This is a genomic window from Nocardia sp. CA-135953, from assembly GCF_050955735.1.
Taxonomy (GTDB): domain Bacteria; phylum Actinomycetota; class Actinomycetes; order Mycobacteriales; family Mycobacteriaceae; genus Nocardia.
Window position 1 is genome coordinate 517037 of sequence record NZ_CP192082.1, and the last position, 115343, is coordinate 632379.

General features: G+C 65.3%; 102 protein-coding genes, 2 tRNA genes and 6 pseudogenes. 56 read left to right on the forward strand and 54 right to left on the reverse strand.

The window, feature by feature from the left end; all coding sequences use genetic code 11:
* Positions 1–164: 164 nt before the first annotated feature.
* Positions 165–1868, reverse strand: coding sequence for an AAA family ATPase (locus ACQPXH_RS02360; protein ID WP_433600703.1), 1704 nt, complete (start codon positions 1866–1868; stop codon positions 165–167).
* Between the two features lie 398 nt (positions 1869–2266).
* Positions 2267–4060 (reverse strand): 2-isopropylmalate synthase, encoded by a 1794-nt coding sequence (gene leuA, locus ACQPXH_RS02365; RefSeq protein WP_433600704.1) that lies wholly within the window; start codon positions 4058–4060, stop codon positions 2267–2269.
* 231 nt (positions 4061–4291) lie between these two features.
* On the opposite strand from leuA, the gene ACQPXH_RS02370 reads away from it, so the two are divergent.
* From ACQPXH_RS02370 to ACQPXH_RS02385, 4 genes are all read left to right on the forward strand, one after another.
* The gene (locus ACQPXH_RS02370; protein ID WP_433600705.1) at positions 4292–5059 is read left to right on the forward strand and encodes a sulfite exporter TauE/SafE family protein; all 768 of its coding nucleotides are present in this window, start codon (positions 4292–4294) and stop codon (positions 5057–5059) included.
* A 120-nt stretch (positions 5060–5179) separates the two neighbouring features.
* Positions 5180–6757, forward strand: a complete 1578-nt coding sequence (locus ACQPXH_RS02375; protein ID WP_433600706.1) for an alpha/beta hydrolase — start codon at positions 5180–5182, stop codon at positions 6755–6757.
* Between the two features lie 120 nt (positions 6758–6877).
* Positions 6878–8500, forward strand: a complete 1623-nt coding sequence (locus tag ACQPXH_RS02380) for a GMC oxidoreductase (protein WP_433600707.1) — start codon at positions 6878–6880, stop codon at positions 8498–8500.
* Between the two features lie 57 nt (positions 8501–8557).
* Entirely contained in the window at positions 8558–9406 is an 849-nt protein-coding gene (locus ACQPXH_RS02385; RefSeq protein ID WP_433600708.1) for an ion transporter, read from the forward strand.
* Here the strand turns inward: ACQPXH_RS02385 and ACQPXH_RS02390 are convergent.
* From ACQPXH_RS02390 to ACQPXH_RS02410, 5 genes are all read right to left on the reverse strand, one after another.
* A complete protein-coding gene (locus ACQPXH_RS02390) occupies positions 9384–10595 on the reverse strand; it encodes a low temperature requirement protein A (RefSeq protein WP_433600709.1) in 1212 nt (403 codons plus the stop codon). The genes ACQPXH_RS02385 and ACQPXH_RS02390 overlap by 23 nt on opposite strands.
* Before the next feature lie 38 nt (positions 10596–10633).
* A complete protein-coding gene (locus tag ACQPXH_RS02395; protein ID WP_433600710.1) occupies positions 10634–11092 on the reverse strand; it encodes an SRPBCC family protein in 459 nt (152 codons plus the stop codon).
* A 302-nt stretch (positions 11093–11394) separates the two neighbouring features.
* Positions 11395–11583, reverse strand: coding sequence for a DUF1918 domain-containing protein (locus ACQPXH_RS02400; protein WP_040686020.1), 189 nt, complete (start codon positions 11581–11583; stop codon positions 11395–11397).
* A 60-nt stretch (positions 11584–11643) separates the two neighbouring features.
* Positions 11644–12051, reverse strand: coding sequence for a TetR/AcrR family transcriptional regulator (locus ACQPXH_RS02405; protein WP_433603265.1), 408 nt, complete (start codon positions 12049–12051; stop codon positions 11644–11646).
* 242 nt (positions 12052–12293) lie between these two features.
* On the reverse strand, positions 12294–12695 hold the full coding sequence (locus ACQPXH_RS02410; protein ID WP_433603266.1) for a dihydrofolate reductase family protein: 402 nt from the start codon (positions 12693–12695) through the stop codon (positions 12294–12296).
* On the opposite strand from ACQPXH_RS02410, the pseudogene ACQPXH_RS02415 reads away from it, so the two are divergent.
* Positions 12633–12815, forward strand: a pseudogene (locus ACQPXH_RS02415) (helix-turn-helix domain-containing protein); the annotation flags it as partial. The gene ACQPXH_RS02410 and the pseudogene ACQPXH_RS02415 overlap by 63 nt on opposite strands.
* A gap of 68 nt (positions 12816–12883) precedes the next feature.
* On the opposite strand, the gene ACQPXH_RS02420 reads toward ACQPXH_RS02415, so the two are convergent.
* Both ACQPXH_RS02420 and ACQPXH_RS02425 read right to left on the reverse strand, forming a co-directional pair.
* Positions 12884–13291 (reverse strand): YjbQ family protein, encoded by a 408-nt coding sequence (locus ACQPXH_RS02420; RefSeq protein WP_433600711.1) that lies wholly within the window; start codon positions 13289–13291, stop codon positions 12884–12886.
* Between the two features lie 16 nt (positions 13292–13307).
* Positions 13308–13487 (reverse strand): hypothetical protein, encoded by a 180-nt coding sequence (locus ACQPXH_RS02425; RefSeq protein WP_433600712.1) that lies wholly within the window; start codon positions 13485–13487, stop codon positions 13308–13310.
* Positions 13488–13837: 350 nt separating this feature from the next.
* Between ACQPXH_RS02425 and ACQPXH_RS02430 the strand changes: the two genes are divergently transcribed.
* Positions 13838–15103 carry an aspartate kinase gene (locus ACQPXH_RS02430; RefSeq protein WP_433600713.1) on the forward strand — a complete coding sequence of 422 codons (1266 nt, stop codon included), beginning with the start codon at positions 13838–13840 and terminating at the stop codon, positions 15101–15103.
* Positions 15104–15181: 78 nt separating this feature from the next.
* Complete coding sequence (locus ACQPXH_RS02435) at positions 15182–16216, forward strand: aspartate-semialdehyde dehydrogenase (protein WP_433600714.1); 1035 nt, start codon at positions 15182–15184, stop codon at positions 16214–16216.
* A 98-nt stretch (positions 16217–16314) separates the two neighbouring features.
* Here ACQPXH_RS02435 and ACQPXH_RS02440 read toward each other — a convergent pair whose 3' ends face one another.
* On the reverse strand, positions 16315–16755 hold the full coding sequence (locus ACQPXH_RS02440) for a helix-turn-helix transcriptional regulator (protein ID WP_433600715.1): 441 nt from the start codon (positions 16753–16755) through the stop codon (positions 16315–16317).
* 90 nt (positions 16756–16845) lie between these two features.
* Here ACQPXH_RS02440 and ACQPXH_RS02445 point away from each other — a divergent pair, with 90 nt between their 5' ends.
* Positions 16846–17757, forward strand: coding sequence for an aminotransferase class IV (locus ACQPXH_RS02445; RefSeq protein ID WP_433600716.1), 912 nt, complete (start codon positions 16846–16848; stop codon positions 17755–17757).
* A 65-nt stretch (positions 17758–17822) separates the two neighbouring features.
* Here the strand turns inward: ACQPXH_RS02445 and ACQPXH_RS02450 are convergent, their stop codons facing one another.
* A complete protein-coding gene (locus ACQPXH_RS02450; protein ID WP_433600717.1) occupies positions 17823–19172 on the reverse strand; it encodes a serine hydrolase domain-containing protein in 1350 nt (449 codons plus the stop codon).
* A gap of 735 nt (positions 19173–19907) precedes the next feature.
* On the opposite strand from ACQPXH_RS02450, the gene ACQPXH_RS02455 reads away from it, so the two are divergent.
* Positions 19908–21266 (forward strand): AAA family ATPase, encoded by a 1359-nt coding sequence (locus ACQPXH_RS02455; protein WP_433600718.1) that lies wholly within the window; start codon positions 19908–19910, stop codon positions 21264–21266.
* A 792-nt stretch (positions 21267–22058) separates the two neighbouring features.
* On the opposite strand, the gene atzF is transcribed toward ACQPXH_RS02455, so the two are convergent.
* Genes atzF through ACQPXH_RS02470 form a run of 3 tightly spaced genes read right to left on the reverse strand, consistent with a single transcriptional unit; the run spans position 22059 to position 28182 of the window.
* On the reverse strand, positions 22059–23816 hold the full coding sequence (gene atzF / locus ACQPXH_RS02460) for an allophanate hydrolase (RefSeq protein WP_433600719.1): 1758 nt from the start codon (positions 23814–23816) through the stop codon (positions 22059–22061).
* A complete protein-coding gene (gene uca / locus ACQPXH_RS02465) occupies positions 23813–27463 on the reverse strand; it encodes an urea carboxylase (protein ID WP_433600720.1) in 3651 nt (1216 codons plus the stop codon). Before uca ends, atzF begins: the two co-directional genes overlap by 4 nt.
* Before the next feature lie 11 nt (positions 27464–27474).
* On the reverse strand, positions 27475–28182 hold the full coding sequence (locus ACQPXH_RS02470; protein ID WP_433600721.1) for a GntR family transcriptional regulator: 708 nt from the start codon (positions 28180–28182) through the stop codon (positions 27475–27477).
* A 719-nt stretch (positions 28183–28901) separates the two neighbouring features.
* On the opposite strand from ACQPXH_RS02470, the gene ACQPXH_RS02475 reads away from it, so the two are divergent.
* Positions 28902–29825 (forward strand): GIY-YIG nuclease family protein, encoded by a 924-nt coding sequence (locus tag ACQPXH_RS02475; protein WP_433600722.1) that lies wholly within the window; start codon positions 28902–28904, stop codon positions 29823–29825.
* 459 nt (positions 29826–30284) lie between these two features.
* Here ACQPXH_RS02475 and ACQPXH_RS02480 read toward each other — a convergent pair whose 3' ends face one another.
* Genes ACQPXH_RS02480 through ACQPXH_RS02490 form a run of 3 tightly spaced genes read right to left on the reverse strand, consistent with a single transcriptional unit; the run spans position 30285 to position 33617 of the window.
* On the reverse strand, positions 30285–30791 hold the full coding sequence (locus tag ACQPXH_RS02480; RefSeq protein ID WP_433600723.1) for a hypothetical protein: 507 nt from the start codon (positions 30789–30791) through the stop codon (positions 30285–30287).
* 6 nt (positions 30792–30797) lie between these two features.
* The gene (locus tag ACQPXH_RS02485; RefSeq protein WP_433600724.1) at positions 30798–31658 is read right to left on the reverse strand and encodes a DNA methyltransferase; all 861 of its coding nucleotides are present in this window, start codon (positions 31656–31658) and stop codon (positions 30798–30800) included.
* 21 nt (positions 31659–31679) lie between these two features.
* On the reverse strand, positions 31680–33617 hold the full coding sequence (locus ACQPXH_RS02490; RefSeq protein ID WP_433600725.1) for an N-6 DNA methylase: 1938 nt from the start codon (positions 33615–33617) through the stop codon (positions 31680–31682).
* 186 nt (positions 33618–33803) lie between these two features.
* Between ACQPXH_RS02490 and ACQPXH_RS02495 the strand changes: the two genes are divergently transcribed.
* The 3 genes from ACQPXH_RS02495 (at position 33804) to ACQPXH_RS02505 (ending at position 38203) form a co-directional block, all read left to right on the forward strand.
* On the forward strand, positions 33804–35771 hold the full coding sequence (locus tag ACQPXH_RS02495; protein WP_433600726.1) for an AAA family ATPase: 1968 nt from the start codon (positions 33804–33806) through the stop codon (positions 35769–35771).
* Positions 35768–37066, forward strand: a complete 1299-nt coding sequence (locus ACQPXH_RS02500) for a hypothetical protein (RefSeq protein WP_433600727.1) — start codon at positions 35768–35770, stop codon at positions 37064–37066. Before ACQPXH_RS02495 ends, ACQPXH_RS02500 begins: the two co-directional genes overlap by 4 nt.
* A gap of 108 nt (positions 37067–37174) precedes the next feature.
* Complete coding sequence (locus tag ACQPXH_RS02505; RefSeq protein WP_433600728.1) at positions 37175–38203, forward strand: IS630 family transposase; 1029 nt, start codon at positions 37175–37177, stop codon at positions 38201–38203.
* 45 nt (positions 38204–38248) lie between these two features.
* Here ACQPXH_RS02505 and ACQPXH_RS02510 read toward each other — a convergent pair whose 3' ends face one another.
* From ACQPXH_RS02510 to ACQPXH_RS02560, 11 genes and pseudogenes are all read right to left on the reverse strand, one after another.
* Positions 38249–39013, reverse strand: a complete 765-nt coding sequence (locus ACQPXH_RS02510) for a transposase family protein (protein ID WP_433600729.1) — start codon at positions 39011–39013, stop codon at positions 38249–38251.
* A gap of 87 nt (positions 39014–39100) precedes the next feature.
* Positions 39101–39400, reverse strand: a complete 300-nt coding sequence (locus ACQPXH_RS02515; protein ID WP_433600730.1) for a DUF3644 domain-containing protein — start codon at positions 39398–39400, stop codon at positions 39101–39103.
* 539 nt (positions 39401–39939) lie between these two features.
* A pseudogene (locus tag ACQPXH_RS02520) lies at positions 39940–40773 on the reverse strand (IS701 family transposase); the annotation flags it as partial.
* An 82-nt stretch (positions 40774–40855) separates the two neighbouring features.
* Entirely contained in the window at positions 40856–41104 is a 249-nt protein-coding gene (locus tag ACQPXH_RS02525) for a tyrosine-type recombinase/integrase (RefSeq protein WP_433600731.1), read from the reverse strand.
* A 41-nt stretch (positions 41105–41145) separates the two neighbouring features.
* Positions 41146–41493, reverse strand: a complete 348-nt coding sequence (locus ACQPXH_RS02530) for a site-specific integrase (protein WP_433600732.1) — start codon at positions 41491–41493, stop codon at positions 41146–41148.
* Positions 41490–42410 (reverse strand): tyrosine-type recombinase/integrase, encoded by a 921-nt coding sequence (locus tag ACQPXH_RS02535; RefSeq protein ID WP_433600733.1) that lies wholly within the window; start codon positions 42408–42410, stop codon positions 41490–41492. The genes ACQPXH_RS02530 and ACQPXH_RS02535 overlap by 4 nt, the downstream gene beginning before the upstream one ends.
* Positions 42407–43639, reverse strand: coding sequence for a tyrosine-type recombinase/integrase (locus ACQPXH_RS02540; RefSeq protein WP_433600734.1), 1233 nt, complete (start codon positions 43637–43639; stop codon positions 42407–42409). Before ACQPXH_RS02540 ends, ACQPXH_RS02535 begins: the two co-directional genes overlap by 4 nt.
* A 171-nt stretch (positions 43640–43810) precedes the next feature.
* Positions 43811–44131: pseudogene (locus ACQPXH_RS02545) on the reverse strand (transposase); the annotation flags it as partial.
* A gap of 58 nt (positions 44132–44189) precedes the next feature.
* Positions 44190–44468: pseudogene (locus tag ACQPXH_RS02550) on the reverse strand (IS1634 family transposase); the annotation flags it as partial.
* On the reverse strand, positions 44461–46668 hold the full coding sequence (locus tag ACQPXH_RS02555; protein ID WP_433600735.1) for a recombinase family protein: 2208 nt from the start codon (positions 46666–46668) through the stop codon (positions 44461–44463). The gene ACQPXH_RS02555 and the pseudogene ACQPXH_RS02550, both read right to left, overlap by 8 nt.
* Positions 46669–46913: 245 nt before the next feature.
* Positions 46914–47609, reverse strand: a pseudogene (locus ACQPXH_RS02560) (IS1634 family transposase); the annotation flags it as partial.
* Between the two features lie 191 nt (positions 47610–47800).
* Here ACQPXH_RS02560 and ACQPXH_RS02565 point away from each other — a divergent pair.
* From ACQPXH_RS02565 to ACQPXH_RS02605, 9 genes are all read left to right on the forward strand, one after another.
* The gene (locus tag ACQPXH_RS02565; protein ID WP_433600736.1) at positions 47801–48793 is read left to right on the forward strand and encodes a tyrosine-type recombinase/integrase; all 993 of its coding nucleotides are present in this window, start codon (positions 47801–47803) and stop codon (positions 48791–48793) included.
* Entirely contained in the window at positions 48790–49611 is an 822-nt protein-coding gene (locus ACQPXH_RS02570; RefSeq protein ID WP_433600737.1) for a tyrosine-type recombinase/integrase, read from the forward strand. Before ACQPXH_RS02565 ends, ACQPXH_RS02570 begins: the two co-directional genes overlap by 4 nt.
* The gene (locus tag ACQPXH_RS02575; protein WP_433600738.1) at positions 49608–50195 is read left to right on the forward strand and encodes a tyrosine-type recombinase/integrase; all 588 of its coding nucleotides are present in this window, start codon (positions 49608–49610) and stop codon (positions 50193–50195) included. Before ACQPXH_RS02570 ends, ACQPXH_RS02575 begins: the two co-directional genes overlap by 4 nt.
* A complete protein-coding gene (locus ACQPXH_RS02580) occupies positions 50108–50605 on the forward strand; it encodes a tyrosine-type recombinase/integrase (protein WP_433600739.1) in 498 nt (165 codons plus the stop codon). The genes ACQPXH_RS02575 and ACQPXH_RS02580 overlap by 88 nt, the downstream gene beginning before the upstream one ends.
* 329 nt (positions 50606–50934) lie before the next feature.
* On the forward strand, positions 50935–51162 hold the full coding sequence (locus ACQPXH_RS02585) for a hypothetical protein (protein WP_433600740.1): 228 nt from the start codon (positions 50935–50937) through the stop codon (positions 51160–51162).
* Between the two features lie 45 nt (positions 51163–51207).
* Positions 51208–52497 (forward strand): hypothetical protein, encoded by a 1290-nt coding sequence (locus tag ACQPXH_RS02590; protein ID WP_433600741.1) that lies wholly within the window; start codon positions 51208–51210, stop codon positions 52495–52497.
* 193 nt (positions 52498–52690) lie between these two features.
* Positions 52691–53410: a DUF2786 domain-containing protein gene (locus ACQPXH_RS02595; protein ID WP_433600742.1), complete on the forward strand. Its 720-nt coding sequence runs from the start codon at positions 52691–52693 to the stop codon at positions 53408–53410.
* Positions 53410–53595, forward strand: coding sequence for a hypothetical protein (locus ACQPXH_RS02600; RefSeq protein ID WP_433600743.1), 186 nt, complete (start codon positions 53410–53412; stop codon positions 53593–53595). The genes ACQPXH_RS02595 and ACQPXH_RS02600 overlap by 1 nt, the downstream gene beginning before the upstream one ends.
* Positions 53592–53768, forward strand: coding sequence for a hypothetical protein (locus ACQPXH_RS02605; RefSeq protein ID WP_433600744.1), 177 nt, complete (start codon positions 53592–53594; stop codon positions 53766–53768). Before ACQPXH_RS02600 ends, ACQPXH_RS02605 begins: the two co-directional genes overlap by 4 nt.
* 58 nt (positions 53769–53826) lie before the next feature.
* Here the strand turns inward: ACQPXH_RS02605 and ACQPXH_RS02610 are convergent, their stop codons facing one another.
* A complete protein-coding gene (locus tag ACQPXH_RS02610; RefSeq protein WP_433600745.1) occupies positions 53827–54114 on the reverse strand; it encodes a hypothetical protein in 288 nt (95 codons plus the stop codon).
* A gap of 374 nt (positions 54115–54488) precedes the next feature.
* Between ACQPXH_RS02610 and ACQPXH_RS02615 the strand changes: the two genes are divergently transcribed.
* Genes ACQPXH_RS02615 through ACQPXH_RS02625 form a run of 3 tightly spaced genes read left to right on the forward strand, consistent with a single transcriptional unit; the run spans position 54489 to position 56258 of the window.
* Entirely contained in the window at positions 54489–54797 is a 309-nt protein-coding gene (locus ACQPXH_RS02615; protein WP_433600746.1) for a hypothetical protein, read from the forward strand.
* Positions 54787–54987 carry a helix-turn-helix transcriptional regulator gene (locus tag ACQPXH_RS02620; RefSeq protein ID WP_433600747.1) on the forward strand — a complete coding sequence of 67 codons (201 nt, stop codon included), beginning with the start codon at positions 54787–54789 and terminating at the stop codon, positions 54985–54987. The genes ACQPXH_RS02615 and ACQPXH_RS02620 overlap by 11 nt, the downstream gene beginning before the upstream one ends.
* Positions 54987–56258: a tyrosine-type recombinase/integrase gene (locus ACQPXH_RS02625; protein WP_433600748.1), complete on the forward strand. Its 1272-nt coding sequence runs from the start codon at positions 54987–54989 to the stop codon at positions 56256–56258. Before ACQPXH_RS02620 ends, ACQPXH_RS02625 begins: the two co-directional genes overlap by 1 nt.
* A 69-nt stretch (positions 56259–56327) precedes the next feature.
* Here the strand turns inward: ACQPXH_RS02625 and ACQPXH_RS02630 are convergent.
* The 3 genes from ACQPXH_RS02630 to ACQPXH_RS02640 all read right to left on the reverse strand — a co-directional run bounded on the left by ACQPXH_RS02630 (position 56328) and on the right by ACQPXH_RS02640 (position 58971).
* A tRNA-Pro gene (locus ACQPXH_RS02630) sits at positions 56328–56401 on the reverse strand.
* Positions 56402–56461: 60 nt separating this feature from the next.
* The gene (locus ACQPXH_RS02635) at positions 56462–57703 is read right to left on the reverse strand and encodes a hypothetical protein (RefSeq protein WP_433600749.1); all 1242 of its coding nucleotides are present in this window, start codon (positions 57701–57703) and stop codon (positions 56462–56464) included.
* 305 nt (positions 57704–58008) lie between these two features.
* Positions 58009–58971, reverse strand: a complete 963-nt coding sequence (locus tag ACQPXH_RS02640) for a metallophosphoesterase (protein ID WP_387294162.1) — start codon at positions 58969–58971, stop codon at positions 58009–58011.
* 133 nt (positions 58972–59104) lie between these two features.
* Between ACQPXH_RS02640 and ACQPXH_RS02645 the strand changes: the two genes are divergently transcribed.
* Positions 59105–59569, forward strand: a complete 465-nt coding sequence (locus tag ACQPXH_RS02645; protein ID WP_063046865.1) for a GatB/YqeY domain-containing protein — start codon at positions 59105–59107, stop codon at positions 59567–59569.
* A 61-nt stretch (positions 59570–59630) separates the two neighbouring features.
* Here ACQPXH_RS02645 and ACQPXH_RS02650 read toward each other — a convergent pair whose 3' ends face one another.
* Complete coding sequence (locus tag ACQPXH_RS02650) at positions 59631–62003, reverse strand: penicillin-binding protein (RefSeq protein WP_433600750.1); 2373 nt, start codon at positions 62001–62003, stop codon at positions 59631–59633.
* A 368-nt stretch (positions 62004–62371) separates the two neighbouring features.
* On the opposite strand from ACQPXH_RS02650, the gene ACQPXH_RS02655 reads away from it, so the two are divergent.
* The gene (locus ACQPXH_RS02655; RefSeq protein ID WP_040686051.1) at positions 62372–62695 is read left to right on the forward strand and encodes a WhiB family transcriptional regulator; all 324 of its coding nucleotides are present in this window, start codon (positions 62372–62374) and stop codon (positions 62693–62695) included.
* A 113-nt stretch (positions 62696–62808) separates the two neighbouring features.
* On the opposite strand, the gene ACQPXH_RS02660 is transcribed toward ACQPXH_RS02655, so the two are convergent.
* Both ACQPXH_RS02660 and ACQPXH_RS02665 read right to left on the reverse strand, forming a co-directional pair.
* Positions 62809–63948: an ArsA family ATPase gene (locus ACQPXH_RS02660; RefSeq protein ID WP_433600751.1), complete on the reverse strand. Its 1140-nt coding sequence runs from the start codon at positions 63946–63948 to the stop codon at positions 62809–62811.
* Positions 63945–64964, reverse strand: a complete 1020-nt coding sequence (locus ACQPXH_RS02665; protein ID WP_433603267.1) for an ArsA-related P-loop ATPase — start codon at positions 64962–64964, stop codon at positions 63945–63947. The genes ACQPXH_RS02660 and ACQPXH_RS02665 overlap by 4 nt, the downstream gene beginning before the upstream one ends.
* A gap of 711 nt (positions 64965–65675) precedes the next feature.
* Between ACQPXH_RS02665 and ACQPXH_RS02670 the strand changes: the two genes are divergently transcribed.
* Genes ACQPXH_RS02670 through ACQPXH_RS02680 form a run of 3 tightly spaced genes read left to right on the forward strand, consistent with a single transcriptional unit; the run spans position 65676 to position 67118 of the window.
* Entirely contained in the window at positions 65676–65837 is a 162-nt protein-coding gene (locus ACQPXH_RS02670) for a DUF4177 domain-containing protein (RefSeq protein WP_085998464.1), read from the forward strand.
* Positions 65838–65855: 18 nt separating this feature from the next.
* A complete protein-coding gene (locus ACQPXH_RS02675; RefSeq protein WP_433600752.1) occupies positions 65856–66314 on the forward strand; it encodes a RidA family protein in 459 nt (152 codons plus the stop codon).
* Positions 66315–66323: 9 nt separating this feature from the next.
* A complete protein-coding gene (locus ACQPXH_RS02680; RefSeq protein WP_433600753.1) occupies positions 66324–67118 on the forward strand; it encodes an MBL fold metallo-hydrolase in 795 nt (264 codons plus the stop codon).
* 65 nt (positions 67119–67183) lie between these two features.
* On the opposite strand, the gene ACQPXH_RS02685 is transcribed toward ACQPXH_RS02680, so the two are convergent.
* A complete protein-coding gene (locus tag ACQPXH_RS02685) occupies positions 67184–67858 on the reverse strand; it encodes a Crp/Fnr family transcriptional regulator (protein ID WP_011206875.1) in 675 nt (224 codons plus the stop codon).
* A 147-nt stretch (positions 67859–68005) separates the two neighbouring features.
* Positions 68006–68248 carry a hypothetical protein gene (locus ACQPXH_RS02690; RefSeq protein ID WP_040686056.1) on the reverse strand — a complete coding sequence of 81 codons (243 nt, stop codon included), beginning with the start codon at positions 68246–68248 and terminating at the stop codon, positions 68006–68008.
* 223 nt (positions 68249–68471) lie between these two features.
* On the opposite strand from ACQPXH_RS02690, the gene nth reads away from it, so the two are divergent.
* The 4 genes from nth to ACQPXH_RS02710 are packed head-to-tail and all read left to right on the forward strand — an operon-like array spanning position 68472 to position 71711.
* On the forward strand, positions 68472–69173 hold the full coding sequence (gene nth, locus ACQPXH_RS02695) for an endonuclease III (protein WP_433603268.1): 702 nt from the start codon (positions 68472–68474) through the stop codon (positions 69171–69173).
* The gene (locus ACQPXH_RS02700; RefSeq protein ID WP_433600754.1) at positions 69170–69805 is read left to right on the forward strand and encodes a TlpA family protein disulfide reductase; all 636 of its coding nucleotides are present in this window, start codon (positions 69170–69172) and stop codon (positions 69803–69805) included. Before nth ends, ACQPXH_RS02700 begins: the two co-directional genes overlap by 4 nt.
* Positions 69802–70521, forward strand: coding sequence for an NUDIX hydrolase (locus ACQPXH_RS02705; protein WP_433600755.1), 720 nt, complete (start codon positions 69802–69804; stop codon positions 70519–70521). Before ACQPXH_RS02700 ends, ACQPXH_RS02705 begins: the two co-directional genes overlap by 4 nt.
* Complete coding sequence (locus ACQPXH_RS02710) at positions 70518–71711, forward strand: MarP family serine protease (protein WP_433600756.1); 1194 nt, start codon at positions 70518–70520, stop codon at positions 71709–71711. Before ACQPXH_RS02705 ends, ACQPXH_RS02710 begins: the two co-directional genes overlap by 4 nt.
* A gap of 14 nt (positions 71712–71725) precedes the next feature.
* Here ACQPXH_RS02710 and ACQPXH_RS02715 read toward each other — a convergent pair whose 3' ends face one another.
* The 4 genes from ACQPXH_RS02715 to acs all read right to left on the reverse strand — a co-directional run bounded on the left by ACQPXH_RS02715 (position 71726) and on the right by acs (position 76637).
* Positions 71726–72661 (reverse strand): alpha/beta fold hydrolase, encoded by a 936-nt coding sequence (locus ACQPXH_RS02715; protein ID WP_433600757.1) that lies wholly within the window; start codon positions 72659–72661, stop codon positions 71726–71728.
* Positions 72662–72726: 65 nt separating this feature from the next.
* Positions 72727–73260, reverse strand: a complete 534-nt coding sequence (locus tag ACQPXH_RS02720) for a phage holin family protein (RefSeq protein WP_433600758.1) — start codon at positions 73258–73260, stop codon at positions 72727–72729.
* Positions 73257–74516, reverse strand: coding sequence for a Na+/H+ antiporter NhaA (gene nhaA, locus ACQPXH_RS02725; protein ID WP_433603270.1), 1260 nt, complete (start codon positions 74514–74516; stop codon positions 73257–73259). The genes ACQPXH_RS02720 and nhaA overlap by 4 nt, the downstream gene beginning before the upstream one ends.
* A 168-nt stretch (positions 74517–74684) precedes the next feature.
* Positions 74685–76637 (reverse strand): acetate--CoA ligase, encoded by a 1953-nt coding sequence (gene acs, locus ACQPXH_RS02730; RefSeq protein ID WP_433600759.1) that lies wholly within the window; start codon positions 76635–76637, stop codon positions 74685–74687.
* Between the two features lie 456 nt (positions 76638–77093).
* Here acs and ACQPXH_RS02735 point away from each other — a divergent pair, with 456 nt between their 5' ends.
* The 5 genes from ACQPXH_RS02735 (at position 77094) to ACQPXH_RS02755 (ending at position 83485) form a co-directional block, all read left to right on the forward strand.
* Positions 77094–78668 (forward strand): peptide ABC transporter substrate-binding protein, encoded by a 1575-nt coding sequence (locus tag ACQPXH_RS02735; protein ID WP_433600760.1) that lies wholly within the window; start codon positions 77094–77096, stop codon positions 78666–78668.
* A gap of 64 nt (positions 78669–78732) precedes the next feature.
* Positions 78733–79659: an ABC transporter permease gene (locus tag ACQPXH_RS02740; RefSeq protein ID WP_433600761.1), complete on the forward strand. Its 927-nt coding sequence runs from the start codon at positions 78733–78735 to the stop codon at positions 79657–79659.
* The gene (locus ACQPXH_RS02745) at positions 79652–80605 is read left to right on the forward strand and encodes an ABC transporter permease (protein ID WP_040686064.1); all 954 of its coding nucleotides are present in this window, start codon (positions 79652–79654) and stop codon (positions 80603–80605) included. The genes ACQPXH_RS02740 and ACQPXH_RS02745 overlap by 8 nt, the downstream gene beginning before the upstream one ends.
* Positions 80606–80613: 8 nt before the next feature.
* A complete protein-coding gene (locus tag ACQPXH_RS02750; protein WP_433603271.1) occupies positions 80614–82305 on the forward strand; it encodes a dipeptide ABC transporter ATP-binding protein in 1692 nt (563 codons plus the stop codon).
* 433 nt (positions 82306–82738) lie between these two features.
* Complete coding sequence (locus ACQPXH_RS02755; protein WP_433600762.1) at positions 82739–83485, forward strand: oxidoreductase; 747 nt, start codon at positions 82739–82741, stop codon at positions 83483–83485.
* A 494-nt stretch (positions 83486–83979) separates the two neighbouring features.
* Here the strand turns inward: ACQPXH_RS02755 and ACQPXH_RS02760 are convergent, their stop codons facing one another.
* Positions 83980–84849 (reverse strand): HAD family hydrolase, encoded by an 870-nt coding sequence (locus ACQPXH_RS02760; protein ID WP_433600763.1) that lies wholly within the window; start codon positions 84847–84849, stop codon positions 83980–83982.
* A 369-nt stretch (positions 84850–85218) separates the two neighbouring features.
* Here ACQPXH_RS02760 and ssd point away from each other — a divergent pair, with 369 nt between their 5' ends.
* From ssd to ACQPXH_RS02800, 8 genes are all read left to right on the forward strand, one after another.
* Complete coding sequence (ssd, locus tag ACQPXH_RS02765) at positions 85219–86328, forward strand: septum site-determining protein Ssd (RefSeq protein WP_433600764.1); 1110 nt, start codon at positions 85219–85221, stop codon at positions 86326–86328.
* Positions 86325–87512 (forward strand): TadA family conjugal transfer-associated ATPase, encoded by a 1188-nt coding sequence (locus tag ACQPXH_RS02770; RefSeq protein WP_433600765.1) that lies wholly within the window; start codon positions 86325–86327, stop codon positions 87510–87512. Before ssd ends, ACQPXH_RS02770 begins: the two co-directional genes overlap by 4 nt.
* The gene (locus ACQPXH_RS02775) at positions 87509–87724 is read left to right on the forward strand and encodes a hypothetical protein (RefSeq protein ID WP_433600766.1); all 216 of its coding nucleotides are present in this window, start codon (positions 87509–87511) and stop codon (positions 87722–87724) included. Before ACQPXH_RS02770 ends, ACQPXH_RS02775 begins: the two co-directional genes overlap by 4 nt.
* Entirely contained in the window at positions 87721–88512 is a 792-nt protein-coding gene (locus ACQPXH_RS02780) for a type II secretion system F family protein (protein WP_433600767.1), read from the forward strand. The genes ACQPXH_RS02775 and ACQPXH_RS02780 overlap by 4 nt, the downstream gene beginning before the upstream one ends.
* Positions 88513–88553: 41 nt before the next feature.
* Positions 88554–89171 (forward strand): type II secretion system F family protein, encoded by a 618-nt coding sequence (locus ACQPXH_RS02785; RefSeq protein WP_433600768.1) that lies wholly within the window; start codon positions 88554–88556, stop codon positions 89169–89171.
* 588 nt (positions 89172–89759) lie between these two features.
* On the forward strand, positions 89760–89945 hold the full coding sequence (locus ACQPXH_RS02790; RefSeq protein WP_387294274.1) for a DUF4244 domain-containing protein: 186 nt from the start codon (positions 89760–89762) through the stop codon (positions 89943–89945).
* A gap of 62 nt (positions 89946–90007) precedes the next feature.
* Positions 90008–90322 (forward strand): TadE family type IV pilus minor pilin, encoded by a 315-nt coding sequence (locus tag ACQPXH_RS02795; protein WP_329414235.1) that lies wholly within the window; start codon positions 90008–90010, stop codon positions 90320–90322.
* Positions 90319–91032 (forward strand): Rv3654c family TadE-like protein, encoded by a 714-nt coding sequence (locus tag ACQPXH_RS02800; RefSeq protein ID WP_433600769.1) that lies wholly within the window; start codon positions 90319–90321, stop codon positions 91030–91032. The genes ACQPXH_RS02795 and ACQPXH_RS02800 overlap by 4 nt, the downstream gene beginning before the upstream one ends.
* Positions 91033–91362: 330 nt before the next feature.
* Here ACQPXH_RS02800 and ACQPXH_RS02805 read toward each other — a convergent pair whose 3' ends face one another.
* Positions 91363–93681, reverse strand: coding sequence for a DEAD/DEAH box helicase (locus ACQPXH_RS02805; RefSeq protein ID WP_433600770.1), 2319 nt, complete (start codon positions 93679–93681; stop codon positions 91363–91365).
* A 499-nt stretch (positions 93682–94180) separates the two neighbouring features.
* Here ACQPXH_RS02805 and ACQPXH_RS02810 point away from each other — a divergent pair, with 499 nt between their 5' ends.
* The 5 genes from ACQPXH_RS02810 to ACQPXH_RS02830 all read left to right on the forward strand — a co-directional run bounded on the left by ACQPXH_RS02810 (position 94181) and on the right by ACQPXH_RS02830 (position 99858).
* Complete coding sequence (locus ACQPXH_RS02810; RefSeq protein ID WP_011206895.1) at positions 94181–94387, forward strand: cold-shock protein; 207 nt, start codon at positions 94181–94183, stop codon at positions 94385–94387.
* Between the two features lie 353 nt (positions 94388–94740).
* Complete coding sequence (gene topA / locus ACQPXH_RS02815; protein WP_433603273.1) at positions 94741–97539, forward strand: type I DNA topoisomerase; 2799 nt, start codon at positions 94741–94743, stop codon at positions 97537–97539.
* 66 nt (positions 97540–97605) lie between these two features.
* Positions 97606–98109, forward strand: coding sequence for a DinB family protein (locus tag ACQPXH_RS02820; RefSeq protein WP_433600771.1), 504 nt, complete (start codon positions 97606–97608; stop codon positions 98107–98109).
* Between the two features lie 59 nt (positions 98110–98168).
* The gene (locus tag ACQPXH_RS02825) at positions 98169–99374 is read left to right on the forward strand and encodes a DNA polymerase III subunit delta' (protein WP_433600772.1); all 1206 of its coding nucleotides are present in this window, start codon (positions 98169–98171) and stop codon (positions 99372–99374) included.
* A 408-nt stretch (positions 99375–99782) separates the two neighbouring features.
* Positions 99783–99858 (forward strand) — tRNA-Thr (locus tag ACQPXH_RS02830).
* A gap of 14 nt (positions 99859–99872) precedes the next feature.
* On the opposite strand, the gene ACQPXH_RS02835 is transcribed toward ACQPXH_RS02830, so the two are convergent.
* From ACQPXH_RS02835 to ACQPXH_RS02865, 7 genes and pseudogenes are all read right to left on the reverse strand, one after another.
* Positions 99873–101102, reverse strand: coding sequence for a tyrosine-type recombinase/integrase (locus tag ACQPXH_RS02835; RefSeq protein WP_433600773.1), 1230 nt, complete (start codon positions 101100–101102; stop codon positions 99873–99875).
* Positions 101099–101275 carry an excisionase gene (locus ACQPXH_RS02840; RefSeq protein ID WP_433600774.1) on the reverse strand — a complete coding sequence of 59 codons (177 nt, stop codon included), beginning with the start codon at positions 101273–101275 and terminating at the stop codon, positions 101099–101101. Before ACQPXH_RS02840 ends, ACQPXH_RS02835 begins: the two co-directional genes overlap by 4 nt.
* Before the next feature lie 12 nt (positions 101276–101287).
* On the reverse strand, positions 101288–102199 hold the full coding sequence (locus tag ACQPXH_RS02845) for a replication initiator (protein ID WP_433600775.1): 912 nt from the start codon (positions 102197–102199) through the stop codon (positions 101288–101290).
* 489 nt (positions 102200–102688) lie between these two features.
* Complete coding sequence (locus tag ACQPXH_RS02850) at positions 102689–103204, reverse strand: DUF6630 family protein (RefSeq protein ID WP_433600776.1); 516 nt, start codon at positions 103202–103204, stop codon at positions 102689–102691.
* A gap of 882 nt (positions 103205–104086) precedes the next feature.
* Entirely contained in the window at positions 104087–104755 is a 669-nt protein-coding gene (locus ACQPXH_RS02855; protein WP_433600777.1) for an MspA family porin, read from the reverse strand.
* A gap of 313 nt (positions 104756–105068) precedes the next feature.
* A pseudogene (locus ACQPXH_RS02860) lies at positions 105069–105200 on the reverse strand (LuxR C-terminal-related transcriptional regulator); the annotation flags it as partial.
* Positions 105201–105483: 283 nt separating this feature from the next.
* Positions 105484–106266 (reverse strand): Zn-ribbon domain-containing OB-fold protein, encoded by a 783-nt coding sequence (locus ACQPXH_RS02865; protein ID WP_433600778.1) that lies wholly within the window; start codon positions 106264–106266, stop codon positions 105484–105486.
* A 796-nt stretch (positions 106267–107062) separates the two neighbouring features.
* Here ACQPXH_RS02865 and ACQPXH_RS02870 point away from each other — a divergent pair.
* Together ACQPXH_RS02870 and ACQPXH_RS02875 are read left to right on the forward strand one after the other, a co-directional pair.
* On the forward strand, positions 107063–107380 hold the full coding sequence (locus ACQPXH_RS02870; RefSeq protein ID WP_433600779.1) for a hypothetical protein: 318 nt from the start codon (positions 107063–107065) through the stop codon (positions 107378–107380).
* Positions 107381–107502: 122 nt separating this feature from the next.
* Positions 107503–108375 (forward strand): alpha/beta hydrolase, encoded by an 873-nt coding sequence (locus ACQPXH_RS02875; protein WP_433600780.1) that lies wholly within the window; start codon positions 107503–107505, stop codon positions 108373–108375.
* Positions 108376–108553: 178 nt separating this feature from the next.
* Here ACQPXH_RS02875 and ACQPXH_RS02880 read toward each other — a convergent pair whose 3' ends face one another.
* The 3 genes from ACQPXH_RS02880 to ACQPXH_RS02890 form a co-directional block, all read right to left on the reverse strand.
* Positions 108554–109474, reverse strand: coding sequence for a transglycosylase SLT domain-containing protein (locus tag ACQPXH_RS02880; protein ID WP_433600781.1), 921 nt, complete (start codon positions 109472–109474; stop codon positions 108554–108556).
* A gap of 60 nt (positions 109475–109534) precedes the next feature.
* Positions 109535–110893 (reverse strand): S1 family peptidase, encoded by a 1359-nt coding sequence (locus ACQPXH_RS02885; RefSeq protein ID WP_433600782.1) that lies wholly within the window; start codon positions 110891–110893, stop codon positions 109535–109537.
* Between the two features lie 220 nt (positions 110894–111113).
* Entirely contained in the window at positions 111114–112166 is a 1053-nt protein-coding gene (locus tag ACQPXH_RS02890) for an alpha/beta hydrolase (RefSeq protein ID WP_433600783.1), read from the reverse strand.
* A 261-nt stretch (positions 112167–112427) separates the two neighbouring features.
* Here ACQPXH_RS02890 and ACQPXH_RS02895 point away from each other — a divergent pair, with 261 nt between their 5' ends.
* The gene (locus tag ACQPXH_RS02895; protein ID WP_433600784.1) at positions 112428–113825 is read left to right on the forward strand and encodes an FAD-binding oxidoreductase; all 1398 of its coding nucleotides are present in this window, start codon (positions 112428–112430) and stop codon (positions 113823–113825) included.
* 90 nt (positions 113826–113915) lie between these two features.
* Positions 113916–114212: an alpha/beta fold hydrolase gene (locus ACQPXH_RS02900; protein ID WP_433603274.1), complete on the forward strand. Its 297-nt coding sequence runs from the start codon at positions 113916–113918 to the stop codon at positions 114210–114212.
* Here ACQPXH_RS02900 and ACQPXH_RS02905 read toward each other — a convergent pair.
* Positions 114151–115206, reverse strand: coding sequence for an alpha/beta fold hydrolase (locus tag ACQPXH_RS02905; RefSeq protein ID WP_433600785.1), 1056 nt, complete (start codon positions 115204–115206; stop codon positions 114151–114153). The two genes, ACQPXH_RS02900 and ACQPXH_RS02905, sit on opposite strands and share 62 nt — an antisense overlap.
* Positions 115207–115343 lie beyond the last annotated feature (137 nt).

A 115343-nucleotide genomic window follows, 5' to 3' on the forward strand; every position in this document is an offset into this window, starting at 1 on the left:
TTGCAACGTATGCGAGGGTGCCAAACGGTCTGTGCCAGCTGAATTCTCGGGCATGGCGGCGGGCCTCGGACGCGAGTGCACCGGAAGTGCCAGGTCGGAATCCATCGGCTGTCGAACCTTGTCCACGCCCCGGACAACTCGCTCGGGGCAGCGGCTTCGAAATGCTAGTGGTGTCGGGGTGGGCCGGGCCGGTACTGTGGGGAGCCGATGTAGCCGAAATCGTCGGCGACCATGGCGGCCAGTTCCAGGAGGGCACGCCGGGTCGGCTTGCTCACCAGTTCCAGATCGATCTCCGCACCCTCGGCGAGGTGGTCGTCGAAGGGCACCACCTGGACCGCGCGGGTGCGGTCGAGGAACAGTTTGCGTAGCTGGTCCAGGTCGACCGTGGAGGCGCCGCGGCGAGATGCGTTGACCACCACCACCGTTCGCTCGACCAACTTGCCGTAGCCGTGGTGGTCCAGCCAGTCCAGGGTGGCCGAGGCGCTGCGGGCGCCGTCGATGGCGGGTGAGGTCACCAGCACCAGCGAGCTGGCCATATCGAGCACACCGGCCATGGCCGAATGCATCAGACCGGTGCCACAGTCGGTGAGGATGATGTTGTAGAACGACTGCAGAATGCCGATGGCCTGGCGGTAGTCGGCCTCGCTGAAGGCTTCGGAAACCGCCGGATCCTGTTCGCTGGCAAGCACTTCCAGTCGACTGGGCGCCTGGGATGTATGCGCCCGGACATCGGAGTACCTGGTGATGTGGTGATCCTCGAGCAGATTGCGCACGGTGGAGCGGGTCTGCCGCGGCACCCGATGCGCCAACGTGCCGAGGTCGGGATTGGCATCGATCGCGATGACCCGGTCACCACGCAGCGAGGAGAACGTCGATCCGAGCCCGACGGTTGTCGTGGTCTTGCCGACGCCGCCCTTCAGCGACAGGATCGCGATCCGATAGTCCCCGCGCACCGGCTGGTTCACCCGGTCGACGAGATCGCGGAAGACGACATCCGCCGCGGACTCACCCGGATTGATCATGCCGCCGGAGGCCTTGTGCACCGCGCGTCGCCAACCGCTGCGCGGCGCTTTGCGCGCCCGCTTGAGCAGGTTCAGGTCATTGACCGAATGTCCCGGCTGTCCCGGCTGCGGCACATGCTGGGGCTGGAACGGCTGCTGCGTATTCGGCGGGCCGCCTTGCCATCCCGGCGGCGGCCCCTGTTCGGTATACGGCACCATCCCGGTGCCCGGCCCTTGCTCGCCATACGGCATCAGACCGGTGCCCGGCCCCTGTTCGGCATACGGCAGCGGTTGCTGCGCCATGGGCGGCTGCCCCATCGGAGGCTGTTGCCCCACGGGCGGTTGCTGATACATCGGCTGCTGCACCGGTGGTGGCGGCGCCCAACTGTAGATCGGCGGCTCGGCCGGACTTTCCACCGGGACCCGCCGGACCAGCCCATCGGGCCCGATCTCCTGGCGGTATTCGCCATATGACGGCTCGGGCTGCACCGAATGGTTACCGCTCTGGCCGGGACTCGGCTGATACGGCTGCGCGAATTGACCTGTGTTGAACGGCGATCCGGGTGGCGTGAATCCTTCGGGCGGCCCGTACTGCTGCTGCGGCGGAACCCCGGCCTGCGGGTAACTGTTCTGATCTGTTGGCCCGCCTGGGTATCCGGTGAACTGTCCCGGCTCCGACTGTTCGGACTCATCGGGCTGTTCGGTGACCTCGGAGGCATCGTGCTCGTCGGTCGCGGGCTCCGCGTCGACGGGTACGGATTCGGATGTTTCGTCCGGCGCCGAGGAGTCGGTGGTGACCTCGGCCGTATCCAACGAATGACTCTGCAGCCAGGGCGGAGAAGTCGGGTTGTGGTCGTTAGTTGTCACAGTTCCCCCATCTGCTCGGGAATTCGAGCAGAGAGCTCGGCGCTTGAAGTGCGAATCAACGCTAGCACGGGGTACTGGCCCCCGCGCCGTGGTATACACGGCCGCCGCGCCGAATGACACACCGCGACCAGCCGCTTCGTGCAGCTAACTCGAAAGCACTGTCCAACAGCAAGATCGAGAGCCGGGCACCCGAGTCCGCAACAAAATTGTCATCCACGTGTACCCGATCCCCACCGTACTCCGCACCCCACACCCAGGCCCCACAATCCCCAGACCCACCCCAACTCCCCACCCCCACACACGAAACGTGCGATCAAGATCAGGTGGCACCTGCGGCATCGCCCGAGAAGCTTCCGCCACCAGTGACGCCTGATCTTGATCCTAGGCGGGTGCCTGGCTCAGTGCGCCCGGTTTACCGCCGAGACCACGGCTCGCAGCGACGCGGTTGTAATGGATGTGGCGATCCCGACACCCCACACCACCTTGTCGCCGATCGCGCACTCCACGTACGCCGCGGCCTGCGCGTCGTCGCCCGCGGACATGGCGTGCTCGGAGTAATCCAGCACTCGCACATCGAATCCGACCGTCGCGATCGCGTCGACGAATGCGGCGAGTGGTCCGTTGCCCGCGCCGGTGACTTCCTGCTCGACGCCGTCGACCTTGACCACCGCGGTGATCGAGTCCACGCCGCCGTCGGTCTCCGAGGCGGTGACCTTCTGGCGCATCCGCTCCAGCGGCCGGATCGGGCTCAGGTATTCGTCGGCGAAGACGTCCCACATCTCCTTGGGCGAAACCTCGCCGCCCTCACCGTCGGTGATCTTCTGGATCGCCTGGGAGAACTCGATCTGCAGCCGGCGCGGCAGCACCAACCCGTGATCGGTCTTCATGATGTAGGCGACGCCGCCCTTGCCGGACTGCGAGTTGACCCGGATGACGGCCTCGTAGGTGCGGCCCACATCCTTCGGGTCGATCGGCAGGTACGGCACCTCCCAGACGATGTCGTCGACATCGGATTCGGCGGCGTCGGCCGCGGCCTTCATCGCATCCAGACCCTTGTTGATCGCGTCCTGATGCGAACCGGAGAACGCGGTGTAGACCAGGTCGCCGCCGTAGGGGTGGCGCTCGTGCACCGGCAGCTGGTTGCAGTATTCGACGGTCCGGCGGATCTCGTCGATATCGGAGAAGTTGATCTGCGGATCCACGCCGCGGGAGAACAGATTCATCCCCAGCGTCACCAGGCAGACATTGCCGGTGCGTTCACCGTTGCCGAACAGGCAGCCCTCGATGCGATCCGCACCGGCCTGATAGCCCAGTTCGGCGGCGGCCACCGCGGTGCCCCGGTCGTTGTGCGGATGCAGCGACAGCACGATCGAATCGCGGCGGGCCAGGTTGCGGCTCATCCATTCGATCGAATCGGCGTACACATTCGGGGTCGCCATCTCGACGGTCGCGGGCAGGTTGATGATCATCGGCTTGTCAGGGGTGGGCGCGATGATCTCGGTGACCGCGTCGCACACCTCCTTGGCGTAGGACAGCTCGGTGCCGGTGTAGGACTCCGGGCTGTACTCGTAACGCCAGTTGGTGTCCGGGTAGCGCTGCTCGACCTCCAGGCACAGTGTCGCGGCATCGGTCGCGATCTTCTTCACCGCCGCCTGGTCCGCGCGGAACACCACACGCCGCTGCAGGACCGAGGTCGAGTTGTAGAAGTGCACGATCGCGTTGGCCGCACCGGCGCACGCCTCGAAGGTGCGCTCGATCAGTTCGGCGCGACACTGGGTCAGCACCTGGATGGTGACGTCGTCGGGAATCGCCCCGTCCTCGATGATCTCGCGGACGAAGTCGAAATCGGTCTGGCTGGCCGACGGGAAGCCGACCTCGATCTCCTTGTAACCCATCCGCACCAGCAGGTCGAACATGCGGCGCTTGCGGGCCGGGCTCATCGGGTCGATCAGGGCCTGGTTGCCGTCGCGCAGGTCGACGGCGCACCAGCCGGGTGCGCGGTCGATGATCTTGTCCGGCCAGGTGCGGTCGGGCAGCGTGATCGGCTCGACCTCCTCCGCGAAGGGCCGGTAGCGGAAGGTTGGCATGGAGGAGTTCTTCTGCCGGTTCCAGGCGGGCTGGTCGGCAGGGGCGGGCTTGCTCGGTGCCGTAATGGTGCGCGAGCCGGATACAAATGCGTCAGCAGGGGACATGCGATTTTCTCCAGGGTGTGGTTGATCCCAGTTATCGGGTCGACCGGCACGGCAGAACCCCGCGACGGGAGGCCAGTCCGATCAGACCCCGCCGCGGCGGCCGAGAAGAAGTGCCCGCTGCATGATGTCGGCGAGTTTACCGTGCCCCGGCGCACTGTTGAAAGCCCGGTCCCCATCGTCCGGTCATCCGACGTAACGATTAGCGTTCCGACCAGCTGGAGGTAGGTTCATATGACTTGGCTGGAACAACTGGCGGTCTTCGGCGCGGGCATCGCGGCGGGCGGCATCAACACCATCGTGGGATCGGGCACGCTGATCACCTTCCCGGCGCTGCTCGCCTTCGGTATTCCGCCGGTCACGGCCAATGTTTCGAACACTATCGGTCTGGTCCCCGGGGGCGTCAGCGGGGCGTACGGCTATCGTCGCGAACTCGAGGGCCAGCGGGCCAGGTTGGTTCGGCTCGGCAGCGCGTCCCTGCTCGGCGGCACCACCGGCGCGATCCTGCTGCTCATTCTGCCCGCCGCGGCCTTCAAGGCGATCGTGCCGGTGCTGATCATCGCGGCGCTGATCCTGGTCGTGGTCCAACCGCGGTTGGCGCGCTGGGTGAAGGAGCGCCGCGCCGCCGATAGCGGTCCGGCGCCCGAGCACGGCGGCCTGATCCTGTACGTCGCGATATTTCTGTGCGGCATCTACGGCGGTTATTTCGGCGCGGCCCAGGGTGTGTTGTTGATCGGGCTGCTCGGGGTGTTCGTGCACGAGGACATCCAGCGGCTCAACGGGGTGAAGAACGTGCTCGGTCTGCTGGTGAACGCGGTCTCCGCGGTGGTGTTCACCCTGATCGCCGATGTCGACTGGCGGGTTGCCGCGCTGATCGCGGTCGGTTCGATCATCGGCGGTGTACTCGGCGCGAAGATGGGCAGACGGATGCCGCCCACCGCATTGCGTGCGGTGATCGTCGTGGTGGGCAGCATTGCCGTCGTCCGACTGTTGATGACGTAGACGAAGGATGTATGTGGCACTCGAGATGCGAAACCCCTAGTGCGGTCCCACTTGTCACGCAGCTGGATTGGTCCCAAAGGAGGACGACGGCGGTCGGGTCCGCAACGCAGGATGATCGGTATGCGCGGGTGGAAGATCGTCGGGTTGGCACTGGCGGCCGTATTGGTGCCGTCATTGGTTTCGTGCTCTCGGCACAGTGCTGCGGTTACGCAGGTCGTCGAACTGGTTGCGCAGGCCGATGCGGCGCCGACCCCGAAACTCGATTGGGCGCAGTGCCACGAAGCGGAGTTGAGCAAATATCAGTGCGCGACGGCTGCGGTCCCCATCGACTACGCGCAGCCCAACGGTGCGACGCTTTCGCTGGCCGTCGTCAAACAGCCGGCCGCGGATAAGGACCGTCGCATCGGCACCCTGTTCAGCGCGGTCGGTGGACCCGGCGGTTCGGGCTTCAATTGGGCGAGCCACGGTGCGTTGTCGGCCGGTGAGGTGGCCCGCCGATTCGATGTGATCACCTTCGATCAGCGCGGTATCGGCCGCAGCGGTCAGGTACGCTGCTTCGCGAATTCCCAAGAGCAGCACCGGTTCTGGTCCGCCATCCGGCTCCCGCCGGCGAATGCCGAACAAGAGGCCGCGGCCGCGCGCAGCGCCCGCGACCTGGCCGCCGGTTGCGCCGCGCACAGCCCGGAGCTGCTGCCACACCTGACTACCGTCGATGCCGCGCGTGATCTCGACCTGCTGCGCCGCGCGGTCGGCGAGGCGACGATGACTTACACGGGCGGTTCCTACGCGAGCTATCTGGGCGAGGTCTACGGCGCGATGTTCGGCGACCGGGTTCGCGCGCTGCAACTCGGCTCGATGATCGACCCGGACGCCTACACCAACGATTCGCGCGCCCAGATCGCCGACTCCGCGGCGGGCACCGAAGCGGTGCTCGCGGAGTTCCTGCGGCTGTGTGCCGAAGCGGGACAACCGCGCTGCGTATTCGCGGGCCCGACCAAAACCGATGCCGCCGCGCTGCGCGTCCGCAACGACGCCGTTATGGACCGGCTGCGCCAGGGACCCATCGTGGTCGGCCAGGGTGAGCGCGCCCGCGCGGTAACCCTCACCGAGGTGCTGCCCGCGCACGCCACCATGCTCTACGACACGAAGGAGGGCTGGCCCGCACTGGCCGAACTGCTCACCGAACTGGAGCGCGGCCCGGCGGGCAATCCAGATGTCGTACAACAGATTCTGGATGCGGGCGGGTTCACCGAGGATTTCCTCGACGCCTTCACCGCAATCTCCTGCGCGGACAACAGGTTTGGCCGCGAACCGGAGCAATGGCCCGCCATGGCGGACGAACTCGCCGGTGTCGCACCGCATTACGGTGCCATGTGGCTCTACTTGCGACAGGCCTGCGGCGCTTGGCCCGCATCGGCCGAGGGATATCCGCAGCGCATCACCGGTCCGTGGATTCTGCGTTCGGATAAGCCCGCGCTGCTGTTCAACAACCGCTTCGATCCGGTCACCCCATTGACGGCCGCACGCAGGGCGCAGCAGGAGTTGGTCAATGCCAGGCTGGTGATCATCGAGGGCGGTTACGGACACCTGGTGGTGAGCGACTGCGCGGGCAGGCTCCAGGAGCACTACCTCGTGGACCTGCAACTCCCCGCGCCCGGCGCTACCTGCAAGCCGGACAGGCCCCCGTTCGCCGACTGAAACGCCGGTACCGGAAACCACTCGACCAAGATCGTCCGCATTCCGGCCACTACCACTGTTCAGGACTCCCGAATCCCGGTAGTCTGCGCTCGGCCATGCGTGATGAGGGAGGTGGCCCGGGTGCATAGACGTGCCTTTTTCAAGGCAGCCGGTGCAGCCGCGATGCTGGGTGTCGCGGGTAGCGTATTGGGCAGGGCGACAGCCGATGCCGCAGATCCGATGTGGGACAACCTTTTCCGCATGTGGGTCCCGGAAATCTTTGCGCCACTTCCCGATCCGCCCGAACATTCACCCGCGATCGTCATCGGCTCCGGCTTCGGCGCTTCGGTCACCGCACTGCGCCTGGCCGAGGCCGGCATCGCCAATACCGTGCTGGAGCGCGGTTCGCGCTGGCCGAACGATCCGTGGCGGGAGATCTTCACCGGTGACGATCTGCCCGACGGCCGCGGCTTCTGGCATCGCACCAACTTCACCGGCGTCACCAAGGTGCCGACGCATTTCGCCAACTTCGGCGGAGTGCTCGATTGCACCCAGTACCCGGGCATCGATGTGTGGCGGTCGGCGGCGGTCGGCGGCGGCTCGGTGATCTTCTCCGGCGCGATGGTCGCGCCCGAGCGCCGCTTCTTCGACCACGTCTTCGGCGGCACCGTCGACTACGGCGAAATGGAGCGCGTCTATTACCCGCGCGTGCGGGAGATGTTGCGGCTCAGCCCTATTCCGGCGGACCTGTACGCCGCTTCGCCGTTCGCACATTCCCGGGCCTGGGACGAGCAGGTGCGCAGGGCCGGCTATCAGCCGGTGGCCAATGACTCGATCTTCAACTGGGATGTGCTGCGCGGCGAAATCGCCGGCACCACAAGGCCTTCCGCGACGGTTGCGCGCAGCAATCTCGGCAACTCCAACGGCGCGAAGTTCGACCTGAACCAGAACTACCTGCGCTACGCCGAGGACACCGGAAAGTCCGCCGTCTATCCAGGGCACCGCGTCGACGCCATCGCGCAGGAATCCGGCGGCCGCTATTCGGTTACCGTGACAAAACTTTCGCCGACCGGCGATGTGATCGGCACCCGCACCCTCACCTGCGACCGACTGTTCCTCGGCGCGGGTTCGGTCGGCACCTCGGAGCTACTGGTGCGGGCCCAGGCCACCGGCGCACTGCCGAACCTCAACGAGCACATCGGCGACGGCTGGGGCACCAACGGTGACGTGGTGCTGGCTCGCGGCGCCAGTCAATTGGCCGGCTTCGGACAGGGCGTGCCGAGCGCGAGCCGGATCCTCGACGAATCCGCAGTGCCGCTCACGCTCGAAAATTGGTACATCCCCGGCATTCCGTTCGAGACCGGCGCGCTCGCCTCATTGGGCATGGTGCTCGATCCGGCCCGTGCGCGCTTCGGCTATGACCGCGCCCGCAATACGGTCGGGCTGTCCTGGTCGGCCAAGAACCGTGACGATGTCGTGGCGGCCGCCCGCGCGGTCGATCATCGGATCGCCGAACGCTCCAATGCTCTCGTCGAATACGGCGCACTCGGTTACGACGCGAACGCGCTGTTCACCGCGCACCCGCTGGGCGGTGCGGTGCTCGGGCGGGCCACCGACGGCAACGGTCGCGTGCACGGTCATCCAGGCCTGTACGTGATGGACGGTGCGGCCATCCCGGGCAGCACCGGCACGGTCAACCCCTCGCTCACCATTACCGCACTGGCCGAACGCAATATCGAGGCGATCATCCGCGCTGGGAAGTAGCCCGGCGCGGCGCGTATTACTGTCGGCGGGACCGTTCGGCGTCGAAGGGATCCTCACGTGGCAACACCGACCAGGCCGACCGCGCCCGGCCTCGACGACGGACCGAAGCTGGATTTTCCACGCAAGCCGCCCGCGCTGTGGTCGGACCTGGTGATGCTGGCGCTGGCGATCGTCTCGGTCGTGCTGGTCACCTGGGTCAGCTTCTTCGACGTCGCCGCGTACACCTACCGCGTGATCGTGGTGCTCGACTACTCGGTCTGCGCGGTATTCGCCGCCGAATTCCTCTGGCGCTGGCGCCGCGCGGGCTGGCCGTGGACGTTCCCGTTCGTCTATTGGTACGAAGTGCTCGGCATGATCCCGGTGACCAGCCCGTTCTTCCGCGGGTTCCGGTTACTGCGGATCGTGGTGATCGCGGTCCGCCTCGGCCGGGTCGCCGATCGGGCCCTCGGTGATCGTGTGACCGCCGCGGTGGTGAACCGGTTCGTGACGACCATCGTCGATGTCATCAAGCGCCCCATGACCATCGCCATCATGGACGAGGTCGCGCAGGTGCTGCGCACGGGCCACTACACCCGCAATATCGCGGCGGCGCTGGAGGAGAACCGCGCCGAAATGGACGAGATGATCCTCGAACTCATCAAGAACGATCCGCAGGCCGGTCGGGTCCGCTACATCCCGTTCCACGACGAGATCATCCGGCTCATCGCCGACACCACATTTCGGATCGTTTTCCAGGTGCTGGCGGATCCACGCACGGACGAACTGGTCTCGGACATGATCCGCGAGAATGTGGATCAGATCCGAGACGCCGTGCATGCCGGGGTGCGCGTCGGGCCGTCCAATTACGGCCCGACGCCGCATGAACAGACCGTGCGCTACCACCTCAGCCGTGTGCCGCGTGCCTGATCTCGTCGCGCGGCGCCGCGTAACGCTTTGTCTCCCAGACGATCAGCAGCACCAGCACACCGCACAGCAGCCCAAGTGACGCCAGCGCGGGCAGCGCACAGGCCGCTGGAATCAGCGCGAGCAGCACTACGGCAGCCACCAGTCGCGGCACCGTGACGTTCCCGGTCGCGTACTGCTTGAACCCCACCAATGCGATCAGATACAACACCACACCGCCGTACAGCGCGAACAGCGGTATCCCGGACAGTGCGTCCTTCAGGCTGTGCGCCGATTCGTCGCCGACGTAGTAGAGCACCTTCTTCAGTCCGAGCGAGAGACCGATGATCCCGGCGATCATCGGGAAATGCCAGAAGGTGTAGGAGTTTCGGGCGATCTTGATCTGTCGCTCGCCCTCCGCGTGCTGCAACTCGTGCTCCACCGACAGCGCCGCCACATCGAAGTACGCCCACCACAGCAGGCCCGAAACCGCGAGTCCGAGCAGGGATCCGACCGCGATCGGCCACGAAATGGGCAGTCCGGCAACGCCGATGCCGATCGAGACGATCGATTCACCCAGCGCCACAATGGTGATGAGCCCGTAGCGTTCGGAGAAGTGACTGGCCGAGTTCAATCGCCAGTCCTCGCCCGCCAGCAGGGTCCATCCCATATCGCCGACGATCGCGGCGATCCACAGGACGATCTGCGTCGTGCCTGCTGTCATGGCGGCGATGACGAGCAGGGTGGTTCCGATGGTGATGGAACCGACGCTCCAGCGCAGCACCTGGTTGCGCAATTGCGAATCCTCGGCGCTGGCCAGCACGTATATGGCCAAATGCACCAGGCGCACAATCAGATACGCGATCGCGAAGACCAGTGGGCCGAACCAGCCGCCGGGCGCATCGTCGAATGCCTCCGGAATGGTGAGCGCCGCCAGGAATCCGCCGCCCATCGCGACGAACATGGCGACCCGCGCGATGCCCTCGTCCGCACGCACCGTATTGCCCAGCCAGGAGTAGGCGATCCACAGCCACCACATGACCGCGAGTACCAGCACCGCGCGCAGCATGTTCTTGGCGCTGGTTTCGTGTGCGACCAGGCCGGTGACCATGGTGAAGGCGAAGACGAGCACCAGGTCGAAGAACAACTCGAGCTGAGTTACCGACGCATCCTCGGCCGTTGGCAGCAGGCGTGCCCGTCTGGAACCGATCATGGTTCACATCGTCGCATCCGAATACGACAGGTGCGTTCCTATACGGCCTGATAGTTCTCGTTCTCGGTGAAGCCCTCAGCGAACTCGATGAAGTTCTGCACGACGGCCTCGTTCGAGCGGCGCATGGTCCGGCTCACCAGCATGCCCGGAACGGGGATCGGGATGTAGAGCTCGACGTGGTACCAGACGTCGGTGCCCTCCTCGCCCTCGGTGACCTCGAACCAGCCGCCGCCCTTCACCCCTCGGGTGCTGTCGGCGACATCCCAGGCGGAGCGAGTCTCGGTCCATTCGTACTCCAGGACCTGCAGATCCGAGCCGCCCATCAGGTCAGCTTTGACGAATACCCGGCGCGGTCGCAGGTCGTCGTCGCGGCTGGCGACCCGGGCGTCGCTGTAGGAGGTCGACCACTCCGGGAGCATCTCGACCGCGGCCAGTGCATCCATTACCCGCTCGGGATCGGCGTCGACGACGAAACGGATATCGGTCTTTGTACGCATTCCATACCTCCGCCCCCGCCCATCTACATCGGCAAATTGTGCCCAGCGACACATTCGCAAGTCAACTGAGCGGGCAGTGCCCGAAGCCACATCGGCCGCATATCTCGGGGGGATCACGGTCGATTATGTACGGCGGGAACAAGTTACGGTTCAGTATTTTCGAACGAATCGCGATTTCGCCGGTCGAGTGGACTTGCCGTAGCAGCTGGCGGGCCGTAAGTCGATCGTGCGCAATGTATTCGCCTCGTCGGCTGCGCAGGAGGTAACGGGCCCGCGGGGAGCGGGCCCGTGGGTGCGGCGGCTCAGTGCGGCGTTGGTTCGATGATCGCGTCCGGACCTGGGTAGACGAGCGATTCGTGCCCGTCGTCGAATCGCACCACATACGGCGGTGCGCCCTGAGGCCCACGGACTTCGACGATTTCGCCGTGGCGATCACTCTGTCCCACAACGTGGCCGTGTACGAGCAGCCGGTCTCCGACATTCGCCATCATGGCCCCATTATCGAATGACAGTGACGCGCGTCACAAGGGTTCCCCGTACTACGCGGCGTTTCACTCGTTACCGACGAGTCGATCGACTGCGGCCTCGATCAGCTCCTGACTCTGTGCCTCAGCGAAGATTCCCGGCAGCGTGAGCCGGTCCACGATCAGCCAATTCAGCGCCAGATACAGCAGAATCACCGATTTTTCATCGCCGGGCAGTTCGGCTTCGAGATGGTTGCGCATATTGAAATCGAGATCCGCGCGCACGGCCTCGGTCATGACCGCCCGCAGCTCCGGTCGCCGCGTCGCCTCCAGGCGCAGCTCGAGCATGGCCAGGTAGCCGGTGCGGAACGCCTCGATGCGACCGACCGTCTCGCGCATCAACTCGGCAATATGCGCCCGCGTCTTCGGACCCGTCGCGAGGTCGGCCATGGTCGCCGCGCTCGGTGTCAACCGTTCGTAGAACCGCCCGCCCACCTGGGTCAACAGGTCGTCGCGATTGGTGAAGTAGTTCGACGCCGGAACTCGACGAGATGGTCGTCAAGAGCTATCCGGTCGTCGCGGGCGGCGGCATATCCGCCTTGTCGGGGTGCGTTCAACCCGACCCTGTTCACACCGACCGAGCGCCGGGACTTCGGCAACGGCGCCCAGGTCACCTGGTTCACCCGGGCCTGATGCCCGGCCGTGGCGGCGGTCCGCCGCCACGGCGCCGGGCACCCTCACGCGACCTTGTCGTAGACCAGAACGATCGCACCGGAATCCGTGGTGGACAGATCGGTGAGCGACCAGCTGGTTGCGGGCACGCCGTCCTCGAACAGTCGTGCGCCGCCGCCGACGAGTTCGGGGCACAGCGTGATGATCAGCCGATCCAGCTCGCCCGCCGCCACCAGGTTCCGGATCACGCTGCTGGAGGCCAGTACCACGATGTCGCCGCCGGATTCGGCGCGCAGCTGCTGTTCGGCGCGGCCGAACGGGCCCGTGCCGACGCCGGATCGGTTGTCCGCGTCGATATCCCCGACGAAACGCGGCTGCTGGAATACCTCGAGCGCGGCCGCGCCATGTCGTTGCGGGCGGCGATCGACTACATCACCCGGGCCCGTGGCCGACGCAACCGTCCCGATTCCGGTTGGGAAAGCCTCACGCCGACAGAGCGTTCCGTGGTTGAACTCGCGGTCTCCGGCCTGACCAATCCGGAGATCGCTGCGCGCCTGTTCATCGGCCGCGGCACCGTGAAAACGCATCTGGCGCATGTTTACGCCAAGCTCGGGATTGCCAATCGCACCGAACTCGCCCGTCTCGCGCCCAGTGATCAGCCGCGCAGAAATGACAGGCGCACTTGGCGGTCGGGGTTGTCGACATTGAGGTCTACCATCGCGATTGATTGCCAGGTGCCCAGGGTCAATGCGCCGCCGATGACCGGCACGGTGGCGTAGGGCGGGATCAATGCCGGCATGACGTGGGAGCGGCCGTGTCCGCGCGAGCCGTGGGCATGCCGCCAGCGATCATCGGCGGGCAGCAGGTCGCGCAATGCGGCGAGCAGATCGGCATCGCTGCGCGCGCCGAGTTCCATGATCGCGATCCCGGCCGTGGCATGCGGTACGAAGATGTGCAGCAGCCCGTCCTCGCCCGCCTCGCGCGCGAACGACGCGCACTGCGGAGTGATGTCGTACACGACCTCGGAACGTCCCGTGGTCACCTCGATCACCGTGCTCTTCATGGGCTACATCGTCCTCTCAATCGGTGTCCGGTTCCCGTCGCAGCGCCGTCACCCGCACCGAAGTTTCGTGCAGCCGGTTGAACACATCCAGCACCAACTCCAACTGCTCGACCGAATACCCGGCCAGCGCCGCCCCGAACTCGCGTGCCGTCACCTCGTAGTGCGGCGCGATCTCATCGATCCGCTCTTGGATCACCCTGATCGCTCTTGGATCACACTGATATCGACCCGCCGCCGGTCCTGCGCGTCGTGTTCGCGCCGCACACGCCCGCTTTCAGCAGCCGGTCGATCGCGTGATGGCGCCGGTGGTCAGGCCGGTGCGGGCGGCCGGCTCTCCGGCGGTGGCGGTCCGCCGAGGCGGAGCAGGTTCGAGCAGCGCAGATCGGTCACATGCAGGCCGGAGCCGGTCCGCGACGGCTCGGTGCATCATCACGTCGTCATCGGCGCTCCGCTGGGCAGCGATGAGGTAGGAACAAATCCGCTGGGCCTCTGCCGGTACGCTGGGGTGCTGTCAGCTGCTGATTGTCGATCTTGGAGGACCCTGTCGTGGCTCTCGTTGTTCAGAAGTACGGAGGATCCTCGGTAGCGACCGCCGAGCGTATCCGGCGCGTCGCTGAACGGATCGTCGAGACGAAGAAGCAGGGCCACGACGTTGTGGTCGTCTGCTCGGCCATGGGCGATACCACCGACGAGCTACTCGATCTGGCGCAGCAGGTGGCGCCTGCGCCGCCGGCTCGGGAAATGGACATGCTGCTCACCTCGGGTGAGCGCATTTCCAATGCGCTGGTCGCCATGGCCATTCATTCGCTCGGCGCCGAGGCCCGCTCGTTCACCGGCTCGCAGGCGGGTGTGATCACCACCGGATCGCACGGTAACGCCAAGATCATCGACGTCACCCCGGGCCGGGTGCGCGCCGCGCTGGACGAAAATCTGGTCGTGCTGGTCGCCGGTTTCCAGGGCGTCAGCCAGGACAGCCGCGACGTCACCACGCTCGGTCGCGGCGGCTCCGACACCACCGCGGTCGCACTGGCCGCGGCGCTGGAGGCCGACGTCTGCGAGATCTACACCGATGTGGACGGCGTCTTCACCGCCGACCCGCGGATCGTGCCCGACGCGCAGCAGCTCGAGCAGGTCTCCTATGAGGAGATGCTCGAGCTCGCCGCTTGCGGCGCGAAGGTACTCATGTTGCGCTGCGTGGAATACGCGCGCCGCTACAACGTTCCGGTGCATGTGCGCTCGTCCTACACCGACAAGCCCGGCACCTACGTCTATGGATCGATGGAGGACATCCCCTTGGAGCAAGCAATCCTCACGGGCGTCGCGCACGACCGCAGCGAGGCCAAGGTGACCGTGGTCGGCCTACCGGACGAACCTGGCTACGCCGCCAAGGTATTCCGCGCGATCGCCGATGCGGAGATCAATATCGATATGGTCTTGCAGAACATTTCCAAGGTCGAGACGGGGAAGACCGACATCACCTTCACCCTGCCCAAGACCGAGGGCGCGCGTGCGGTGGAGATGCTGACCAAGCGTCAGGACGAGATCGGTTTCTCGCAGGTGCTCTACGACGACCACATCGGCAAGGTCTCCCTCGTCGGCGCGGGCATGAAGAGTCATCCGGGCGTCACCGCCACCTTCTGTGAGGCGCTGGCGAATGCGGGCGTGAACATCGACCTCATCTCCACCTCCGAGATCCGGATCTCGGTGCTGGTCAAGGACACCGAACTGGACGAGGCCGTGCAGGTGCTGCACAAGGCCTTCGATCTGGGCGGCGACGAGGTCGCGGTCGTCCACGCGGGAACGGGACGCTGACTTGGCCGGGTCGAGCGCGGAGGCGGCAGCGCAGCGTAACCACGCAGCGCTCCCGGTCAAGTCGAAAGGGGTAGAGCCATGGGTTTACGGGTAGGAGTCGTCGGCGCGACCGGACAGGTCGGCGCCGTCATGCGAAAACTGCTGGAGGAGCGCAACTTCCCGGCCGACGAGGTGCGTTTCTTCGCCTCGGCCCGCTCGGCGGGTAAGACCCTGCCGTGGCGCGGCGGCGAGATCGTGGTCGAGGACACCGAGACCGCCGATCCCACCGGCCTGGATATCGCTTTGTTCTCCGCGGGCGCCACCATGTCGCGCGTGCAGGCACCGCGTTTCGCGGCGGCCGGTGTCACGGTGATCGACAACTCGTCGGCTTGGCGTAAGGATCCCGAGGTTCCGCTGGTCGTCAGCGAGGTGAATCCGGAGCAGACTCGCAATCTGGTCAAGGGCATCATCGCCAACCCGAATTGCACAACCATGGCCGCGATGCCGGTGCTCAAGCCGCTGCACGATGTGGCCGGCCTGCGGCGCCTGATCGTTTCGAGCTACCAGGCGGTCTCGGGCAGCGGCCTGGCCGGTGTCGAGGAGCTGGTCTCCCAGGTGCGCGCCGTGGTCGACGATGCCGAAAAGCTGGTGCACGACGGCAGTTCGGTGCCGTTCCCGGCTCCGAACAATTATGTCGCGCCGATCGCCTTCGACGTGATCCCGCTCGCCGGTGCACTGGTCGACGACGGCTCCTTCGAAACCGACGAAGACCAGAAGCTGCGCAACGAGAGTCGCAAGATCCTCGGCCTGCCCGAGTTGCTGGTCAGCGGCACCTGCGTGCGTGTCCCGGTCTTCACCGGCCACTCACTGTCGGTGAATGCCGAATTCGCCGAACCGATTTCGGTCGAGCGGGCCAAGGAAATTCTCGCCAAGGCCCCCGGCGTCCAGCTCACCGACGTGCCGACCCCCTTGGCCGCCGCGGGCAAGGACGACTCCCTCGTCGGCCGCATCCGCCAGGATCCGGGTGTCCCCGACGGCCGCGGTTTGGCGCTGTTCATCTCCGGCGACAACCTCCGAAAAGGCGCTGCTCTCAACACCATTCAAATCGCCGAAGTCCTGTTGGCGCAGCGCTGACGTTGACCGAACGGGCCGTTCCGATCATGAGATCTGAACGGCCCGTTTGCTTTTCGGTCATCTGATATCGAGTTTCACTGACGAGCCGAGCAGCGCGGTCAGCGACAGCCGAATGTGCGCCGGAAGGTTTCGCTCAGGTATGACGGGGAGGCGAATCCGGCATCGGCGGCGCAGCGCGTGAGGTCGTGTCCGGCGGCCAAACTCGCGAAAACCATTCGGAGCCGGGCCCATTGGCGGTAGCGGCGGAATGTGGTGCCGGTGTGTGCGGCGAAGGTTCGCAGGAAGTGGGTTTCCGACATCCCGGCTGCATCGGCCGCGTGCTCGGCCCGGATGTGTGCGGTCGGATCGTCACGAATGTCGCGGACAATGGCATCGATTCGGGGGTCGATCGCCGATTGTCGAACCGATATCAGGCACTCCAACTCGGCGACACCGGTTCGGGCCGCGGAGATGAGGGCGGCTTCGGCGCGCTCATGCCCAGCCCCGAAGGTCGTGCGGCTCGCCAGATCATCGTCGACGCCTGCCGGGCGCCACGTCACGATCTGTCGGCAGTGGAGAACTGACCCAGCAGGCCCGGGCGGGCCGAAATTCCCTCGCTCCGCCCGGGTGCCCACTGCTAGCCTGCGCCGATGGCGAATCCTTATCCACAGGTGTATTTCGGGGACCGGCTGATCGACGCGGAACGGGCGTCGGTCGCGGTCGCATCGTCGGCAGTGCTGTACGGGCTCAGTGTGTACACAGTGTTCCCAGTGCTTGTGGATGGATCGGCACGCACCGCATTTCGGCTCGACGACCATTTCCGGCGACTCGAGGAATCCTGCAAGATCATCGGCATCGACCGGTTCGCCACTGAATGGGACTTCGCACGATTCCGCACGGCGATCATCGACTTGGTCGCGTCCAATGCGCCGAGCGAGGACGTATTCGTCCGCGCGACAGTGCATGTCGTCGAATCGATTCCGGGCACCCGGGTCCGGGGCTGCGCCATCCAAGTCAGCATTTTCGTCTACGACGCGGTGCCGATCGTGCCCCAGGACGGCATGCGGCTGAAATCCAGTCCATGGCGGCGCATTCCGGATAATGCGATTCCCTCGCGGGCGAAAGTCAATGGTGCGTACGTCAATTCGGTACTCGCCAAACAGGATGCCATCGACAGCGGCTACGACGACTGCGTCTTCCTCGACGGCAACGGCCACGTCTGCGAACTCAGCGCCGCCAATATCTTCCTCGTCCGCAACGGCACCCTGATCACACCGGATGTGTCCTGCGACATCCTCGACGGCATCAACCGCCGCACCATCCTCACCGTCGCCGCCGAAGACGGCATTCCGGTCGTCGAACGCACCATCGACCTCACCGAGCTCTACATCGCCGACGAAGTCTTCGTCACCGGCACCTCGTCCGGGACCTCGCCTGTCACCGAAGTCGACGGCCGCCTGATCGCCGACGGCCACCCCGGCCCCCTTACCCAAGCCCTCCGCAAACGCCACACCGCCGCCCTCCGCACCGACAACCACCACAACTGGCTCACCCCCCTCTGACCGCTCCCTGCGGAAGTCGTCACTAAACGCGAAAAAAGGCGATATCCCCTTCTTCGGTGTTCGATTCAGCGGATGCCCGGTGTGCGCGGATCCGGACCCAGGCAGACCAGAATGGCGCAGCCGGGTGGGGTATCGGCGAACGGCGGCGCCAACGGATAGTTCAGGCAGCTGAAGACATCGCAGCCCGGATATGCCGCAGGGCCGATGCCGAAGACCGCGAGCAGCAGATTCGTATCCACGAACCGCCTCGGATCCAGACGCAACGGTGGCTCCACATACGGACCCGGATCGGGCACCGGACGGACTTCGAAGGCCGCGAACAGGCGACGGAAGAATTCGTACGGCAGCTCCGCGGTGTTCTGCACAATCCCCGAAATGCCCTCGTTGCTGACATTTCCGAAGGCTCCGGTCCACACCACCGTCAAATCCAGGCTCGGCATGATGAAGACGTTCTGCATGCCGAGTCCCGACATCGAGTAAATGTCGGAGGGTAGGTAGTCGGGGGTCTCGGCACATCCCGGTCCGATCCAGAACAGATAGCCGTAGCACGCGTTCTCCGCTGACGGCCGGCGTGCGTTGTGCAGATACGTCTGCGAGACGATTTGCTGCCCGTCCCAGCTCCCGTTATTGCTCACCAGCAGGCCGAGCTTGGCGAAATCGTTCGGTGGGATCATCAGATGGGCGTATCCGTAGGTGTGCCCGGCGCGGTCGCGCGCCCAGTAGTAATCGCCGCGTTCGATGCCGAGCGGATCGAAAAGCTCACGCTGCGCGAACTGCTGCAGCGGTTCCCCGACGGCCAATTCGATGACATAGGCGAGCAGATCGACATTGCGCTGGCTGTAGCTGAATGCCACGCCCGGCGGATTGTCCAACGGCACCCCGAGCGCCTGTACCGCACTATTCGGATCGAGTGGAATCACCCCGGTGACGCCCTCGGTGAGCACGCCCACCTTCATGCCGGACGTTTCGGTCAGCAGATTCTCCACGGTGATCGACCGATGCTGCGCATCACCGAGTCCGGGCGGCAGGTACCGATCGATCGGCGCTTCGATATCGAGTTTCCGCTGATCCCAGGCTATTCCGGCGAGCAGGGAAACCACGCTCTTCGTCGCACTCCAGATATTCCAGGCGACATTCCCGGTCTGGTCGTTCGTCGGCCCCTCGCCGATCAGGCAGTTGTGCCGGAACACCTGCACATTCAACCGATTACGCCCGCCGGCGAACTCCAATGCCTCCGCGAGTCGCCCCGAATCCAGTCCGACCTGTTCCGGCGCCGCCCGTTCCGGCTCTCGCCCGGACGACACCCCACATGACAGCTGCTCGGTATGCGTGGCCTGCGCACTTCCGGCGAAAACGCTTCCCGCAACCAGCGATACCGCGGCGATTCCGGCCAGGAATCCATAGATGCGCCCCATGTGCAAAGGCTATCGCGACCGACCTCGCCAGACGGGGCAACAGGCTGAATACGTTGCCATGGTTGCATCATCGACCACACCGCGATCGACCACGAGCCGAGTCGCTCCGGAAATACGAAACGCCGCCAGGTCGGTAAACCTGGCGGCGCTGAGTCGCCGGACGCCACGCCAACGTCACGACTCGAGTGCCGACGTCCCACAAGCGCCTCTCGGCGGGTGGTCGCTCGTAGCGACAAATGGGGTGAGGCCCGGGGCTGTCCGGACGCCGACAGAGGTGATCAACGGTCCGCCGGTCGGATCTATTCCACGAATTGCGATGTGATGCGCACAACGAAAATCACCTGGTCGGATCCCGCCGCGCCTCCCGATAGCTTTCAGCTGGCTGGGCAGCGGACCTGTCTAGGGCAGAATGTACGGATGCTGCGGCCCCGGTCACAAAACCGACCGATAGGTATCTATCGAGTTAGCCCAAGCCGCGTCGCCATCAGCGGTATCTGTGGCCCGGTCTTTGCGATCACGGCAGCGGCCGACGTCCTCTCACCGAGACCGGATATGCGCCGGCAGATTGGTGGGCGGCATGCCGCCGCACGGCGCACCCGGCGACCGTGATCAGATGCGGCATGGCCACTCGATGAGGCAGGTCCCTGGCAACCCGCAGGTGGTGGTTCGGGCGCTACGGACTCGCGTGCCGCAATCTAGAATCAACGGGCTCACGAGGTGAAGAGGGGGATCGGCGTGTCCGATGATCTGGTACTGGCCGAAATGCTGGCAGCGTTGGAGCGCAGTCCGGAGGTGCTCGCGCTGCGGGTGCGGGTGATCGAGTTGCTGATCGATCGTGGCCGCCATGCCGAGGCGCTGGCCCAGTGTGCGACGGCGCTCGGTCAGGAACCGGGACATCCGCGAGTGCTGGAGTTGTTGCAGCAGTGCACAACTGCGCTCGCAAGTGGTGCGGTTCCCCCCGCTGCACCGACCCGGCCGACGTCGAGCGAGCCGATGCTCAGCCAGCCCATGTCGGCCCACCCATTGCCGACCGAGTCGACGCCGAGCCGGCCCGCGCCGAGCAACACCACGTCAAACGAGTCGACACCGGACGAGGCGAAAGGCAATCCGTCGCAATATGATTGGGCGGCGGCCGAAGAGCAGGTCGGCGATATCGTCGCCCCCGCATTCATCGATGCGGGCTCGCGCGAATTCGTCACCGACTCCGATGTCGGCGTATTCGAGAAGCCCACCGTCAAGCTGGCCGATGTCGGCGGCATGCAGGATGTGAAGCGTCAGCTCGAACTCACGCTGCTCGGTCCGATTCGAAATCCGGGATTCGCCAAGGCTTTCGGCACTTCCGCACGCGGCGGACTGCTGCTCTACGGCCCGCCCGGCTGCGGTAAGACCTTCATCGCCGCGGCGGTTGCCGGTGAACTCGGTGCGAACTTCTACCCGATCGAGATCGCCGACATCCTCGATATCTATCACGGTTCCGGCGAGCGCAATCTGCACGAGGTCTTCGAAATGGCCCGCCGCAATGCGCCCTGTGTGCTGTTCCTCGATGAGGTCGACGCCCTCGGGCACAAGCGCAGTCAGATGTCGGGTTCGGCGTGGATGCGCAATGTGGTGAATCAGCTGCTCAACGAGATGGATTCGGCCACCCACAGCAACGACGGCGTCTACATCCTCGGCGCCACCAACCACCCGTGGGACCTCGATGTCGCCCTGCGCCGCCCCGGCCGGTTCGACCGCATGATCCTGGTCGGCCTGCCGGATTCGGACGCGCGCCGGGCGATCCTGCACTACCACCTGAAGGATCGTCCGGTCGCGGGCATCGATCTCCCGGCGATCGTGCGGCGCACCGACGGCTTCTCCGGTGCAGATCTGGCCCACATCTGCACCTCGGCAACACAATTGGCGATGGCCGACTCGATCAGCACCGGCACCGTGCGCCCGGTCGGCATGGCCGATATCGAGGTCGCGCTGAGCCAGATCAAGCCGAGCGCGGGCCCCTGGTTCGAATCCGCCCGCAACGTAATCGAATTCGCCAATAACGACGGTACGTACGACGAACTCGCGAAGTACATGCGAGCGAGGAAGTTCCGCTCCTGAAACAAGCCCGGACGAGCCACTCGGGGTACATCAACCCGCACGCCATCCGGCGGAGGGCCCATCATCGGCATCTGAAGCCGCGCGTCGTCTGCGTCCTAGGAGTACGCGGCATCGCCTGACGCCTGTATGGCAAGCTCGAATCCGAAAACAGCTCCGCCCCTGACCATTTCGGTCGGAGGCGGAGCTTTTCGTTATGGGGAATCCACGGGCCCCAGGGCTCGGAACTACAACAGGCCCCACCAATAGAGCAGTGTGGCCAGCACCCAGACAACCACGGTTTCCATCGCCGCTCCCATTCTCCTTGGCGCCTCATCCTCCATCATCCGCCGATTCGCGCCACCGCGCCGCAAACTTGTCGGGATCTTCCGCAAATAATGCGACTACCTGTGGTTTTGTTCCTGCAAGGTCTTCTTAAGTGCCCAGCAAGCCCGCGACGGCATTGTTTGTGTCAACACCGCAACACAAGCCACCACCGGGGGTGGGGAACCGGACTCGACCTGTTCACGAGGGGTAACAGGTCGCGTCACGGGGGTAGTGCCAGCCGGGCCGGTCCACGAGGGGTGACCGGCCCGCTGGCGCTTTATCGGGGGCAACCACTTCGGATGGCTCTTCCCGGAGCTGACCGGCGAATCAGTCGCCGCTGCCGAAGGTAACCATTCGGTGCGTGCCGACGATCCCATCCAAGGGTGTATGTGGCCGGGCCGGTTCACGAGGGGTGACCGGCCCGGCCGGGGCCTCGAGCGGTCAGCCGACCGTCTGGACCGCCCACACCGGTCGCGCCGACCAGCGAGTTCATCGCGATCCAGTGCTGCTCCGCATAGTCGGGTGCTGCAAGTAGGCCTTCCAACTGCCGTAGGAGGTGATATCGGTGGCGGTACCCACGGCATCATAAGTGCAGGCGAAGCCGATGACCGCACGTCCGTCGGATAGTTCGACACTGGTCAGCGCCATCGGCGCGGGCAGCGCGGCGAGGAAGCGGCCCAGTCCCGCCGCTGATACCCGGAACAGCTCGCCGAGGATCGGCGCACCGAGTCCCGGGCCGAGGCGCACCAGCCCGGGTTTCGCGGGCGTGGTGTCGAGTGCGGTCAGGCGGTAGGCGTCGGTGGTGCGCACCTCGCCGGTGAAGCGCGCGCCGATCCCCTCCAACTGCCAGTGCAGCGGCTGACCGCGCAGGTGCGCGCCGAAGACGGCCAGATCAACGCCGTCTTCGATCAATGTCGGAGCATTGTCCTTACCGATGATGCGGGCGGCGATATCGACGGCGACCTGATCGGCAAAGGCGGGCGTCACGACCATCACGCCGAAGGGCGCGCCGGTCGCGGTGGATTGGCCGGGGACGGCGACGGCTGCCATATCCAGCAGATTGCAGAAGTTCGTGAAGGTGCCCATCCGTCGGTTGATGCCGAACGGATCCGCTTGTACCGCAGCGATACTCGGATGCTCGGTGGTCGTCGGCAAAAGCAGTCCGGCGAACCCCTGCAAAGTCACCGCCGCCGCAGCCTTGGCTCGCGCCAAGGTATCCAGATCAGCCGCGAATCCGGGGCCGGTCGTTGCGCGCGCGGCATCGATGATGGCAGTCACGGTGGGATCGGCGCTCGCCGGCGCGGTATCGAGAAATGTGCCGACGGCCGCATAGCGTTCCGCGACGATCGCGCCGTCGTAGAGCAGAAGCGCGGCATCGAGCATCCCGGAGATATCGACCTCTTCGGTCGTTATCCCGGCACTCGTCACCGCGGATACGGTGCGGGCGAACGCATCTCGATACGAATCGCTGAGTGTGACGAGATCCTCGGGGCGCGGGACCGCCAGCCGGATGGTCTGCGGCGCGGCGAGCGGAACATCGGCGGGCCAGGACCGGCTGCGCGGATCCCGAGGCTCCGGTCCGGCCATGACCGCGGCCGAGGCGACCGCGCTGTCGAGGTCGGTGGCGAAGACCGTCACGGCGTCGTAGTCCGCACAAGCCGGAACCACGCCGTGTGCCGGAATGATCCCCAAAGTGAGCTTGATGCCGACGATTCCGTGCAGCGCGGCCGGGACGCGTCCGGAACCCGCTGTGTCCGTTCCGATTCCGACATCGGCGATACCGAGAGCCACGGCGACTGCCGATCCGGAACTGGACCCGCCGGAAATCAACTCCGGATCGTGCGCGTGGCGAACCGCGCCGTATGGGCTGCGCGTGCCGACGAGCCCGGTTGCGAACTGATCCAGATTGGTCTTGCCGAGAACCAATGCGCCCGCCGCGACCAGGCGCTCGATCGCCATCGCGGTGACCTCGGCGGTGTAGGCGAATTCTGGACAGGCCGCGGTGGTCGGCAGCCCCGCGACATCAATATTGTCCTTTACCGCGACCAACACCCCTGCCAGCGGCAAGGATTCACCCGCGGCGAGCCGCTGTTCGACGCCCGCGGCCTCGGCGGCGACATCGGCCTCGGCACGCAGCGTGATCCACACCTCTGGCCGATCGACCTCCGCGATGCGTCGATACGCGGCGGCGACCCGCGCGGTCGGCGTGCCGTGTACTTCGATATTGCCTAGGACGCCTGCGGTCATTCGGTGGCTCCGATCACTGCTAGTGGGGTTCCCGGTTCCACTTTCGAGCCTGGGGTGGCCAGTACCTTCAGTACCGTGCCGGTGCCCGGGCTGTGCACCGGCAATTCGAGTTTCATCGCCTCGAGGATGGCCACCGGATCGCCCGCGTCGAGACGCTGGCCCACCTCGATTTCCACCCGCCAGACATTGCCGATCATCGGTGCGGTGACCACCGTTGCGTCCGGCGGCAATCCGGCCAGTGGATCGGTTGCAGGTTCCGGCACACTCTCGACGATCGTGCTCTGCTCGAATTCCCCTGCGGCGCGCCAGGCCTGTTTCTCTGCTTCGAAGGCGGCGGCCTGTTCGGTCTCGAATTCCGCTATGGCTTCCGCATTTTCGGCGAGTACCCGCAGGTGGTCGGCGAGTGCGAAGGTGCCATCGCTGACCTCGGCGTCGAAACGCCCGGCCGCGGCGGCCGCGCGCTGTTCGAGCAACTGCTCGGGAGTCACCGGCTCCCAGACGATGCGGTCGAAGAATCGGAACAGCCACGGGGTGCCTGTTTCGAACGGTGCGGATTGCCGGTAGCTGGACCAGATCGGCACCGTCCGGCCGATCAGCTGATAGCCGCCCGGTGATGCCATGCCGTATACACAGAGGTACTTGCCGCCGATGCCGACGGCATCCGCTGGTGTCCAGGTGCGCGCCGGGTTGTATTTGGTGGTGACCAGCCGGTGCCGCGGATCGAGCGGAACCGCCAGCGGCGCACCGAGATAGACGTCACCCAGGCCGAGCACCAGGTATTCGGCGTCGAAGACCGCGGCACGCACATCCTCGATGCTGTCGAGTCCATTGATGCGGCGGATGAATTCGGTATTCGAGGGCAACCACGGAGCGGCATCGCGGACCCCGCTGCGGTATCGATCGATGGCCTCGGCAATCGAGGGATCGTCGAACGACAGCGGCAATCGAATCGTCCGACTGGGCACCACGAGGTCATGGGTTGCCGGCAGTTCGGATTCGAGGTCGGTCAGCGTGCCGAGCAACCGATACTGCGGCAGCATCTCGGGATCGAAATGGATATGCAGTGAACGGACACCCGGCGTCACATCGATGATGCCCGGGAGACCGGTGCCCGCCAATGCTTCGGCGAGTGCCTGCACCCGCATGCGCAAGCCGAGATCCAGCACCATCTCGCCGTATTCGACCAGAATATTGTCATCGCCGCCGCGCAGATAGGCGACTTGCGGGCGACCCGCACCCGCCGCGACGGTGCCGAGGATGCCGCGATCGGCCAGTCCGACCGGCGCGCGGGAACCGGTGAGCGGGCTCAGCCCCGCAGTTGGGGCCTCGGCCTTGGCGCGAGCGGTGTTCGAACGGCGCAGCGCGGTGGCCCGGTCATCGTCGACCGGCGCGAAGCGGACGGTATCACCCGGACGCAACTGGCCGAGTTTCCAGCGATGTGCCGAGATCACAGTGAGCGGGCAGGCGAAGCCGCCGAGACTCGGACCGTCCGGCCCGAGCAGGATCGGGGTATCGCCGGAGACATTCAATGTTCCGACGCTGTACGGGTTGTCGTGCAGATTCGACGGATGCAATCCCGCATCGCCACCGTCGGTGCGCGACCAGGTCGGCTTCGGACCCTCCAGTCGAATGCCGGTGCGATTCGCGTGACTGCCGACTTTCCAAGGGTGCGAATAGAATTGGTTCATATCCGCGTCGGTGAAATAGGCGGGTGCGGTCTGCGGTCCGATACCGACGGCCAGTTGCCACACGTGTGTGAATTCGGGTCGCTCATCGAACGGAACCGCTTGTGGCTCAGCGAGTTCGGGCCGATTCCCGACGATTCCCAGCACGTCCCCCGCGACAACGGCTTTGCCGGTGCTGCCGCCGAAACCACCGAGAGTAAAGGTGGCGGCGCTGCCGTGATAGAGCGGCGCATCGATGCCGCCGCGTACCGCGAGGTAGGTGCGCAATCCGGCGTCCGACGGTGCGCCGATATCGAGCACCGACCCGGCTGGGACGGTAACCGGCTGCCACATCGGGACCGGCTGTCCGTCTACCGTGACCGGCGTCGAAGCACCCGTCACGCAGACCACGGTCGTATCGGCGAAACGCACCTGTGGACCCTGGAGCGTGCATTCCAGCGCGGGTACACCTGCGGGGTTGCCGACGGCGATATTGGCCAGGGTGAACGACAGATCGTCCATCGGACCCGACGGCGGAATTCCGACCTGCCACAGGCCGATTCGCCCCGGATGATCCTGAATCGTGGTCATCGTGCCACCGCGCAGCACATCGATGCGATGGCTGGCGGGCCGGATATCGGCCAGTGTCGTCGTGACGTGGTCGGCGTCGAGCACCACGGCATCGGCAATCGCCGCCCGCAACTGGGGCAGATTCGTTTGGACCCCGTAGATCCTGGTCGCGGCCAGCGCATCACTCGATCCCGCGAACGCCGCGTCGCGAGTAGGCCCCGACGCGATCACCTTGGCCAGCAGCGGGTCGTAGTACGGACTGACCTCGGTGCCCGTCGCGACCCAGGTATCGACCCGAACCGCCGCATCCACCGGAAACGTCGCGGCCGTGATCAACCCGGCGCTCGGCCGGTACTGGTGTCCCGGATCCTCGGCATAGACCCGCGCCTCCACGGCCCATCCGCTGATCGCCGGTCCGGTCTCGGGCAGTTCGTCGACCATCGAGCTGTCCCCGCCCGCCAGCCTCAACATCCACTCGACCAGATCAACCCCGGTCACCGCCTCGGTCACCGGATGCTCGACTTGCAGCCGGGTGTTCATCTCCAGGAACGAGGCCGCACCGCGCTCGACGTCGTAAACGAATTCCACTGTGCCCGCCGATCGGTACCCCACCGACCTGGCCAACTCCCGCGACGCCGCGAGCAACTGCTCGGACAGCTCTGGCGCGAGTCCGGGTGCGGGCGCTTCCTCGATGACCTTCTGATTGCGCCGCTGCAGCGAACAATCCCTGGTGCCGAGGCTCACCACGCGCCCGCAACCGTCACCGAACAACTGCACCTCGATATGCCTGGCCCGCGCCACGAACCGCTCCAGGAAAACACCGGTCGAGGAGAAATTCGTTGCGGCCAAACGCTGCACGCGCAGGTATGCCGACCGCAGCTCATCGGCATTACCGCAGGCCTGCATGCCGATACCGCCGCCGCCACCGACCGCCTTGAGCATCACCGGATAGCCGACGCGCTCGGCCTCGGCCACCGCGTGTCCTGCCGATTCGAGCAGTCCACTACCCGGAATCAGCGGCACCCCAACGACGGCGGCGGTCTCGCGAGCGCGGTGCTTGTCGCCGAAGATGCGCAATTGCTCCGGCGTCGGCCCGACGAATGCGATCCCGGCATCGGTCACCGCCGTGGCGAAATCCGCGTTCTCCGAAAGGAATCCGTATCCGGGATGAATCGCGCCGGCACCCGTCGACAGCGCCGCCTCGACGACCAGGTCGGCACGCAAGTAGGACTCCGCAGCCGGACTCGACCCCAGATGTACTGCGACATCTGCGATTTCGACATGGGCGGCACCGACATCGGCATCGGAGTACACGGCGACGGTTTTCAAACCGAGCGCACGCGCCGTCCGCATGATCCGGCAGGCGATTTCGCCGCGATTGGCGACCAGAACCGTATCGAATTCCAGTGTCACCGGAAACTCCTCTATTCAGTTGCCAAGGACATCGCGGCAATAGCCCGCGTGACCCGATCGAGAACGACATCGAGCGATTCACCGATATGCGTGTGCAACAGCCGGTATGCCAGCGGAAGATCCTGTGCCAGAACGGCATCCAGAATTCCCAGATGCTCGGCGATGGTGGTCTCGATCCGATTGTTGACCATGAAGTCGTACATCCGCACATGCCTGATCCGCGAATTCACCGCCTTCAGCGAGCGCACCAGCTCGGCATTGCCCGCCGCCGTCAGCAGCGTGACATGGAACTCCTCGTCGCGGACCACGAAACCGGGCTCCTGCTCGGGCGGATCCGCGCGCAGGGCCAGCCAGGCCTCGCGCTCGGCCGCCAGCAGCACATGATCGTGCACGACCGCTGGATTGTCGATGGCGCGCTGAATTCCACCGAGCTCCAAGGTAATTCGCAGCTCGTACAGGTCCCGGATCAACGGAATGCTCGGCCGCACCGGAGTGAAGCCGTATTCCTCCCGCTGCAACAGACCGTCCGAACACAGTATGGTCAGCGCCTCCCGGACCGGCGTCCGCGAGATTCCGAACCGGGTCGACAGTTTGGGCTCGGTCAGGCGCTCGCCGAACCGGATATCCCCGTTCATCAACTCGCCGCGCAAGGTCGTATAAACAACGTCCCGCAGCGGCCGTCCCGCTGCATCCGCCAGTGTGGCCACCCGTGTCGACATGCGTGTATACGCTATGGACCTCGCGTTTCGCCGAGATGACCGCACGTTAGCAAGCGGTAAGAGTCTGCGCACCGCCCATATCGGACGACCTGGGACATATCGGAACCATCGCGTGTCCTTCGGCGTGCCGCCTTCCGGAATTTCGCACCGTCGGTGCACAGTGAGGGAGCAGACAGCAACACTCGGCAACGTCGCCGCACCACCGCAGGACACATCGTCCCCGCAGGCTGATGACAGCCGGACACTTCCGTGCCGGTCGGTGCCGATCCGTCGCGACGCCGGGGTGCACCTACGAGAAGTCTCGGGAGGTATGGATGGATGCGTTCGTGATCGTTGGCTTGTTCGCCCTGGTCTGCGGGCTACTAGCGGTCATTGCCTGCGCGGTGTGGTGGCCGACCCCCGACCGCCGGGCCAACCAGCGAAAACGATTCCGCCCCCGACCTGTGCGGGCCGGGGGCGGAACCGTTCGTCTCAACCACGAGTCGGGGTGACAGGATTTGAACCTGCGACCTCTTCGTCCCGAACGACGGAACGAGGCGTTTTGGCTAGGCCTGGCTGTTGTTTGTGCTGTTGGAAGATGTTCGCGACCAGCACATTTCGACGTTGGCTGCGTTGGTGACTATGGGTGCGAGTTGTCTCTCCTGCGGACGCGTTGCGGACGACGGGTACCGGTGCGGCGAGCCACCTTGCGCAGGTTTGGCACCCGATACAGTAACGGCGTGGACAGTGGGCACAAGAACCTCGGCAAGACGGTGAAGATGTTCCTCGCCGACGGAACGCCGGGCGGCTTGCAGACGGCGGAGATCATGAACTGGACGGGTCATATCGTCGCGGCGCCCCGCTCGGATCTTGCTGCACTGCTCTCCCGCCGCGAGGTCGGCAGAACGGGTGTCTACGTCCTGATCGGTGAGGATCCGGATACCGGCGGAATCCTTGCCTACATCGGCGAAGGGGACGAGGTCGGTGTCCGAATCCGGCGACATGCCGAGCCAGGGGACAAGAACGGCAAGGACTTCTGGGATCGCGCGATAGTTATCACCAGTAAAGACGCCAACATCACCAAGGCGCATGCCAGGTACCTGGAAGCGAGGCTCATTCAGCTCGCCCAGCAGGCCGGCCGCGCCAAACTCGTCAACGGCACCGCGCCGCCGGTGCCAGCCCTGCCGGAAGCAGACATCTCGGACATGGAGAGCTTCATCGCAGAGGCTCGCATCGTGCTCCCCGTCCTCAACGTCAACATCTTCCGATCGGTGTCCGTGACACCGATCCCCGCAGCGGGTCCCAAAGACCCCATCGCCGAAACACTCTCGCCCGTGTTCGAGATGGCTGTCCGCAAGCACGGAATCACCGCCACGGCGCAGGAGGTCGACGGCGAATTCGTCGTCCGCGCCGGATCGCTGGCCCGCTCATCGTGGTCGGGCCCAGCCAGCAACTATCAGCGGCTGCATCAAAACCTTGTCGGTGAGGGCATTCTCGAGGCAACCGGTTCCGGTGAGTTGGCCGCCTTCACCCGTGACTATCCGTTCTCCTCGCCGTCGGCTGCCGCTGCCATCGTCTCGGGTCGCAATACGAACGGGCGGGAATCTTGGAGGATCCCGGGGATGGGTACGACATTCGGCGATTGGCAGACCAGAGAGACCTGACGTACGGCCCACCGATCGCACCGTTCCTCCTGTCGATGATGCGCCGTAACGGTTTTCAAGGTCGTCGGTCTCGATGTTTGGGCGAATTGCGCTTTTGTTGGCGAGTGTTGATCAGGTGGGCTGATCAGGCCATTCGCTCGCTGATGGTGTTGGCGAGAGTGGGGTGTGTTGGACGCTGCTGCGGGCTCGTTGCGGGCGCACTGAGCCAGGCGGCCGGGCGGTTGGTTCCGACCGCCCGGCCTGCCTGTGTGACCTCTTCGTCCCGATCCGACAGAAGTGGATGTTTCGGCTGATCACGAGCGTTGTTGATTCTGTTGGATGGTGCTCGCGACCAGCGCTTTTCGATGTTGGCTGCGTTGGTGGATGTCGGTGCGAATTGCCTCTACTGCGGACGATGTGCGGACAGAGAAGCTGGACTCTGCCGGATTCCCGTCAAGCGCGATATCGATTTCGGTGCTCCTACACCCCACCGCGAAGCGCCGCTTGCGGCCATGAGGCTTCCACGTCGTCGAGAGTAACGATTCGACGGTGCAGGCCACGCCCGAGGCTTGGGCCGGCCAAGAGGAGCCGCTCGATCTCGGCATGTCCCGCGTCTTCTGGCATCAGCGTTCGATACCTGTAAGTCAGATACGAAGCTTCCACCACCACGAGGAGCGGACGCTGCGGGTCAGGAGGATACATCATGTCCCTTGGCCCAAAGCGAAACTCGATCTTCGGGTTCTTGTTGCTTTCTGAGAAAACGAGCCTCTTGCTTACGCGTTCCACCACAAAGCCAGCAGCAGAGAGTTTTTCTAAGGTGATCGACCTGTCGTCGCCGGGTTCGAGGCTGAAGAACTGCCGCGCAACGTCCTGATTGAAATGGACCTGCTGCCACCGAGGAAGGCCAGCGCTGTTGTTTGCCTTGCCGACAAAACCGATCAGTGCCAATTCCGTTCCAGTAAGCAGATCTGGGATCTGACCCGACATAACTTGTTACCGCACTCCTTCGGGTACCCGCATGATTTCGTCGTACGGCAACACCGTCTTGCCCGTCGACTTCTTCGCTGGAGGCTTGGCGGCGATGATTATGTACTCGTGTACATTCTTAAACAGGAAGTTCGGAGGGTACGGGTAGCTGCCGAAGATTGGGCGCTGACCGTTCGCGGAGCCCCACTTGCCGCCGGTTCCGTCCTTGTTCCAGATGATCTCGTTGACTAGGACGAATCCCAGATCGCGGAGCAGGATAACCAGGTCAGTGGCCAACGGGAATGTCAACAGACCGTGTTCGGTGTGCTGGTTGACATTCGCAGTGTTGACGCAAAACTTCCGCCCAGGAGCTAGGACACGGAATACTTCGGCGAAGGCTGGCCGTAGCGACTCAACGAACTCCAGGTAACCTGCGATATTACCGAGATTATTCCCGCCGTCGCCATAGTCGGCCTTGTTCCAGTATGGCGGGCTCGTGATGGCCAGCCCAACTGCATTGTCCGCTAGGTCGAGTTTGCGCGCGTCACCCAACGTTGGGTTGAATAGGTGTCCGGAACCGTTAAGAAGCGCCTTCTCGTGGAGCATTCGTTTCACATATGCGTCGCTCTGGTCAACGCAAACGCTTTCGCGTTCGAGTTCGGCGGCTACTCGTCCGGTCGTTCCTGTCCCACCAAAGGGATCCAGCACAGTCTCACCGACGAAGCTAAACATCTTAATTAGGCGCTTGGGAATCTCCGGAGGGAAGACCGCCGGGTGCTCGGGGTCTGACGTGTTGGCGATGCTCCACACCGTCTTGGTGTACTCCCGCCATTCCTCCTTGGTGATGGCGCTAGCTTCCCGCTGCTCTCGAGTTACCACCAGGGTCACGGCGTCTTCCTTCGGCTCAAGTTACGTCTTCCTTCGGATCAAGTTGCGTCGCTCGGAATCGAGATCGACAACGATAAGATGTTCGTGCCAAGCAGCGAGGCGCGCTCCGTATTCCACGCCGAGGAAGTCACCTACCTCAGAATCGATCTCGTCGATCAGATCGGCGTAGGGCCACGTCGGATACGCCACCGTAGTGCGGCCGCGGTTGCTGCTGACCACCGGCTTCTCCAACGCGGTCTTCCATAGGCGGTCACCCAGGTCCGCCAGGCGCTCGACGCGGCATGCGTCCCGACTCGGCACCGGCAGGCGACGATGCACCGCACCCGTGACGTGAAACCCGTCGCCGGTGACATGCCACAACCAGAATGCAAGACGGCTACTCAGCATGGCGTATGCCGCCGCCGCGTGCTGCTCGGAGTCGAAGTGCAGGATAGAGAAGCCGTTCTGCGAGTCATGCCCGTCAGTTACCGCCCGGTGCGGATCCCGCATCACGCCCAGGAAGTTATAGGCAGTCGGAGCCAACGCGAGGACGTCTGATTGGCCTTCCCCAACTGAGTGACTGAGACCCGTCAGCGGCATTTGCTGGCGTCGGGTGTGCCAGTTTTCTAGGAAGTGCGTGTGGGCGGCGCACTCGACGAGCAACTCCCGCTCCCACTGGCGCCCGATCTTCGGGACAACACGCGGGACGCCCTCTATGCCGGCGATCGACGTGACAGGTATGTCGCGGAGGGCCTTCTCGCGAGTCCGGCTAGTCCAGCGATACAGCGGGCTGGCCGTCAGATTGGGCGAAGCGCTCTTATCAAGATGCACCATAGCGTTTCGAGTCTTGATGTCGTCACCGAAGAGCGCGTCCGGAACGCGGTCGAAGGAGAGCAGCTCAAGCCAGCCGGGCTGCTCACTCATATGGACACGTAGTTCAGGAAAGGGTGAGCGCGTCGACGACACAACCGAAAGCGGCAGGACGATAGCCAGTGCCCCGTCGCCGGGTAAAAGGTTAGAGCACAACTCAACGAAGACCGGCGAGACGTCCTGACCTGCAGCAGAACCCGTCACCGGATGCAGCTGGGCTATGTGGATGCTAGCCGCGCTCCGCTTGAGCGGGGCGTACGGCGGATTCGCGACTACCCGTGTGAAGCCGGTCTCAGCGGTCTCGGGGAACACGTCGTCCAGCCGCCACGGCTCGTAGTACCCGAGTGGATGCCCGTCAACCGGGCGCTCATCGGTGTCGAATGACAGCATCGGCTGATCCGGCACAGCTGCTGCGTCGATGAGCAGTGCGTCGCCGGTTGCGAGGTTGCGCCGGAAGCGATGCCAGCGTCGCCACGGCTCCGGGCCCTCGGGGCTGCGTACGAGATCCTCGGCGGTGAGGACGAACGACGTGGTCTCTGCAGCAATCGGGTCGAGGTCTACGCCGTAGATGCGCTCGCGCGCTCCCGGCTGGTCATAGATGGCCGACAGTACCGCTCGGAGGAACACACCACTGCCATGCGCTGGGTCGAACCACAAATGCCCGTCCGGTGCCTCCTCGGCCGAGCAAACGCGCTGGACCATCAGGTGGGCGACATCACCAGGTGTGTAATACACGCCCGCCGCCTTGCGAGTCCGACGCTCATGTGCGGTGCTGTGCGCATTCAGGACGTCGCGGCGGGTCGCTGCGGCCATCGGGTCAAGCAGGTACGGCATCAGTGCGCGTAGCTCGGCTGGCTCCGACAGATCGAGCGAGACCTCCACGTCAGGCACGGTGCCGAGCGTGCGTTCACTTCCTCGCCAGAACCACTCATGGGCGGCGCCCAATCCCTCGGCTGCGCACGGTGCTTCCACCGAGGCGGCGACCAGCCACTCACCGAGAAGCGCCCACGTCGAGCGCCGAGCCACTTCGGCCGAATCAAGGGTGAAGCCCAGACCAGTACGATCTGGCCTGTACAACCCTTCAAAAGGGAGGTCGACAGCAGCCTCCACCTGAGCAGCCGCAGACCGAACCCCTCGCGCCAGCCGCTCTACCCTCGGCACCAGCGGACGATTGTGGCCAGGAGATGACAGCGCAACCCAGTCTGGGGGCTGCTGTCCACGGGTCACGTCATGATCATAAGGGCTAGGCCCGACAGTCAGCCGGTGGCCAGGCCGAGCGCCCGATAATCTATGCGCGTGACTGACTTTGCCATGTTCGCGAATGCACGTGCCTTCGTGCATGTTCAGAGTGGCGAGTTGGCCGCTAAGACTGCGACTCCCCTTGCTGATGTGCTGCGTCGTATGTCGCCGGGCGACCAAGTCGTTCCGCTCTTTGAGACATCACCGACGCACGGTGAGAACGAACTGCGCACGCTAAGAGTCCTGTGCACTTCGCTGCAGCTCGACGCCGATCAGCTGCTCGGCGACTACACGGCCGTCGCAGGGTCGGTCCCATTTATTCTGACTACCTCGCACGGTGCTCAGGAGCGCGTCATCGGCAATGACGGCCACATCGTTGTGAGCGTGTCCAAGGAGGACCTGCCCACCCCGCTTCCCTCGACCGACTTTCTGCGACTCCGGGCGCTGAGTGACCCAGTGGCTTCGCAGTTCAAGGGCTCCGCCCCGCCCAGGCCAATCCTGGAGGTCGCACACGCAGTGGTTACGGGGGTGCGGGCAGCCGCTGCGCGTGGCCGAGACGACGACGCGCTCTTCCGTCGATTCACTCTCATCGCCGGCCAGACAGCCGACGCGGCGACGGACCTGTTGATAACGGCCAACCGAAGGCCGCGCGACGGCGACCTAGCTTTCCTGGTGACGAGGGCGACCATGCCCGGCCTCGTCACCGCCGATGCCAGCGGGCGCCTTGGCCAGCCACAGCAACCCATCGCCCGGCCCCCGGAGGACATCAAGGACCTTCTGATCGACGCTCAGCGCAAAGCCACCCCCGGCGACCCGTTCAACGCCGATCCCGCTATTGCGGCCATCGATGAGCTGATCGGGCTCCTCAACGCCGATGAGCAGGTCAAGGCTTTGGATGACTTCGCGGAGTTCTACGAATTCCGCCGCCTCAGCCAGGTCGTCACTCAGGCCATTGACCTGGCGAAGCGTCCGGTCCCGGCGCTGGCATCGACCCCACCCGAGTCGGAAGAATTCTCCCCGGATGGTGACGCGGCTGCCGCGGCGCTGCAGGGCCTGTCGGTGGAGGCAGTTCTCGCCGAGTTGCCCGATGGCTTCTCAATCGATCGCAGCGTCGTGGCGGCGGCCGTCGCCTCACTTCGAGCGGGCAAGCATCTGTTGCTCGGTGGTCCGCCTGGTACGGGAAAAACAACGCTGGCCGAAGCGCTCTGCCGAGCGGTCGTCGGCACCAACTACGACGTCACGACGGCGACAGCTGACTGGACGACATTCGATACCATCGGTGGCTACCTTCCTGACAGCCAGGGACTGAAGTTCGTGCCCGGCGTTGTACTGCGGTCTCTCCGCACGGCCGGGTGGCTGATCATCGATGAAGTCAACCGCGCCGATATCGACAAGGCATTCGGTCCGCTCTTCACGGTGTTGTCGGGCGGCGAAGGAACGGCTGGGCGCACGTCAGTTCTGCCATATACCGCCGGTGACGGCAAACCCGTCACGATCGAATGGGCCGCCAGCGCGAGCGATTCCGAAGACACGTACGCCATCACGCCGAGTTGGCGTCTGCTGGGCACACTCAACGTCTCCGACAAGGCGAGCCTGTTCCGTTTGTCGTTTGCGTTCCTTCGCCGCTTCGCGGTCATCGATGTCCCCCTTCCGGCCGACGGTGACTACCGGGCACTCTTCACCCGCTGGTTCGAAGCGCTCGGTCGCGATGACACCAGTACGTTCGTCGACCTGGCCATGGCAATTGCTACCGGGCCGGTTCCGATCGGGCCGGCCATCGGGCGAGACTTCGCGCAGCTGATCATCGAGGGCTTGGCCGAAACCGCCAGTGGCACACCGACGTTTGCCAGTGACGAGGAAGCTATCCTGACCGCGACGCGGCTCCTGATAGCACCACAGTATGAAGGCCAACCGCTGACCGCGGGTGACAAGCTCTTGGCGATGATCGACGACGCGATCGAGACTGCGAACCTCCCAAGTCGAGCCAGCCTGTCCGACGGACTCCATGAGGTCGCATTGTCGTGAGTCTGATCGACCGCAGCATGGATCGGGCCCTTCGGACAGTGATGCTTTCGGAGGTCCAGGCACTGCTGCCCGGCTTCATTAGCGCGGCCAGCATCGAGCGCGGCGGACCGATCAACGCTGCTTCTGAGCTGCTCGGGCTCGCCGAGGCCGACCTGCGCCGTGTGTTGGCCGTCCATGTCATGCTGTCAGCTCCAGTTCGCACGCTGGTAGCCGAGCTCCCGACCAGCATACGGCGTCCTCTCACGGCGTCCGTTCGTCCGAGGGTTGCCGGGCGCACCGTGACCTCCGGCATCGACTGGGCGGCGACGGCTCGTCACCGTGCAACTTCCAGTCCACTTGGGGACATTTGGGTAACCCGACCGGCGAACCGAATTTTCGATATTCCGGAGAACCGGGCACTGGCCTGGGTCCTTCGAGCCGTCGAGGAGCGCGGCCGCATTGCCGTTCCGCCCGGCAGAGATGCGCCGGGAACCTGGAGCGAGGAGATCCGCACAATGACGGCTGTCGTGCACCGCGCTCGCCGCACCGCCTGGCTCGAAGCTATCCCAAGTGAATGGCCGGGCGACGAGGCGTACTTTCGGCTCAGGGCGGACCGAATGGGCTTCTACAGCCTGCGGGTCACCGAGGCAGCGCGCTATCTGCGCCGTATCCTTCTGGCTCCAACGGCACAGGATCTCACCGAAGTACTGAGCGAGCGGTACTTTGAGCCGCGCCAGGACTGGAAGCTTTTTGAGATTGCTGTCCTCATGAGGATGACCAGGGCGCTCCGATCCATTGGCTCGCGCCTGGACACAACTCGACTGTTCCAAGACGGCAAAGGCCGCCCGTTTGCGCGCTTCCGCCTGACACACGACCGCGAGGTACGTATTTGGTACCAATCCTGGCCGCCGTCAACCACGCCTTCCGAACTCGATGACGCGGTGTACTATTACGAACTTCCGTCAGGAGGGAACCGCCCGGACATAGTAGTGGAAGTCGTCGACGGCGGGATTTCGACGCAAGCCATCCTTCTGGAGTTGAAGGCGTCAGGCTCAGGCTCCTACCTCAGCAGCGGACTCTCACAGTTGCTCAGCTACCTTCGCGACCGGCCGACATTGCTGAGCACGCCCGGATCTGGCTGGCTTGTCGCCCCACCAGGAACTAGCTTCGTCTCCAAACCGACGGCTGGACGCTCACTGTGGGTCACGACGGCCGACGACGTCGCGGCAGAATTGGTGGCTTCCGTTCAGACACCGTCAAGTACCGCCGAAATCGGCACACTGCCAAGTCACCGAACCGAGGGCAGGGCAGAGTAACCATAAATCATCAAGTGGCCGATGTTCTACCTAAGGAGTGCGTAAGTAGGTCGAGAATCGCTGGGTGAATTCCCCGGATTCTCGCGGCATCCTGGGAGAATTCCATAGGTGCGCGACAACGACGGCCGGAAGCTGGATCACAAGACCCTCGAAGTCCTGCGGATGCGGGCGATCGAGCAGGTCGCGGCGGGCGCGCACCCCGAAGAAGTTGCCGTGACCATGGGATTTCACAAGAACACCGTCTACGGGTGGCTGGCCAAGGCGCGTGAGGGCGGCAAGGACGCGTTGAAGGCCAAGGCGGTGCCGGGCCGGCCGCCGCGGCTGAACGCCACGCAGATCTCGAAGCTGTACGGGTTCATCGTCGGTGTCGATCCGCGTCAGTTGTCGTTCGAGTTCGCTTTGTGGACAAGGGAAATGGTGCGTGAGGTGATCCGCCGTGAGTTCGGTGTGCGCCTGAGCGTGGTCAGCGTGGGCCGGCTGCTGCGCACGATGGGCCTGTCGCCGCAGCGCCCGCTGCACCGCGCCTACCAGCAGGACCCCGACGCTGTGGAAGCCTGGAAGACCGAGGTGTTCCCCGCGATCCGCGCCGAGGCCAAAAAGGCTGGTGCGACAGTGTATTTCGCCGACGAGGCCGGGATCCGTTCGGACTACCACGCGGGCACCACCTGGGCGCCGGTCGGGCAGACGCCGGTCGTGGCGAACACCGGGGCCCGATACTCGATCAACATGCTCTCGGCGGTCTCGGCACAAGGCGCGCTGCGGTTCATGCTCCACGACGGCACCGTCAACGCAGGGGTGTTCATCGAATTCTGTAAACGCCTGCTCAAGGACGCCCCCGGCCCGGTGTTCCTGATCGTCGACGGCCACCCCAGCCACCGAGCCAACCTCACCAAACAGTTCATCGCCGGCACCGAGGGCCGGCTACGGCTGTTCTTCCTGCCCGGCTACTCACCCGAACTCAACCCCGACGAATGGGTATGGAAGAACGTCAAAGCAGACCGGCTCGGCAAAATCGGTGTCACCAGCAAAGACGACCTCAAAACCAAGGCCACCGGCGCCCTGCGCCGACTGCAGAAACTACCCGCTCTCGTCCGCGGATTCTTCCGCGATCCGCACCTGGCCTACATCACCGCCTGACTCGACCTACTTCCAAACTCCTTAGTAACTCTAAGACTTAGAGGGTTATTCAGCGTTGTTCCTGAAGAATTCGAGTCCTATCACAGCGGAGATCGTGGTGGCGAAGGTGTGAAACGGCCGTCGGTAGTCGGTGTGGAAGATGCGCCAGGTTTTGAGGTGGGCGATCACACGTTCGACCGTCGCGCGGACCGCGTTGAACGCGGTGTTGTATTCCGTGTCGCTATCGGCGAAGTCGTGGCCGCGGGGTTTCCGGACCGGTGTGAGTACACCGGTACCGAGATACCCGAGATCACCGAACCAGTTCGATAGATCCATTCCGTCGAGCACGCCGGGCAATCCGATCGCGGCACTGTCGTGGCGGCAGCCGTCCACCGGATCGGACACCCATCGCAAACGCCCATACACATCGCAGACGACCTGCACATTCACGCCGGTTGTTTTCCGCTTGCCCGAGTACAGCTCCGGCCGATCGACCCACGACCAGCACGGGAGCAACGTCCCATCCACAATGTACTGCTCATCGAGCGAAAGCTCCTCGGCCACTGGCACTTCCGGTACGAGCACCCGATCCAGCCACGGCGTGATACACGAGATCGCCCGTGAGATCGTCGGCTGCGAGGTCTCGTACTGTTCGGCAAGTTCGAACTGAGTCCGGTTGCGCCGTAAATACATCAGAGTTACGCACACGCCGCCGAACAGGCCCAGCGACGGCGGGCATCCGATCATCTCCCCGGCCTCGAAGGAGCACCGTTCAACAAGCTCGGTCAACTCGACGATCTCTTCCCGGCTCAACCCGGTGGTATGATACATGCGCAGCGGTCCTCATCAGCGAAATCTTTTGTGGTGAAACGATTTTCACTGATAACGGGCCGCTGCTTCGTTAGACACGCCGAGTCGTCAACCCATCATCCCAGCACCTGAATAACCCTCCTGGTGTACAAACCATTCAAGCGGTTGAGACATCCGCTCGCCGTTTATCTTCTTATATCTCCTCGGCTGCGCGGATTCGAGTACATGATAGTCTTGTCCGAACTTTTGGTATTTCGATTGGAACGCGTAAAGCCAAGCAATGTGCATATGGATTATGAATCCCTCAAGTGCCCGCTCTCGGCTCGTATCGTTGTAAAGTCGAACAGCCAGCAGCGCCTCCTGCTGCGACGCTTGCAGTTGTCTCTGCCACAGTTGAGGGCGCGCCATGCTGAAATCACCATGCTTCCTGTATTCGCGACTGGAATCTCATTCGATGTCGGGCGCCGACGTGGGGTTCGTTACAGCCTCTGTCGCACGGATGACTGAGGGCGTGTCATGGGTGCCGCATCTGGATCGTTGGATACGGACTATGGAGGACGGACGGGTGTCCGCCCTCCACAGTCCGCCCCGGTTTCCCCCGCCGACCAGCAGTTTTCGTGGTGGTGTCTGGCTGCCTGCCGCAGGGACACTAAACACACCCTGCGGGCGCATTTAGTGTCCCTGCGGCAGGCAGCCAGACAGTTGGGTGGGTAAGGCTGGTCGGCGGGGTAAACCGGGGCGTATTTGACCCGAGTTTGGTCAAATGGCTTAGTACTGCAACGGCACTCAGGTGAGTGGATGGCCGCGTCGCCGGTAGTGCGATAACCGGGCTTGGTGCTGGCGGCGTCGCCGCCAGTGCGACCAAGCCCAGATGTGATCGGCGACATGGTGTGGGGTGAGCACGAACGCGACCAGCAGGCGCCGGATTTCCGGTACCGTGAGAGCGATCATACCCTCGTCGAGGTCGCTGGTTCCCCTTTTGCAGCAAGGGTTTTCGATGCTGCCAGCCACGCGAGGGCGAGCATGGACAAGGTGATGTGGGCGTACCAGGCCCGCCAGCTGCGGACCTGGTAGTGATCGAGCCCGGCCTCGCCCTTGGCCTGCTGAAACGCTTCCTCCACATGCCACCGTGACCCCGCGACCCACGCCAGATCGACCAGTCGAGACCGGTGCGGGCCGTAGCAAATGTAGTAGGCGATCTCGTGCTCACCCTTGCTGTTCGGGGTCAGCGCGCGGCGTGCCAGCAGCCAGTGCCCGCGCCCACGGGCCCAGGATCCTTCGATCGGTCTGCGCGCCCAGTCGTATTCACGGGGCCCGTGCGCCCCCGCGCCGACCGAGAGCCGCTGCCACTTGCCCACGGCGAGGTCGGCGATCAGCTCATCAGCACGGGCAGTGCGGCCGGCGCGAGTCGTCAATAGGTGGTCGCAGCGGGTGGCCATCACATACGACACGTCCTGGTCCTCGAGCCAGTCCCGCAGGTAACCGGCTTGGCCGTAGACCTCATCAGCGGTGAACCACGCGAACGGCACCCCCGCGGCCAACGCCCGTTCCAGCATGGCGATCATCTGCCGCGCCTTGGTCGCGAACTCGACCTCGTCGGGAATCCCGGCGTCGCGGCAACGCTGGCGATCAGTGGTCCACGATTCGGGGATATACAGTTCCCGGTCGATCAGGGCGTGCCCGTGCCGGGACGCGTACGCCAAAAACACCCCGATCTGGCAATTCTCCGTACGACCGGCGGTGCCGGAGTACTGGCGTTGCACCCCAGCGGATTTCACACCTTATGACGAGCCGATGGTAATGCCGAAGTGCACCGCAATGCCGCAGGCAGGCGGTGCCTGCCTGCGGCATTGCGGTGGGTTGTCAGAGTTGGTCGAGGAATGCCAGTAGGGTGTCGGGGGCCTGGTAGCGGTCCGGGGCGGTGGTCGGTGACGTGGTTCGGGCGAGGGCTTTTTCTTTGAGGGCCATGTCGGCGTGTATGTAGATGCGGGTGGTGGTCGGGCTCTCGTGGCCGAGCCAGAGAGCGATGACGGTGATGTCGACGCCGGAATGGAGAAGCTCCATCGCAGCGGAGTGCCGCAGGGTGTGTGGTGTGATCTTCTTGCCCTGCAAGGAGATACATGTCTTTGCTGCAGTGGTGGCGTGTTTTTTGATCAGCTGTTGGTTTGGATCGCCAGCACTCGGCTGATCATGTTCGCGTGCTCGGGAGCCTGGAGACTGGCATAGCGGAACAGGGAGTGGATGGCCGCCAGGCGCGTATTTCGGCTGCTGATGGCGTTGCCCCGCACCGCTTCCAGATACTGCAGGAAATCCCCGACCATCACGGCGTCGAGGTCGGTGAGGTCCAGGTCGGAGGGCAGCGTGCCGGTGCGGGAGTGCAGGTAACCCAGCAATAGTTTGAACGTGTCGCGGTAGGAGGCGATCGTGTGAGGGCTGACGCCTTGCTGGGTCATCAGCCGGTCGGTGAAGAACGCCTCCAGGATTGGAGCCAGCGCTGTCATGATGTCCTGCGATCGTGTTCGAGCCGCTGAGCAGCCAGGGCGAGTAGTTCTGGGGTTGCTTGCAGATACCAGTAGGTCGCCTCCGGGCCGCCTGAGTGGCCCAGGAAGGTCGACAGGATCGGCATATGGGCCGCGACGTCGGCGCCGGACCGATACCAGCCGATCAGAGTATTGACTGCGAAAGTGTGGCGGAGGTCGTGAATTCTGGGCCGTCGCCGTCCCGGTGGTGTCTGAATCTCCGCCAGGACAAGGAGTTTGGCGAAGGTGTGCTGCAGGCTGCTGGGCTGCGGCCGGTGCCCATTGGTGGTGAGGAAGAAGCTGGCCGAATCGGTTGCCGGGCAGAGCATGTCGCGGCGTGCGGCGTAACGGCCCAGCATCTGCGCGGTGGTGGGGTGCAGCGGGATCAACCGCGTGTGCTGGTTTTTGCCGATCACGGTGAGCATCGCGGCGTCCAGATCGACGTCGGCGCGGTCCAGCGCGAGCGTTTCGCCCAGCCGTAGTCCGCTTGCGGCGATCAAGCTGATCACCGCGTGGCAGGTGGCCGACGGCATCGGCGCGGCGATTGTCCCCGCCGCGTGCACGAGCGCGGCGACCTCCTCGGCCGTGTAGATATACGGCGTCGGCCGGTGCGTCGGACCCGATAGCAGGTCGGCGGGAGGGATTTCGCAACTCGGGTCGAGCGTATGCAGGTGACGGGCGAAGGCTCGCACCACGCCCAGGCGGCGGCACCAGTGCGCCGGTGCTGCGTTTTTCGGCTCGATCGCCCATGCCAGCGCTGCCGACACGGTGATGGTGGGCTGCCCGGCCGCGTCGAGCCGGTCGGCGAACCCCAGCAGCATCCGGCCCTCGGCGTGCAGCCGGTAGCCCAGCGCGCGGCGCATCGCCAGATAATCCTCGACGCGGGTCCGGATGGTCATCGGGCTGCCCCCTGCGGACAAGGCTGGGCCAGCTCGGCCAGCCGGGCCTGATCGACCTTGGCGTAGATCGCCGTGGTGCGTTCCTGAGCGTGGCGCAGCAGTTGCCCGATCTCGACCATCGACGCTCCAGCATCGAGAAGACCGCACGCCACCGCATGCCGGATCCGGTGCGGCCCGAACCGGGCGACACCAGCACGAGCGCAAGCACGGGCCAGCACCTGAGTGACCGAGGAGGTCGCCAGGGCGGTGAACGGCGCGACCATGGTCACGAACACCGTAGTGGCCCTCGTCTTCGGCCGCGCATGCAGAAGATACTGCGCCCACGCTTCGCCGACATCACCAGGCAGCGGCAAAACATCGACCCGGCCACCCTTCCCACGGATCATCACCTCTCCGGTTCGCCAGCCGACATCGGCGAGTTCCAGACGCGCCACCTCGCCCCCACGCAACCCCAGACGCGTCAACGACAACACGATCGCGTAGTCGCGACACCCGACCGCGCTGTCACGATCGCACGATGCGAGCACCGCCCGGATCCCCTCAGCCGACGCCGCCCGCGGCACCCCCAGTCGCGCAGGATGAGCACGACCAGCCGGGACAGCATCGGCCAACAGGACCGGGACATGCCCGGCCACGTGCAGGAAACGCAGCAACGACCGCAACGCCGGCAGTGTCACCATGTCCGGCGGCCGACCCTCCCGCTGTCGCGCCCACCCCATGACATAGCCGGTGACCTGGCCCGACGACAAGCCCGACAACGACTCGCACGGCACCGGCAGCCACACCAAAAACACCCTCGCGCACCGCAGATAGTGCGTGACCGTTCCCGCGGACAACCCGCGTTCAGACTCCAGATAACGGCGATACTCGCTCAACAGAACATCCTGCGACGTGACCGCGGCGGCCGCCGAATGCGGTGGGGCGACCCGCAATCCGCGCAGATACCTCAGTATCGGCGCGACCGCGCGAGGCGTCACTCCGATGCGGAGGCCCTGAGAGCGCCGCTCGCGCAGGAACTCCTCGGCTACCTCGCGTGTCAGTCCAGCGCCGGTCAGGCCCCGGCCCAACAGCCAGTCACTCAGATCCGCCAACAGATGCACGTGATCGCCGACCGTGTCCAGGGCATATCCCTGACCGGCCAGCTCACAGCGCAAGCCGTCTGCGAACGGCGCCAGCGGGCCATCCACGATGATCGGTCCCCAGCGCCGTGCTCCACTTCGAGAGTCCATGATCGTCTCCTGTCGTCGATGGGACTCATCGACCAGAGACACCACGAACCGGACCCACCACCACGAAATGCCGCTCAACCAGCCTCAGATAGCGGCCTCACAACCAATCTCCCGGCCGTACTTCGGCATTACCATCGGCTCGTCATAAGGCACCAAATGCTGAGATCGGCATTTCACGCCCTTCTTCAAAAATCCGGTCTCATCACCAGCCAGCACAGCCTCGGGGTCGCCGAGGTGTTCGACCACATACTCCCGCACATCGTCACGCACCGCATCGACATCCCAATCGGCCTTGCGCAGCAGCCGCTGCATCCCGTCCGGACTGCCCTCACCAGCGCGTTCGGCCAGCGTCCACCCGTTCTTACGCTCCAAACCCGCGAGCAGCCCCGACACATACTCCCGCACCCGCTCCCGCGGCTCCGAACGCGCGAATCTCCCCGCGATCCGCGACATCAACGAATCCAACTCCGCCACAACACGATCCAACACCACACATCACATCTACCAGCACCGACTCACACAGGTGCCGTTGCAGTATTAGTGCGTGACGTCAGTCCCGCAAAGCGTCGAGGATCGCCTGCTGCTCGTCGGGAATCTCGGGTGCGAAGGTCTGCTCGGCTCCATTGATCGCGAGTGTCGCCGACCGCAACACCCGCAGACCACGAACAATCACCCGGATACTCACCCCGGTCCGCGCCTGCGCGGCCCGCGCCACCGCCAAGGCTGTGAACACGATCGTCAGATGCGCCTCGATCGCGTCCTGGGTCCGCGCAAACATCGGCCGTGCCGCCAGATCGGTCTTCGACATCCGGAACGACGCCTCAGCGTGTCAACCACAATGCATTCATAACTGTGGTTCGGCTGGGTGAGTGGTGGGTTCGGTGGGTGTGGGGTCGTTGTGCCAGCGGCGGCGGAGGTGGTAGCCGCGGGGTAGGCGGCGGAGCTGGCGTAGGCGTTCGAGTTCGGTGGGGTCGGCGGTGATGATCCAACGCCGGGTGTCGGGGTCCTGGCGGGCGGTGACCCAGCCGCGGCGGATCCAGTTGTAGACGGTGACCGGTTGGCATGGCCAGTTCGGCGGCTAGTTCGGGCATCCACCATGTGTGTTGTCCGGGCGGCGGGGCCGGCCGCTGGGTGCGGTGGCCGGATCGGCCGGTGGTGGCGCGTAGCCGGTTCACCAGATCCCGGATTGCTTGGGGCCCAAAGGTTTCGAATCGTTTGGGCGGCCGCAGTCCCTCGGAGTTGAGGTGGTCGGCGATCTGGGCATCGGTCAGGCCGGCGTCATCGAGTTCGAGCACGCGGGAGACCAGTCGCGGATAGTAGGACAGTTGTTCCAGGCGCGCGACCGGGCGGGCCAGTTGCCCGCTGGTGCGGTGCCCGCCGGCCCAGCCGATCTCGGTTTCGACCTGTTCACTGTCGCCGATCACGGTGACGGTGACGACGTCGATGACTGCGCGTAGCAGTTGTTTGCGGTCGGTGTTGGTTGTGGTGGCGGCCTGCCAGAGGGCGGGGATATCGGCGGCAAGACCGCGGATGCGGTCGCGGTCGGCGGCTGACAGCACCGGCGGGGTGGCGGCGAGGAACCGGTCGTGGTCTTCGCGTAACCGTTCCAGCTCGGTCAAAGCCTGTTCCCAGTCACGCTCCAAAGTTCTTACCACCAACCGATTTTCCGGTTCGGCGAGCCGATAGCAGCGGGCGGCGCGGTCGGCGGCGTAGGCGGCGCGTTCCAGGCGCTGGGACCACAAGGTCTCGAGCCTGCCGCGTTCGGCCTCGATCTCGGCCGCTGCGGCGAGGGAGACCTCCAACGCTGCCGGGGCCAGCATCTGCAGCAGCGCTGCGCTGAGATAGGCGTCCACGCATCGGCCGGACAGGCGCTGACAGCAGGGCAAGCCGTAGTCGGCTTGGGCGCGGCAGCAGAGGTAGGTGTATCCGTTGACGACGCCGTCACGGTGGGTGTAGTGCACTGTCATCTTCGTCCCGCATCGCCCGCAGCGCAGCAGCCCGGTCAGCAGCGCCGGACCCTCCCGGACGGCACCCGGTGTGGCAGCGGTGGCCCGATTGGCTTGCAGCCGTGCCAGATTTGCCCGCCAGCGCTCAGCGGTGATGTAGGCGGGCAACCGGTCCGGCAGCACCACCTTCCACTGCTCCATCGGCACGCTCACCTTCCCCGTCGACGGCCGCCCGGCGATCCGCCGCCGCGGATCGACCGATCGGCGCCCATGCGCGTAGATCCCGGCGTAGATCGGGTGGCGCAGGATGTTGTTGACCGTCATCCGGCTCGGGCGCCGCCACTCCAGCTCACCGGCGTCGGGGCCCTCCCGCAACCGCACCCCGATCCGGATACCGTGCTCGACCAGATACCCCAGCACCGCGTTCACCGTGCCCAACTCGTCGAACAAGTCGAAGATCAGCTCGATGACCGTGCGAACCTGCTCGTCAGGGTCCTTGACGACCTCCCCGGACGGGCGCAGCACGTATCCGGTCGGGACCGCGAAGAACAGCTCGCCCCGTTTGGCCTTGGCGAGGCGACCCGACGCCATCCGCTGCTTGATCAGGTGCAGTTCGACCTCGCTCATGGTGCCCTTCAACCCCAGCAACAGCCGATCGTTGTACTCGCCCGGATCGTAGACGCCATCGCTGTCGGCCAGCAGCGTTGCGGCCAGCACACACAATTCCATCAGCTGATACCAGTCCCGGCCCGACCGTGCCAACCGTGAAACCTCCACTCCCACAATGATTCCCACATGACCCAATCCGACCTCGCTGACCAGCTCCGCGAAACCGGCCCGCCCGGCCGTGCTCGCTCCCGACATCCCCACATCGGCATCGATGACCTTCACCCGATCCCGCGCCCACCCCAGCGCGATCGCCCGGTCGACCAGCCCGTACTGAACCCGCAGCGACTCGGTGTGCTCAACCACCTGACGCATCGTCGACTGGCGCACATAGATCACCGCCAGCCGATCGGTGTGCTCGGCCCTCACCTTGCCCGGCCACTGCGGAATCTGCGCACTCATCGTCGGTGTCCCCATCACCCGAGCACGTCAGACGCCTACGGACCATCACCGTCAATACCCGGACCGCCGCGACCCGGCTCGCCACGGGCAGATCCGCCCACTCGATCGGCTCCGGCCTCACCGCCGGCCTCCACACGCGCAGTTGCCTCGACCTGCCGCTTCAACCGCTCAGCCACCGCAGCCATCCGCAGCAAGCCCTCACGTCCAATCATCAGCCCCTCCAGCCCGTTCCGGCTACAGGTGCATCATGAACCGCACGCTTCGACCTGCCACAAATCGTGATAACTCGCGATTACCGCGCCCGCGGCCATCATGTCCGCTGGCATGTTCGTGACGTAGCCTTTCAGCCCGGCCAACCGACGCGCCCGAGCCAACGCTGCGGTGTCAAGGGCCTTGCCGTCTTTGGCCGACTTCACGAATCGTGGTGTGCGAGCAGCCTTCACCCCGTCGATGACCTCCCGCGCTCGAGCCTCCTGCGCGTTGAGAGTCCGGTTGTCGCGGACGTAGCGTTTGGTCGAGTACGCCCAGATCGCCCGCCACGACCCCCGATGACGGTCCGGGTCCCATACCGGCTCCGCACGCAACCCAACATTGTTGTCGCTGTTCGCGCCACGTTTCGGCGTGAGGGTATCGATGACCTGCCCATCAGTGAAATACTCACCGTGCCAACGGAAATGCGACTCCAGGTCGATGGGCGCCTTCGTCACTCGCGACCCGACGATGAACCGCATCCCGGCGTCATCAAGCTTGGTCAGGTTCTCTGCAGACAACATTCCCGCGTCGGCGACGACAACGAAACTCTGCAACCGGTGCCGTGCCTGGAACCCTTCGATAATCGGCACGATCGTGTGCTTCTCGGCCTTGTTTCCAGCGAAACACCCTATCTCCAAAGGGAATCCGTTCCGGTCGACCAGCAATCCGACCACGATCTGCGGATCGACCCGCCGTTCCTTGGAGTTATGCCGAGCTCGGCATAATTCGAATTACGCCGAGGTTCCGGTTATGCCGAGGTCAGGGTGGTCGGGGTGGTGTCGGTGCTGTTCGGTCGGTGTGGCGGGGTCGGACCGCGCGGCATAACCGTCAGCGGTGGGGACGAGGATATGTCTTTCTGATGGTGCCCGGGTCTGCCCATCAGGAGGAGAATCACATGAACCCGGAATACACCAGCGATGCCCGCGCAGGGGCCGCATCGGTATCCGAGCTGATCGCCGAGTTCGGACAGTGGCTGGACAGTCAGCGCGGGTTGGCGCCGATCACCGTCGGCAATTACCGCTGGAATGCCGCTCAGTTCCTCGCCGATCTGCCGCAGCCCATACAGGTGTCGCTCGGCTTTCTCGACGCCGGGACGGTGACGCGGTTCATGGTCGAGTACTGCCGGGACCGCAACACGAACTCGGCGAAGACGATGGCCAGGTCGGTGCGCTCGTTCCTGCGGTTCGCGCATGCGACAGGCCGAACATCGACGCAGCTGTGGAGCGCGGTCCCCGCTTCCGCTAGTTGGCATTTGGCGTCGCTTCCCCGCTCGGTGCCGACCGTGGACGTCGAGCGGATACTGGCGGTCGCGGCGGGTTGGCGATCCACTCCCACGAGCCGCCGCGACTACGCGATCCTGCTGTTGCTGGCCAGGCTCGGGCTTCGTCGCGGCGAAGTCGCGGCGCTCGGCCTCGACGACATCGACTGGCGTGCTGGAGAACTCACCGTCGTCGGCAAAGGCGAGCGGGTCGAACGGCTGCCGTTGCCGGTCGAGCCGGGAGAAGCGATCGCCGCGTGGCTGGTCGATGGGCGGCCCGAATGTCGCACGCGGTCGGTGTTCACCACGCTCAGACCACCCGGTCGGCCGTTGTCGGCTGGGGCGATCGGCCACATCGTCGGCAGCGCCTGCCGCGACGCCGGGCTCGCCCGGATCGGGGCGCACCGGCTGCGTCACACGCTGGCCTCGTCGATGTTGCGGGCCGGCGCGTCGTTGTCGGAAGTGGGTCAGGTACTGCGCCACCGCAACCCGATGTCGACCGCCATCTACGCCAAGGTCGACGAGAGTGCTCTGCGACCGCTGGCCCAGCCTTGGCCCGGCACCGCACCGGCCGCGGGAGACGACGACGCCCGGAACCTGGTGCGTCCCTGGCCTGGTGCTCGATCATGAACACCCTGCGTGAGGACATTGCCAGCTACCTCGCCACACGTCGGACGATGGGATTCAAAGTCGAGGGCCTGGGCAAACTGCTGTCGAGCTTCGTCACGTTCTGCGAGGAACGCGGCGCCACGCACGTCCGCAACGACCTGGCGATTCAATGGGCCACGACCCAGATCAAGGTTCCGGTCAGTGATGCTCTGGTCGCCCGCCGGATGGACGCGGTCCGGATCTTCGCCCGCTACCAATACGCGCTGGACCCAGCCACGCAGATCCCCGACGACCTGATCTACCGGCGGCGTTACCGGCCGAAAGAACCGAACATGTTCAGCGAGAACGAGATACAGGCCCTGCTCGCCGCTACCGATACCTTGTCACCGCCATTCACAGCGTTGACCTGGCGGACTCTGATCGGTCTGCTCGCGGCCACCGGCATGCGCCCAGGTGAGGCATGCCGCCTCAGCGTCACCGACATCGACCTGGCCAACGGCGTGATCCAGATACTGCAGACGAAGTTCGGCAAGTCCCGGCTGGTGTTCATACACCCCAGCACAGCCAGCGCCTTGACCCGCTACCTGCAAGCACGCCAGGAATGGGTCGGCACCGCGGCACGGTCCTGCCCGGCGGTCTTCGCCGTCACCACGATGATCGGCTGGTATCGCGACGGCCAGGACGTTCAAGCGCGCTTGCCGCTGCTGTCGACCTGGCTCGGTCATGTCGATCCCGCCTCCACCTACTGGTATCTGCACGCCGTGCCCGAACTTCTCGCCCACGCCGCGGACCGGCTCGAGGCCCTCACGCCCCTGCCCACCAAGGAGCCGCTGTCATGACAGCGCCGACCGTGACGTCGTTGCTGCAAGGGTTCTTCGCCGAACGGCTGGTCAGGCAGCTACAGGCCAGCCCGCAGACCATCTCGGCCTACCGGGACACGATGAAACTCCTGCTGCTGTTCGCCGCCGAGAAAGCGAAAACGGCTCCCTCCCATTTGATGATCGACCACCTCGACGCCGTGACCGTCGGCGCGTTCTTGGCCTACCTCGACACCCAGCGGCACAACAGCACCGCGACCCGCAACGCGCGCCTGGCGGCGATCCATTCCTTCTACCGTTATGCGCTGCCGCTGATCCCCGACCGAGCCCACACCGCCAGCCAGGTGTTGGCGATCCCGCCACGCCGTCACGAACGGGCGATCGTGTCGTATCTGACCGGCCCCGAGACCGACGCCCTTCTCGCAGCGCCGGACTGCGGCACCTGGCACGGCCGCCGCGACCACGCCCTGCTGCTCACCACTGTCCAGACCGGACTTCGTGTCTCGGAGACAACAGGATGGACCACCCCGACATCACCACCACACACCCAGGCGCGGCCGTGCGCACCACCGGCAAAGGCCGAAAACAACGCGCCACCCCGCTGACTCGACAGACCGCGGCCACCCTCCACGCCTGGCTCGCGGAGGCCGGGCCCGCACCCGGCCGACCCGCGTTCCCGACACGACGCGGAACCCGAATGTCAGCCGACGCAGTGCAACGGCTCGTCGCCAAGCATGCCGCGACCGCCGCGCGATACTGCCCGTCGATCACCACCAAACATGTCACTCCCCACACCCTGCGCCACACCGCGGCGATGACGCTGCTGCACGCCGGCGTCGACACCTCCGTCATCGCCCTATGGCTGGGCCACCAAAGCGCCACGACCACCCACATCTACCTGCATGCCGACATGACCATCAAGGAACGAGCCCTCGCCCGCGTTCCCGAAATGAACACCACGCCAGGCCGCTACCGGCCCGCTGACGACCTCATCCACTTCCTCGACAGACTATGAGAACCCGCCCCCGCCGCTGGCGGTTATACCGCGCGGTCCGACCCCGCCACACCGACCGAACAGCACCGACACCACCCCGACCACCCTGACCTCGGCATAACCGGAACCTCGGCGTAATTGGAGAAGCCGACTTTGCGCAGGTCGTCTTCTTTCTCCGCTTCGAAATACAACGTGGTCACGTCGTACAAACACAAAGACACGTCGCCGTTGGTGGTCGCGTAGGTATCGCGGGTGCGGGCAGCGCACGCCATCTCGCACCCGTCCCGGATCTCGACGACACCACCGAGGCCCTACCCGCCGGCGACCTCGAAGACGCCGACGATCTGTGGGTGGCCGCCGCGCTGCGGTGGCGCGCGGTCATCGCGTTCTGGTGGCGCCCGGCCGCCACCGGAACCGTGGTCGTCGCGATCACCGTCCTCGCGTTCTTCGCCGTCGGCGCCGCCGTCGGGCTTGCCTGGTTCATCTACGGCATCGGCTGGACCGGACACAGCGTCTGGACCACCCACGGCCGCCCCAACCTCCGACGACTCGCCCGCACCCGGCGCGCCCGCTGGTAACCGACCCCGCCCTTTATCCCCAACACAAAGGAGGCACCAATTCCCATGGCTGACAACACATCCGAAACCGACCAGATCATCGACGAAATGGCCGGGCTGACCCGCCGGGTCAACCAGGTCATCGCCAGCTGGCGTGTCATGCACCCGCGCGCCACTCGCGTCCCGCGCAGCGTGCGCCGCGAGATCAACGCCCTGATCAAGTCCGACGCCGCCGACCGCAAATTCGCTCACGCCCAGGAACGCCGGCGAATGACCGCCCACATTCGCGAGTACCGGTGGCGACTGGTCAACGAGCGGCAGATCCGGGAGTGGGACACACCGAAAACGTGGTTCGACCGGCAGCGTGAACTCGATGCCGCCCGGACGCGGATCGAGACCGGCATCTACGCCACGCGGCATCTCACCGCCACCGAACGGGGACAGGCGATGACCGCGCTGGCCACGGTCCGCGCCTACCCGAGCGACCACGTCCGCCCGGTATTCCGGCCCGCCCGGGGCTTGGACGCGCTGCGCGCCCGCACCCGCGACGGAATCACCCGTCTGCGTGCCGGTATCGCCGCCCCGGCAGAACAGCGTCGATTCCAGCAGTGGGAACAGCTGCACCGCGAGTGCGCCGCGCAGGCCGCGCTCGCCGAACAGACGCGGTTCCAGCACGCCTGGTCGCAGACAATCGACCTCGACGAACCCATCCCGATGGTGCCGGTTGATCTGGGCCCCGGCCGCGGCGAGCCGACCGGGAGGACATATTCCGCGCGGCCGCAACAGGTCGCCGACCCGGTCGACCGGAACCACCGGGCCACCGGTCCCGAGACCGCGGGTGACCTCGAGCCCGAGCGCCGCTACGAAGCAGTGGTCGGTAGCGCTGAAATCCTGCGTACCCACCCGGATATGGCCCGGCGGACACAGACCGGCAGCCTGGCGCAGGCGCACGGATGGGCGTTGGACCAGCTCGCCGATGATCGGCAGGGCTGGCCCGCAGAGGCCGAACTCGTCGCCACCATCAGCCACGCAGGCGCCGAGTCACCGATCTACCACGCCGCCGGGCCGCGAGGCATGGTCATCGACGAGGTCACCGGCTGGCACATCGAGCCCGAGAACACCGCACTCACCGAGGTAGAGCAGCTGCGCGCTCAGCTGCACGCCGCCCGCGCCGAGAACGATCAGCTGCACACCGAGAACACCGAACTGGTCCGCAAATTCGCCGATCACGACATGTCTAGGCACCAGGCCCCGGCCGCCGGCGGACCCGTCGCGGCGGCGATGCCGCGGCCGACCGGACCGATCTTCCACGGCCCGGTCATCACCAAACCCGTCCTGAACGGACTCGACCGATGACCCGGCCCGTCCCGAACCGTGACCCGGCCCGTCCCGAACCGTGACCCGGCCCGTCCCGAACCGTGACCCGGCCCGTCCCGAACCGTGACCCGGCCCGTCCCGAACCGTGAGCCGGCCACCGAACCGGTTCGGCCATCAACCCACCCGGTGCCGGTCCTCGCGCCCGCCGACACCACCGAGGAGGACTGCGCAGGTGACTCCGGACCAGGCCCGCGACAAGGTCGCCAAACTCCGAGCCCACGCCGCCAGCGTCGACGGCACACCCGAAGCCGCCCTGTTCTACGCCAAAGCCAACGAACTCGCTGCCACACATGGGCTGCCGCTCACCGAGCACCAGCAGCCAGCCGCCGAAACGCCGCGCCCCCACCGGGCGCGGCCCAACGGACCGCAGCAATCGAACGCCGCGACGCAATCCGCCCCGACGACCGCGAGGAGGACCACCACCTTGACCAGCACCGCCACCAAGACCAAGCCCGCACGCCCGGCAGGCGACACCACGTTGAGCAAGGCGTTCACCCCGCGCACCCGCGCCGCGTTCAACCGCAACAGCGAGCCCGGCGCCCAGATCGACGGCTACATCGTCGCGATCGAGGAAGAACCCGACCTCGATTACCGCACGCGCGCACCGAAACTCGACGCCGACGGCAACGAGCGCATGGTGCCGATCCTGATCGTGCAGACCGACGGCACCACCAAGCCCTACGGGCAAGGACTGCGCAAGGTCTGGGTCCGCACCGGCATCGCCGACGCCCTCATCGGCGCGTGCATGGACGCCGGCGCCACCCGCACCGTCGTCGGCGGCAAGGTCCGCATCCGGTACGAGGGGCTCGGCGAACCGCCCGCCCCGAACTTCTCCGCACCCAAGCTCTACACCGCGATCTACGAGCCGCCGGTCGGCCAGGAGGCGTGCTGATGAGCGAACCGACCCGCGTCCTGCAGCTGGTCAACACCGCGGTCACCGCGCTGACCACAGGCGGGCAATCCGCGCTCGATGTCGTAATCCGCGATCTGGACGACAACGACATGGAAATCCTCATCACCCACATGGCCGAGTGCACCAACCTCAGCGCCCCCGCGGTCGTAGGGAGCCGAGTATGAGCGACACGGTCAATATCCCGGTGACCGGCGATCGGGACAACGTCAAAGCCACGATCACCGCCCTGGATCCCGTCGTGGACATCGTCACCGACTGGCGAATCTTCCCGCAGCGCAACGGAACCACGGTCAGCGCATACCTCGAAGCCCGCCCCCAGAACGGAGGCGCACAATGACTCTCGATATCTCGACGGCGCCGCAATTCGCGCCCCTCGAGATCGGCTCCCACACCCTCTACATCCCGGGTCGGGCAACGGCCAGTGCGCACGACACCACCCGCACCGAACAGGTGCCGGTGCGCAGCGACAGCCCTGCGCACCACAACGCACCAGCCGAAACGAACCCGGTGCGCAGCGTGCCGCGGGCGTGGCCGGTCCTGCTGCTGGCCCTGCCGGCGTTCGTCGCGATCTGGTCCGGTTGGGTCGGACTCGGAGAACTCACCGGATTCGGTCCGGTGCGGCCGCTGCCCGGAATCTGGGACCAGTTCACGATCAACACCGCGATCACCCTGCCGATCGGCATGGAGGCGTACGCGTCCTACGCGCTGTACGTATGGCTGTCGGGAGGAATCCGATCGGACCGAACCCGCAGCTACGCCAAGTATTCGGCATTCGGAAGCCTGATGCTGGGCGCCGTCGGACAAGTGGCCTACCACCTCATGCGCGCCGCCGCCGGCGTCGCCGTCGCGCCGTGGCCGGTGACCGTTCTGGTGGCCTGCCTGCCAGTCGGAGTGCTCGGTATGGGCGCGGCACTCGCGCACATGATCATCCGCGAACACCACGCTCCGAACCTGCGCACCGACGGTGCACAGGCGGTGCGTAGCTCGGAAAGCGTGGTGCGTAGCCCTGTGCAGAACGCGTCGCCCCGGTCCGAGATGAGCGTTACGAGGACGGGGCGTGCCGGTCGCCTTACCGATTGCGCACCAGATCCGGCAGATCGAAGCGACCCCGCCAACGGCTACCGCACCGGCCCGTGCGCGGGACCGTTGGGCCGATATCGCCGAAGAGATCTGCAACGCCGATCCTGCCGGACACCGCGACCCGGACAAGGTCGCCACAATCCTGCGGCTGAAATTCGAACACCAATGGTCGCACTCCCGCATCGCCGACCACGTCGAGCTCAGCGCCTCGGCGGTCACCCGCACCCTCACCGCTGCGCGCGAGCACATCGGTCCGTCGGAAGGAGGAACACAATATGGAAACTGAGGTGTATTTGCAGGCCAAGGATTGCGAGAAACTGACCGGAATCCCCGCCGCCACCTGGCGCTACTGGGCCCACATCGGTGCCGGTCCCGCGAGCTTCAAACTTGGGCGCCGCCGGGTCTGGCGCAAGAGCGTCATCCTTGCATGGATCGACGAACAGGAGGCGGCCACCGTCAGAGGCGGTGTGGCCTAGTGGCAGCACGACGGAATCGACGTGCTGGGGTCGAAGACCGCTGGTACAAGTCCGTCGTCACCGTTGGGGACAACGGGGCGAAGACGACCGACAAGGTTCCCTCAGCGCAGCACGGCAGGGGAAGGCGTTGGCGTGCACGGTATGTCGACGATGACGGCCAGGAGCATGCCAAGGCGTTCGTCCGCAAGACCGACGCGCAATCCTGGCTGGACAGCGCGACCAGCTCGCTTGTGGCCGGTACCCACGTCGCACCATCCGCCGGCCAGAACACAATCGGCCACATCGGCCCGACCTGGCTCGACTCGCAACCGCATCTAAAGGACACGACCGACTCGACCCGTCGAATCACCTGGCGTGTGCATGTCGAGCCCCGCTGGGGCACAACGGCTGTCCGGGATGTGCGCACCGGACAGATTCGTGCGTGGGTTGCGGAAATGATGGCCGCCAATGTCGGCGTCCCGACGATCGAGAACGCGGTCGGCATCCTGCGCATGGTCCTCGAAACCATGGTCGAGCACCGCCAGCTGCCGCGAAATCCGTGCACCGGCGTGAAACTGCCGCGCCGCAAGCACAAGCGGCGTGGCTACCTCACACACGTGCAGGTCCATCAGCTCGCCGGTGAGGTCACCGAAAACTCCACGGCGGTAAGGCTCCTCGCGTACACGGGTCTTCGCTGGGGAGAGATGGCGGCGTTGAAAGTCGCGAGCTTCGACATGCTCCGCCGTCGGCTCAACGTGCTGGAGGCGGTAGCCGAGGTCGAGGGCAAGCTGGTGTGGTCGAACACGAAAAACCACGAGAGGCGGTCGGTGCCCTTTCCGAAGTTCCTGACCGATGAGCTCGCAGCTCTCATGAAAGGGAAAGGCCGTGACGATCTCGTATTCGCGTCGACGGACGGGAAGGTTCTGCGCGTATCGACCTATCGTCCTCGCGTCTTTCGGCCCGCGGTTGATCGACTGCGTGCTGCCGCGGAGCAAGCTCGCGTGCAGGAAGCGCTCGACGGGGACGCGGTGACACCTGAATTCCCGATCATCACTCCACACGACCTGCGGCACACTGCGGCATCGTTGGCGATCAGCGCCGGCGCGAACCCCAAGGCGGTGCAAACGATGCTCGGGCACAAGTCCGCGGCCATGACCCTCGACACGTACTCCGATCTGTTCCCGGACGATCTCGAGGTAGTAGCGGATCGGCTCGACACTGCGGCGCGGGCCGCAATCGAATCAGCTGCGGACGCACTGCGGACGGGAGAGGTAAACGGACTCTCCGGCTAGCTGGAAATAGAGCAAGGCCCCTGGCCATGTGGACTGGTCAGGGGGCTTTTCCGTGTCTCCACACACGAGTCGGGGTGACAGGATTTGAACCTGCGACCTCTTCGTCCCGAACGAAGCGCGCTACCAAGCTGCGCCACACCCCGTGAAGCGAACCTGGAGTAGCTTACAACAGCTCACGTCCAGACGTTAAACCCGCAGGTCAATCAGCCTCCATGGGGGCGAATGCTGGTGAAGATGCGCATCGCGGTGGCCGCGTCGACGGCATTGGGGACGCCGGTGTCGGCCGCGATCACCATCACGAAATTGCCGCTATCGGTGGGGGTGGCGAAGGTGTAGATCGAGTAGTCGGTTGCGCAGCCCGGATTGGCCTTGGTCGCAGTGCCCTTGGTCTCCACGAACATGCCCTGCTGGGAGCCGTCGAGCGAGCGGAGCGGCTGCGCGGCGCTCGGGATACCGCCCGGTGAGTCGGTGTAGGCGATCTTGGCCGTCCTGGTGCCGAGTTCGGTTGCGGCGGTTGCCGAATCGGCGTCCTTGGAGCCGGTCAGGAAGGCCACGGTGCGGGTCGAACCGGGGCAGTAGCTCTTTCCCTCGGTGGCCAGCCCCTTGCCGGTGACAGCGTCCGGCGGATCGCCGAAGCCGCCGACCTTGCCGTCGGGGGCGACTGTCCAGTCGGCGGGTACGTCATAGGCGGCCCCGAGGTCCGAGGCCACTACAACCTGGTAACCGGGTACGACGGGGGCCTCGCTATTGGCGGGGGCGTGCTTGGTGGTGGTCGGCTGGGTTGAGGTATGTGAACCCGTGGGGGTGAGTGCGCTCACCATCGACGGAACCGGATTCCGCGCCGCGGTATCGTCCGAGCGGTGGCCGGCCGTGACGATCGCCGCCGTCGCCCCGCCCGCGACCACGAGCGTCGCGACCGCGGCGGCGATCCATGCGGTGCGGCGCCCGTGGCCCGGTCGGTTCGCACTCGATGCGGCGGCCAGGTCCGAGGCGAATCGGTCAGCGAAGAACGCATTGGCGCCACCGCTCGGCCCGTAGGGAGCTTGCATACCGCCGTGCGGTCCGGAAGGCGTTGCGCCGGGCTGGAATTGCGTCGCCGAGCCCGGCTGCCATGCCGGCGCGGGTTGCGGCGCCCACTGCAGGGTCGGATCGAATTGACCAGGGGCGCTTGCTGTTTGCCGCGCGGTCTGCCACGGCATGGGCATCGCCGGTGCGACGCCGCCGTTCCACGGTGTGGCGGTCGGTTCGGGGCCGAACGGCGACAGTGCGGCCGGATCGAGCTCGACCGGCGCACCGAATGTGCCGTGCGCCGCGTCGGCCCCCGACTGCGTGGGAGTGGACTGCCCGGATCCGGGCAATCCGAGCGCGGGGCCGAATTGCTCTGCCCCATAAGGCTGTTGCTGATACGGCGTACCGGTTTCGCGCCGGTCGTCGAAATCACTCACACTGTCCCCTGCCTGATGTCAGTCAGTCTCGGCAAAGGACCTTACAGCGTCTCTGGAAACCCCTTGTCGATGGTTCCCGACACCAACCTTCTCGGATGTCCGACGTGCACACCACCTGGTGTGCACGTCGGTTTCCGTTTCATCCGGGCGGGTTTCACACACACCGCGATGCAGGCCGGGGCCTCCCGTCGATGGACATTGTCACCGGGTCGCGCGCTTCGGCCTCTCGGACCGGGGCAGTGCTGCTCTGCGTCCGGGATGAGATCGTCTGCGACAGAGAGTTCTCGACGCGCTCTCAGCGGAACTCAGCGGGCGATGGCTTCCGAGGGCGAAACGCCCTGTCCGCTATCGGCATTGGGACGTTTCGGCGGTGCGGCGACCAGCGTCAGCAGCGTCGCCTCGGGGCGGCAGCAGAAGCGGTACGGCGCCCACGGGGAGGTACCGAGACCCGCGGAGACGTGCAGTTGGGTGTGCGCGCCCCACTTGGACGAGCCCTTCACCCGCGAGCGATCGATACCGCAGTTGGTGACCAGCGCACCGTATCCCGGCAGGCACAGCTGGCCGCCGTGCGTATGTCCGGCCATGACCAGGTCGTAGCCGTCCTCGGCGAAGCGGTCCAGCACCCGGGGCTCGGGGGAGTGGGTCAGGCCGATGCTCAGCACGGCGAGCGGGTTGGGCGCACCGGCGACGGTGTCGTACCGGTCGCGCTGCAGATGCGGATCGTCGACGCCCGCGCTCGCGATCCGAATGCCCGCGACCTCGACATCACGGCGGACATGGGTCAGATCGAGCCAGCCGCGCTCGGTGAAGGCCGCGCGCAGGTCCTTCCACGGCAGCGGCGCGCCGTACACCCGGCGGTGATCCTTTTTGAAGTATTTCGCCGGATTCTTCGGCACCGGCGCGAAATAGTCATTGCTGCCGAAAACGAAAAGGCCCGGGCGGGAAAGCAATCCGCCGAGGGCCTGAACCACCGCGGGCACCGACTTCTGGTGCGAAAGATTGTCGCCGGTATTGACGACCAGGTCCGGCTCCAGCCGGTCCAACTCCCGCAGCCACTGCTGCTTGAGCTTCTGACCAGGCATCATGTGCAGATCGCTGATGTGCAGCACCCGTAGTGACGACGAGCCCGGCTGGAGCACGGGCATCGTGGCCTCGCGCAGTACGAAGGCGTTTCGTTCGATCAGCGAGGCGTAGCCGATACCGGCCACCGCGGCCCCGGCGGCTCCCAACGCGGTTCGTCGGATGGCGGAGGTCGAGATTACGGGCATTTGCCCAGCATAGGTGACCCCGGTGCGGAACGCCGAGTGTGTTTCCGCACAAGCGGTCGGGTCGGTGTGGTGAATCCGGGTCGAACGCCAAATGTAATGGGCCGGGAACCGGGAAACGGCTACCGTGTGGCACATGTCGGAACTCAAATCGCAGCTGCGTGCGGATATGACCGCCGCGATGAAGGCCAAGGACACGCTGCGCCTCGCCACCCTCAGGATGCTGCTCGCCGCCATCCAGACCGCGGAGGTCGCGGGCTCGCAGGCACGTGAGCTCTCCGACGCCGAGGTCATCGCAGTACTGCAGAAAGAGGCGAAGAAGCGCAGCGAGTCGGCCGAGGTCTACGCCCAGGCCGGGCGTGGCGAACTGGCCGCCAACGAACACGCCGAGGCGCGCATCATCGATGAATATCTGCCGACGCAGCTGACCGACGCCGAGGTCGCCGATGTCGCCGATACCGCGATCGCGCAGGTCGCCCAGGAACTCGGCGAGCGCCCGGGCATGCGCCAGATGGGCCAGGTCATGAAGGCCGCCACCGCGATCGCCGCCGGTAAGGCCGACGGCTCTCGCATCTCGGCCGCCGTGAAGTCGCGTCTGTAGCCGTACCGAAGAAAGCCGCCGATCCGGGATCCGGATCGGCGGCTTTCGTATTTATGAGGAGTTATCGAGGGGCAGGGAATCCCGGAATACTCGGTAATCCCGGAATGCCTGGAATGCCCGGAATCGGAAGACCGGGCGCAGGCGCCGGTCCAGGTGCCGGCGCGGGTGCCCGTTCCGTCCCGTCGCTGATATAGATCGTGATCACCGACCCGGGAATCGCCGACCCATTCGGCGCTGTCCCCATCACCGTTCCCTTCGGCGGCGCACCGGTGCCGTTCACCGGCGAGACCTGGAAGCCCGCGGCGACCAGCGCGGCAGTCGCCTGACCCTGCGTCATGCCCGCGACATCAGGGACCTGGGCCTGGTTGGACCCGCGCACATATTTGTCGTCCAGCGGTGGCAGTGCGGGCGGCGAGAAGTTCCCGAGCACCGGCTTGACCGCGTTGAACCAGGTGCGAGCGGGTTCATTACCGCCGAAGAGATTGCCGTCGCCGCAGCCGCGCAGCGGGAACGAGCAGATCTCACCGGGTGTCGGGCTGTCGCCGTAGACGTAGGCCGCGGCCGCCAGTGAGTTGGTGAAGCCGAGGAACGCCGAGGAGCGGTGGCTCTCGGTGGTTCCCGTCTTGGCCGACAGCGGCGCGTTCCAGCCGGTCGCCCGCGCCGCGCCGGCTGCGGTGCCGCTGATGTCGTCCTGACTCATGGCATTGGCCAGCGTATTCGCCAGTCCGGGATCGACGACCTGCTCGCACGCCTGCTGGGTGAGCGGCACCGTCTTGCCGGAGCGGTCGATCACCTCCTTGATCGGCGATGGCGGGCACCACCGCCCGCCGGACCCCAAGGTGGCGGCCACATTCGACAGCTCGAGCGGGTTGATCGCGACCGGGCCCAGGGTGAACGAGCCGAGGTTCTGTTCCTTGATCATGTCCGCCAGGCTCTGGTTGCCGTGGCCCGAGCTGCCCGCCTCGGTGTAGGAACGCATGCCGAGGCGCACCGCCATATCGACGGTCGGGGTGACCCCGACGGCCTGGATCAGCTTGACGAACGCGGTATTCGGCGAGGTGGCCAGTGCTTCGGTGACCGACATCGGCGACTTGTAGTTACCCGCGTTCTGCACGCAGTAGGTGGCGGGCGGGCAGCCGCGCGCACCACCGTTACCCATGCCCTTCGCCTCGAACCGGCCAGGCACATCGAGCTGAGCGTTGATACCGAGGCCCTTTTCCATGGCCGCGGCTGTGGTGAAGAGCTTGAAAATCGAGCCCGCGCCGTCACCCACCATCGAATACGGCTGCGGCTGCACTGTTTCGTTGGCATCGCGGTTCAGGCCGTAGGTTCGGCTGCTGGCCATGGCCAGCAGCGGATGCGAGTCCTGCCCCGGGCCGACCACGGACATCACCTGGGCGATGTCGTCGAGATTCGGGTTCGCGGCCTCGGTGACCGAGCGTTTCACCGAATCCTGCAGAGCCGGATCGAGCGTGGTCTTGATCGTGTAGCCACCGGTATTGATCTGCTCGCGGCTGATACCGGCATTGGCCAGGTACTGCAGCGCGTAGTCGCAGAAGAAGCCGCGATCGTTGGCGGCGATGCAGCCGCGCGGCAGGCCCTTGGGCTCGGGGAGCACACCGAGCGGTTCGGACTTGGCCTTGCGGAATTCCTCGGCGCGGCTGGGGATGTTCTGGATCAGCGTGTCCAACACGGTATTGCGCCGCTGTAGCACACCCTCGGAATTGGTGTAGGGATTCAGCTTCGAGCTGGACTGCACCATGCCCGCGAGCATCGCCGACTGCGGCACATTCAGATTCGCGGCGTCGACGCCGAAATAGGTCTGCGCCGCGTCCTGTATGCCGTAGGAGGAGTTACCGAACGGGACGAGATTCAGGTATCGGGTGAGGATCTCGTCCTTGGTCAACTCCCGGTCCAGGGTGAGCGCCATCCGGATCTCGCGCAGTTTGCGTGCGGGAGTGGTCTCGATGGCGGCCCGGCGCTCGGCGTCGGTCTTGGCGACGACGAGTAGCTGGAAGTTCTTCACGTACTGCTGATCGAGGGTGGACGCGCCCTGTTGCACCTCGCCGCTGCTCGTATTGGTGACGAACGCGCGCATGGTGCCGGTCCAGTCCACACCCGCGTGCTCGGCGAAGCGCCGATCCTCGATGGAGACGATCGCCAACTTCATATCGTTGGAGATCTTGTCGCTGGGGACCTCGAAGCGGCGCTGCTCGTACAACCAGGCGATGGGTGTTCCATTCGCGTCGACCATGGTCGAGACGGCGGGGACAGTGCCCTCCACCAGCTCTGCGGACACATTGTCGACGGCGTCGGCGGCGCGGTTGGAGACGAACCCGAAACCGCCTGCGAGAGGGAACAACAACCCGGCGACGAGCACGGCGGCCAGCGCGCAGCTGCCGGCCAGCCTCGCGAGCGTATGTGTGATCGGCACGGACCCAGACTACGGGGTGCCGATCCGGCGCTCTCGGGTGTGTTTGCGAGTAGCTCGGATCCTGGAGTTCGCATGCCGGATTGGGCGTGTCGTGGGACGGATTCCGGCGTGTCGCGGAGGGGCGGACCGCAGGTCGAGTCGACCGCCCGGTTCTGGATCACGGGTGCAGGGACGGACGTACCAAAAAGTCTCGGGACGGTCTTGCGCAGAAGCCATACCTTTACCTAGATTGAGAACCCAGTGTGATAGAGCTAACACTCAAAGTGGAATGTGGTGCAGTTCGCGGCGGGGTTTGGGTTGCTGCGACACTGACACGCGATTCTGGAGCGCCGTTGACCCGGTGTTCGGACTGCAAAGGGGCACACCAAATGCACATGACAACCCCCATCGCTCGATTGGACGTAGAGCAGGCCGAAGCAAGGATCGCCTGGGTAGCCCAGGCCCGATGCAAGGAAGTAGACCCTGATCAACTGTTCGTCCGCGGCGCGGCGCAGCGCAAGGCGGCGACGATATGCAGGCACTGCCCGGTGCTGATGCAGTGTGGGGCCGATGCACTCGATAATCGAGTCGAGTTCGGCGTGTGGGGTGGAATGACCGAACGGCAGCGTCGTGCGCTGCTCAAGCAGCACCCGGAGGTGACGTCCTGGGCGGACTTTTTCCAAGCCCAGCGTCAACATCAAATCGCAATCTAACCCTGGAACTGAAGCCGAGCCCGCGATTGCGGGCTCGGCTTCGTTAACGGGTCTATATCAAACCGGCATCGGAATGACACGGTCGCCCAATCGATTTCGCCGCCGACAACGCCTCAGGCGGTCACCTCGACCGGGTGCGCATCGGTGAGTTGCGCCGCGACGGCACGCAGTGCCGCCAGATCGGAGACCTCGAAGGGCAGGGCGGTCACCGAGGCGATCGGCACCCGTGGGTGCGCACCGGTGAACCGGTGCAGCAGATGCTGTTCGCGCTTGGCGGTAGCGACCCGCTGGGCGTGGATACGCAGCACCGCGGCGGTCAGCGGATCGGATTCGGCGAGCTGATCGGCGGCGGTCAGCGCATGATCGGCCGACAGTGAACTGAGCATCGGGTGGGTTCGGTTCAAGATCAGCCCGGCCAGCGGCATGCGTTCGGTCGAGAGCCGGTCGACGAAGAAGGACGCCTCGCGCAGCGCATCCGGTTCGGCGGCCGCGACCACCAAGAAGTGCGTGCCCGGCTTGGACAGCATCGCGTACGTGCGGTTCGCGCGATCCTGGAATCCACCGAACAACGACTCCAGCGACTGCAAGAAAATCGACGCGTCCTTGAGCATCTGGCCGCCGACAATAGTCGAAACCGCGCGCACGGCCAGGCTCATCGCGCCGGTCACCAAACGGGTGACACCGCGACCGGGAGCCATGATGACCCGGATCATCCTGCCGTTCAAGAAGTTTCCGAGTCGCTGCGGCGCATCGAGGAAATCGAGCGCATTGCGCGACGGGGGAGTGTCGACCACGATCAGGTCCCACTCCTTGCGTCCGGCCAACTGACCGAGCTTTTCCATCGCCATGTACTCCTGCGTACCGCCGAAGGAGGAGGCGACCGTCTGATAGAAGGGATTGGCGAAAATCTGCTCCGCTTTCTCCGGACTGGTGTGCTCGAGCACCATATCGTCGAAGGTGCGCCGCATATTGAGCATCATCGCGTGCAGTTCGCCCTTCGCGTCCGGACCGAGCGCCACCCGCTGCGGGGTGTTGTCCAGATCGGCGACACCGAGTGACTGGGCCAGCCGACGTGCCGGGTCGATGGTGAGCACCACGACCTTGCGACCCTGCTCGGCCGCGCGCAATCCGATGGCCGCCGCGGTGGTCGTCTTGCCGACGCCGCCGGAGCCGCAGCAGACCACCACCCGCGCGGTGGGATCGGCGATAATGCTCGAAACATCCAGTGGCGTGGCCACATTCGGACTACTCATCGGACCCCCTGCTTGCTCAGATGTTCGGCAAGTTCATAGATGCCGCCGAGATCCATGCCGTCGGCGAGCGCGGGCAGATACATCCGCGATACATCCACCTTCGCCAGTTCGGCGGCGCTTTCGTCCTGTGCCCGCAAAGTGGCCGAATGCTCGACGGTTTCGGTGATCAGGCCCTGGAAGTCCTGGTCCGACAGGGAAATTCCGGTCTCGGTGAGTCCGGCGCGAATGGCATCGCGATCGATATCGCCCTGTGCGGCTTTATTGCGCACGTCGGCCGGCAGTTGGCCCTTGGTCGCCCGGTTCACGATGACGGTGCCGATTCGCAGGTCATTGGCGGTGAGTTCGGCGACCGCATCGGCGGTTTCCTGCACCGGCAGCGCCTCGAGCAGGGTGACCAGGTGGATCATCGTCTGATCGGAGTGCAGCAGCCTCGTGACGCCCTCGGCCTGCGAGGCGATCGGCCCGCCCTTGGCCACCTCGACCATGGCCCGGGTGACATCGAGGAAGCTGGCGATCCGTCCGGTCGGCGGTGCGTCGACGACGATTTCGTCGAATACAGGCTTGCCCTGCTTATCCACCCGGACCGTGCATTCCTTGATCTTGCCGGTCAGGATGACATCGCGCAGACCGGGTGCAATCGTGGTGACGAATTCGATGGCGCCGACCCGGCGCATCGCCCGCCCGGCGAAGCCCAAGTTGTAGAACATATCCAGGTATTCGAGGAAGGCGTGCTCGATATCGAGTGCGAGCGCGACTACTTCACCGCCGCCGTCCGCGGTGGCGATCCTGGTTTCGGTGGGCGGCAGCGGCGGCAGATCGAACAGTTGGGCAATGGACTGCCTGCTCTCCACCTCGACCAACAGCACCCGCCGTCCGCCCGCGGCCAGCGCGAGTGCCAGCGCGGCGGCGACCGTCGACTTACCCGTTCCCCCTTTGCCGGAGACATAGTGCAGGCGGGCCTTATCCGCGCGTTCCGGCCAACCTGTCTCCGGCTCCGGCTCCGCCGAAATAGGCACTGCTGTTGGTACTCCCACGATCGCGAGCCTATAACCCGTTCTGACATCGCGTCCCAGCGATATGGTCAGCGCCTCATTTCCAGCGATTCTGTCCCAGACGCCAGCTGCAGAGCTTGCCCCAAGGTGAGCTCCCCGCTCTGTCGACCACACGGAGCTCTGTCTTATCAGCGAGGAGTTCGCGGCCTGTCTCGCGTCCGAGCCGTCGAAGCGATGCGACGAAGTCGCGGGATTCGACCATTCGATGCGGGGTGCATCAGGTGCTGAGCGATCCGTCGTTGGTGACTACCCACGGAGCGAGTCTTGCGGGCGAGGAGTTCGCGGCCTGTCTCGCGTTCGAGTGGTCGAAGCGCCTGCCGTAGGCGCGGGATTCGACCATTGGATGCGAGTGCGTTAGGTGCTGAGCGATCCGCCATGGGTGATCACCTCGGAGCGAGTTTTACGAGCGACCGTTGACGGTCTGTCTCGTGTCCGAGCTGTCGATGCGATGCGACGAAGTCGCGGGATTCGACCATTGGATGCGGGTGCGTCAGGTGCTGAACGATCCGCCGTCGGTGACCACCACGGAGCGAGTTTTACGAGCGACCGTTCGCGGCCCGTCTCGCGTCCGAGCCGTCGAAGCGATGCGACGAAGTCGCGAGTCTCGACGGCTCGGACGCGAGACACCAGGGGGCCGCGAACACGCAGCGCCGAAGGCGCTGCCAAAGTTACAGCATGAGTGATTCGAAGGTGTGGGAGTACGCCACCGTTCCGTTGCTGACGCATGCGACCAAGCAGATCCTGGACCAGTGGGGCGCCGACGGTTGGGAGCTGGTGACCGTGCTGCCCGGTCCGACCGGTGAACAGCACGTCGCTTACCTCAAGCGCCCCAAGTAATCGAAGGGACTTGCACTTATGACCCAGTGGGAGAAGAACCTCGCCCAGCTCGGCCTGGCCCTGCCGCCGGTCGTGGCGCCGGTCGCCGCCTACATTCCGGCGATCCGCACCGGATCGCTGGTCTACACCTCCGGTCAGCTGCCGTTCGTGGACGGCCAGTTGTCGGCGACCGGCAAGGTCGGTGCGGAGGTCTCGCTCGAACAGGCCAAGGAGGCGGCCAAGTTCTGCGCGCTGAACGCGATTGCCGCGGTGCACGATCTGGTCGGGCTCGATGCGGTGGTGCGCATTGTGAAGGTCGTCGGATTCGTCGCCTCCGCACCGGGATTCACCGATCAGCCGCAGGTCGTCAATGGCGCCTCGGAATTGCTCGGCGCGGTCTTCGGTGATGCGGGCGTGCACGCGCGCTCCGCGGTCGGCGTCGCCGAACTGCCCCGTAACACCCCGGTCGAAGTCGAACTGATCGCCGAAGTGCGATAGACAGGATCGATGACGCTCACCCATCCCGCATACGGCCGGCTGCGGCAGGTCACGCCGACCGCGGCCGTCGTGCTCGCGGACAATCCCGGCCAGATGACGCTGGAGGGGACCAATACCTGGCTGCTGCGTGCGCCGGGGCAATCGGAATACGTCCTCGTCGATCCGGGACCGAAGGACAAGGCGCACAGCGAGACGCTCGCGCGGGTCACCGGCGGCAATATCGCGCTCACCCTGATCACGCACCGGCATCACGATCACACCGGCGGTATCGACCGGCTGGTCGCGCTGACGGGTACGCCGGTGCGGGCCAGGACCGCCGAATTCCTGCGTGGTTCGGATGCGCCGCTGGTCGACGGAGAGGTGATCGAGGCCGCCGGACTGCGGATCACCGTCCTCGACACTCCCGGCCACACCAAGGATTCGGTGAGTTTCGTACTCGACGACGCGGTGTTGACCGGTGACACCATCCTCGGCTTCGGCACCACGGTCCTCGATTCCACCGACGGCGCCCTCGCCGATTACCTGGCATCGCTGGACAAGTTGGTCGAGGCGGGTGCGGGACGTGCGCTGCTACCGGCACACGGTCCGGATCATCCCGATCTGGAACCGGTAGGGCGGTACTACATCGCGCATCGGCAGGAGCGGCTCGATCAGGTGCGGGCGGCATTGCGCGTGCTCGGGCCGAACGCGGGGGCGATGTCGGTTGTGCGCAAGGTCTATGCCGATGTGGACAAGCGGCTGTGGCCGGCGGCACGCAATTCGGTGCGAGCGCAGTTGGAGTACCTGCGCGCCGAGCAGAACTAGAAACACCGAAAGCACGCTGAGTTCATTCGGTAGCTGAACTCAGCGTGCTTGTGCGTTCAGATGCGTCAGCGCGCGCGGCGGGCCAGGCGCTCGGAGTCGGAGATCAGTACGCTCTTGCCCTCCAGCCGTAGCCAGCCGCGGTGCGCGAAGTCGGCCAGAGCCTTGTTCACGGTCTCGCGGGAGGCGCCGACCAACTGCGCGATCTCTTCCTGGGTGAGGTCGTGGGTGACCCGCAGCGCACCGGCCTCCTGGGTGCCGAACCGCTGCGCGAGCTGCAACAACGCCTTGGCGACCCGGCCGGGGACGTCGGTGAAGATCAGGTCGGCCAGGTTGTTGTTGGTGCGGCGCAAACGACGGGCGAGAACGCGCAGCAGTTGCTCGGCGATCTCGGGCCGCTGGTCGATCCAGGACTTGAGTGCGTCACGGTCCATGGTGACCGCACGGACCTCGGTCACGGTGGTAGCGGTCGAGGTCCGCGGACCCGGGTCGAAGATCGACAGCTCACCGAACATGTCCGACGGACCCATGATGGTCAGCAGGTTTTCCCTGCCGTCCGGGGAACGTCGTCCGATCTTCACTTTTCCGGAGGTGATGATGTACAACCGGTCGCCGGGCTCGCCCTCGTTGAAGATGACATGGCCGCGCGGAAAATCCACGGGCTGCAGTTGTTTGGCGAGAGCCGCCACCGCGGTGGGCTCTACGCCTTGGAAGATGCCGGCTCTGGCGAGGGCCTCGTCCACGAATGTGCTCCTTATGGGAAATGGCTCTGTCCTGGACCGAAGCGATTCGGCCAACAGCGCAGTCTACGCGGCATTACAGCAGCGTAGTGACAGACACCACGTAACGAGTCGATTGCGCGGCATGCCAGGTACCGGTTGGCAGGGGATTCAGCTGGCGCGTGCGACGTCCAGCTCTTCGCCACGGGACCGACGCCTGCGCATCCGTGCCACCGCGGCGGGCAGTCCGAGCTTCGTCAGCTCCTTCACTTCGGCGTTGCTTGCCTTGTCCAGGTACTGCTGAACCTCTTCGTCGGGTTCGAGAAGTTTGCGGAGCCGATTCTCGACCCGCTCCATGCCCAGTGCAAAAAGCATCAGCACCACTGGGAAGAGCACCACAGCGAGTCCTTGCATGACGAGCAGTAAACACGGTCCAGGTCTCAGATGGAACACGGCAAGAGATCTAGGAGGGAACCGTTGTGGGGTGGTTCCGTATGGTGGACGCGTGCGTGTCTCCCCCTCCACTGCTGCCGTGAGCGGGCCTGCGCCTGCCGTCGAGGCGACCGATGCGCAACCCGCCTCGGTCCCCGCGCCGAAGCGCAAATCCCGAGCGCGACAAGCGGAAACCCAGCTCGGCCTGACCCGAAGGGCCCGCCGGATGAACCGCACTCTCGCGGTGGCTTTTCCGGACGCGCACTGTGAGCTGGATTTCACCACACCACTCGAATTGGCGGTTGCGACAATACTTTCCGCGCAGTGCACCGATGAGCGGGTGAATCTGACCACACCCGTGCTCTTCGCGCGGTATCCGGACGCTCGCGCCTACGCCGAGGCAAACCGCGCCGAGCTGGAGGAATACATCCGGCCGACGGGCTTCTTCCGCAACAAGACCAGTTCGCTGATCGGGCTCGGGCAGGCGCTGGTCGAACGCTTCGATGGTGAATTGCCTCACACCCTCGACGAACTGGTGCAGTTGCCGGGCATCGGCCGCAAGACTGCCAACGTCATCCTCGGCAACGCCTTCGGTGTGCCCGGCATTACGGTCGACACCCATTTCGGTCGGCTGGTGCGCCGCTGGGCGTGGACCACCGAGGAAGATCCGGTGAAGGTGGAACACGCCATCGGCGCGATCATCGAACGCAAGGAATGGACGATGTTGTCCCATCGCGTGATTTTCCATGGGCGCCGGGTCTGTCATTCCCGCAAGCCCGCATGCGGTGTCTGCATTCTGGCCAAGGACTGCCCGTCGTTCGGGGTCGGGCCGGCCGATCCGGAAACCGCGGCCAAGCTGGTGAAGGGTCCGGAGGCGGAGCATTTGCTCGAGCTGGTGGGCCGGTGAGACGAATACCTGTCGCGGCGCGTCTGGCGCTGGCAGGGTTGATCACCGTGGTGGCCTTGGCGGTCGCGCTGTGGCCCCGCGCTGACGACGACACCGCGACGAGCGGCGACCACTCGGCGAATTCCCTCGCGAGCGCATCGGTCGAGGCGCGCACCGCCGCCGGGCTCGCGAATTGCCCGGCGCCCGCAGCGGATGCGGTGGGACGCGGGCCGCTTGCCGGACTCGCCCTGACCTGTCTGTCCGATGGCAAACCGGTCGACTTGGCGGCCGCACTCGCGGGCAAACCGGCACTGCTGAACCTGTGGGCGTACTGGTGTGGACCGTGCGCCGAAGAGTTGCCGGATGTGCAGGAGTACGCGCGACGGGCCGGAAACGCGATTACCGTGCTGACCGTGCACAGCGATCCGGATGAGGCGAGGGCGCTCGCGCTGCTGACCGACCTGAAGGTGATGTTGCCCGGCGTGCTCGACCCGCGCACCAAAGTGCGAACCGCGGTCGGTGCGCCCGCGGTGCTGCCGGTATCGGTGCTGTTGCGTGCCGATGGTTCGATCGCCGAGGTGGTGGTGCGCGCATTCAACGGCGTCGACGATATCGCCGATACGGTCGCGAATAATCTGGGAGTTGCGGCATGACCGAGATCCCCATGCCGGGCAGCATTCCGAAATGGCTGCGCCGAGCGGCGGACCCGAATACCGATTCCACCGACACGCTGTCCTTGGCGCGGGCGGTCCGGCGGGCCATGGCGATCAGCACCACACCGCGGCAGGCGGCAGTGCTCGTGCTGTTCAGTGGTTCGCCCGAAGCCGATCCCGAGGCGCCGGGCGGGCTGCCCGCCGATGCGGATGTGCTGCTCACCCAGCGCGCTTCCACCATGCGCCAGCACCGCGGTCAGATCGCCTTTCCCGGCGGTGCGGTCGATCCCGGCGACTCCGATCCGATCGATACCGCCCTGCGCGAGGCATGTGAGGAGACCGGGCTGGCGCGCGAGGGCGTCGAACCCTTTGCGGTGCTGCCGAAGCTTTTCGTGCCCCCGTCCCGATTCGACGTGACCCCGGTGGTGGCCTACTGGCACACTCCGAGGGCGGTCCACGTGGTCAATCACACCGAGACCGAACGCGTCGTGCGGGTGCCGCTCGCCGATCTGCTGGACCCGGCGAATCGCTTCATGGTGCGCAGCCGCCTCGGCTATCAAAGTCCGGCGTTCCAGGTGGACGGAATGCTGGTGTGGGGACTGACCGGCGGCATTCTGGCGGGTATCTGCAACACCGCCGGGTGGGAACGGGACTGGGACCACAGCGACGTTCGCGATCTGGAGTCCGCGCTGGCGGCCGTAGGGATGACGTTATGAGTTCATCGGCTTGGCTCGATATCGCTGTGGTGCTGCTCGCGCTGCTGGCCGCCTCCTCCGGTTGGCGGCAGGGCGCGGTGGCGTCCGCGCTGGCCTTTCTGGGCGTCGTACTCGGCGCGGTCGCGGGCATTCTCATCGCTCCGCACATCCTGATCCATGTCAACGAGGGCAGACCGCGGGTGCTCACCGGCGTGCTGTTGATCGTGCTGCTGGTCATCGTCGGTGAGGTCGCGGGCATGGTGCTCGGCAGGGCCGCGCGCGGCGGTATGCGACATCCGTTCACTCGCAGTGTGGACAGCGTCGTCGGCGCGGTGCTGCAGGCGGTCGCGGTGCTGGTCACCGCATGGCTGCTGGCGTTGCCGCTGGCCACTTCGTCCCAGCCGGCCATCGCCGCGGCCATCAACGGTTCGAAGGTGCTCGCCGACGTCAACGATGTCTCCCCGAGCTGGCTGCGGCGGCTGCCGAACGAATTCTCCAAGCTGCTCAACACCTCCGGGCTGCCGGATGTCATCGGACCGTTCGGTCGCGCGCCGATCGCGGCGGTCGAACCGCCGGATCCCGGTGTGCTCGCCAGCCCGGTCGCGGCCTCGCTGCAGCAGAGTGTGCTGCGCATCCGCGGCGTAGCGCCGAGCTGCCAGCGGGCGCTGGAGGGGTCGGGCTTCGTGATCGCACCCGAACGGATCGTTACTAACGCTCACGTCGTCGCCGGGACCACCAGCATCACAGTTGACGCCACCAACGGGCCGCTGAATGCCACGGTTGTCTTGTTCGATCCGTCCAAAGATGTCGCGGTGCTCGCGGTATCCGGGCTCATTGCGCCGGTGATCCCGACCGCGCCTTCGCCAGCGCGCTCCGGAGACAGCGCTATAGTCCTGGGCTACCCCGGCGGGGGTCGATATACCGCCAGTGCTGCCCGAGTTCGCGAGACGCTGGACTTGACGGGCCCGACGATCTACCGCAACGGCACCGTCGAGCGTGAGGTTTACACGGTTCGTGGCCAGGTGCGGGCAGGCAATTCGGGTGGGCCGCTTGTGGATACGGAGGGAGAGGTGCTCGGCATCGTATTCGGTGCGGCGGTCACCGACGATGACACGGGATATGTGCTGACGTTGTCCGAGGTCCGGGCACAACTGGATGCTGCCCCTGGTGCGGTTGCACAAGTCGAGACGGGCGCCTGTGTGCTGAGCTGAATGGGTGAAACTCGCTACCCGAGCAGCTTGGCCAACTCCATCGTGACGGCTTCCGGGTTCTCTTGGTGCGCAAAGTGACCCGCGTCGGGAATCACGACCTGTCGCCGCTGCGGTGACAACCGGCGGCCGCGCTGGAAGGTCGCGGGCAGGATGTAGCCGTCGAGTTCACCGCGCACGGCCAGCACCGGAATGCGGATCGGCACCCGCATGGTGGCCATGAACCGCCGACCATCCGGACGCCACTGACTGCGGAAGGCCCAGCGCTGGTATTCCAGCGCACAGTGCGCCGCACCGGGAATCTGGATGGCCGAGCGCATCCGATCGGCCGTCTCGATGAATTCGGCGGTGCCCGACCAGGTTCGGCTCACTCGCTGGCGCAGTAGCCGTTCGACCTCGAAGCCGTCGCCGGTGGTCAGCAGATGTTCGCCGTAGCGCGGCAGCTGATAGCGCAGGAAATTCGGCAGCCAGGTGCGCCGCTGACGCCGGTCCCGCAGTACCGCGCTCTTGAGCGCGGCCGGATGCGGGGAACTCACCAGTGCGATCGAGCGCACCAGTCGGGGATGCAGCACCGCGGTCGTCCAGCACACCAGTCCGCCGTCGGCATGCCCGACCAGCGTGGCCTCGGAATAGCCCATGGCGCGGATGAGGCCGGCGATATCACCGGCCAGCGTCCAACCGTCATAGCCGCGCGGCGGTTTATCGCTGTCGCCGTAGCCGCGCAGATCCACCGCGACCGCGTGGTAGCCGAGTTCGGCGAGTCCGGTCAGCTGATGCCGCCAGGACCACCAGAGATCGGCGAATCCGTGCAGCAGGACGACCAGCGGTGCGTCCGGGCGGTCCGGTTCGGCCTCGGCGACATGGAAGCGAATGCCGTTTGCGTGCACGTCCCGATGCGTCCACGGACCGTCGTAACGGACGCTGGACGGATCAGGAAACGAGTTCGACGACACGCCGACCGAGCCTAGTAGGGGTCCGGCCAACCGCCTAGTCGACGCTGCCGTGCCGCTCCGGCTGCTTACCCGAGCGACTTCGACTGCGTCGGCTCCGCGAGCGTGAGGGGCTCCTCGTGCGAGCCGAATCCGCTCGGCAGCACGGTGCGCGCCTGCTTGAGCGAATCGATCGTCTTCTCCGGCGCCCGCAGTTTCTTGACCCGCAGATAGCCGAGCAGAGCGAGCACCGCCGTCGCGACGATCATCAGCAGGAATACGATCAGGAACGCCGCCCAGCGCGCCAGCCAGACATCGAGCAGCTCGCCGAGGAAGAAGAAAAAGAAAAAAGTGCTGAACAGCAGCACGGTCAGCGCGAGGATGAAGTAGACGCTGCCCTGCAGCCCCTTCTTGATCTCCCCGGTCACCTCGGCCTTGGCCAGTTCGACCTCGGCCCGCACCAGCGTCGACATCTGCTCGGTGGCATCGCGGACCAGGGCGCCGAAACTCGCCGACCCGGCTGGGTCGGCGTCCGAGAGGGGAATCGAGGTGACAGTGCGGTCGCGACGCGACTCATCCCCGTTACCGCGCTGCGTCCCATTCCTATCTTGGGCGAAACTCACTTCGTCGACCCTTCTCCCTGTCCCGGCACTGCTTCCGCCTCGGTCTCTCGTTGTATCGCACGCGCGTCCCGCCGCGCCTGGTGGACACGCCCACGCCGCAACAGTAGCGCCGAACCCGCGAGCGACGCCGTCATTGACGTCACCAACACCGCGGCCTTCGCCAATACGACGGCCGAGCCGTCACCGACGTCGGTCAGCGCGAGTTCTGCCACCAGCAGGCTAACGGTGAAGCCGATCGCACCGAGCACCGAGAGGGCGAACATGTCTCGGTAGCCGAGGCCGACCGGACGCTTCGCGATGCCCAATCGGATTGCCACCCAGCTGATTCCGAAGATACCGACAGTCTTGCCGAGCAGTAATCCGAGAATTATGGCCAGCGGCAACCTGTCACTGAACAGGTGCTGGAAAACCTTGCCGTCCAACGGGACTCCGGAGGCGAACAACGCGAACAGCGGCACGCAGAGGCCGGCCGAGATCGGCTGGATCATATGCTCGAGCCGCGTTGCCGGGGCTTCGGTCTCGCCCGGATCCTTGCGCACCCTGGTGAGCAGGCCGAGCGCGACACCGGCCAGCGTCGGATGGATGCCCGCCTCATGCAGCGCGTACCAGGAGACCAGCGCCAGCGGCACATACAGCAGTGGTGTGGATATCCGCCTGTGCTGGGCCAGTGCCCACAGAGCGAAGCAGGCCGCCGCGCCGAGCAGCCACAGCGCCGACATCGTCGTAGTGAACAGCACCGCGATCAGGATGATGGCGAGCAGATCGTCGACCACGGCGAGGCTCAGCAGAAAGACCCGCGCGCTTGCCGGAATCCGGGATCCGGTCATGGCCAGCACAGCCAGCGCGAACGCGATATCGGTCGCCACCGGAATCGCCCAGCCACGGTGCATCCCGTCGACGCCGAATCCGACCGCGAATGCGATCAGCGCCGGGGTGACCACGCCGCCGACCGCCGCGATGATCGGCAGTAGGGCCCGTTTCGGATCGGCGAGCTCGCCGACCACCAGCTCGCGTTTGAGTTCCAATCCGGCGACGAAAAAGAAGATGGCGAGCAAACCGTCCTTGGTCCAGTCCGCGACGGTGAGATCCAGATGCAGTGCTTTGATCGGCAGGACGTACTCGGTGACGGTCAAGTAGCTCTGGCCCCACGGCGAGTTCACCCACAGCAATGCGGCAGCAGCCGCGATCAGAAGTATCGCACCACCAACGGTTTCGGTGCGTAGATACCGCGTCAGCTCCGAGCGCACTTGGGTGATCACGGGAAACCTTCCGCCAGGGTGGACTCCGACCGCGGACGCGCAATCCCACCGATCCGGCTTTCAGGTACGCGACCGCATGCCGACCAGGCTTCCCGGCACACCTTACGCAATTCTAACGGGTACGGCCGGTGACGAATTCCGTCACCGGCCATACGATGTGCCGACTCAGGCGCGGCTGGCCCGGATCGCCTCGAAAACGTTCGGATCGACCAGCGTCGAGGTGTCGCCCAATTCGCGGCCATCCGCGACATCGCGCAGCAGTCGCCGCATGATCTTGCCGCTGCGGGTCTTGGGCAGTTCGGGCACCACGTGGATTTCGCGTGGCCGGGCGATCGGGCTGATCTCCCGTGACACCTCCGCCTTCAGTTCGCCGATCAGCGCGTCACCGGTGTCCTCGGCCTCGGCCGTCAGGATCACGAAGGCGACGATGCCCTGTCCGGTGGTCGCATCGCTGGCGCCCACCACCGCGGCCTCGGCGACGCCGGAGTGACCGACCAGCGCGGATTCGACCTCGGCGGTGGAGATGCGGTGACCCGACACATTCATCACGTCGTCGACCCGGCCCAGCACCCACAGGTCGCCGTCGGCATCGAGCTTGGCGCCGTCACCGGCGAAGTACCAGCCCTGTTCCGCGTAGCGCTCCCAATAGGTGGACCGGTAGCGATCCATGTCGCCCCAGATGCCGCGCAGCATCGACGGCCACGGCTGATCGAGCACCAGATAGCCGTTGGCCTCGCTCTCGCCGAGTTCGACCGCCTTGCCTTCTTCGTCGACGACCATCGCCGAAATTCCGGGCAGCGGGGTCATCGCGGCGCCGGGCTTGGCGGCGGTGACACCCGGCAGCGGGGAGATCATGATCGACCCCGTCTCGGTCTGCCACCAGGTGTCCACGATGGGCGCGGTGTTCGCACCGATCACCTCGCGGTACCAGCGCCAGGCCTCCGGATTGATCGGTTCGCCGACGCTGCCGAGCACCCGGATGCTGGACAGATCATGTGCGGCCGGAATCTCCCTACCCCACTTCATGAATGTGCGAACCAGTGTCGGCGCCGTGTAATAGATTGTGACGCCGTACTTTTCGACGATATTCCAGTGCCGGTGCTCATCCGGGAAGTTCGGCGTGCCCTCGTAGACGACCTGAGTGGTCCGGTTCGACAGCGGTCCGTAGACGATGTAGGTGTGCCCGGTGACCCAGCCGATATCGGCGGTGCACCAGTAGATGTCCTGTCCGGCCTTGTGGTCGAAGACATTGTGGTGGGTGTAGGAGGCCTGGGTGAGGTATCCGCCGCTGGTGTGCAGGATGCCCTTGGGCTTGCCGGTGGTGCCGGAGGTGTAGAGGATGAACAGTGGATGCTCGGCGTCGAAGGCCTGTGCCCGGTGTTCGGGCGCGGCCTGCGCGACGGTCTCGTGCCACCACAGGTCGCGGCCCTCGGTCCACGGCACCTCGATATCGGTGCGCCGCACCACGAGTACATGCTCGACAGTGTGCGGCACATCGCCATTGGCGTAGAGCGCCTCGTCGACGGCCTCCTTGAGCGGCGCGGCCTTACCGCGCCGCCACTGACCGTCGGTGGTGATGATCAACCGGGCGCTCGCGTCGTCGACGCGCTGGCGCAGCGCGGTGGGGGAGAAGCCCGCGAACACCACCGAATGCGTGAGCCCGAGTCGGGCGCAGGCCAGCATCGAGACGATTGCCTCGGGAACCATCGGCATATAGATGGCGACCCGGTCGCCCGCTTCGAGTCCGAGTTCGGTCAGATAGTTTGCGGCGCGGGAAACTTCGGCGAGGAGTTCGGCGTAGGTGATGTCGCGGGAGTCGCCCGGTTCGCCCTCCCAGTGGATGGCGACCTGATCGCCGTGTCCGTCGAGCACATGGCGGTCCACGCAGTTGTAGGCGACATTGAGTTTGCCGTCGACGAACCACTTCGCGACGGGCGCGTCACTCCAGTCGAGCACCTTTGTCCACGGCTGCTCCCAGTGCAGCCGGTCGGCCTGCTCGGCCCAGAACGCGTCGCGATCCGCCGTGGCCCGCTGGTACAACGACGCGTCGGCATTCGCCGCCGCAGCGAATTCCGCGGTCGGCGGGTACGAGTCCCGGTGGTCGGTGGTTTCGGTCATCTCGTCTCTTCCTCACTAGCGCCGTGGTGCTGGCAGTCGCAGTCGATTCGACAGTAACCAACTGTGATCCAGCCCGCGCCTGCTGTGTCCAATGGGTTTCCATCGCGTCACCGCGGCGGGTAGCCTGCGCGATCCGCTGACAAACCGGCCTTTCGGTAGCTATCGTCATAGACCAACCAGCTCCGGATACCGGAAGCCTCAACGGAGGCATACTTCCGGCGGATGGCTGTCTTCTCCTTAAGGTTTAGTGCGTTTCGACGATGTTGCCGGATTGGTAACAAGTGGAACGAACCTCTCCCAATACGGTGACAAGACTGCTTCGAATAGCTAACGTCCCAGGCATTCCAAGGCGGATCGAGTCGAGGCGCGCTGGGCAGATACTCATGCGTCGTCGCGGATCCCCTTCGCCTGTCTCGAAATCGGGAGAACGCGTTGAGATTCAACAGAGCTACAGCGTTGACCGCGGCAGTCCTGCTGGCCACAAGCCTGGGACTGTCCGCATGTTCGTCGAGCGATAGTGCCGACGCCGACATAGTCACCACCAATGGTGGTGAACCGCAGAATCCGTTGGTGCCGACCAACACCAACGAGAACATGGGCGGCCGCGTCGTGGACCGGCTGTTCGCGGGTCTGAAGTACTACGACGGCAAGGGCGTGGCGCACGACGAGATGGCCGAGTCCATCAAGACGAACGACCGCAAAACCTACACGATCACCATCAAGCCGGACTGGAAGTTCACCGACGGCAGCACGGTGACCGCTAAGTCGTTCGTCGACGCCTGGAACTACGGCGCCCTCGGCACCAATGGTCAGCTGCAGAGCTACGCGTTCACCCCGATCGTCGGATTCGACGAGGTATCAGCGGAAAAGCCCACGGCGCAAACGATGTCGGGGCTGAAGGTGGTCGACGACCGAACCTTCACCGTCGAGCTGAAGTCGCCGTCCATCGACTTCGAGACCGAACTCGGCTACGCACCGTTCTATCCGCTGCCCGATGCCGCGTTCAAGGATATTAAGGCCTTCGGCGAGAACCCGATCGGCAACGGCCCGTACAAGTTCCAGACCTGGGAGCACAACGTCAAGATCGACTTGGTGCCCAACCCGGACTACAAGGGCGGCCGTGCGCCGAAGAACAAGGGTCTGCGCTTCGTCATGTACCAGTCGTTCGACACCGCTTACTCGGATCTGCAGGCAGGCAATCTCGATGCCCTCGACACCATTCCGGACAGCGCACTGACTTCGTACAAGAAGGACCTCGGCGATCGCGCGATCCTGGAGCCGTCCGCGCAGAACCAGCACATCGGCGTCCAGTCCAATGTTCCGCATTTCGGCGGTGAGGAAGGGTTGCTGCGGCGCCGGGCCATCTCGATGGCGATCAACCGGCAGCAGATCTGCGACACCATCTTCAACGGCACCAAGACTCCCGCGCGCGACTTCACCTCGAGCACCCTGCCCGGATTCAACGGCAACCTGCCCGGTTCGGAGGTGTTGAAGTACAACCCCGAAGAGGCGAAGAAGGTCTGGGCGCAGGCCGATGCCATTTCGCCGTGGTCGGGACGCTACGAAATCGCCTACAACTCCGACGGCGGCCACCAGGCGTGGATCGAAGCGGTGGCCAACAGCATCAAGAACACCCTCGGTATCGATGCGGTCGGTGCGCCGTATCCGACATTCAAGAACATCCGAGATCTGGTGAACCAGAAGACGATCGGCAAGTCGTTCCGCTACGGCTGGCAGGGCGACTACCCGACCATGCTGCAGTTCCTCACCTCGCAGTATTACAGCTACTCCGAGACCAATAACGTCGACTACAAGAGCCCCGAATTCGACCACCTGCTCGACGCCGCGCTGGCCGCGCCGACGCTGGACGAGTCGTACAAGATCGTGGCGCAGGCGCAGGCGTTGCTGATCAAGGATATGGCCGATATCCCCGTGCTCGATTATCTTGCCGCGGCGGGACGTTCGGACAAGGTGAAGAAGGCCGACCTGGCCTGGAATGGTCTGTTCGACTTCGAAAACATCGAGAAGTAGCCGCTCGGCGCGGTCGTGCCGCACATTCCGACGGCACGACCGCACCGCTCACCCAGGAGATGAAATGGCCTGGTATGTCGTGCGGCGTCTGCTCCAAATGATCCCCGTCTTCCTCGGGGCGACGCTGCTCATCTATGCACTGGTCTTCTTAGTTCCGGGCGATCCGATCCACGCGCTGGCCGGTGACAAGCCGATGACGCCTGCCGTCGAGGCACAACTGCGTGCGCGGTATCACCTGGATCGTCCGTTCATCGTGCAATATCTGCTGTATCTGAAGGGCATTTTCACCCTCGACTTCGGGACGGCGTTCTCCGGTCGACCGGTGCGCGACGAACTCGCCCGCGCCTTCCCGATCACCATCAAATTGGCGTTCATGGCCGTGCTCATCGAGGGCGTCTTCGGTGTCGTCTTCGGTCTGATCGCTGGACTGCGCAAAGGCAGACTGTTCGATTCCACACTGCTGGTGGTCAGTCTGATCATCATCGCGGTGCCGATCTTCGTGATCGGCTTTCTGGCCCAGTTCGTACTGGGTGTGAAGTGGGGGATCGCGCCGGTGACCGTTACCGGTAAGGCGAGCATCGGTGAATTGCTTGTGCCCGCATTCGTTCTCGGGTCGTTGTCGTTCGCCTATGTACTGCGGCTGACCCGAAATTCGGTGGCGGAGAACATGTCCGCCGATTACGTGCGCACCGCGACCGCGAAGGGCCTCAGTCGCCCGCGCGTCGTCACCGTGCACATTCTGCGTAATTCGATGATTCCGGTGATCACCTTCCTCGGCGCCGATCTAGGTGCGTTGATCGGCGGCGCGGTCGTCACCGAGGGCATCTTCAACATCCCGGGCGTGGGTGGGACGCTGTACCAGGCGATTACCCGGGGTGAGCCGCCGACGGTGGTCTCGTTCGTGACCGTGCTCATCGTGATCTTCCTGATCTCGAATCTGATCATCGATCTGCTCTATGCCGCGCTCGACCCGAGGATCCGATATGCCTGAGCTCGAGAAGAAAGCTCCGGACCGGCAGCAGCATTTCGTCGCGCCGCCCGATGAAGTCGAGGTGCTCGCCACCGATCAGGTCGTCGATACCGGTTCGCCGACCAGCATCTGGCAGGACGCGTGGCGGCAGTTGCGCCGCAATCCGATCTTCATCGTGGCCGCGGTGCTGATCGTGTTCATCGCCATCGTGGTGCTGTGGCCCGGCCTGTTCTCCGATCAGGATCCGCGCTACTGCAATGGTGATTTCAGCATGGATCCGCGCGGGCCCGGACATCCGTTCGGTTTCGATAAGCAGGGTTGTGACGTCTACACCCGAACCGTTTACGGCGCCCGAGCTTCCGTGATGGCGGGCTTGGGTGCCACCACGGTATTCCTACTGGTCGGCGGCACACTCGGGGCCCTCGCGGGCTTCTACGGTGGGTTACTCGATTCGGTGGTGTCGCGCATCGCGGAGATCTTCTATGCGATTCCGCTGATGCTGGCCGCGATCGTCATCATGCAGTTGCTCGATTCGCGCACGATCTGGACTGTCATCCTGATCCTGGCCGCATTCACCTGGCCGCAGGCCGCACGCATCGCGCGCAGTGCGGTGATCGAGGCGAAGAACAGCGAATATGTCACGGCGGCAAAGGCATTAGGGGTCTCCCGAATACGCACGCTGCTGCGCCATGTGCTGCCGAATGCGGCCGGACCGCTGATCGTGGTCACCACGATCTGGCTCGGCGCGTTCATCGTCACCGAGGCGACACTGTCCTACCTCGGTGTCGGCCTGCCGCGCACGATCGTGTCCTGGGGCTCGGATATCAATACCAACCAGCATGAACTGCGCGGCGGGTCGCCGATTCTGTTCTATCCCGCAACGGCTTTGGCGCTCACCGTGCTGAGCTTCATCCTGCTCGGCGACGCGCTGCGGGACGCGCTCGACCCGAAGGCGAGGAAGAGGTGACCGCGGCGATGTCGGATAAACCATTGCTCGAGATCGAGGATCTCAACGTCTGCTTCTCCTCCGAGGGCAAGAAGATTCCGGCGGTGCGCGACGTCAGCCTGACCGTGTATCCCGGCCAGACCGTCGCCATCGTCGGCGAATCCGGATCCGGGAAGTCCACGACCGCGCACAGCATTATCGACCTGCTGCCCGGCACCGGACAGGTCACTTCCGGCTCGATCAGGTTCGACGGCACGGATCTGGCGAAGGCGTCGAAGCGGGAGGTCGTCGCGGTCCGCGGTAGCGGTATCGGATTGGTGCCGCAGGATCCGATGTCGAATCTGAATCCGGTGTGGAAGATCGGGTTCCAGATTCGAGAGACCTTGGTGGCCAATGGCATTGCCAAGGGAAAGGCAGCCGAGCAGCGCGCCATCGAACTGCTCGAGGAAGCCGGGATGTCGGATGCGGCGCGTCGGGTGAACCAGTATCCGCACGAATTCTCCGGTGGTATGCGCCAGCGCGCGCTCATCGCCATGGGATTGGCCTGCCGACCCAAACTGCTGATCGCCGACGAGCCGACCTCGGCCCTCGATGTCACGGTGCAGCGGCAGATCCTCGACCATCTCGACGGACTCACCAGCGAACTCGGTACCGCGGTCCTGCTCATCACCCACGACCTCGGCCTGGCCGCCGAACGCGCCGAGCACCTGGTCGTGATGTATCGGGGCAAGGTGGTGGAATCCGGCCCGGCACTGCAGATTCTGCGCGAACCGCAGCACCTGTACACCAAGAAGCTGGTGAATTCCGCGCCCTCGCTCGCCTCGCAGCGGCTGTCCTCGGTGCGTGAGCGCATAGCGGTGCGTAAGCAGGCCGTACAGGTCGCGGAAGAGGTCGCGGCGGCCGATGCCGAAATCGCGGCGGTCTCCGATGACGTGGTGGTCGCACAGAATCTGACCAAGGCGTTCAAGATTCGGGGTAGTACGCCGTGGAAGTCGACGGATTTCGTCGCGGTCGACGAAGTGTCGTTCCGGCTGAAGCGCGGCACGACCACGGCCATCGTCGGCGAGTCGGGTTCCGGAAAATCGACTGTGGCACAGATGGTTCTGGGGCTGCTCGAACCGACATCGGGTTCGGTGACCTTCGACGGTCGCGAAGTGGCGAAACTCGATCGCAAGGGCGCGTTCGCTTTTCGTCGTCGAGTGCAGCCGATCTTCCAGGACCCTTACGGTTCGCTGGATCCGATGTACTCGATCTACCGCACCATCGAGGAGCCGCTGCGCACGCACAAAATCGGCACCGCCAAGGAACGTGAGGCGACGGTGCGCGATCTGTTGGACAAGGTGTCGCTGCCGTCCTCGGTAATGCGCCGCTACCCCAATGAACTCTCCGGTGGCCAGCGCCAGCGCGTCGCAGTAGCGCGTGCGCTCGCGCTCTCCCCGGAGGTCGTGGTGTGCGACGAGGCGGTTTCCGCGCTCGACGTCCTCGTCCAGGCCCAGATCCTCAAGCTGCTCAACGACTTACAAGCCGAGCTCGGTCTGTCCTATCTGTTCATCACCCATGACCTGGCCGTCGTCCGCCAGATCGCCGACGATGTCCTGGTCATGCAGACCGGCAGGATCGTCGAAGCGGCCACAACCGACGAGGTCTTCCAGAACCCCAAGGAGGAATACACCCGCCGCCTGCTCGACGCCATTCCCGGACGGGACCTGCTGGCGGGCTGACCAGGGGCGATAGATACCTCGCGGACTGGACTCCGGCGGTACTGGCTGACGAGCGACCGTTCGCGGTCTGTCTCGCGTCGGAGTAGTCGACGCGCATACGGGATTCGACCATCCGATGCGGGTGCGTCAGGTGCTGGACGATCCGCCGTCAGTGACCACCACGGAGCGACCGTTCGCGGTCTGTCTCGCGTCCGAGCCGTCGAAGCGATGCGACGAAGTCGCGGGATTCGACCATCCGATGCGGGTGCGTCAGGTGCTGAACGATCCGCCGTCGGTGACCACCACGGAGCGAGTCTTACGAGCGACCGTTCGCGGCCCGTCTCGCGTCCGAGCCGTCGAAGCGATGCGCCGCAGGCGCGAGTCTCGACGGCTCGGACGCGAGACACCAGGGGGCCGCGAACCCGCAGCGCCGAAGGCGCTGCAAAATAACACAGTGACCGATCCGCTACAGCCCCTCGTCGATCTGCCAGGTGTGTGCGAAGCCGCCGATAAGGCGCGTGACGCGCTCGCCGCGGTGCACCGGCACAAGGCGAACCGGCGGGGCTGGCCGACCACGGCCGCCGAGGCGGCGGTGCGTGCCGCGCGCTCATCCGCCGCTATCGACGGCGGCAGTACCGAACTGCCCGCCGACGGTCGGGTCGCGGATCCGATCCTGGCCGGCTCGCTGCGGGTCGGGCAGGCGCTCGACGGTGACGCGCTGCGGAATCTGGTCGGCACCTGGCAGCGCGCACCGCTGCAGGCGCTGGCCCGGCTGCATCTGCTGGCCGCGGCCGATCTGGTGACCGACGAGGCGCTGCTCGGACGGCCACGCGCTGACGGCGGTGTGGCCGAACGGCTAGACCTGCTGGTGCAGACCGTGCTCGGATCCAAGGCGCCCGCGCCGGTCATCGCGGCGGTCGTGCACGGTGAATTACTGACCCTGCGGCCGTTCGGTACGGCTGACGGCATCGTGGCGCGGGCGGCCTCTCGACTGGTGGCCGTGTCCAGTGGACTGGACCCGCACAGTCTCGGCGTGCCGGAGGTGTTCTGGTTGCGGCGGCGTCAGCAGTATCTGGATGCGGCGGCCGGATTCGGCTCGGGTGCCCCGGATGCGGTGGGCGGCTGGGTGATCCTGTGCTGCGGCGCTTTCGAAGACGGTGCGCGAGAGGCGACATCGATCGCCGACGCGGCATCCGGATAGGGGCCTACACACATCAAAGCGGGCGGCGTTGTCGTTGACGACCTCACCGCCCGCTAGCACGGATACCCGGTTACCAAGCGTGCTAGGTGGGTTGTGTTCTGCGGCCTCGGCGATTATCCGAACTCCGCCGGTTCATCCCCGCAACCTGTGCGAGGCCTTCGCCGTCGAAAACCCGGATCTCGCAGGCCCACAACGCTTCTGCCCTTGTCGCGGCGCGCTCCGCGTGGGTGCCTGGTGCCCGTGCTGGGAAGGGTAGGTCGGGGAGCTGAACCTTCTCTTCCGGTTCCGCTCAGGCCTTCCGCCCTTCCGTAGTTACCTTTCTACACCTGTGACTGCCCTCACATCAAGGCTTGGAAAAACATTAAATAACCGGCGTGTATACCGGCGTTTCATGGTTGAATGCCTGGTCGCAGCGGCCTCTTTGTTATGTCGGCAAGCCCTCCGTCACGCCCCTCGAGATCCCGGCGACGCGGCCCGCACCGGGCGGCATTGGCTCAGCGGAGCCGACGCAACAGTCGGTAGCTGATCGCCCCGGCCAGCACCGCGCTCAGCCCGACCGCCGCCGTTGCGGCAAGGGTGGTCGACGACGGACTCTGGAAACGCGCCCACAGCGAGACCGGGTTGGAGAACGTGAGAATCGGCCAGCCCTTGGCCACCGCTTCGCGGCGCAGATTGCGATCCGGGTTCACCGCCGTCGGATGCCCCACCGCGCTCAGCATCGGTAGGTCGGTCACCGAATCGGAGTAGGCATAACACCGCGAGAGGTCGTAACCCTCAGTGGCGGCGAGCTTTTCGATCGCGGTCACCTTACCCGCACCGTAGCAATAGAATTCGACCTCGCCGGTGTAGCGGCCGTTCTCGACCACCATTCGGGTCGCCGCGGTATGTGAGGCGCCGAGCACCTCGGCGATCGGACCGACGATCTCCTCGCCCGAGGCCGAGACGATCACCACATCGTGTCCCCGGATCTTGTGGTCGGCAATGAGATCCGCCGCCTCGGCATAGATCAACGGGTCGACGAGTTCGTGAAGTGTTTCGGCCACAATGGATTTCACCTGCTCCACATCCCAGCCCGCGACCATATTCGTCAGATTGGCGCGCATGCGCTCCATCTGATCGTGGTCAGCGCCGGAGAGCATGAACAGGAAGTGGGCGTAACTGCTCTCCAGTACCGCGCGCCGGTTCAGCAGGCCCTGTGCGTAGAAGGGCTTACTGAACACGTAGGTGCTCGATTTCGCGATCACCGTCTTGTCGAGATCGAAGAAGGCGGCCACGCGCTCGCCACCGGCGCTCGGTCGCTTCGTTGGCGTCGCGTCCCGTGCCGTCTGGTCCTCGAGCTCTGTCTGGTCGCCATCGGCCGTCACCCGTTCAGAATATGCATGCCGCCGCGAGGCTGTCGGACGGGTCGTACGTCTGGTTCGTTCGGCGGGTTTGCCCCGGAGACGCCGGGCCGGTGGTGGTCACAAAGTTCTCCGACGACAGACTTGCGTTGTGGCCCGGGCTTGGGTGTAGTATTGCTGGCACCTGGACATAGTCCAGGCGCGTTCAGCCCGACCCCCCGGGGCTGAACCCGACGGCCCCAGCCTCCTCCCCCCCCGGCTGGGGCCGTCCTCTATTTCTGGGTAGTTTCCCCCCGGTTTCGGGGCCTCCGGATTTATCCACACCCCCCGAGTTATCCACATTCGGCATATTCCATCTTCTGCTCGGCTTCGTCTTCGAGCACGCTGACCTGCATGAATCTCGAAGCCGCCCTGGCACTCACACCGCCGCCCGTGCTCGTGCTCATCCAGGACACCCGGCTGCGCGATGAGGTGCGCCGGGTCGCGGCGGCCGCGGAGCGCGAGCTCGACGAGCGCGCGCTCTCTGTCGGCCGGCACGCTTGGCTGGCGGCACCTCTGGTGATCCTCGACACAGTGGCGGCCGAGAGCTGTGCGCGGGCCGGTTATTTCCGACGGATCGGCATCGTGTTGGTGACAGACGGGGAACCCGGATTGACCGATTGGCAGGCCGCCGCGGCTGTCGGTGCCGAGCGCGTCATCGCGCTGCCCGGTGCCGCGGTCGGACTTATCGAGAAGTTTGCTGAGCACGGCGAATACCGCATGGGCGATGGTGTTGTCGTCGCGATCGCGGGTGCCGGCGGCGGTGCGGGCGCCTCTACATTGGCCGCGGCGACCGGACTGCGATCCGCCGCCGAGCGGTTCCGCCACGACACCGTGCTGGTCGACGGCGCACCGCTCGGCGGCGGTCTCGACCTGCTGCTCGGCATCGAGACCGGGGCCGGGCTGCGCTGGCCGGATCTGGTGATCGAGGACGGCAGGGTGTCGGCCGCCGCACTGCACAGCGCACTGCCGGCAGCCGCCCCCGGACTGGCGGTGCTGTCCTGCGGGCGCGGCGGTGCCGGACGCTTGCCCGCCGAAATCGGCCCTGCCGCCGTGCGCGCCGTCATCGAAGCGGGCCGTGCCGCAGGCGATTTAGTGATATGCGATATCTCGGGCGAACGCGGCCCACACGCCGACCAGATGCTCGACGCGGCCGACCTCGTCGTCCTGGTCGTCCCGGCCCGCCTGCGCGCCGTAGCCGCCGCCGAATCGGTCGCCGCCCATATCGGTAAGCGAAATCCCAACCAGGGCTTGGTAGTCCGCGGCCCGGCACCCGGCGGACTACGCGGCCCGGAGGTCGCCGAGGTCCTCGACCTCCCCCTCCTGGCCGCCGTCCGAGCCCAACCCGGACTGGCTGCCCGCCTCGAACGCGGTGGCCTTACTTTGCGCCGCGGGCCTCTCCGCGACGCTGCGGACGCGGTGCTCGGGGTGCTCGGCGCTCCGGCCGGGAAGGGGCTGCGATGAGTGCGCTGGTTACGTCGGAGTTGTTGGATCGGGTGCGCGAACGGCTGTCCGGTGCGTCGGGGGATCCGGATCCGGCGCAGGTGGCGGCTGCTATCCGGGCCGAGGCGGGTGGCGTGCTCGGTGATACCGACCTACTGCGGGCATTGCGGCTGTTACAGACCGAGATGACCGGGGCTGGGCTGTTGGAGCCGCTACTGCACGACCCCGGGGTCGCCGACGTGCTGGTGACCGCGCCGGATGCGGTGTGGATCGACCGGGGCCGCGGGCTGGAACGGACCTCGGTCGTCTTCTCCGATGAGGCGGCGGTGCGCCGCTTGGCGCAGCGGTTGGCGCTGTCGGCCGGGCGGCGGCTCGACGACGCGCAACCGTGGGTGGACGGACGCTTACCCGGAAGGGAAGCGGCACTGGGGGATTCGTTCGGAGTCCGGCTGCACGCGGTATTGGCGCCGGTGGCATACGGCGGCACCTGTCTGTCGCTACGCGTGCTGCGTCCGGCGACACAGGGATTGGATGCGCTCGCCGCAGCGGGCGCGATGCCCGCCGACGCGAAACTTCTACTGGAGCAGATCATTCGGGCCAGGCTCGCCTTCCTGGTGGTCGGCGGCACCGGCGCGGGCAAGACAACGCTACTGTCCGGCCTACTGGCCGAGGTCGCTGCCGACGAACGCATAGTCTGCGTCGAAGACGCCGCCGAACTGGCACCCCCGCATCCCCACGTCGTGCGCCTGGTCGCGCGCACGGCGAACGTCGAGGGCGTCGGCGCGGTAACCGTCCGCGATCTGGTCCGGCAGGCCCTGCGAATGCGCCCCGACCGGATCGTCGTCGGCGAGGTCCGCGGCGCCGAGGTGGTCGACCTCCTGACCGCCCTGAACACCGGCCATGACGGCGGCGCGGGCACGGTCCACGCGAACTCACCCCGCGAAGTCCCCGCCCGCCTGGAAGCCCTTGCCGCGCTGGGCGGAATGGACCGAGCCGCCCTCCACAGCCAACTCGCCGCAGCCGTTCAGGTCGTACTGCATGTCCACCGCCGAGCCGACGGCTCCCGCGGCCTCCGCGAAATCGGCATGGTAGCGCGCGACCCCCAAGGTCGCGTCACCATAACCGCCGCCTGGCACGCCGACCAAACCCCCACCCCGGCCGCATCCACCCTCGCTCTCCTGTTGGATGAACGGCTCGGCCGATGAATGTGGGAATGGAGCGCACGGCGCTCGCGACCCGGACGGCAGCGCTGTCGCGCGTGCTCGCGGTCCCGTCGTCGGATGTGGTGCCGGTGCTCCTCGAGGAAGCGACTCCGGCAGCGTTGCGGTCCAGCCTGATCGCGGCAGCGGTGCACTCGGGAATTGCTGGTCGGATGGCGCCGGTGCGGTGCCTGGTCGGTGAACGGCTCGGTCGATGATCGCGGGATTGGTGTGTCTGGCGCTCGCGGTTCTGCTGGCGCCGCCGCCGAGTTCGCGACGTCGGTTCGTCAGGCAGTTCACGGCGTTGGGCGGCGCCCGAAAGTTCCGGCGGGGCAGTGGTTTTCGGGTGATCTTCGGTATTGTCATCGTGGGAGCGTCGACCGTTGGTATCGGTCCGTTGGTTGCGGCGATGTTGGTTGCGGGAACGGTCGGTATTCGGGTGCGGTGGGCGAGCCGGGAGCGACGGCGCAGTGCGGAGTGCGCCCATCTGTTGGACGCGCTCGAGGCGGTGATCGGGGAACTGCGGGTAGGTGCGCATCCGAGTGCGGCGGCGGAGATAGCCGCGCAGGAGTCGCGCGGGGAGGCGGCACGCGTCTTCGCGGTGAGCGCGGCGCGCAGCAGACTCGGTGGTTCCGGCGCGGACGGGTTGCGCGATTCCGATTCCGTCGTCGACGCGGAACTCGCCAGGATCGCCGACGCATGGGAGGTCGCCGAGCACCACGGTCTAGCTCTCGCGGAACTACTCTCGGCTGCTCGCGCGGACCTGCTGGGGCGCATCCGTTTTCGCACGCGCACGACAGCCGCACTGGCCGGTGCTCGCGCCACAGCGGCGGTCTTGGCGGGCCTACCGGTCCTCGGTATCGGCCTTGGCCAACTGATGGGTGCCGCGCCACTGCACGTGCTGCTGAGCCCGGGTGCCGGAACCGTACTGCTGCCACTCGGCGCGGCACTGGCGTGCATCGGCTTGCTGTGGACCGACGCGATCACGCGAAAGGTCTTCGTATGAAACAAATCTGCTGGTTGTTCACGGATTCGAAGGGCTTGCGAATGGTTGGAATCGCCAGTGCGCCACTGCTTTTGCTCGCGATGGCGTTGGTCGTGCTGCCTGGACGAGTTGCGACGAATCGGCGATTGCGGGCGCTAGGAGAGCCGGGTCCACAGCCGGTCGCGCTGGTATCTCCCCGCTGCACCGACCGCGATCCGATGGCCATAGCCTCGGTATTCGACCTGCTGGCCGCCTGCCTACGAGCCGGATTGCCGATGGCATCCGCAGCCCGCGCAGTGGCGCCGAGCGCCCCGACGGCCCTGGGCGCGGCATTGCGCAAGGCAGCCGACCTGCTGGCACTGGGTGCGGACGCGGCAACCGCCTGGGATCAGGTGGCCCGCGACGGCGCAGACCAACCAGGCGCCGAGGAGGTCGATTCACTGGCCCGGATGGCACGGCGCTCTGCCCGCTCCGGTGCCTCGCTCGCCACCGCCATCGGCGAACTGGCCGAACAGCGCCGCAGCGGAGTCGAGGATGCGACCGCCGCCCGCGCCGAACGCGCCGGAGTCCTCATCGGCGGCCCACTGGGCCTCTGCTTCCTCCCGGCCTTCGTCTGCCTCGGGATCGTCCCCGTAGTGATCGGCCTCGCGAGCCGCGTCCTCGGAGGCGGACTGTTGTGAGAACTACACGGCAGGGGAGTACTGCATCACGAGCGACGGGTTCGCGAACGACCGAGTTACGGACGGCCCAGCGAGGCGTTACCGGTTCCGGCAGTTCTGCTGGCCCGAACAGCGCAGCACGGGATGCTTCCGAGCTGGGGATGCCCACTCGGAGCAGGACCTACCCGGGCGTGATCGCGCCGGACTTTGTCGGGCAGGAGACCGCCGCGTGGGGCTCTGTCGATCACGGCTCTGCCGAGGGTGCCATTGCTGAGCTGCTGGGTGCTGCGCTCGGGAGCGTTGAGCTGTGTGGTGCGGTGCCGGGACGCGCGCGGCCGGGAAGAGCGGATGCGCGCGGAGTGCGCGCGCGGGACATTGTCGACCCGGTGCGGGGCGCGCACGGTTCTGTCGAACGCGGCGGTGTTGAAGGTGCCGTCGCGGAGCGAACGAGTGCGTTGCTCGGGACGCTAGGGCTGTGCGGCGCGGTGCCGGGGCGTGCCCGACGGGGAAGAGTGTGTCGGCGCGGAGTGGCCGCGTGGGCGGGAATGAGAGGGGAACGCGGTGCGAATGATGCGGGATCAGGTGGTGCTCCGGCTGGGGGCCATCGGCATGGAGCTGCGGGCTCGGGTGCTACGGGTGTTGGTCGCGGACGACGGGATGAGTACGGCGGAGTATGCGATCGGGACTATTGCGGCCGCGGCGTTCGGGGCCGTGCTCTATGGGGTGGTGACCGGGGACAGCATTGTGAACGCGCTGACGAAGATCATCGACAAGGCGTTGAATACCGCGGTCTAGCGCGGGGTAGTTGTCGATTAAACTACTGTGGTGCAACGCATCTCGGTGACGATCGGGGTGCGGTGACGGTTGAGGCGGCGATCGCGCTCGCTGCCATCGTGTTTGCGGTGGTGCTGTGCGTCGGTGCCTTGCTCGCGGCGTCGACGCAGGTGCGCTGTGTCGACGCCGCTCGCGAAGCGGCCCGGCTGGCTGCCCGCGGTGATCAAGCGAATGCGGTGTCGGCGGCGCGGCGGGTAGCTCCGCCGACCGCCGACATCTCGCTGCGCAGTGAGGGCGACCGGGTAGTCGCGGCGGTCTCCGCCCGTGCTCCCCTGTTGCCCTTACTGGTCCTGCACGCCGAGGCCGTCGCCACCCGCGAGCCAGGAGCCGAGCCGTGACCAGCAACGGCCGACTGATGGACCGCGACGTGCCACCGGGCACCACACAAATGAAGGACAGCGACGTGCCGCGCCACCGAACCGCGGCAGTTGGGATGCCCATTGACCGAGCAGTAGAAGCAGCTCCGCCGAACAGCCGGCCCTGCCGACCAGGCGACCACAATCACAGCGACATCGTCGACCAGAGCACAGTACGTCGCTGTTGCGCCTCCGCTGGTCGCTGGCTGGAACGCCGGTCCAACGCGCTTACATGGGCGGACAATCGAGCTGACCACCGGCGCGATGCGATTGCTTCCAAGGGTACGGACGGCCTCGATGGAGTGGAGCAGGCCCGCGAGGCGAATGCGGTCGGTGTGGTGCGGCGGGACGACGGCGTTGCGACGGTGTTCGCCTGCTTGGCGCTGGCTGCGCTGATCGGCGCGACGCTATTGATCGCTCAGGTCGGGGCGGTCGTTGTGGCGCGACATCGGGCGCAGGCTGCGGCGGATTTGGCGGCATTGGCGGCGGCGGGGGAACTCGCGCGCGGGGCAGATGTCGGATGTGCGGAAGCCGGGGAGATTGCACGACGGATCGGGGCGCGGATTCAGCGGTGTGAAGTCGTGCAGTGGGATGCGACCGTCACTGTTGAAGGGAATGTACCAATGGGTCTGTTAGGAACGCGGACTGTTCGCGCGGTTGCTCGTGCCGGACCTGTAGAAGTCGAAACGTGACCGGTACGTACTTACACTCGCCAGTGGTACTTCACGATGTCGGAATTCGGTAATTGCGATGCTCGAATAAATACGCCATTACCTCAATTTACTTGGTACCCCAGAACGCAATCGAATGAATCTGCACGTGGGGTGGTAATAGCTGTGGCAATACCTCAGTTAACATGAATCTAATCCTCTTTATTCGGCGGTCCGACACGCCGGCGCAGCACGGCGAGGCACGCCGACACGCGCCTATAACCCCTGGTGACCACCCGGAAACGTGGACAAGTGATCACGTTCGGGGGTCGGCGCTGTCACGAGTCGAGCGCGGGGCCTTCGCCGTGTCGCTCAGTTGTCCGTATCGGCGGCCAATTCGCCCAGAACCGCGGTCAGCAGGCGAGCCGCACCGGCCTTGTCCAGTGGATGGTTGCCATTGCCGCACTTGGGCGACTGCACGCAGGACGGGCACCCGACTGCGCAGGTACACGTCTCGATCACCGCGAGCGTGGCCGACAACCAGTGCTGTAGCTGCGCGAACCCGCGTTCGGCGAAGCCCGCACCGCCGGGCTGTCCGTCATAGACGAACACTGTCGCCAGTCCGGTATCCGGATGCTCGGCGGTAGAAACACCGCCGATATCCCACCGGTCACATGTCGCGACCAGCGGCAATAGGCCGATCGCGGCATGTTCGGCGGCGTGCAGCGCACCCGGCACCCGTGGCGTATCCAGGCCTGCTCCGGCCAGCAGTTCGGACGTCACCGTGTACAGCACCGCGCGCGTCGGCAGCGTCTGCTCCGGCATATCCAGCTCGACCAGGTCCAATACCTCGCCGGTGCGCAGCGTGCGCAGATATCCGATCACCTGACTCGTGACTCTGACCTGCGCCAATGCGGTCGTCACCCGGCCGTGGCGGCGCTGTTCGGTCAGCGTGTCGACGGCGATGGAAGTGACCTGTCTGGCGCTGGTGGTCCAGCCGGGATCGGTGCTGCGCACGAAGGCCACTCCGCCCTCGAGATCCAGCTCATCGACCAGGTAGGTATCGCCTTGATGCAGGTGAACAGCTCCCTCGTGCAGCGTCGCGCGCACTCGCCCGGCATCGGCCGTGCCGAGCAATCTGCCGGTCTCGCCATCGACGATGGCAATGGGTGCGCCGATGCCACCGCGCACGTCGACGGCATCGTGCGGCTGCGCCTCGGCCGTCGCGAACCAGCGCGCGCTACCGTCGCGCACCGCACCGTTCCGGCGTCGAATCAACCCCTGACCTGCGAGATCGGCGAGCACCGCGCCCGCCCCGAGCTCGTCGACCTCAGCATCGGTGAGCGGGAGTTCCAGCGCCGCGCACAGCAATTGCGGACCCAGTACATAGGGGTTGTGCGGGTCGGTGATGGTGGCCTCGATCGGCTTGTCCAGCAGCGACTCAGGGTGGTGGACCAGGAAGGTGTCCAGCGGATCGTCCCTGGCCACCAGGAGCACCAGCGATCCCTGCGTGCGCCGGCCCGCTCGCCCGGCCTGCTGCCAGAACGAGGCGACCGTGCCCGGAAAACCCGAGATCACGACCGCATCCAGCCCCGCTATATCGACGCCGAGCTCCAGCGCATTCGTAGTGGCGGCCCCCAGCAGCGAACCGTCCGACAGTGCGGCCTCCAGTTCGCGCCGATCCTCCGCGAGATAACCCGCCCGATAGGCGGCGACCCGTTTGCTGAGCTCGGGATCGACGTCGGCGAGCAGCCTGCGGGCCTCGATCGCGGTCAGCTCGGCGGCCCGCCGCGACCGGACGAATGCGAGCGTGCGCGCGCCTTCCACCACCAGATCGGCCATGATCCTGGCCGCCTCCGACGTGGCGGATCGTCGAACCGGCGCACCGTTTTCGCCGGTCAGGGTGGTCAACAGCGGCGGCTCCCACAGTGCGATTGTGCGCGAGCCCTGCGGCGATCCGTCCTCGGTGACCGCGACGCAGGGCGCGCCGATCAGCCTGGATGCCGCAGCCGCGGGCTCGGCCGTGGTGGCCGAGCACAGTATGAATACGGGATCCGCGCCGTAATGTGCCGCGATCCGCCGCAGCCTGCGCAGCACCAGCGCCACATGCGAGCCGAATACGCCCCGGTAGGCGTGGCATTCGTCGACCACCACATAGCGCAGCCTGCGCAACACCCTGGCCCAGCGCTGATGTGAGCGCAGCATGCCGATGTGCAACATGTCCGGATTGGTGAGGATCAAGCGGGCATTGGCCCGCACCCATTGCCTGACCTCGGCCGGTGTGTCCCCGTCGTATGTGGCCGGATGGACATCCCGCAACGGCCCCTCATGCGTCAATTCCGCTATTGCCCGCAGTTGATCAGCACCCAATGCCTTGGTCGGCGCGAGATAAAGGGCGGTGGCGAGTGGATCGTCGCGCAATGCGGTGAGCACCGGTAGCTGGTAGCCGAGCGATTTCCCGGATGCTGTGCCGGTGCTGACGACAACGTGCAGGCCGCGCGCGGCAAGGTCGGCGGTTTCGGTCTGATGAGTCCACGGCGCCTCGACTCCGGTGGCTCGCAGCGCGGCGACGACGTCGGGTGCGGCCCAATCCGGCCAGGTAGTCGCGGCTGCGGGCCGTGCGGCGAGTTCGACGACATGGGTGAGACGGGGGTCGTCATCGGGCACCCCGTCGAGGACACGATTCAGCAACGATGCCCCGTAACTTCGGCCGTTGCCGGCGCGTGGCTGCGTTGCCGGTTCGGTCGGATTCACGACTCGGACTCCGCGACACGCGCAGAAAGTGTGAAACGTGTGCGCTTGGGAAGCTCCACCTGCCATTTCGATACCAAATAGCGACCTGGGTCACAGGCTGTTTGCCAGACACTGACTCGGTTATCCGTAAGCAAACGAACCACAAGTCTGGGTTCCGGCATTGTGTCCCTCACCTGCGCATTCGCAAGATCAACTTTTTTGCAAATTGTCGGTAACTCGACTGTTGAATTGCTCGAAGACATGGTTCACTAGTTCCTGGTCGCAAGCTTCTGTGTTCGAGGGACGGATCCAAAGTCCAAACCGTCAGCAGGATCGATGTTGCGAACGGTGTGCTTGGTGCTTTCCTGCAGGGGGAACCAACAGTACAGCGGTCGGAACGGACCCGGTGGATGAACCTACTTGTCCGCCGTTCCGGTAAGAAAAGAGAAGGAACAGAATGGCACAGGGAACTGTGAAGTGGTTCAACGCGGAGAAGGGGTTCGGCTTCATCGCGCCGGAGGACGGCTCCGCTGACGTCTTCGTCCACTACTCCGAGATCCAAGGGTCGGGCTTCCGCACCCTCGAGGAGAACCAGAAGGTCGAGTTCGAGGTTGGCCAGGGCACCAAGGGCCCGCAGGCCACCGGAGTTCGCGCGCTCAGCTGAGCGTCGAAACAAACCGCTCGTCCCTCACCACCGGTAACGGAGGTGAGGGACGAGCTATATCTGGGGTAAGACAAAAACCGACGTGTACCTGCGGTGCGGTCATATCGCGCTAGGCACTGCATACTGATCATCAGCGACGCAGGTACGCTCTGTGGTTCGAGTCGCAAGCGCTCGGCCACACGTCGCGTCAAGGTATAAACGTGTCTGGTGGCAACGTCTCCCCGTCGCCGCCGCTTGCCCCAGCCGCGCACAGCGCGAAGATGCGCCGCGCGGGTCGATAAGGAAAGGTGTATTCGCCGGTGGCAACACGAGACCGCGGTGCAGCCGACCAGGGCCGTCCCCTGCGTCGTCTCGTGATCGTCGAGTCCCCGACCAAGGCCCGCAAAATAGCGCCCTACCTGGGCCGCAATTACACGGTCGAGGCCTCGGTCGGTCATATCCGGGACCTGCCGCGCGGTGCGGCGGATGTGCCCGCCAAGTACAAGGGCCAGTCCTGGGCGCGCCTCGGCGTCGACGTCGACAACGACTTCGAACCCATCTATGTGGTCAGTCCGGATAAGAAGTCCAAGGTTTCCGAGCTCAAGAGCCTGCTGGCCGAGGCCGACGAGCTCTACCTCGCCACCGACCCCGACCGTGAGGGCGAAGCGATCGCCTGGCACCTGTTGGAGACGTTGAAGCCCAAGGTGCCGGTGCGACGCATGGTGTTCCACGAGATCACCGAACCCGCTATTCTGGCCGCCGCGGCCGATACCCGCGATCTGGACAACGATCTGGTCGATGCGCAGGAAACCCGGCGCATCCTGGACCGGTTGTACGGCTACGAGGTCAGTCCGGTGCTGTGGAAGAAGGTCATGCCGCGGCTGTCGGCGGGCCGGGTGCAGTCGGTCGCGACCAGGGTGATCGTGCAGCGCGAGCGCGAGCGGATGGCGTTCCGCTCGGCCGAGTACTGGGATATCGCGGCGAAGCTGGATGCGGGCGGGGACAACGGCGACGCCACCAATCCGCGGACCTTCGGGGCGCGACTGGTCAGCGTCGACGGGACCAGGGTCGCCACCGGCCGGGACTTCGGACCGGACGGGCAGCTCAAGGGCAATGGCGTGGTCGTCCTCGACGAGCCGTATGCCCGCCGCCTCGCCGAGGCGCTCGAGGGCGCCGATCTGGCGGTCTCGTCAGCGGAGGCAAAGCCGTATACGCGTAAGCCGTACGCGCCGTTCATGACCTCGACACTGCAGCAGGAGGCGGGCCGCAAGCTGCGGTTCAATGCCGAGCGGACCATGCGGGTCGCACAGCGGCTGTACGAGAACGGGTACATCACTTACATGCGTACCGACTCGACCACGCTGTCGGAGTCGGCGATCGCCGCGGCCAGGTCGCAGGCGACCCAGCTGTACGGCGCCGAGTATGTGCACCCGACGCCGCGGCAGTACACCCGCAAGGTGAAGAACGCGCAGGAGGCGCACGAGGCGATCCGCCCGGCGGGCGATACCTTCGCGACCCCGGGCCAATTGCATGCGCGGTTGGACAATGACGAGTTCCGGCTCTACGAGCTGATCTGGCAGCGCACGGTCGCCTCGCAGATGGCCGATGCCAGGGGCACCACGCTGACGCTGCGGATCACCGGTGTCGCGGGTACCGGCGAGGAATGCGTGTTCTCGGCCTCCGGTCGGACCATCACCTTCCCGGGCTTCCTCAAGGCATACGTCGAGAGTGTCGACGAGGAGGCAGGCGGTCAGTCCGACGACGCCGAATCCCGGCTGCCCGCACTCGACGAGGGCGAGCGCGTCACGGCGGTGGAGCTGAATCCCGATGGGCACAGCACGAATCCGCCCGCGCGGTATACCGAGGCCTCGTTGATCAAGACGCTCGAAGAGCTCGGCATCGGTCGACCTTCGACGTATTCGTCGATCATCAAGACCATTCTCGACCGCGGATATGTGTACAAACGCGGCAGTGCGCTGGTGCCGTCGTGGGTCGCCTTCGCGGTCGTCGGTTTGCTGGAGGCGTACTTCGGTCGGTTGGTCGACTTCGACTTCACCGCCGCGATGGAGGACGATCTCGACGCCATTGCCGGTGGGCGCGAGCAGCGCGGAAATTGGCTGTCCAGCTTCTACTTCGGCGGCGATCACGGTGTCGAGGGTTCGGTCGCGCGCTCCGGCGGTCTGAAGCGGATGGTCGGTGAGCGGCTCGATGATATCGATGCCCGCGAGGTCAATTCGATCAAGCTGTTCGTCGATGGTGAGGGGCGCGATGTCGTCGTTCGGGTCGGTCGGTTCGGACCGTATCTGGAGCGGCTGGTCGCCAATCCCGATGACCCGGAAGGGGATTCGATTTCGCAGCGGGCGAATCTGCCCGATGATCTGCCGCCGGACGAGCTGTCCCCCGATGTCGCCGAGAAGCTTTTCTCGACACCGCAGGAGGGGCGTTCGCTGGGTACCGATCCGGCGACCGGGCACGAAATCGTCGCCAAGGAAGGACGTTTCGGCCCGTACGTCACCGAGATCCTGCCGGAGCCCGCGGCCGAGGACGGACCCGCACCCGCGAAGAAGACCGCGAAAAAGGTTGCGGCGCCCAAGCCGCGGACCGGATCGCTGTTCAAAGATATGGATCTGTCGACGATTACGCTCGACGATGCGCTGAAGTTGTTGTCGCTGCCGCGCGTTGTCGGGTCCGACCCGGCTTCCGGTGAGGAGATCACGGCGCAGAACGGGCGTTACGGCCCATATCTGAAGAAGGGCACCGATTCTCGTTCGCTGCTCAACGAAGACCAGATCTTCACCGTGACGCTGGACGAGGCGCTCGAGATCTACGCCGAGCCCAAGCGGCGCGGACGCCAGGCCGCCAGTGCTGCGGCGCTGCGTGAGCTCGGGAACGATTCGGCCACCGGTAAGCCGATGGTGATCAAGGACGGGCGCTTCGGTCCGTACGTCACCGACGGTGAGACCAATGCCAGCCTGCGCAAGGGCGACGAGGTCGAATCGATCACCGATGAACGGGCCTCGGAATTGCTCGCCGATCGGCGCGCGCGTGGTCCGGTGAAGAAGACGGCCAAGAAGGCGGCGGCGAAGAAGACTCCGGCCAAGAAGGCGACGGCGGCGAAGAAGACCGCCGCCAAGAAAACCACCGCAAAGAAAACCGCCGCGAAGAAGTCCTGACGGTTTCGTCGGTGCCTTGCCGTAGCCTCGCCCCGGTATCGAAGCTCGATCGGGAAGGGGACCGCCATGGCCATCGATCAGGAACGCGAAGATCTCATCCTCGCACTCGACAGCCAGCGCGAGCTGTTTCGAATCACCCTGCGTGGCCTCGACGAGCAGCAGGCACGGCAGCGCACTACGGTCAGCGAGCTGACTCTTGGTGGACTGCTGCACCATGTCGTCAACTGCGAGCGGCACTGGACAAAGGTCATCGTCGAGCGCGACGAGACGGCGAAGCAGGAACTGGCCGAATTCGAGGGCGAATATTTGATGGCGCCCGACGATACGGTTGCGGGACTGCTGGCCACTTGGGACGAGGTGGCGGAGGCGACCGCGAAGCTGATTCGCACCGAGCCGGATCTGAGCACGTCCATCCCGACCCCGACGACACCGTGGACGCCCGACCGCGTGTGGTGGACCGTGCGGTTCACGCTGCTGCACGTATTGCGCGAGATCACCCACCACAGCGGGCACGCCGACATCATTCGGGAGGCGCTCGACGGTGCCAATACCACCTACCAGCGAGCTTGATGCGGATCCGTTCAGCCGTCCGGTCGGGGCTGTCGGAGGGGGCGGCTAGGGTGTAGCGCGTGGCGGGTGTCTTCGATCGGCTGGTTGGGCAGGATGCGGTCGAGTCCGAATTGCGGGCGGCCGCGGTCGCCGCGCGCGGGGGGGCGGGCAATGGCGCGATGACGCATTCCTGGCTGTTCACCGGACCGCCCGGATCGGGGAGATCCGTTGCGGCGCTGTGCTTTGCGGCCGCGCTGCAGTGCACGGACGAAGGGGAGCCCGGATGTGGTCGGTGCCATGCGTGCACGACCACGATGGCCGGAACGCATGGAGATGTGCGGCGGGTGATTCCGGAAGGGCTGAGCATCAGCACCAAGGAGATGCGCGAGATCGTGCAGATCGCCTCGCGGCGGCCGAGTACCGGTCGATGGCAGGTGGTGCTGATCGAGGACGCCGACCGGTTGACCGAGGCGGCGGGCAATGTGCTGTTGAAGGTGGTCGAGGAGCCGCCGGATCGAACGGTATTCCTGCTGTGCGCGCCGTCGGTGGATCCGGAGGACATCTCCGTGACGTTGCGGTCGCGCTGTCGGCATGTACATCTGGTGACGCCCTCGGCGCCCGCCATCGCGCAGGTGCTGCGCGAGCGCGACAAGCTCGATGAGAAGACCGCCATCTGGGCGGCATCGGTGAGCGGCGGTCATGTCGGGCGGGCTCGGCGGTTGGCCACCGACGAGGAAGCGCGTGCTCGTCGGCAGCGGGCGCTGGGGTTGGTGGGTGCTGTTTCGCGGCCGGGTACCGCCTACGCGGCCGCGGATGAATTGGTGAAATCCGCAGACGACGAGGCCAAGCAGATGAGTGCGGCGCGCGACGAACGTGAGCGCGAAGAATTGGCGACCGCACTCGGTGCGGGCGGCACCGGCAAAGGCGCAGCGGGTGCGACCCGAGGTTCGGCCGGTGTCCTCAAGGACCTGGAGCGCAGGCAGAAATCCCGCGCCACCCGCACCGGCCGCGATGCCCTGGACCGCGCGCTGATCGATGTAGCGGGCGTCTACCGTGACGCTCTGGCTGTCCGCTTCGGCGCCGCCCGCAACGGTTCCGGCGTCACCCTCACCCACCCCGATATGTCCGACCAGATCCACGATCTCGCCGACCGCGTCCGTCCCGAGGGCCTGCTCCGTTCCATCGAAGCCGTCCTCGCCTGCCGCGAGGCCCTCGACCTCAACGTCAAACCCCGCTTCGCCGTCGCCGCCATGGTCGCAACCCTCATCTCTGCCCAATCCGCGTGACCGCTAGCATCCGTTTTCGCGATCCGACCCTCGAGACGACAACTACTACCGCCTGCCCACTCAGCACCATTTTCGTGTCAGTTCAGTGAAAGTTTCGTCGCCGGTGTCCACACGACATGTGCGACATGATGCGGGCCGGACTGGCGACGATGTGCGCGTCGCGAGCGCAGCGGTCGCGCCATCGCCCCCGATTGCGGTTTCGCAGACGGTCCGCGGAGATTCCTCGATAGCGGGCCCAACGGCTTCGAGGACAGGTGAGGCCGACTTGCGCCCGAATGTCGACCGGCGGGTATTGATCGACCGAGAACTGGCCGGGCCACCCGGCCTGGTCCGCCGTTCGCGCCCCGATGACCTCCCGTTTTCGCGATCCGACCGCCGAGACGATAGACTCGCGTGGCCGAAAGGCACGCCGCCTTAGCTCAGTCGGTAGAGCGCTTCACTCGTAATGAAAAGGTCGGGGGTTCGATTCCCCCAGGCGGCTCCACCCGAAAAGCACCCCTATCCAGCTGCTTTTCGACCCTTCCGACGCTTGCTCCGAGTCGATGTCTTCCCGGTCTTGTCACGCTTTGTCACAAGGGCTTCCAGAGTGCCCGCCGCCGAGACCAACGCATCGTTCTGCGAATGGACGTAGGTACGCATTGTGAACGCGCTGTCAGCGTGCCCCAGCCACTCCGCGATTACCGCGATCGGTACTCCCTGAAGGTGCATCAGGGTTCCGCAGGTGTGACGTGCGTCATGCAGGCGGATTCGGCGCACCCCAGCCTTCTTGGTGATCTTCTCCCAGTAGTCGGTCAGCGTGTCCGGGTGATACGACGCGCCAGCCTCGTTGACCACGACATGCGTGCCAGGCCCGTACGCCTCACCGAGTGCCACCTTCTCGGATGCCTGCCGCTTGCGTGCGGCCCGCAGTTCCGCCGTCAACGTGAGCGTGAGCGGCAACGTTCGCTCGGAATCTTCGGACTTCGGATCGTATTCCTCGGCCTTGCCGTTCACCGAGACGCGATTGTTGGCGATGGTCAGCAGCCCAGCGGCCAGGTCGACATCCGTCCAGCGCAACCCGCCGATCTCACCGCGGCGAAGGCCCGACAGCGCCATGTGCCAGGCATGGCGGTTGCGATCGTTGGCCGCGACTGCCAAGACCTTGCGCACCTCTGCCTCGGAGTAGGTGACGTGCTTCTTCTTCGGTCCGGCCGGCACCCGGTCGACCAGCGCGGCGACGTTGCGGACCAGCTTCCCCTGTGCGATCAGCGATTCCAGCACGGATTCGAACCGGTCCAAGGTGGCGTTGGTCGTCTCGGGCTTCCACGGCCTACGGTTGCGCCCGTTGGCCTTCTTCGCGGTCCCTGCCAGCAGATCGGACACGAGGTCATCCAAGTGCCGTTTCGACAACTTCTGAACTGCCTCGGTGCCATACCGGTCACGAACGGGTTGTAGTGCGTTCCTGTAGTTCGAGGCAGTGGTGCCACGGACCCGCTTGCCTGCCAGCCAGTCTTCGCACGCCTGTTCCACAGTCAGCGCCGATTTCGGGACGTAGGTGCCCCGGCGAACAGCTGTCGACGTCTCAGCCAGAGCATCGCGGGCCTCCGCCTCGGTGCGATAGCGCTTCTTCGTCTGCCGACGCTTGCCCGTCTCCGGGTCCGTCCCCGCCTCGGCCGTCACCTGATACCGTATCGCGCCACTCTTGAGCGTGATCTTCTCGATCTGTGGCGGCAGCTGCCTCCTGCTCATGCCGCCGCCTGGTCGAGACCGGCGATGTAGTCGGCTACCGCCTGCTCGGTGACGAAGCGTCGACGGCCGATCTTGACCGAGCGCAGTTGGCCCGCTCCGATCAGCTCGTAGTACTTGCTGTGTCCGATCGGGATCAGCTTGCGGACTTCGGTTTCGTTGAGCAATCTGGACATGACGGGCTCCCCCTATGCTGCCAAATGGTTGGTGAATGAATTCTGTTGTGGCACAACGGTTTCATGTGATCCGCCGCCGCCTGGTGGTCCTTCGTCGTTCTTGAGGCGGGCCATCGTGTATTGGGCACGCTGAGTGATCCGGGCCGAGACGAGCGCCATGACCAGGTGTGAGCGTGGGGGCGCGTCGCGGTCGCCCGGACCGACAGGGGTGATACGCAGGTGCGAGGTATCGGGTGGGAAGACGCCGATCGCGGCGAGTTCCTTGCGGACGAATTCCATGCGTTCGGCTTTGTGGTCGGGGATGGTCTTGCCGGTCCAGTCGCCGGAGGACACGCAACGTTTGCCGGGGACGCCGAGCAGGTCACGGCGATGGTTCTTGCCCCGGCTGCGGCCCGGCTGGGTTTTCTCCGTGGCGCCCTTCGGGACGATGCCGTAACGTAGCCACACCGCGCATTTCTCCGAGCACGGGGTTCGTTGCAGTTCTTCGTGCAACCGGTCGTAGTGGCGGTTCACGCGAGGGCTGTCGGACTCCAGCACTTCGGTCACGGACTTGGTGAGGTACTTGGTCAGGTAGGCGACCTTGCGATCCATCTCCGGTGTGCCCGCGATGATCTGGACCGGTTTGCACTGGCCACCGAAGCGCAGTGTGTGGGCTGGTTCGATGTCATCGACGGAATCGATGGTGTCCAGCGCGTCATCCCAATAGGTCAGCGCCCGACCGGAATTGGGGTCCACGAACGTGCCCACCCGGTGGTCCCAGACCGGCATATGGTCCCCGGAATACACCTCGTTGTCGGGGCCGAAGTGCGGCCACCAGATGCTCCGGTAGGTCGCCGCGGCTGTCCCGACGATTGCTTTCGCGAACAAGCCCGGGAAGGCAGAGCGCTTCGCCCAGTACTCGCCTGCAGCGACGATCGTCAGCATGTCCGTGCTCCTCGACGCACTTCGCAGCCTGACAGCCGATGAGATCGAGCAGCGCCCGTCGCCCTAAGCAAGTTGTTGCTGAATTTCGCTATATAGAGTCAAGAGCGCCCCGGCGGCGCTTCGCGCCGCCGCCGCGCCACGCAGCACTGCGGCGTCCTCGTCGCAAGCTCCTCGGTCACCGGTGCGGCGGCGCGTCGGCAGCGCTTGACCACCGGAGCGCATTTTGATCCAGTTCGCGTGTTCTGGCATCCGCTTCGGCGACGTGGCAGCACGCAGACTCCTCAGAGCTGGCCGCTTTTTCGTTCACCGGGCAGTGCTGGGCACTTCGTCAGCCGTCCCCGGCTTGCTCTCCCGCAACTCGTCCACCGAATCCGTCGGCACTCACACGTGGGGCCTGGCTGTGGTCCGGTCGTAGGAAGGTCGGAATCAGGCTGACCTGCGTGGATGAATTGCTGAACGAATTCGATGACCGACATCCGCCCTGTTCGGTCAGACCAGGAAGGTCTCTATCCCCGAGTGAACCACGCGGAGGTCACAGTTCGCGATCCGCGCCAACTCCACGATTCGGTCGATGTGATCGGCCGAGATGAACCCGATACCGTAGCCGTCCGAGCCAGCGTCGAGGATGATCAGCGCGGAGCCGAGTTCGCGGCACCGCGCGGCGAGCGGCCACAGGAAGTTCTCGATCTCCTCAGGATCCCAGTCGTCGTCGAACTCGTTGAGCCAGTCCCAGTCGAGCGCTGTCGGGCAGGCGGGTAACTCGACCAAATCGTCTCGGATCATGGCAGGGTCGAAGTTCATCTCGCAATAAGCCATGCCCGCCTCGTGGAGGCTGCCGGACTCGGGGTACAGAGCGTCCATCAACGCGCCGGACGGAGCCCACGAGTCCGCGAGCTCACGACCGGCGATCGCCTCGGCCAACCGTCGCTGAGTCGACTCCGAGCCAGGTGCGACGAGTTCGACGATGTCGGACAAAGCCTGCGGTATCTGCTGCATATCGGGCATACAGGGAATGTAATCGCCCTCACCGACAGACGTCCCAACCCGAAACCCTGTAGTCCGATCGACAAGTGGGCCGAGTTGCGGAACCTCTGCTCCTCATGGCCCGATTGTCTGACCTCGCTCGGCCGAGTCAAGGGAAAGAGCGCCCTTGACACGACCTCCCTCAGTTCAGGATGGCCAGTATGAGGAGGCAGGGGGAGGGAAGTCACCCGGCATACGAAGTTGTCACGGCGTTGCCACATGTCCACCAAACGACCCCGGACACGGCAAGACCCCCACGGAAGCATTTCGCCACTTCATGTAGGGGTACAGACGTCGGAAGACCGCGTTCGGATACGACGATTTCGACTCGTAATGAAAAGGTCGGGGGTTCGATTCCCCCAGGCGGCTCCATTTCCCAGGTCAGGGGTCTTTCGGGGATCTTTGTACGTTGTACGGGATGCCCATGGTGTCAAGGATGAGGTCGGTTGCCCGGGCAGGCGAGTCGGCCCAGGCAGGGCACGACAGTCAGGCTCCTCGCCCACGTCGGCGCATTGACAGCGGTAATTCACGGCAGATCATCGATTGCTCATACTTCGTCGCGGATCGGGTGGCCGCACCGCGATGATCGGCCACACACCGTTGGCGACAACCGTTCGCGGACGGTGCCCAACCGAATAGGCGGTCTGTGCAGCCGTTGGTCATTCTCCTGCCAGGAGTGACCAGATGGTGCTGTCGTGGAGGTGGCCGTCGTCTTCGACGGGAGTAGTCGCGCAGCACCGCGTCGGCTCACCGCCACGCGTAGGCGGTGGACTCGCAGGTGTCAGGGCGCTCCCGACGGCGGGCGCCGACCTCGGGTCCCTTCCTGGCGGTCGCTACCTCCGAGAAGCCGGGGCGGCAGTGTCTCTAGAATGTGAATTGTGTTCCGTAGCCGGTTGTTTGGGCGGTTCCGTTGATGCCGTCGACGCGCGCGGTGACGAACGGCATGGCTGATGCGGGCGACAGGCATCCGTTGACGTTCAGTGGCGTGTTGGTGTGACTGAATGTGTAGGGGTACGTCGCGTCCTGATCCAGGCTGGCCGCACCGATAACCGCCGCCGTGACCCTCCCCGGTACGACGGTCACCGAGATCGCGCCGGCGAGACCGGCATTGACGCCGAAACTCGGTTGAATTGCGACGGTGACGCTGGTCGAGTCGCCGAAGGTCAACGCGAGCGAGGGTGCGATACCCGCGCTGACGCCGACGCTCGGCGCAATTCCGATGGTGACGCCTTCGGAGATATCCACGGCGCAACCGATCAAGTATCCGATCGCGATTTCCCCGTCGCGGACTGAACCGCCGTTGACAGACACCGAATAATCCCCGGACACTTTGGCTGCGTGCACGAACGGGATTCCTTGTGTTACTTCGTCTCCGGCCGGGACGAGATTGCCCACATCGACCGCCGCGACGAGGTGCATGCCACCGGCACCGGCTTCGCCGGGCGCCGCCTCTGCGGGTGCGTTCGCAGTGCAGGTCGCTGCACCGACCATCGCCGTGAGCGATGCGATAATCCTGAGATATTTCCTGGTCATACCACTCCAGTCGAATAATTACCGACACAGACTGTTCCGTAGAAATAGATCGCTCGCGACACCGGGACTCGAAGTGTCTAGCCGCGCAGGAGGTTCGATACGGGACCAGCACTCGAACCTTCCGGCAGACCCTACCGCATCTACGGGACAACTGATCTCATGCGCCCTATTACTCATCCGGCCTGTCGACTAGCCGGATATCGGCAGGGCGCGACTCGAGAATCTCGGGGACTTACAGGATCGTCGCGGCACCGGCTGGTTGTGCTGGGCCCCAAGGGTTTCGATCAACCCGGGCGGCTGCACGCAACGGTCGAGAACTCTCGTGCTCGGCCTCGTCCGCAATCCAGGCGGCGATCTGGGTGCGGGAGGTGAATTCGAGTTTGCTCAGGATGTGTTCGACGTGGTGCTGTGCGGTCCGTTGGGAGAGCACCAGTTTTGCGGCGATCTGTGTCGGCTGATTCGCAGCGATTCCAGCAGCACTTCTGCTGCCCGCGAATGGTCGCCCCATGCCCGGATCTGCGACGCGTCCTCGAAACCGGACGCACTCGAATCGGCCGTGACGGGTGTGATCGCGTCGCGGCGGGTCCGGAGTGGATCATCCGTTGTCATCGACGGCGGGCGATCCACTCGGCATGTGCGCGAGCGCCGGGCGCTATGCGCTCACCTTGCGACGATGTCAGGGCATCGTCAACGAAGGTGAACGGATCGCGAGTTCGTTGGTGTCGACATCAGGCGGTGGGGAGCGCGGTGGGACTCGTCTGCCAGGCCTGTGCCAGGGCGTCCCGCAAATGGTGCTTCAACCCGCGCACCTTGACGCTGTCGGTGCGCCGTGGGTCCAGTGCCTCCTCCACCATGTGCAGGAACCGCCGCCGGGTCACGCCGAAGGTCACAAGCAGTTCGCCTGCCGTGGCGCCGCCGAACGGCGCCCAGCGGATCGCAAAGCTGATCAGGGCTTTCGCCGTCGCGTCGAGGGCCTTCGCGCTTTCCATGAGCTCACACTCGCGCAGCGAGGTCCGCACCCACCATGCGTCGTAGCGATGTTCGACAGGGGGGCGATGGGTAGGGCGCGTATCGTTCGCAGCACACACACGCTGTGCCGCGGGACGAACGCTGTCATCCGGCTCGGGCGTCGCTCGGCAGACGGTGAACACCGGGAATCGATCGATTCGAGGACGCGGCTCGAACCGCACCCGGATCGGCAGTTCCGCAGACGGTGCGACGTCACCCTCGATTGTCGCGTACACCCACGGCCCCTCGTCGAGTTCCACAATGGCGATGGTCAACGGCACCACCTGGGCGTGTGGACGGCTCACACTTCGGTGTACGAGCCGCCACGACACGATCGAACCGAGACCCGACGACGGCGACCACTCGAGATCCCAGGACCGGCACGACGAACATTCGGCGGTCAGCGGCGCGAACAGTTTGTCACAGTGTCCACAGCGCCGGATCATCATTGCGGTATCGGTCCCGGTGGTTCTGCCACCGGACTCGTATGTTTGCTCGGACATGGGAAACCTCGGTGTGGTGATAGCCATGGATGCTGTCCTCACCAAGCGTCGCCGTCTCGGCGCCCGAACACGACGGTAGAACTACTACGGGGTATACCCATTTCTGCCGACCGGTGCGTATCGCGACCTGGTCGAGGGCCTAGTGCAGGCGATGCGTGCGCGCGGTCCAGGCGGCTATCTGTGCCGAGACGAGTAGCCGAGTTTGCAGAGGATGTTTTCCAGGTGCCGGTCGACGGTGCGCGTCCACAGCACGAGCCGCGCTGCTCGATGGTCCGGTTCGACTCGTCCGCCATTGCGAGGCTGGTCAGCACCGACTGTGCCACCAGATCGTCATCGACGCCGGCCGACAGGTCGACCAGCCACACTCCGTCCGGGAACGACCGGCCGCTACCTCGCTGGCGTGCCGAGTCTTTCCGACACCGCCGACAGCGGTGAGCGTGACCAACCGAGCCGTCGCGAGCAGCTCGCGGGCCTCCCGATGCCGTCCGGACGAAACTTGTCACCGCGAATGGCAGGTTACCGACCACGCGAGTGGGCCTACTTTGCCCCATGAGACCTGATCTAACCGTGCCGGGGGCCGTGTACGCCCGGTTTGCGAAGGTCGTTTTCGAAGTGGTTGGTGCCAGAGCGCTACCCGTGGGTGCGTCCGAATGCGGTCTCAACATGCGCGAACTGCCGATATGGGTGGAGAAGGGGGTGTTTCTACCCATGTCTGTGCGTGCTGGATCTGTGAGGCTCGGTCTATCAGTTGTAAGCAGGAGGTCGACCTTGACATCTCACCCAGCGTGCCCCATCGATGAGGGTAGCCAAAGACGCCAGCTACATCCGCGACAACCAGGGGTCGGCGATGGATGACGTATGTCGCACCGAATTCGACGGACTGCGTGTGACGTGGCATTTGATCCAGAATCGGCTGATCTCGATCGTCGCCGTGCACGACACATCCGATGCTTCGCCGGTGCTCTCGTTCGACCCGGCCGCTTATCCGGATCTCGTGCAAGCACGAGAACTCCATCCGGGTCTGACGAAGCTGTGGGACGCGGTGCGCCGCGACTTCTGGACCACCCTTATTCCGCCGTGCCCGAATAAGGGCAGACAATGGCAAAGGTCGTGAGCGCGGCAGTTGCCCGGCCCCCAGCATCGTTACCGACTGTCGAACCAGCCAACGAGGCAAGTATCGGAACTCGAATCGCCCATCCGTTGCTCCGCGGCACAGTCGGGTTGGGGTTGGCGACCATGGCGCTGATAGGTGGCCACGACCGGCTCGGGCACGCGCTCTGGCTCAGCCGACTCATCGATCTGCCGGCAGCCGCACTCGTGCCTCCGAAAGGCACCAAACGCTGGACCGTTCAGTTGGGTGACTTCCGTGCCGAATGGTTGTGGAACGACGATCTGCCCGCCCCGTGGCAGCGACAAGATTCGGCGCTGCTGTACTTCCACGGCGGTGGGTTCATCAGCGGCGGCTTGAACACCCATCGGCGCCTCGTCGCCAAAATCGGACGCGCGAGCCGGATGCCCGTATTCAATGTCGACTACCGGCACTTGCCCGGCGCGCATTTTACCGAGACGCTCGACGACGCCGTCGAGTCCTATGTCTACCTGCTCGAGCACGGCTTCCAACCCGAGCGCATCATCGTCTCCGGTGACTCGGCAGGCGGCGGGCTGGCCTTCCGGCTGGTGCTGGCAATCCGGGAACGTGGTTTGCCGATGCCCGGCGGCATCTCCGCGATCGCACCGTGGGCCGACTTCGATTCGACGACCCGAAACGCCCACCCCAACCGGCACCTCGATTCCTATATCCCCACTCGCATCCTGGAAACGATCGTGCGGCGCGGCGTCGCCGTCGACGGCGAACTCGATCCGATATGGTCGCCGGTCAACCACGACTTCACGGGTCTACCTCCGGTCCTGATCCAGGTCGGCTCCACCGAATGCCTGCTGCCCGACGCGGAAATGCTGGCCCGCCGCTGCGTCGAAGCGGACGTTCCGGTACAGCTGCAGGTCTGGGACCGGGCGCCGCACGTCCACCACGTCGCCTCGGATTTCCTTTCCGACGCCCGAGCCGCGATCGACGACCTGGGTCTGTTCCACCGCCAGATTGTCGCCTGACCCGCCCGTCGAGACGAACCCGGAAGAACGAACCCGGAAGAACGAACACGGAAGAGGTCGAGTCGGCATGCCCATCGAGCGGCCGCTGCTGCTGTTCCGCTACAGCACGTTCGCGATCATCGCGGTCGGCGTCACCGCGCTGTCGATCGTGTCAGCACTCGGTACCGCCTGATGCTGGTCAATACCAGTGGTGTGTCTGCCAGAATGCCCAGGCGCCGTTGGGGCTGCCGTAGCGCTCGTTCATATAGTCGTAGGTCCAGCGGATTTGGGTCAGCGGGTTGAATCGCCAATCGGCGCCGTGGGTTTGCATCTTTTCGGCGGGCAGTGCTTGGCCGAGGCCGTAGGCGCCGCTTTTCGGGTTGATGGCGAAGACGTCCCAACCGCTTTCGTGGGTGATGACGGCGTCGAAGGCGGGGAACTGGTGCAGTGGTACCACTGTCAGGGCGAGGGCTCTGGTGCCCAGGCGGATTAGTGAGAGCGCGAGTCCGGCAGGGGTTGTTCCACTGTCGGGCGGGCTGGCGGCGGGGGTGACGGCGACTGTTTCGTCGCTCTCGTCGCCGGGTGCAATATTGTCGCTCTCCTCGGCGGAGAGGGCGAGGCTGCCGTCCAGGCCGTCGGTGGATGGGGTAACGCTGTCGGCGGATGTGCTGTCGCTCTCGCCGAGGCTGTCTGCGGACGTGGTGGCGCTGCTGTCGGGGAAATTGGCGGGCGTGGTTGTGCCGCCGTTCGGCCTGTCGGTGGGCGTGCTGTCGCTCTCGCTCGGCCCATCTGTAGGCGTGGCAAGACCGTCATCCGGGCCGTTGGCGGATGGTGTGACGCGGTCGTTCGGCCTGTCGGCGGAAGTGTTGATGCCTCCGCCCGGACTGTCTGCGGACGTGGCGGCACTGCTGTCGGGGATATTGGCGGACGTGGCGCTGTCATTCAGTCCGTCGGCAGATGTAGGGCCGCTATCGGCCAGACTGTCAGCGGAGGTTGCGGCGTCATCGTTCGGGGCATTGGCGAACGTGACGACGCTGTCGCACAACCCCTCGGCAACGGCTGGACCGGCACAAACCATGAGTGCTCCGACCGCGATGGCGGCCGCGACAACGCGCAGCATCGATTCGCTCCTTAGATGTATTTGCCTTCCATATCGATGGGTGTCATGAGTTCGCCTGCATCAGTTCGTCCGAATGGTCAAACCCGGATTGTCTTGCAGCACACTGCTGATCGGCTGGCCGAGCAGCAGTGGGACGTGGCCGCAGCCGAGATCGAACGCGGAGCTCACCGTGACGATGGCGCTGCTGAGGCCGAGTGCCTTGGTGCCGGCGAAGATCGGTCCACCGCTGTCACCACGTTGGCCGCAGAGGGCGGCATAGAACATATTCTCGATCTTGACCGGTTGGTCGCCGTGGCCGCGTAACAGGCCCTTTTGCCCGGCCGCCAGCACCGTCCCGCACGAATATCCGGATGTGAAGCCGGTTTTGCAGACGGCCGCTCCGACAACCGGTTCCGTGATTCCGTCGATGCGCAGGACATCCGGCGACTGTCCCGAATTACTGCCGTTCACATTCTCGTCGGGCGCCTGCGCCGGTGAATCCAGTTTCTGGGTGGACACCAGGTTGTTCCGGAAGCGTGGCGCGAATGTCTCGTCGATCCGGACGATCGCGTAGTCCTTGGGGGCGAACTGGGAGACCGTGAAGTGACCGATCTCCTTGCCGAGCTGCCCATCTTTGAATTCGTAGACACGTTGGGGCTCGGTGGTTTTCGCGGATGGTTCGACAACATTGTTCGGGTCGCAGTGCCCGGCGGTGATATTCACGGCATCACCGCCGGCATCGGTGGCATTGAAGCCGAACGAGCACCTGTGCGCATTTCCGTCGACCTTGATGCCGAACGGTTGACCACCGATGATGTCGCCTTCGGTTTGGATTCCCGTGATCGCCTGGATGCCGACGGAGGTGTCGTCGGGTCGGGCTTCCGGCAGCACTGCCGTCACCGACTGGATCGGCCCGATATCGGTCGGCAACTGCACGTCATCGGCCAGGCGGACGGCGAAGCTATTGGTCACCACGTCGATGCCGTAGGCCACAATCGAGTCGACGACGGTGCTCGGCTGACCGGATAGCCAACGTTCGAAGGCGACGCGGCGGGCATCGAGGGTGCGCTCACTGTCGGCAACGGTTTCCACGCTGAATCCGGCCTTTTCGGCGATGGATTTGGCGTCCGCCGCGCGCTCACCTTCGGCGAGCGAGACGATCGGACGGTCGTCACTCATCCGGATCCCGGCGAATACGGCCGGGTATGCGGCGCGGGCCTGCTGTGCGAATTCGGCCAGCCGTCGGGCGGTTTCGGCGCGTACGAGATATTCGTGCGCATCCATTCCGAGGTCACTCGCGACGGCCGCGATCAGTCCGGGCGGCAATGGGGCGGTATCGGGCCTTGGTGCGGCCGATGCCGGATGCGCGATCGAACCCGCCATTGCCAATGCGGCACAGCAGCCGAGCGCTGCCCGCCGCGTACGAATACCCGACCTCACCGAGCCGCCTCCTGACCGAGCACCGAAGTATTCGATGACGCTATGTCACATGCGTCACAAAACGGACTATTTGGTTCCATAGCGTGTCGGTGTCCGTGCCGGTCAACGCCCGATGTCTACGCCGGACAACTTGCCGACACGCCGAGAATGTTGAGGCGGCCATTACTTCCGAACGCGGGGTGGGCGCCGAAAGGCTCCGCCCGCGTTCGATTTCCATGCACTATGTCAAGCCGAGTCCGTGCTCGAGGACCGGCCACGACCTCTTCAATTCGTCTTCCCAATAACCCCACGAGTGCGTGCCCTCGTCGAAGTTGTATGTTGCCGGAATGCCGAGCGATATCAGCTTCGCCTGCAAATTCTTCATGCAGTAATTGGCCGCCGCTTCGATCGCGCCGCCGAGCAGAACCTGATTTGTCAATCCGTCGAGGCCGGGTTCGGCATGTGCCCCGTTCAGCGTGTCATATTTTCCGGGCAGGCCATTACCTGAAGAAAGATAGAGATCGATGCCGCGCAATTTATCGGCGTGCAGGTAAGGATCGTTTTCCGTCCATTCGGGCGAACCGACCGGGCCCCACATGTTGTCGGCGTTTCCGCCACCCCAGGCGATCACGAGCTTCAGGAACCTGGAACCTATCGGATCGCTGGTCTGTGCGCAGCCACTATATGCGGCCGCCGCCCGGTAGAGGTCGGGCCGGGCAATTGGCAATGCCAACACCGTGGCGGTGGAAGCGGAAATTCCCGCGATCGCGTTGACTCCGTTGGTGCCGAGTGCGGAATTGATCAGCGGTGGCAATTCATCGGTCAGGTAGGTCTTCCATTTATTGCGACCCAGTACCGGATCGTCCGCGAGCCAGTCGGTGTAGTAACTGAACCTGCCGCCGATCGGCTGGACCAGGTTGACGTCTTTGTCCGACATGAACTGCCGCGCATCGCTTTGTGCCTGCCATGATGCGTCGTCCTCACCGCCGCCCGCACCGTTCAACAGATATAGCGTCGGCCGGGGAACCGAGTCATCCGCGGCCCGCTGGATCTCCACCGGAAATTCAGCGCCCATCGCCGCGGAATAGACCTGAAGTCGGATATTTCGGTCGTCGATGTACTCGACGTCGGTTATGCGCGAACCGTCGTCCGACGCCGTATCCGTAGAAATCTGCGCGGATGTTGCGACCTCGGCAAAGGCCGGCGGCGCACCTAGCGTCGTGCCGACGAGCATCCCCACCAACGCGATGCCGACTACCGATCTATGTATTCCTCCGATTGCGCCGCTGTCCATACCCAAGCTTTTAGCACCAAGATTCCGGCCGGTGCCGCATCGACACGTCGCCGGTAGGGCGGCACCGGACCGAAACCAGGTACGGCTGCCGTGCACCAGCGTTATTATGTCAAGCGCGCCACATTCATCCGGATGGGCTGGTGTGTGCGTGGCATTCGGATAGCACCACCTACGTGTCGGTGCCGCAGCAAGAGTCGGCGACGCGGACAGCGTGACCCGCTCTTCCACGAGTTGTCGGGGACCGGTGGCTGGAGAAATGCCATGACCCAAGCAATGAGTTTCGACTTCAGAGCACTCAGATCCGCGATCGGCGGGCCGGTATTCGCTCCTGACGACGCGGGTTATGACTATGCCCGTACCATCTGGAACGGGGCCATCAACCGGAGGCCCGCGGTGATCGCCCAGTGCCTTTCCGCCGAGGACGTGGCCGCGGCCCTGGCTTTCGCGAGGGAAAACGGCTTCGAGGTAGCGGTGCGCGGCGGTGCGCACGCCTACAGCGGTACGGCGGTCTGCGACGGCGGCCTGATGATCAATCTCGGGGTGATGAATCGCGTCGTGGTGGACCCGGTGGCCGGGACAGCTTCGGTCGGCGGCGGCGCGACGATGGCGGATATGGATGCCGCGACCCAGGCGTATGGACTGGCGGTGCCCGGCGGCGTGATCAGCGATACCGGCGTGGGTGGCCTCACCCTGGGTGGTGGCATGGGTTGGCTGACCCGCGTAGCCGGTCTGTCGATCGACAATCTCGTCTCGGCACAGGTTGTTCTTGCCGATAGCCGGATCGTGCGGGCGTCCGCCAGTGAGAATCCGGACCTGTTCTGGGCGTTGCGTGGTGGAGGCGGGAATTTCGGAATCGTCACCGAATTCGAATATCGCACGCATCGGATCGGGCCCGAAGTGCACGTCGGATTCTTCTTCTGGCCGCTGAGGGATGGGGATGCCGCGCTACATCTGATTCGTGCGTTCATACCGACGATGCCGCCCAGGTCGGGAGTGCTGGTCGGTGTCGCTTTATCCGCGCCGCCGGAGCCTTTCGTGCCGCAGCAGTACCACTTCGTGCCCGGTCATGCCCTTATCGTCGCCGGTTACGGCACTGCCGAAGAACATGCCGAGATGGTGGCGCCGATCCGCAGCGCGCTCGCCCCGCTCTTCGAATTCATTGCCCCGATACCCTTTACCGGATTGCAATCGATGCTCGATGTCGCGGTGCCATGGGGCATTCACGGATATGAGAAGGCGCTCGATCTCGACGACTTCTCCGACGACGTGATCGCGATTCTGACCGAGCGAGCGGGGCAGAAGACATCGCCGCTCTCGTTCATGCCGATCTTCGTACTCGATGGCGCCTTCACTGCCGTCGGCGAGGACGACACCGCATTCGGTGGCGCGCGCTCGGCACACTACGTATGCAATATCGAAGCCGCCGCCCCGAACGCCGAGATATTGGCCGCCGACAGGGCGTGGGTGCGCTCGACCTGGGAAGCGCTGTGCCCCTTCGCATCCAGCCAGGGCGGGTATGTCAACTTCATGGCGGAGGCGGGCGAGGACCGGGTACGCGCATCCTATGGACCCGCCAAATACGCGAAGCTGGCCGATATCAAGACCGAGTACGACCCCGAGAATGTTTTCCACCGCAACGCCAATATCAAGCCGGGCTGATCGCGATGAAGGTTGCGGCCGATTCAGCCCCGGATCGAGGTCGATGGGCAGTCGATCGCCTACCGGATGGTGGGTCCCGATCCACCGCTGATGTTGCTTCACGGCGGATGGGAGGACAGCCGGTGGTGGCGGCTGCAGTTGGAGTCGCTCGCCCATGAGTACACGGTCATTGCCTGGGACGCACCTGGATGCGGCAGGTCCGACGATCCGCCGGAAGGTGTGCGTCTCGGCTACTACTCCGACACACTGGCGGGATTGATTCGAGAACTCGGGATCGAACATCCGCATGCCGGGCGCCGTCGACCAATCCCAGCAGAGGTCCGGGTCAGCCCGCTGCGGCGCCGCGTGGGTCGGCGCGCTGGATTACGTCCGCCAGCAGGGTGTTGAAGCGGTCCGCGGCCTCGATATTGCCCAGGTGGCCGGTGGGCCAGACCTGGTAGTCGGCAAGGTGACCTGCCTTGGCGAGAGCCTCGACGATCGGGCGGGACATGCGCTCGGGCAGCAGGTGGTCTTCGGCGCCCGCGATGACCGTGGTCGGCACCGTCAGGTGCTTCGCGGCATCACCCAGGTCCAGATCGGCGAGAGCGACGGCGTGCAGGCCGCGGGTGAGCGGGCGGCACGAGCGGACGATGCCGAGCGCGAAGTCCACCTCGTCACGGGTGGCGGGCTTGGACATGACGCGGGCCTTGAACACCGCGCTGACCGGCCACCCGCCCGGCAGCGGAATCGGCGCGGCGAGTGCGGTTTCCGCGATGACGAGCGGGACGCGGAGGCTGGCGCCGAGCACGGTCACCGGGCGCTCGGCCACCATGAGCGGCTTGTTGAACAGCGGTAGCAGGTCGGTTTCGTACCGGATGTCGCTGGCCGCGGTATTGGCCATGACGACCGCGGCGGCGCGGCGAGTGACCTGTTCCGGATAGCGAGATGCCCACGCCTGCAGGGTGATTCCACCCATGCTGTGACCGACGAGGACGGCGCGCTTGCCGGGCGGGAGAGCGGCCTCGAGCACCGCTTCGAGGTCGTCGGCCAGTGTCTGCGCGCCCGGGCCGATGCTCCCGAGGGTGCTCTCGCCGTGGCCGCGCTGATCGTAGGCGAGCACCCGGTAGCGGTCGGCGAAGGCATTGATCTGCGGATTCCAGTACTCGATGCAGCAGCTCCAGCCGTGGATCAAGACGATGACATCGCCGTCGGCGGGACCGTAGGCATGGACCCTGAGCTTGGCCCCGTCCCCGGTGGTGACCGGGATGATCTCGGGTGTGGCGGTGGGCTTGTTGAGCGACGCGGTCCGGTATGTCCGCGCCCGTAGGCCGGCACGGTAGGCGGCGGTCAACGGTTCGTCTCCGCGCACTTCCGCCAGCGTCCTCATCGACTTGACCAGCATTCGAGCACTCCTTTGTGTCTGCCGCCACAGTACAGTGCAAGCTGAGTGCTTGCTACTGCTAGCGCTCCAGTGGCGAAAATCCTGGTTCTATCGGATGGATACCCGAAATTAGGTCGGCCAATAGTCTTGCCGGCAGA

Excerpts from the sequence above, each read along its gene's own strand:
- ACQPXH_RS02565 (WP_433600736.1), top strand. The coding sequence starts at position 47,801 with ATGAACCCGGAATACACCAGCGATGCCCGCGCAGGGGCCGCATCGGTA.
- ACQPXH_RS02610 (WP_433600745.1), bottom strand. The coding sequence starts at position 54,114 with ATGCCGATCGGCAGGGTGATCGCGGTGTTGATCGTGAACTGGTCCCAG.
- ACQPXH_RS02835 (WP_433600773.1), bottom strand. The coding sequence starts at position 101,102 with ATGAGCAGGAGGCAGCTGCCGCCACAGATCGAGAAGATCACGCTCAAG.
- ACQPXH_RS02845 (WP_433600775.1), bottom strand. The coding sequence starts at position 102,199 with ATGCTGACGATCGTCGCTGCAGGCGAGTACTGGGCGAAGCGCTCTGCC.
- atzF (WP_433600719.1), bottom strand. The coding sequence starts at position 23,816 with ATGACCGCAGGCGTCCTAGGCAATATCGAAGTACACGGCACGCCGACC.
- ACQPXH_RS02680 (WP_433600753.1), top strand. The coding sequence starts at position 66,324 with ATGACGCTCACCCATCCCGCATACGGCCGGCTGCGGCAGGTCACGCCG.
- ACQPXH_RS02710 (WP_433600756.1), top strand. The coding sequence starts at position 70,518 with ATGAGTTCATCGGCTTGGCTCGATATCGCTGTGGTGCTGCTCGCGCTG.
- ACQPXH_RS02865 (WP_433600778.1), bottom strand. The coding sequence starts at position 106,266 with ATGTCCGAGCAAACATACGAGTCCGGTGGCAGAACCACCGGGACCGAT.
- ACQPXH_RS02880 (WP_433600781.1), bottom strand. The coding sequence starts at position 109,474 with ATGCTGCGCGTTGTCGCGGCCGCCATCGCGGTCGGAGCACTCATGGTT.
- ACQPXH_RS02875 (WP_433600780.1), top strand. The coding sequence starts at position 107,503 with ATGGCGCTGATAGGTGGCCACGACCGGCTCGGGCACGCGCTCTGGCTC.
- ACQPXH_RS02775 (WP_433600766.1), top strand. The coding sequence starts at position 87,509 with ATGAATGTGGGAATGGAGCGCACGGCGCTCGCGACCCGGACGGCAGCG.
- ACQPXH_RS02645 (WP_063046865.1), top strand. The coding sequence starts at position 59,105 with ATGTCGGAACTCAAATCGCAGCTGCGTGCGGATATGACCGCCGCGATG.
- ACQPXH_RS02690 (WP_040686056.1), bottom strand. The coding sequence starts at position 68,248 with ATGCAAGGACTCGCTGTGGTGCTCTTCCCAGTGGTGCTGATGCTTTTT.
- ACQPXH_RS02510 (WP_433600729.1), bottom strand. The coding sequence starts at position 39,013 with ATGTATCATACCACCGGGTTGAGCCGGGAAGAGATCGTCGAGTTGACC.
- ACQPXH_RS02785 (WP_433600768.1), top strand. The coding sequence starts at position 88,554 with ATGGTTGGAATCGCCAGTGCGCCACTGCTTTTGCTCGCGATGGCGTTG.
- ACQPXH_RS02745 (WP_040686064.1), top strand. The coding sequence starts at position 79,652 with ATGCCTGAGCTCGAGAAGAAAGCTCCGGACCGGCAGCAGCATTTCGTC.
- ACQPXH_RS02370 (WP_433600705.1), top strand. The coding sequence starts at position 4,292 with ATGACTTGGCTGGAACAACTGGCGGTCTTCGGCGCGGGCATCGCGGCG.
- ACQPXH_RS02375 (WP_433600706.1), top strand. The coding sequence starts at position 5,180 with ATGCGCGGGTGGAAGATCGTCGGGTTGGCACTGGCGGCCGTATTGGTG.
- ACQPXH_RS02570 (WP_433600737.1), top strand. The coding sequence starts at position 48,790 with ATGAACACCCTGCGTGAGGACATTGCCAGCTACCTCGCCACACGTCGG.
- ACQPXH_RS02535 (WP_433600733.1), bottom strand. The coding sequence starts at position 42,410 with ATGACCATCCGGACCCGCGTCGAGGATTATCTGGCGATGCGCCGCGCG.
- ACQPXH_RS02450 (WP_433600717.1), bottom strand. The coding sequence starts at position 19,172 with ATGGGGCGCATCTATGGATTCCTGGCCGGAATCGCCGCGGTATCGCTG.
- ACQPXH_RS02895 (WP_433600784.1), top strand. The coding sequence starts at position 112,428 with ATGACCCAAGCAATGAGTTTCGACTTCAGAGCACTCAGATCCGCGATC.
- ACQPXH_RS02905 (WP_433600785.1), bottom strand. The coding sequence starts at position 115,206 with ATGCTGGTCAAGTCGATGAGGACGCTGGCGGAAGTGCGCGGAGACGAA.
- ACQPXH_RS02790 (WP_387294274.1), top strand. The coding sequence starts at position 89,760 with ATGGAGCTGCGGGCTCGGGTGCTACGGGTGTTGGTCGCGGACGACGGG.
- ACQPXH_RS02750 (WP_433603271.1), top strand. The coding sequence starts at position 80,614 with ATGTCGGATAAACCATTGCTCGAGATCGAGGATCTCAACGTCTGCTTC.
- ACQPXH_RS02855 (WP_433600777.1), bottom strand. The coding sequence starts at position 104,755 with ATGACCAGGAAATATCTCAGGATTATCGCATCGCTCACGGCGATGGTC.
- ACQPXH_RS02575 (WP_433600738.1), top strand. The coding sequence starts at position 49,608 with ATGACAGCGCCGACCGTGACGTCGTTGCTGCAAGGGTTCTTCGCCGAA.
- ACQPXH_RS02670 (WP_085998464.1), top strand. The coding sequence starts at position 65,676 with ATGAGTGATTCGAAGGTGTGGGAGTACGCCACCGTTCCGTTGCTGACG.
- ACQPXH_RS02420 (WP_433600711.1), bottom strand. The coding sequence starts at position 13,291 with ATGAAGAGCACGGTGATCGAGGTGACCACGGGACGTTCCGAGGTCGTG.
- ACQPXH_RS02890 (WP_433600783.1), bottom strand. The coding sequence starts at position 112,166 with ATGGACAGCGGCGCAATCGGAGGAATACATAGATCGGTAGTCGGCATC.
- ACQPXH_RS02555 (WP_433600735.1), bottom strand. The coding sequence starts at position 46,668 with ATGGGGACACCGACGATGAGTGCGCAGATTCCGCAGTGGCCGGGCAAG.
- ACQPXH_RS02870 (WP_433600779.1), top strand. The coding sequence starts at position 107,063 with ATGAGGGTAGCCAAAGACGCCAGCTACATCCGCGACAACCAGGGGTCG.
- ACQPXH_RS02445 (WP_433600716.1), top strand. The coding sequence starts at position 16,846 with ATGGCGAATCCTTATCCACAGGTGTATTTCGGGGACCGGCTGATCGAC.
- ACQPXH_RS02900 (WP_433603274.1), top strand. The coding sequence starts at position 113,916 with ATGTTGCTTCACGGCGGATGGGAGGACAGCCGGTGGTGGCGGCTGCAG.
- ACQPXH_RS02675 (WP_433600752.1), top strand. The coding sequence starts at position 65,856 with ATGACCCAGTGGGAGAAGAACCTCGCCCAGCTCGGCCTGGCCCTGCCG.
- ACQPXH_RS02705 (WP_433600755.1), top strand. The coding sequence starts at position 69,802 with ATGACCGAGATCCCCATGCCGGGCAGCATTCCGAAATGGCTGCGCCGA.
- ACQPXH_RS02395 (WP_433600710.1), bottom strand. The coding sequence starts at position 11,092 with ATGCGTACAAAGACCGATATCCGTTTCGTCGTCGACGCCGATCCCGAG.
- ACQPXH_RS02655 (WP_040686051.1), top strand. The coding sequence starts at position 62,372 with ATGCACATGACAACCCCCATCGCTCGATTGGACGTAGAGCAGGCCGAA.
- ACQPXH_RS02600 (WP_433600743.1), top strand. The coding sequence starts at position 53,410 with ATGAGCGAACCGACCCGCGTCCTGCAGCTGGTCAACACCGCGGTCACC.
- ACQPXH_RS02400 (WP_040686020.1), bottom strand. The coding sequence starts at position 11,583 with ATGATGGCGAATGTCGGAGACCGGCTGCTCGTACACGGCCACGTTGTG.
- acs (WP_433600759.1), bottom strand. The coding sequence starts at position 76,637 with ATGACCGAAACCACCGACCACCGGGACTCGTACCCGCCGACCGCGGAA.
- ACQPXH_RS02515 (WP_433600730.1), bottom strand. The coding sequence starts at position 39,400 with ATGGCGCGCCCTCAACTGTGGCAGAGACAACTGCAAGCGTCGCAGCAG.
- ACQPXH_RS02620 (WP_433600747.1), top strand. The coding sequence starts at position 54,787 with ATGGAAACTGAGGTGTATTTGCAGGCCAAGGATTGCGAGAAACTGACC.
- ACQPXH_RS02740 (WP_433600761.1), top strand. The coding sequence starts at position 78,733 with ATGGCCTGGTATGTCGTGCGGCGTCTGCTCCAAATGATCCCCGTCTTC.
- ACQPXH_RS02480 (WP_433600723.1), bottom strand. The coding sequence starts at position 30,791 with ATGTCGGGTCAGATCCCAGATCTGCTTACTGGAACGGAATTGGCACTG.
- ACQPXH_RS02850 (WP_433600776.1), bottom strand. The coding sequence starts at position 103,204 with ATGCCCGATATGCAGCAGATACCGCAGGCTTTGTCCGACATCGTCGAA.
- ACQPXH_RS02390 (WP_433600709.1), bottom strand. The coding sequence starts at position 10,595 with ATGATCGGTTCCAGACGGGCACGCCTGCTGCCAACGGCCGAGGATGCG.
- ACQPXH_RS02580 (WP_433600739.1), top strand. The coding sequence starts at position 50,108 with ATGGACCACCCCGACATCACCACCACACACCCAGGCGCGGCCGTGCGC.
- ACQPXH_RS02840 (WP_433600774.1), bottom strand. The coding sequence starts at position 101,275 with ATGTCCAGATTGCTCAACGAAACCGAAGTCCGCAAGCTGATCCCGATC.
- ACQPXH_RS02435 (WP_433600714.1), top strand. The coding sequence starts at position 15,182 with ATGGGTTTACGGGTAGGAGTCGTCGGCGCGACCGGACAGGTCGGCGCC.
- ACQPXH_RS02470 (WP_433600721.1), bottom strand. The coding sequence starts at position 28,182 with ATGTCGACACGGGTGGCCACACTGGCGGATGCAGCGGGACGGCCGCTG.
- ACQPXH_RS02660 (WP_433600751.1), bottom strand. The coding sequence starts at position 63,948 with ATGAGTAGTCCGAATGTGGCCACGCCACTGGATGTTTCGAGCATTATC.
- ACQPXH_RS02540 (WP_433600734.1), bottom strand. The coding sequence starts at position 43,639 with ATGGACTCTCGAAGTGGAGCACGGCGCTGGGGACCGATCATCGTGGAT.
- ACQPXH_RS02820 (WP_433600771.1), top strand. The coding sequence starts at position 97,606 with ATGGCCATCGATCAGGAACGCGAAGATCTCATCCTCGCACTCGACAGC.
- ACQPXH_RS02770 (WP_433600765.1), top strand. The coding sequence starts at position 86,325 with ATGAGTGCGCTGGTTACGTCGGAGTTGTTGGATCGGGTGCGCGAACGG.
- ACQPXH_RS02780 (WP_433600767.1), top strand. The coding sequence starts at position 87,721 with ATGATCGCGGGATTGGTGTGTCTGGCGCTCGCGGTTCTGCTGGCGCCG.
- ACQPXH_RS02640 (WP_387294162.1), bottom strand. The coding sequence starts at position 58,971 with ATGCCCGTAATCTCGACCTCCGCCATCCGACGAACCGCGTTGGGAGCC.
- ssd (WP_433600764.1), top strand. The coding sequence starts at position 85,219 with ATGAATCTCGAAGCCGCCCTGGCACTCACACCGCCGCCCGTGCTCGTG.
- ACQPXH_RS02810 (WP_011206895.1), top strand. The coding sequence starts at position 94,181 with ATGGCACAGGGAACTGTGAAGTGGTTCAACGCGGAGAAGGGGTTCGGC.
- ACQPXH_RS02590 (WP_433600741.1), top strand. The coding sequence starts at position 51,208 with ATGGCTGACAACACATCCGAAACCGACCAGATCATCGACGAAATGGCC.
- ACQPXH_RS02605 (WP_433600744.1), top strand. The coding sequence starts at position 53,592 with ATGAGCGACACGGTCAATATCCCGGTGACCGGCGATCGGGACAACGTC.
- leuA (WP_433600704.1), bottom strand. The coding sequence starts at position 4,060 with ATGTCCCCTGCTGACGCATTTGTATCCGGCTCGCGCACCATTACGGCA.
- ACQPXH_RS02530 (WP_433600732.1), bottom strand. The coding sequence starts at position 41,493 with ATGACAGCGCTGGCTCCAATCCTGGAGGCGTTCTTCACCGACCGGCTG.